This window comes from Methylosarcina fibrata AML-C10, from assembly GCF_000372865.1.
In the GTDB taxonomy this organism is placed as follows: Bacteria; Pseudomonadota; Gammaproteobacteria; order Methylococcales; family Methylomonadaceae; genus Methylosarcina; species Methylosarcina fibrata.
Map to the genome: position 1 here is coordinate 4,704,538 of NZ_KB889965.1, position 115,343 is coordinate 4,819,880.

General features: G+C 52.6%; 112 protein-coding genes and 2 tRNA genes (2 of these 114 only partly in view). 86 read left to right on the plus strand and 28 right to left on the minus strand.

What is annotated here, in order from left to right; translation table 11 throughout:
• Positions 1-2,207: the 3' portion of an exodeoxyribonuclease V subunit beta gene (recB, locus tag A3OW_RS0122290; protein ID WP_020565678.1), read on the plus strand. 1,300 nt of this gene lie to the left of the window's left edge; the window shows 2,207 of its 3,507 coding nt (coding positions 1,301-3,507); its start codon lies off the left edge, out of view; it ends in the stop codon at positions 2,205-2,207.
• Positions 2,208-2,210: 3 nt separating this feature from the next.
• Entirely contained in the window at positions 2,211-3,932 is a 1,722-nt protein-coding gene (recD, locus tag A3OW_RS0122295) for an exodeoxyribonuclease V subunit alpha (protein WP_020565679.1), read from the plus strand.
• Here recD and A3OW_RS0122300 read toward each other — a convergent pair.
• Together A3OW_RS0122300 and A3OW_RS0122305 are read right to left on the minus strand one after the other, a co-directional pair.
• A complete protein-coding gene (locus A3OW_RS0122300; protein ID WP_020565680.1) occupies positions 3,857-4,642 on the minus strand; it encodes a phytochelatin synthase family protein in 786 nt (261 codons plus the stop codon). The two genes, recD and A3OW_RS0122300, sit on opposite strands and share 76 nt — an antisense overlap.
• A 132-nt stretch (positions 4,643-4,774) precedes the next feature.
• Complete coding sequence (locus tag A3OW_RS0122305; RefSeq protein ID WP_232422417.1) at positions 4,775-5,215, minus strand: flagellar basal body-associated FliL family protein; 441 nt, start codon at positions 5,213-5,215, stop codon at positions 4,775-4,777.
• 198 nt (positions 5,216-5,413) lie between these two features.
• Here A3OW_RS0122305 and A3OW_RS0122310 point away from each other — a divergent pair, with 198 nt between their 5' ends.
• From A3OW_RS0122310 to A3OW_RS0122395, 18 genes are all read left to right on the plus strand, one after another.
• Entirely contained in the window at positions 5,414-6,277 is an 864-nt protein-coding gene (locus tag A3OW_RS0122310; RefSeq protein WP_026223850.1) for a flagellin N-terminal helical domain-containing protein, read from the plus strand.
• A 160-nt stretch (positions 6,278-6,437) separates the two neighbouring features.
• Positions 6,438-6,803 (plus strand): flagellar protein FlaG, encoded by a 366-nt coding sequence (locus tag A3OW_RS27435; RefSeq protein ID WP_026223851.1) that lies wholly within the window; start codon positions 6,438-6,440, stop codon positions 6,801-6,803.
• Between the two features lie 38 nt (positions 6,804-6,841).
• Entirely contained in the window at positions 6,842-8,227 is a 1,386-nt protein-coding gene (gene fliD, locus A3OW_RS0122320) for a flagellar filament capping protein FliD (protein WP_026223852.1), read from the plus strand.
• Between the two features lie 24 nt (positions 8,228-8,251).
• Positions 8,252-8,692 (plus strand): flagellar export chaperone FliS, encoded by a 441-nt coding sequence (gene fliS, locus A3OW_RS0122325; RefSeq protein WP_020565685.1) that lies wholly within the window; start codon positions 8,252-8,254, stop codon positions 8,690-8,692.
• 9 nt (positions 8,693-8,701) lie between these two features.
• Positions 8,702-9,028: a flagellar protein FliT gene (locus tag A3OW_RS0122330; protein ID WP_020565686.1), complete on the plus strand. Its 327-nt coding sequence runs from the start codon at positions 8,702-8,704 to the stop codon at positions 9,026-9,028.
• 451 nt (positions 9,029-9,479) lie between these two features.
• A complete protein-coding gene (locus A3OW_RS0122335; protein WP_020565687.1) occupies positions 9,480-9,974 on the plus strand; it encodes a flagellar basal body-associated FliL family protein in 495 nt (164 codons plus the stop codon).
• A gap of 3 nt (positions 9,975-9,977) precedes the next feature.
• Positions 9,978-10,976 carry a flagellar motor switch protein FliM gene (gene fliM / locus A3OW_RS0122340; protein WP_020565688.1) on the plus strand — a complete coding sequence of 333 codons (999 nt, stop codon included), beginning with the start codon at positions 9,978-9,980 and terminating at the stop codon, positions 10,974-10,976.
• Positions 10,977-11,016: 40 nt separating this feature from the next.
• The gene (gene fliN / locus A3OW_RS0122345; protein WP_026223853.1) at positions 11,017-11,382 is read left to right on the plus strand and encodes a flagellar motor switch protein FliN; all 366 of its coding nucleotides are present in this window, start codon (positions 11,017-11,019) and stop codon (positions 11,380-11,382) included.
• The gene (gene fliO / locus A3OW_RS0122350) at positions 11,382-11,825 is read left to right on the plus strand and encodes a flagellar biosynthetic protein FliO (RefSeq protein WP_020565690.1); all 444 of its coding nucleotides are present in this window, start codon (positions 11,382-11,384) and stop codon (positions 11,823-11,825) included. Before fliN ends, fliO begins: the two co-directional genes overlap by 1 nt.
• Positions 11,818-12,576 (plus strand): flagellar type III secretion system pore protein FliP, encoded by a 759-nt coding sequence (gene fliP, locus A3OW_RS0122355; RefSeq protein WP_020565691.1) that lies wholly within the window; start codon positions 11,818-11,820, stop codon positions 12,574-12,576. The genes fliO and fliP overlap by 8 nt, the downstream gene beginning before the upstream one ends.
• 18 nt (positions 12,577-12,594) lie before the next feature.
• On the plus strand, positions 12,595-12,864 hold the full coding sequence (gene fliQ, locus A3OW_RS0122360; protein ID WP_020565692.1) for a flagellar biosynthesis protein FliQ: 270 nt from the start codon (positions 12,595-12,597) through the stop codon (positions 12,862-12,864).
• A 3-nt stretch (positions 12,865-12,867) separates the two neighbouring features.
• The gene (gene fliR / locus A3OW_RS0122365; protein ID WP_020565693.1) at positions 12,868-13,641 is read left to right on the plus strand and encodes a flagellar biosynthetic protein FliR; all 774 of its coding nucleotides are present in this window, start codon (positions 12,868-12,870) and stop codon (positions 13,639-13,641) included.
• Positions 13,642-13,779: 138 nt separating this feature from the next.
• The gene (gene flhB, locus A3OW_RS0122370) at positions 13,780-14,913 is read left to right on the plus strand and encodes a flagellar biosynthesis protein FlhB (protein WP_020565694.1); all 1,134 of its coding nucleotides are present in this window, start codon (positions 13,780-13,782) and stop codon (positions 14,911-14,913) included.
• Positions 14,914-14,916: 3 nt separating this feature from the next.
• The gene (gene flhA, locus A3OW_RS0122375; protein ID WP_020565695.1) at positions 14,917-17,010 is read left to right on the plus strand and encodes a flagellar biosynthesis protein FlhA; all 2,094 of its coding nucleotides are present in this window, start codon (positions 14,917-14,919) and stop codon (positions 17,008-17,010) included.
• 16 nt (positions 17,011-17,026) lie between these two features.
• Entirely contained in the window at positions 17,027-18,430 is a 1,404-nt protein-coding gene (flhF, locus tag A3OW_RS0122380; RefSeq protein WP_020565696.1) for a flagellar biosynthesis protein FlhF, read from the plus strand.
• A 31-nt stretch (positions 18,431-18,461) separates the two neighbouring features.
• Positions 18,462-19,295, plus strand: coding sequence for a MinD/ParA family protein (locus tag A3OW_RS0122385; protein ID WP_020565697.1), 834 nt, complete (start codon positions 18,462-18,464; stop codon positions 19,293-19,295).
• Entirely contained in the window at positions 19,292-20,023 is a 732-nt protein-coding gene (locus A3OW_RS0122390) for an RNA polymerase sigma factor FliA (protein ID WP_020565698.1), read from the plus strand. Before A3OW_RS0122385 ends, A3OW_RS0122390 begins: the two co-directional genes overlap by 4 nt.
• A 168-nt stretch (positions 20,024-20,191) precedes the next feature.
• The gene (locus tag A3OW_RS0122395; protein ID WP_020565699.1) at positions 20,192-20,584 is read left to right on the plus strand and encodes a DUF2802 domain-containing protein; all 393 of its coding nucleotides are present in this window, start codon (positions 20,192-20,194) and stop codon (positions 20,582-20,584) included.
• A 67-nt stretch (positions 20,585-20,651) separates the two neighbouring features.
• On the opposite strand, the gene A3OW_RS0122400 is transcribed toward A3OW_RS0122395, so the two are convergent.
• Entirely contained in the window at positions 20,652-21,188 is a 537-nt protein-coding gene (locus A3OW_RS0122400) for a hypothetical protein (protein ID WP_026223855.1), read from the minus strand.
• Between the two features lie 401 nt (positions 21,189-21,589).
• On the opposite strand from A3OW_RS0122400, the gene A3OW_RS0122410 reads away from it, so the two are divergent.
• The 22 genes from A3OW_RS0122410 (at position 21,590) to A3OW_RS0122520 (ending at position 45,481) form a co-directional block, all read left to right on the plus strand.
• Entirely contained in the window at positions 21,590-22,033 is a 444-nt protein-coding gene (locus A3OW_RS0122410) for a response regulator (RefSeq protein WP_232422418.1), read from the plus strand.
• Between the two features lie 415 nt (positions 22,034-22,448).
• Positions 22,449-22,811 carry a response regulator gene (locus A3OW_RS0122420; protein WP_026223856.1) on the plus strand — a complete coding sequence of 121 codons (363 nt, stop codon included), beginning with the start codon at positions 22,449-22,451 and terminating at the stop codon, positions 22,809-22,811.
• 42 nt (positions 22,812-22,853) lie between these two features.
• Complete coding sequence (locus tag A3OW_RS0122425; protein ID WP_026223857.1) at positions 22,854-24,971, plus strand: chemotaxis protein CheA; 2,118 nt, start codon at positions 22,854-22,856, stop codon at positions 24,969-24,971.
• A gap of 8 nt (positions 24,972-24,979) precedes the next feature.
• On the plus strand, positions 24,980-25,492 hold the full coding sequence (locus A3OW_RS0122430) for a chemotaxis protein CheW (protein WP_020565706.1): 513 nt from the start codon (positions 24,980-24,982) through the stop codon (positions 25,490-25,492).
• A 212-nt stretch (positions 25,493-25,704) separates the two neighbouring features.
• On the plus strand, positions 25,705-26,046 hold the full coding sequence (locus A3OW_RS0122435; protein ID WP_157385951.1) for an STAS domain-containing protein: 342 nt from the start codon (positions 25,705-25,707) through the stop codon (positions 26,044-26,046).
• 484 nt (positions 26,047-26,530) lie between these two features.
• Positions 26,531-27,169, plus strand: coding sequence for a chemoreceptor glutamine deamidase CheD (gene cheD, locus A3OW_RS0122440; protein ID WP_026223858.1), 639 nt, complete (start codon positions 26,531-26,533; stop codon positions 27,167-27,169).
• 140 nt (positions 27,170-27,309) lie between these two features.
• Positions 27,310-28,374 (plus strand): protein-glutamate methylesterase/protein-glutamine glutaminase, encoded by a 1,065-nt coding sequence (locus A3OW_RS0122445; RefSeq protein WP_026223859.1) that lies wholly within the window; start codon positions 27,310-27,312, stop codon positions 28,372-28,374.
• An 822-nt stretch (positions 28,375-29,196) separates the two neighbouring features.
• Positions 29,197-29,685: a chemotaxis protein CheW gene (locus A3OW_RS0122450; protein ID WP_020565710.1), complete on the plus strand. Its 489-nt coding sequence runs from the start codon at positions 29,197-29,199 to the stop codon at positions 29,683-29,685.
• 57 nt (positions 29,686-29,742) lie between these two features.
• Positions 29,743-32,043, plus strand: coding sequence for a methyl-accepting chemotaxis protein (locus A3OW_RS28910; protein ID WP_020565711.1), 2,301 nt, complete (start codon positions 29,743-29,745; stop codon positions 32,041-32,043).
• 190 nt (positions 32,044-32,233) lie between these two features.
• On the plus strand, positions 32,234-33,130 hold the full coding sequence (locus A3OW_RS25675; protein ID WP_033411860.1) for a CheR family methyltransferase: 897 nt from the start codon (positions 32,234-32,236) through the stop codon (positions 33,128-33,130).
• 32 nt (positions 33,131-33,162) lie between these two features.
• Positions 33,163-33,738 (plus strand): chemoreceptor glutamine deamidase CheD, encoded by a 576-nt coding sequence (gene cheD / locus A3OW_RS0122465; protein WP_020565713.1) that lies wholly within the window; start codon positions 33,163-33,165, stop codon positions 33,736-33,738.
• Positions 33,739-34,264: 526 nt separating this feature from the next.
• Positions 34,265-35,737, plus strand: a complete 1,473-nt coding sequence (locus tag A3OW_RS0122470; protein ID WP_020565714.1) for a sigma-54 dependent transcriptional regulator — start codon at positions 34,265-34,267, stop codon at positions 35,735-35,737.
• A gap of 490 nt (positions 35,738-36,227) precedes the next feature.
• Positions 36,228-36,539 (plus strand): flagellar hook-basal body complex protein FliE, encoded by a 312-nt coding sequence (gene fliE, locus A3OW_RS0122475; protein ID WP_020565715.1) that lies wholly within the window; start codon positions 36,228-36,230, stop codon positions 36,537-36,539.
• Positions 36,540-36,555: 16 nt separating this feature from the next.
• Positions 36,556-38,301, plus strand: coding sequence for a flagellar basal-body MS-ring/collar protein FliF (fliF, locus tag A3OW_RS0122480; protein ID WP_020565716.1), 1,746 nt, complete (start codon positions 36,556-36,558; stop codon positions 38,299-38,301).
• Positions 38,294-39,301, plus strand: coding sequence for a flagellar motor switch protein FliG (gene fliG / locus A3OW_RS0122485; protein ID WP_020565717.1), 1,008 nt, complete (start codon positions 38,294-38,296; stop codon positions 39,299-39,301). The genes fliF and fliG overlap by 8 nt, the downstream gene beginning before the upstream one ends.
• Positions 39,285-40,016, plus strand: coding sequence for a flagellar assembly protein FliH (locus A3OW_RS0122490; protein ID WP_020565718.1), 732 nt, complete (start codon positions 39,285-39,287; stop codon positions 40,014-40,016). The genes fliG and A3OW_RS0122490 overlap by 17 nt, the downstream gene beginning before the upstream one ends.
• Entirely contained in the window at positions 40,010-41,377 is a 1,368-nt protein-coding gene (gene fliI, locus A3OW_RS0122495; RefSeq protein ID WP_020565719.1) for a flagellar protein export ATPase FliI, read from the plus strand. The genes A3OW_RS0122490 and fliI overlap by 7 nt, the downstream gene beginning before the upstream one ends.
• Positions 41,374-41,883: a flagellar export protein FliJ gene (gene fliJ / locus A3OW_RS0122500; RefSeq protein WP_232422419.1), complete on the plus strand. Its 510-nt coding sequence runs from the start codon at positions 41,374-41,376 to the stop codon at positions 41,881-41,883. The genes fliI and fliJ overlap by 4 nt, the downstream gene beginning before the upstream one ends.
• Positions 41,884-42,104: 221 nt before the next feature.
• Complete coding sequence (locus A3OW_RS26690; RefSeq protein WP_157385952.1) at positions 42,105-43,682, plus strand: flagellar hook-length control protein FliK; 1,578 nt, start codon at positions 42,105-42,107, stop codon at positions 43,680-43,682.
• Between the two features lie 210 nt (positions 43,683-43,892).
• On the plus strand, positions 43,893-44,594 hold the full coding sequence (gene flgA, locus A3OW_RS0122510) for a flagellar basal body P-ring formation chaperone FlgA (RefSeq protein WP_020565722.1): 702 nt from the start codon (positions 43,893-43,895) through the stop codon (positions 44,592-44,594).
• A 78-nt stretch (positions 44,595-44,672) separates the two neighbouring features.
• Positions 44,673-44,984 carry a flagellar biosynthesis anti-sigma factor FlgM gene (gene flgM / locus A3OW_RS0122515; protein WP_020565723.1) on the plus strand — a complete coding sequence of 104 codons (312 nt, stop codon included), beginning with the start codon at positions 44,673-44,675 and terminating at the stop codon, positions 44,982-44,984.
• Positions 44,985-44,986: 2 nt separating this feature from the next.
• Complete coding sequence (locus A3OW_RS0122520) at positions 44,987-45,481, plus strand: flagella synthesis protein FlgN (RefSeq protein WP_026223861.1); 495 nt, start codon at positions 44,987-44,989, stop codon at positions 45,479-45,481.
• A 36-nt stretch (positions 45,482-45,517) separates the two neighbouring features.
• Here A3OW_RS0122520 and A3OW_RS0122525 read toward each other — a convergent pair whose 3' ends face one another.
• Positions 45,518-46,759, minus strand: a complete 1,242-nt coding sequence (locus tag A3OW_RS0122525) for an SPOR domain-containing protein (RefSeq protein WP_020565725.1) — start codon at positions 46,757-46,759, stop codon at positions 45,518-45,520.
• Between the two features lie 548 nt (positions 46,760-47,307).
• Positions 47,308-47,751 carry a helix-turn-helix domain-containing protein gene (locus tag A3OW_RS0122530; protein WP_020565726.1) on the minus strand — a complete coding sequence of 148 codons (444 nt, stop codon included), beginning with the start codon at positions 47,749-47,751 and terminating at the stop codon, positions 47,308-47,310.
• A 136-nt stretch (positions 47,752-47,887) separates the two neighbouring features.
• Between A3OW_RS0122530 and tmpT the strand changes: the two genes are divergently transcribed.
• The 3 genes from tmpT to A3OW_RS28060 all read left to right on the plus strand — a co-directional run bounded on the left by tmpT (position 47,888) and on the right by A3OW_RS28060 (position 49,655).
• Complete coding sequence (gene tmpT, locus A3OW_RS0122535; RefSeq protein WP_020565727.1) at positions 47,888-48,529, plus strand: thiopurine S-methyltransferase; 642 nt, start codon at positions 47,888-47,890, stop codon at positions 48,527-48,529.
• Between the two features lie 74 nt (positions 48,530-48,603).
• Entirely contained in the window at positions 48,604-49,413 is an 810-nt protein-coding gene (locus tag A3OW_RS0122540; RefSeq protein WP_033412992.1) for a sulfite exporter TauE/SafE family protein, read from the plus strand.
• A 68-nt stretch (positions 49,414-49,481) separates the two neighbouring features.
• On the plus strand, positions 49,482-49,655 hold the full coding sequence (locus tag A3OW_RS28060) for a hypothetical protein (RefSeq protein ID WP_020565729.1): 174 nt from the start codon (positions 49,482-49,484) through the stop codon (positions 49,653-49,655).
• A gap of 52 nt (positions 49,656-49,707) precedes the next feature.
• Here the strand turns inward: A3OW_RS28060 and A3OW_RS0122550 are convergent, their stop codons facing one another.
• The 6 genes from A3OW_RS0122550 to A3OW_RS0122575 all read right to left on the minus strand — a co-directional run bounded on the left by A3OW_RS0122550 (position 49,708) and on the right by A3OW_RS0122575 (position 56,958).
• Positions 49,708-51,351, minus strand: coding sequence for an MFS transporter (locus A3OW_RS0122550; protein ID WP_083918269.1), 1,644 nt, complete (start codon positions 51,349-51,351; stop codon positions 49,708-49,710).
• A 23-nt stretch (positions 51,352-51,374) separates the two neighbouring features.
• Complete coding sequence (locus A3OW_RS0122555) at positions 51,375-52,778, minus strand: alginate export family protein (RefSeq protein ID WP_232422420.1); 1,404 nt, start codon at positions 52,776-52,778, stop codon at positions 51,375-51,377.
• A 9-nt stretch (positions 52,779-52,787) separates the two neighbouring features.
• Positions 52,788-54,653 carry an amidohydrolase gene (locus tag A3OW_RS0122560; RefSeq protein WP_020565732.1) on the minus strand — a complete coding sequence of 622 codons (1,866 nt, stop codon included), beginning with the start codon at positions 54,651-54,653 and terminating at the stop codon, positions 52,788-52,790.
• 35 nt (positions 54,654-54,688) lie between these two features.
• Positions 54,689-55,321: an isochorismate family cysteine hydrolase YcaC gene (gene ycaC, locus A3OW_RS0122565; RefSeq protein ID WP_020565733.1), complete on the minus strand. Its 633-nt coding sequence runs from the start codon at positions 55,319-55,321 to the stop codon at positions 54,689-54,691.
• Positions 55,322-55,463: 142 nt separating this feature from the next.
• Positions 55,464-56,321, minus strand: a complete 858-nt coding sequence (locus tag A3OW_RS0122570; RefSeq protein ID WP_020565734.1) for a pirin family protein — start codon at positions 56,319-56,321, stop codon at positions 55,464-55,466.
• A 10-nt stretch (positions 56,322-56,331) separates the two neighbouring features.
• The gene (locus A3OW_RS0122575) at positions 56,332-56,958 is read right to left on the minus strand and encodes an FMN-dependent NADH-azoreductase (protein ID WP_020565735.1); all 627 of its coding nucleotides are present in this window, start codon (positions 56,956-56,958) and stop codon (positions 56,332-56,334) included.
• A 289-nt stretch (positions 56,959-57,247) separates the two neighbouring features.
• On the opposite strand from A3OW_RS0122575, the gene A3OW_RS0122580 reads away from it, so the two are divergent.
• Together A3OW_RS0122580 and A3OW_RS0122585 are read left to right on the plus strand one after the other, a co-directional pair.
• Positions 57,248-58,201, plus strand: a complete 954-nt coding sequence (locus A3OW_RS0122580; RefSeq protein ID WP_033412995.1) for an ABC transporter ATP-binding protein — start codon at positions 57,248-57,250, stop codon at positions 58,199-58,201.
• On the plus strand, positions 58,198-58,959 hold the full coding sequence (locus tag A3OW_RS0122585; RefSeq protein ID WP_020565737.1) for an ABC transporter permease: 762 nt from the start codon (positions 58,198-58,200) through the stop codon (positions 58,957-58,959). The genes A3OW_RS0122580 and A3OW_RS0122585 overlap by 4 nt, the downstream gene beginning before the upstream one ends.
• 254 nt (positions 58,960-59,213) lie before the next feature.
• On the opposite strand, the gene A3OW_RS28065 is transcribed toward A3OW_RS0122585, so the two are convergent.
• Positions 59,214-59,357: a hypothetical protein gene (locus A3OW_RS28065; RefSeq protein ID WP_020565738.1), complete on the minus strand. Its 144-nt coding sequence runs from the start codon at positions 59,355-59,357 to the stop codon at positions 59,214-59,216.
• Between the two features lie 92 nt (positions 59,358-59,449).
• Here A3OW_RS28065 and flgB point away from each other — a divergent pair, with 92 nt between their 5' ends.
• The 15 genes from flgB (at position 59,450) to A3OW_RS0122665 (ending at position 73,731) form a co-directional block, all read left to right on the plus strand.
• A complete protein-coding gene (flgB, locus tag A3OW_RS0122595) occupies positions 59,450-59,842 on the plus strand; it encodes a flagellar basal body rod protein FlgB (protein ID WP_020565739.1) in 393 nt (130 codons plus the stop codon).
• Between the two features lie 2 nt (positions 59,843-59,844).
• On the plus strand, positions 59,845-60,261 hold the full coding sequence (gene flgC / locus A3OW_RS0122600) for a flagellar basal body rod protein FlgC (RefSeq protein ID WP_026223862.1): 417 nt from the start codon (positions 59,845-59,847) through the stop codon (positions 60,259-60,261).
• Positions 60,262-60,271: 10 nt separating this feature from the next.
• Entirely contained in the window at positions 60,272-60,943 is a 672-nt protein-coding gene (locus A3OW_RS0122605) for a flagellar hook assembly protein FlgD (RefSeq protein WP_020565741.1), read from the plus strand.
• Positions 60,944-60,959: 16 nt separating this feature from the next.
• Positions 60,960-62,258, plus strand: a complete 1,299-nt coding sequence (gene flgE / locus A3OW_RS0122610; RefSeq protein WP_020565742.1) for a flagellar hook protein FlgE — start codon at positions 60,960-60,962, stop codon at positions 62,256-62,258.
• Between the two features lie 21 nt (positions 62,259-62,279).
• Positions 62,280-63,020 (plus strand): flagellar basal body rod protein FlgF, encoded by a 741-nt coding sequence (locus tag A3OW_RS0122615; RefSeq protein WP_020565743.1) that lies wholly within the window; start codon positions 62,280-62,282, stop codon positions 63,018-63,020.
• 50 nt (positions 63,021-63,070) lie between these two features.
• Positions 63,071-63,859, plus strand: a complete 789-nt coding sequence (gene flgG / locus A3OW_RS0122620; protein ID WP_020565744.1) for a flagellar basal-body rod protein FlgG — start codon at positions 63,071-63,073, stop codon at positions 63,857-63,859.
• A 10-nt stretch (positions 63,860-63,869) separates the two neighbouring features.
• Positions 63,870-64,544, plus strand: coding sequence for a flagellar basal body L-ring protein FlgH (flgH, locus tag A3OW_RS0122625; RefSeq protein ID WP_020565745.1), 675 nt, complete (start codon positions 63,870-63,872; stop codon positions 64,542-64,544).
• 28 nt (positions 64,545-64,572) lie between these two features.
• A complete protein-coding gene (locus tag A3OW_RS0122630; RefSeq protein WP_020565746.1) occupies positions 64,573-65,667 on the plus strand; it encodes a flagellar basal body P-ring protein FlgI in 1,095 nt (364 codons plus the stop codon).
• A gap of 12 nt (positions 65,668-65,679) precedes the next feature.
• Positions 65,680-66,783, plus strand: coding sequence for a flagellar assembly peptidoglycan hydrolase FlgJ (flgJ, locus tag A3OW_RS0122635; protein ID WP_020565747.1), 1,104 nt, complete (start codon positions 65,680-65,682; stop codon positions 66,781-66,783).
• A gap of 37 nt (positions 66,784-66,820) precedes the next feature.
• The gene (gene flgK / locus A3OW_RS0122640; RefSeq protein ID WP_026223864.1) at positions 66,821-68,470 is read left to right on the plus strand and encodes a flagellar hook-associated protein FlgK; all 1,650 of its coding nucleotides are present in this window, start codon (positions 66,821-66,823) and stop codon (positions 68,468-68,470) included.
• 9 nt (positions 68,471-68,479) lie between these two features.
• A complete protein-coding gene (gene flgL, locus A3OW_RS0122645) occupies positions 68,480-69,412 on the plus strand; it encodes a flagellar hook-associated protein FlgL (protein ID WP_020565749.1) in 933 nt (310 codons plus the stop codon).
• A 163-nt stretch (positions 69,413-69,575) separates the two neighbouring features.
• Positions 69,576-70,859 carry an EAL and HDOD domain-containing protein gene (locus A3OW_RS0122650; protein ID WP_232422421.1) on the plus strand — a complete coding sequence of 428 codons (1,284 nt, stop codon included), beginning with the start codon at positions 69,576-69,578 and terminating at the stop codon, positions 70,857-70,859.
• A gap of 266 nt (positions 70,860-71,125) precedes the next feature.
• Positions 71,126-71,989 (plus strand): flagellar motor stator protein MotA, encoded by an 864-nt coding sequence (gene motA / locus A3OW_RS0122655; RefSeq protein WP_020565751.1) that lies wholly within the window; start codon positions 71,126-71,128, stop codon positions 71,987-71,989.
• 18 nt (positions 71,990-72,007) lie between these two features.
• Positions 72,008-72,973, plus strand: coding sequence for a flagellar motor protein MotB (motB, locus tag A3OW_RS0122660; protein ID WP_020565752.1), 966 nt, complete (start codon positions 72,008-72,010; stop codon positions 72,971-72,973).
• A gap of 8 nt (positions 72,974-72,981) precedes the next feature.
• Positions 72,982-73,731 carry a class I SAM-dependent methyltransferase gene (locus tag A3OW_RS0122665; RefSeq protein WP_020565753.1) on the plus strand — a complete coding sequence of 250 codons (750 nt, stop codon included), beginning with the start codon at positions 72,982-72,984 and terminating at the stop codon, positions 73,729-73,731.
• 289 nt (positions 73,732-74,020) lie between these two features.
• Here the strand turns inward: A3OW_RS0122665 and A3OW_RS0122670 are convergent.
• From A3OW_RS0122670 to A3OW_RS0122705, 8 genes are all read right to left on the minus strand, one after another.
• Positions 74,021-74,094 (minus strand) — tRNA-Cys (locus tag A3OW_RS0122670).
• Positions 74,095-74,144: 50 nt separating this feature from the next.
• Positions 74,145-74,219 (minus strand) — tRNA-Gly (locus tag A3OW_RS0122675).
• A 55-nt stretch (positions 74,220-74,274) separates the two neighbouring features.
• Positions 74,275-74,796: a hypothetical protein gene (locus tag A3OW_RS0122680; RefSeq protein WP_020565754.1), complete on the minus strand. Its 522-nt coding sequence runs from the start codon at positions 74,794-74,796 to the stop codon at positions 74,275-74,277.
• 366 nt (positions 74,797-75,162) lie between these two features.
• Positions 75,163-76,740 carry a hypothetical protein gene (locus tag A3OW_RS0122685; RefSeq protein WP_020565755.1) on the minus strand — a complete coding sequence of 526 codons (1,578 nt, stop codon included), beginning with the start codon at positions 76,738-76,740 and terminating at the stop codon, positions 75,163-75,165.
• Positions 76,741-76,891: 151 nt separating this feature from the next.
• Entirely contained in the window at positions 76,892-77,695 is an 804-nt protein-coding gene (locus A3OW_RS0122690; RefSeq protein ID WP_020565756.1) for an ABC transporter permease, read from the minus strand.
• Positions 77,692-78,432: an ABC transporter ATP-binding protein gene (locus A3OW_RS0122695; protein WP_020565757.1), complete on the minus strand. Its 741-nt coding sequence runs from the start codon at positions 78,430-78,432 to the stop codon at positions 77,692-77,694. Before A3OW_RS0122695 ends, A3OW_RS0122690 begins: the two co-directional genes overlap by 4 nt.
• Positions 78,429-79,511 carry a PQQ-dependent catabolism-associated beta-propeller protein gene (locus A3OW_RS0122700; RefSeq protein WP_020565758.1) on the minus strand — a complete coding sequence of 361 codons (1,083 nt, stop codon included), beginning with the start codon at positions 79,509-79,511 and terminating at the stop codon, positions 78,429-78,431. The genes A3OW_RS0122695 and A3OW_RS0122700 overlap by 4 nt, the downstream gene beginning before the upstream one ends.
• Complete coding sequence (locus tag A3OW_RS0122705) at positions 79,501-80,679, minus strand: ABC transporter substrate-binding protein (protein ID WP_408605679.1); 1,179 nt, start codon at positions 80,677-80,679, stop codon at positions 79,501-79,503. The genes A3OW_RS0122700 and A3OW_RS0122705 overlap by 11 nt, the downstream gene beginning before the upstream one ends.
• Before the next feature lie 189 nt (positions 80,680-80,868).
• Between A3OW_RS0122705 and A3OW_RS0122710 the strand changes: the two genes are divergently transcribed.
• The 4 genes from A3OW_RS0122710 (at position 80,869) to A3OW_RS0122725 (ending at position 85,243) form a co-directional block, all read left to right on the plus strand.
• The gene (locus tag A3OW_RS0122710) at positions 80,869-81,297 is read left to right on the plus strand and encodes a PilZ domain-containing protein (protein ID WP_020565760.1); all 429 of its coding nucleotides are present in this window, start codon (positions 80,869-80,871) and stop codon (positions 81,295-81,297) included.
• Between the two features lie 173 nt (positions 81,298-81,470).
• A complete protein-coding gene (locus A3OW_RS0122715; protein WP_020565761.1) occupies positions 81,471-82,295 on the plus strand; it encodes an MOSC domain-containing protein in 825 nt (274 codons plus the stop codon).
• A gap of 97 nt (positions 82,296-82,392) precedes the next feature.
• A complete protein-coding gene (locus tag A3OW_RS0122720; protein WP_026223867.1) occupies positions 82,393-84,111 on the plus strand; it encodes a copper resistance system multicopper oxidase in 1,719 nt (572 codons plus the stop codon).
• 70 nt (positions 84,112-84,181) lie between these two features.
• Entirely contained in the window at positions 84,182-85,243 is a 1,062-nt protein-coding gene (locus A3OW_RS0122725; RefSeq protein WP_020565763.1) for a copper resistance protein B, read from the plus strand.
• A gap of 39 nt (positions 85,244-85,282) precedes the next feature.
• On the opposite strand, the gene A3OW_RS0122730 is transcribed toward A3OW_RS0122725, so the two are convergent.
• From A3OW_RS0122730 to mtgA, 4 genes are all read right to left on the minus strand, one after another.
• Entirely contained in the window at positions 85,283-86,023 is a 741-nt protein-coding gene (locus A3OW_RS0122730) for an S-methyl-5'-thioinosine phosphorylase (protein WP_020565764.1), read from the minus strand.
• Entirely contained in the window at positions 86,023-86,568 is a 546-nt protein-coding gene (locus tag A3OW_RS0122735; RefSeq protein ID WP_020565765.1) for a hypoxanthine-guanine phosphoribosyltransferase, read from the minus strand. Before A3OW_RS0122735 ends, A3OW_RS0122730 begins: the two co-directional genes overlap by 1 nt.
• Positions 86,561-87,583: a beta-N-acetylhexosaminidase gene (gene nagZ, locus A3OW_RS0122740; protein ID WP_020565766.1), complete on the minus strand. Its 1,023-nt coding sequence runs from the start codon at positions 87,581-87,583 to the stop codon at positions 86,561-86,563. The genes A3OW_RS0122735 and nagZ overlap by 8 nt, the downstream gene beginning before the upstream one ends.
• Before the next feature lie 192 nt (positions 87,584-87,775).
• Positions 87,776-88,558, minus strand: coding sequence for a monofunctional biosynthetic peptidoglycan transglycosylase (gene mtgA / locus A3OW_RS0122745; protein ID WP_157385953.1), 783 nt, complete (start codon positions 88,556-88,558; stop codon positions 87,776-87,778).
• Positions 88,559-88,806: 248 nt separating this feature from the next.
• On the opposite strand from mtgA, the gene A3OW_RS0122755 reads away from it, so the two are divergent.
• The 9 genes from A3OW_RS0122755 (at position 88,807) to A3OW_RS0122800 (ending at position 98,053) form a co-directional block, all read left to right on the plus strand.
• Positions 88,807-89,259, plus strand: coding sequence for a host attachment protein (locus tag A3OW_RS0122755; RefSeq protein ID WP_020565769.1), 453 nt, complete (start codon positions 88,807-88,809; stop codon positions 89,257-89,259).
• Positions 89,260-89,910: 651 nt separating this feature from the next.
• On the plus strand, positions 89,911-90,633 hold the full coding sequence (locus A3OW_RS0122760) for a hypothetical protein (RefSeq protein ID WP_020565770.1): 723 nt from the start codon (positions 89,911-89,913) through the stop codon (positions 90,631-90,633).
• Entirely contained in the window at positions 90,633-91,409 is a 777-nt protein-coding gene (locus tag A3OW_RS0122765; protein ID WP_020565771.1) for an alpha/beta fold hydrolase, read from the plus strand. The genes A3OW_RS0122760 and A3OW_RS0122765 overlap by 1 nt, the downstream gene beginning before the upstream one ends.
• A gap of 223 nt (positions 91,410-91,632) precedes the next feature.
• Positions 91,633-91,872: an RNA chaperone Hfq gene (gene hfq, locus A3OW_RS0122770; RefSeq protein ID WP_020565772.1), complete on the plus strand. Its 240-nt coding sequence runs from the start codon at positions 91,633-91,635 to the stop codon at positions 91,870-91,872.
• 92 nt (positions 91,873-91,964) lie between these two features.
• On the plus strand, positions 91,965-93,230 hold the full coding sequence (gene hflX / locus A3OW_RS0122775; protein ID WP_020565773.1) for a ribosome rescue GTPase HflX: 1,266 nt from the start codon (positions 91,965-91,967) through the stop codon (positions 93,228-93,230).
• Between the two features lie 156 nt (positions 93,231-93,386).
• The gene (hflK, locus tag A3OW_RS0122785; RefSeq protein WP_020565775.1) at positions 93,387-94,580 is read left to right on the plus strand and encodes an FtsH protease activity modulator HflK; all 1,194 of its coding nucleotides are present in this window, start codon (positions 93,387-93,389) and stop codon (positions 94,578-94,580) included.
• On the plus strand, positions 94,577-95,431 hold the full coding sequence (gene hflC, locus A3OW_RS0122790; RefSeq protein WP_026223870.1) for a protease modulator HflC: 855 nt from the start codon (positions 94,577-94,579) through the stop codon (positions 95,429-95,431). Before hflK ends, hflC begins: the two co-directional genes overlap by 4 nt.
• Before the next feature lie 104 nt (positions 95,432-95,535).
• Complete coding sequence (locus tag A3OW_RS0122795) at positions 95,536-96,747, plus strand: ATP phosphoribosyltransferase regulatory subunit (RefSeq protein ID WP_456297481.1); 1,212 nt, start codon at positions 95,536-95,538, stop codon at positions 96,745-96,747.
• A gap of 13 nt (positions 96,748-96,760) precedes the next feature.
• Complete coding sequence (locus A3OW_RS0122800; RefSeq protein WP_020565778.1) at positions 96,761-98,053, plus strand: adenylosuccinate synthase; 1,293 nt, start codon at positions 96,761-96,763, stop codon at positions 98,051-98,053.
• 489 nt (positions 98,054-98,542) lie between these two features.
• Here the strand turns inward: A3OW_RS0122800 and A3OW_RS28755 are convergent, their stop codons facing one another.
• On the minus strand, positions 98,543-98,944 hold the full coding sequence (locus A3OW_RS28755; protein WP_157385954.1) for a hypothetical protein: 402 nt from the start codon (positions 98,942-98,944) through the stop codon (positions 98,543-98,545).
• A 34-nt stretch (positions 98,945-98,978) separates the two neighbouring features.
• On the opposite strand from A3OW_RS28755, the gene A3OW_RS28760 reads away from it, so the two are divergent.
• A complete protein-coding gene (locus tag A3OW_RS28760) occupies positions 98,979-99,290 on the plus strand; it encodes a hypothetical protein (RefSeq protein WP_157385955.1) in 312 nt (103 codons plus the stop codon).
• 91 nt (positions 99,291-99,381) lie between these two features.
• Here the strand turns inward: A3OW_RS28760 and A3OW_RS25685 are convergent, their stop codons facing one another.
• Positions 99,382-100,497 carry an autotransporter strand-loop-strand O-heptosyltransferase gene (locus A3OW_RS25685; RefSeq protein ID WP_157385956.1) on the minus strand — a complete coding sequence of 372 codons (1,116 nt, stop codon included), beginning with the start codon at positions 100,495-100,497 and terminating at the stop codon, positions 99,382-99,384.
• Between the two features lie 223 nt (positions 100,498-100,720).
• On the opposite strand from A3OW_RS25685, the gene A3OW_RS0122820 reads away from it, so the two are divergent.
• The 3 genes from A3OW_RS0122820 to A3OW_RS0122830 all read left to right on the plus strand — a co-directional run bounded on the left by A3OW_RS0122820 (position 100,721) and on the right by A3OW_RS0122830 (position 104,000).
• Positions 100,721-102,301, plus strand: coding sequence for a glycerol-3-phosphate dehydrogenase/oxidase (locus tag A3OW_RS0122820; RefSeq protein ID WP_020565782.1), 1,581 nt, complete (start codon positions 100,721-100,723; stop codon positions 102,299-102,301).
• 219 nt (positions 102,302-102,520) lie between these two features.
• Complete coding sequence (locus A3OW_RS0122825; RefSeq protein WP_020565783.1) at positions 102,521-103,426, plus strand: DMT family transporter; 906 nt, start codon at positions 102,521-102,523, stop codon at positions 103,424-103,426.
• A 361-nt stretch (positions 103,427-103,787) separates the two neighbouring features.
• Positions 103,788-104,000, plus strand: a complete 213-nt coding sequence (locus A3OW_RS0122830) for a cold-shock protein (protein ID WP_020565784.1) — start codon at positions 103,788-103,790, stop codon at positions 103,998-104,000.
• A 346-nt stretch (positions 104,001-104,346) separates the two neighbouring features.
• On the opposite strand, the gene recN is transcribed toward A3OW_RS0122830, so the two are convergent.
• Complete coding sequence (recN, locus tag A3OW_RS0122835) at positions 104,347-106,026, minus strand: DNA repair protein RecN (protein WP_020565785.1); 1,680 nt, start codon at positions 106,024-106,026, stop codon at positions 104,347-104,349.
• Positions 106,027-106,035: 9 nt separating this feature from the next.
• Positions 106,036-106,911: an NAD(+) kinase gene (locus tag A3OW_RS0122840; RefSeq protein ID WP_020565786.1), complete on the minus strand. Its 876-nt coding sequence runs from the start codon at positions 106,909-106,911 to the stop codon at positions 106,036-106,038.
• A 278-nt stretch (positions 106,912-107,189) separates the two neighbouring features.
• Between A3OW_RS0122840 and hrcA the strand changes: the two genes are divergently transcribed.
• From hrcA to carA, 7 genes are all read left to right on the plus strand, one after another.
• Positions 107,190-108,212: a heat-inducible transcriptional repressor HrcA gene (gene hrcA, locus A3OW_RS0122845; protein WP_020565787.1), complete on the plus strand. Its 1,023-nt coding sequence runs from the start codon at positions 107,190-107,192 to the stop codon at positions 108,210-108,212.
• Between the two features lie 63 nt (positions 108,213-108,275).
• Positions 108,276-108,905 (plus strand): nucleotide exchange factor GrpE, encoded by a 630-nt coding sequence (grpE, locus tag A3OW_RS0122850; protein ID WP_020565788.1) that lies wholly within the window; start codon positions 108,276-108,278, stop codon positions 108,903-108,905.
• A 73-nt stretch (positions 108,906-108,978) separates the two neighbouring features.
• Positions 108,979-110,913, plus strand: coding sequence for a molecular chaperone DnaK (gene dnaK, locus A3OW_RS0122855; protein WP_026223873.1), 1,935 nt, complete (start codon positions 108,979-108,981; stop codon positions 110,911-110,913).
• 91 nt (positions 110,914-111,004) lie between these two features.
• The gene (dnaJ, locus tag A3OW_RS0122860) at positions 111,005-112,135 is read left to right on the plus strand and encodes a molecular chaperone DnaJ (protein ID WP_020565790.1); all 1,131 of its coding nucleotides are present in this window, start codon (positions 111,005-111,007) and stop codon (positions 112,133-112,135) included.
• A 4-nt stretch (positions 112,136-112,139) separates the two neighbouring features.
• Positions 112,140-112,943, plus strand: coding sequence for a 4-hydroxy-tetrahydrodipicolinate reductase (dapB, locus tag A3OW_RS0122865; RefSeq protein ID WP_020565791.1), 804 nt, complete (start codon positions 112,140-112,142; stop codon positions 112,941-112,943).
• Positions 112,944-113,227: 284 nt separating this feature from the next.
• Positions 113,228-114,367, plus strand: coding sequence for a cyclopropane fatty acyl phospholipid synthase (gene cfa / locus A3OW_RS0122870; protein WP_020565792.1), 1,140 nt, complete (start codon positions 113,228-113,230; stop codon positions 114,365-114,367).
• Between the two features lie 252 nt (positions 114,368-114,619).
• A protein-coding gene (gene carA, locus A3OW_RS0122880) for a glutamine-hydrolyzing carbamoyl-phosphate synthase small subunit (protein WP_026223875.1) crosses the window boundary here: on the plus strand, positions 114,620-115,343 show its 5' portion. The gene runs 404 nt beyond the window's last position; the window shows 724 of its 1,128 coding nt (coding positions 1-724); the start codon lies at positions 114,620-114,622; its stop codon lies beyond the right edge, outside the window.

A 115,343-nucleotide genomic window follows, 5' to 3' on the forward strand; every position in this document is an offset into this window, starting at 1 on the left:
CGCAGTCTCAGGCCCGGCATCGGTTCACTCTCGGACAGAACTGGCGATCTCATCCCCAACTGGTGCAGGCCGTGAACAGGCTGTTTCAGAGAGAGCGCGCTTTTGTACTGGACCATGTCGAATTTCATGCAGTGCAGCCGGGCAAATCGGCCGAGAACGGCGCCTTGACTCAGGCCGGACAAATGATTCCGCCGATGATGTTATGGCAACTGCCCGAGACCGAAAGCAAAACCGGCTACTGGAGCGCCGGCGAGGCGGCGAAGGAAATCCGTAAAGCGGTCGTAAACGAAATTCTCGATTTGCTGAATGAAAACTACAGTTTTCTTCCAGGAGGCAGAAAACTGCAACCCGGGGACATCGCCATCCTGGTGCGAACGAATACTCAGGCCGGAGAATATCGGGATCTGTTACGAGAAGTCGGCGTGCCGGTGGTCATCAACAGCACGGAATCCGTGTTCGCCACTCCGGAAGCCGCCGGCCTGTATTGCCTGCTCCAGGCTCTGGCCAATCCCGGCGACGTTTCACTGCTTAAGCAGGCTTTGACTCTCGACTGGTTCGGCCTGGACGGCATGGCTCTTGATCGGCTGGGCGGCGATGAAATTCTTCTGGATGCCTGGCTGGCCCGGTTTGCCGGCTATCATCAGGAATGGCAGCAAAAAGGGATGATGGCCATGATGTTGCAGTTGTTGGCGCAGGAGCGGGTGGGGCCGAATTTGTCGAAAACGGCCATGGCCGAAAGACAGTTGACCAATCTTCATCATTTAATTGAACTGGTTCAGCAAGCTGCCGTCGACCATCATCTGGGAATCGGCAAGACGCTGGACTGGCTGAGTTCTGCAATCACCGGTGCCGCCCGCGGCATGAACAGCGCCGAGAATCAGCAACTGCGCCTGGAATGCGACGATAATGCGGTGCAGGTCATCACCCTGCATCGCTCCAAAGGGCTGGAATACCCGGTGGTGTTTTGCCCCACGCTCTGGCATCGCGGCGATTATATAAACCGCGAGAAAACGATAATTCAGTGCCATGAACAGGGGCGCATGATTGCGGATCTGGGTTCCGAGCACTTCGAGAAACGGCGTGCTCGGGCGCTGACCGAGGAATTGGCGGAAGACGTTCGTATCGCTTATGTGGCGTTAACCCGCGCTCAATACCGATGTTATCTGGTCTGGGCCGACGTACGCTCGGAACAGTGCGCCAATGCTTCCGCTCTGGCTTGGCTACTGGAGTTTGCCGAAGCAGGGTTTGCCGATCAGCAGGCGAAGTTCGAATCGCTCCGTAACGCGGAGCCGACGGCTTTTGACTACCGGTTGCTTACGGTTTCCGGGAGTCCGGAGCGCCTTTACCGCCAGGCACCTCCGGCTGAGCCGCTCCAGGCCAGGCTCAGAAACAGATCGCTCCATACGCCTTGGCAGATGAGCAGCTATACGGCCTTGTCGTCGTTGAGCCTTCAGGATGCGCCGGAGTTTCCTGCGGACAAATCGGGCGAAGCCCAGATTGCCCGAGATCGGTCCGAGCCTTTGCTGCCGCGGGGAGCCCATGTCGGCAACGTGGTGCATGAGTTATTGGAAACGATCTCATTTGCCGATTTAGGGCAGCGCGCCGACCTCTCGTTGCAGAGAGAACAAACTTGCCGCCGTTACGGATTGCAGTTGGAGCATCCGGAACGGCTGGATGAGCTTTTGCAGGCCGTCGTCACGACGCCCTTGTCTTATAGCGATGAAACTTTTCGTCTGATCAATTTGAAAGAATCCCGCTGTTTGAAGGAAATGCCGTTTTATTTGTCGATGCGGACCATGGATGCCAGCTATATTAATCAGATATTGCAGGACACGCCCGCCTTTCAGCCCTTGAACAGCAAAAGCCTCTGCGGCTATCTGACCGGATTCGTCGATTTGATCTGTGAATACCGGGGGCGCTATTATCTGATGGATTATAAAACCAACGATCTGGCCGATTATTCGAGCCAAAGCCTGATCGATGCTATGCGCGAACACAATTATGGGTTGCAATACTGGCTTTATTCGGTCGTGCTGCACCGTTATCTGCATTCTCGATTGCCGGAGTACCGTTTCGAAAAACACTTCGGCGGAGTCTGTTATTTATTCGTGCGAGGCATGCAGCCGGGATTGGCGATGAGCGGAGTGTTCCGAGACCGCCCCGAATTGAACAGGCTACAGGCTTTGGCCGAGTTGTTCGGGAGCTGATTCATGCCGGACCGAGAGCTTTCCATCAACCGCCTGAGCATTGCCCTGGCCCGTTTTTTGAGCGGCCGGTCGAAGCTCGCGGCTGCCGACAAACCGGCGTTCGAAAGGCTGGTGCAAACCGTGTCGGAAGAACTCAACAACGGCCACAATTGCATGCTCGTCAGCGATGAAGACAAGGCACTGTTAATGGCGTCGGGACTGGCGGCCATCGCCGACGGACAGAACACAGCCTTGCCGCTGGTCGTAGATCGAAACCGATTGTATTTATACCGCTACTGGTTTTATGAGAACCGGCTGGCGGAAAGAATCCGAAACATGCTTGGCGAAAGTCGTCCGGTCAACGGGTTGAACGATCTTCTGGACATTTATTTCGGCAGACAAAATGAGCAGATCGACTGGCAGCGTGAAGCGGCCAGAACCGCCGTCAGCCGTTCCTTCACCATCATCACCGGCGGACCCGGAACAGGCAAAACCACGACCGTAGTCAAGATTCTCGCTTTGTTGCAGACCGTGGCCGCTCATCCTCTGCAGATCGCCCTTGCAGGACCGACCGGAAAAGCGGCGATGCGTCTGAAAGAGTCGATTTCCTTTTACAAGTCCAGATTGCCGTGTTCTGAGGAGATCAAACAACGCATTCCGGAATCCGTCACTACCTTGCATCGTTTGCTCGGAGCCAAGCCGCTGTCTCCCTATTTTCGCTACCATGCCGAGCATCCGCTCGTATACGACGTGATTGTGGTGGACGAAGCCTCGATGATCGATCTGGCCTTGATGAGCAAATTGCTCGATGCCTTGAAGCCGTCGGCCCGGTTGATATTGCTGGGAGACAAGGACCAGTTGGCCTCGGTCGAATCGGGTGCCGTTCTGGCGGATTTGACTCAGGCCTTGCCCGAACATACGGTGGAGCTTAAATTAACGCACCGGTTCGATGAAAACATAAAAAAGCTGGCCTCGCTGGTCAACCTCCAACTCGATGAGGAAGCCTGGCGCCTGGTGCAAGCAGGAAACGAGGCGGTTTCCCTTCTGGCGGGAGATCCCGTGAAATACATTGCCGACCGGCAATCGGATTATTTACGCTTGATTGCGGCAGGCGCTCCATTCGAAGAAGTCAGCCAGGCCCGCGCCCGTTTTCAGGTGCTGTGCGCGAACAGGGAAGGCAGGCTCGGCGTGACCGACGTCAATGATCGGGTGGAACAGTTATTGTCCCGGAAAAGGTCGATCCGTTTAACCGGCTCCTGGTATTCGGGCCGTCCGGTCATCATTACGCAGAACAATCCGGCGCTGCACCTTTATAACGGCGATACCGGAATCTGCATGGCCGACAAGGACCAGGGCGGGAAGCTGATGGTATTCTTTCAGAGCGCCGACGGCGCCGTCAGAAAGTATTTGCCGAGCCGTATTACTCACTGTCAGACCGTGTTTGCGATGACCATTCACAAAAGCCAGGGATCGGAGTTCGAAGAAGTCCTGATCGTGCTTCCCGCGGAAATCAATCCGGTGTTGACCAAGGAACTGGTTTATACGGCCATTACCCGGGCTAAAAAAACGGTTAAAGTGTTGAGCGGCGAGAGCGTTTTCAGAACGGCGGTAAAGCAAAGAGTGAACAGGATAACGGGCCTGATCGATGCGTTATCGGCGGGTGACCGGCATCACGGCGGGACTGCGCTCTCCGGTTCCAGCGGACGGGAAACCAGCACAAAGCCGCGCGTCTTTCCCGAAGCTTGATCGACGGTGTTCATGGCCCGCCAGAGCTGCTCGGTCGTGACCCAGGCCGGCGGGTATTTATAGCGGGACACGTCCAGAATCAAAAACCGGTCGGTGCCTTCATGATAGGCGGCCAGAGGAGAAATGTGGCCGCCGGTTTCCTGGCCGATGGCCTTGCGCAGATAATTGACCAGCACGAAGTTTCCGGGCTGCTTTAAATTGTCCACCGCCAGCTTGCGGAATTGTTCCGGGCCGCTGTCGCCGCTGAAAATGATTTTTGCCCGGAGAGAATAGCTGGCCAACAACTTGCCCAGTTCCGCCAACGTCATGCCCTGCCGCTCGACAAGTTTGGTGCTGACGATGCGCTCGGTTTTTTCATTGAATAGATTGTTTTGGGTGAACAGAGTGTAGCGGCCGTGCGTGGCCGATTTCGGCGCGGGAATTTCCAGGGCGTTCAACACCATCGCCATACTGGCCACGCCGCAATAGGCAAGATTTTGCTGGGTTTCGAAATGAATGCTCAACGGAATGTAATCGGTTCGGGCGCGGCTGTCGAACAAGAGCCGCTCGCCTTCGGCCGAATTCAGGGCAATCCACGGCTGAATATTGCCCGAGGCTAAAGAATGAGAAGAGGGCGATTCAGCCGGATTCGTCGCCGGGCTCGACGAACAGGCGCCAAGAAGCAGAATGGCATGAAACAGGGCCGCCAATTTCCGATACCGATAAAGCATGCGCACGCTCACTCGTTAAAAAAGCAAAAGGGCCTGTCGGATTTAAATGATCCTGAGAAAAAGTCGTGTCCGATTATAACCGGTCAAATCACGGAAAAAGCATTCCGGCTCCGAATTTCCAAAATTCCGGGTTTAATAATTTATCAAAAACTCGGTAAATAAAACATCGCGGAAACCGTCACTGTTTTCGTATTTATCCAATATCTTGCGAATGGCCAACACCGTTTCCTGGCGTAAAGCCTCCCGCTGCTCCGCCGTATGGAGCGACTCGGCAGATCGGCCGCTGAATACCATGATCAATTCGTTCTTGATGGCCGGCAGGTTTTTCTTCGTTTTCTCTATGGTTTCCTGGCCTTCCATCAATAGCTGCACGTTTACCAGTAAATATTTTCTGGGCTCCGCGAGGTTGACGGTAAATTTAGGGGTGATTTCCAGATATTCCATATCCGATTCCGGCTTTCCTTCGTTTGCATGAACGAGGAAAGGAATAAACAGAATGCTTAATAACAAAACGGCTAAACGCACAGCGGACTCCTCGAAACATTCGTCATTGTTCAACGAAGTATAGGTCATTTTGTTATGACTCAACTCAAGCGCGCGGGCAGGTCTCGGGGGCAGCAGAATTTCATAAACGGGCGCTAAAGTTTTTATTTTGTCCGCCGATAACATGGCAACAGCAGTTGACCAAGTTTCGCTGAATCAAGACGGACTGAAGTTGACGGCACTTTTTGCCTGAGGTGATCGGGCTTCAACACTAACCGGAGTATTTTCATGGCTTCAACAATAAACACCAACATACCTTCCTTGAATGCCCAACGTAACTTGGGCGCTACGCAGATGTCTCTGAATACTTCCATTCAACGGTTGTCGTCAGGCTTACGTATCAATAGCGCCAAGGACGACGCGGCTGGTTTGGCAATTTCAGAGCGCATGAATGCGCAGATCAAGGGTATGAACGTTGCGATTCGCAACGCGAACGACGGGATCTCTCTGGCGCAAACGGCCGAAGGCGCGCTGGGCAAGATAGGCGATAATTTGCAACGGATGCGCGAATTGGCCGTTCAGGCGGCAAACGACACCAACAGCACCACCGACCGTACTTCATTGGATGACGAATACAAGGAGTTGGCTCTGGAAAACGAGCGCATTGTGCAAAGCACCCGATTCAACGGACAAACCTTGTTGGACGGTGTAGGCGGATCGTCAGGCGCTTTCGTTTTCCAGGTTGGGGCGGGGACCGGCACGGAGAATCAAATCACCATTACTACAACCGATATTGTTGCAGAAATGGACGCCGGCGCCACCGGCACAACGGTGGGATCTTCCGCTACGCTAGGCTCGGATGGCGATTCTGCCCGTACCGCGATGGATGACATCGATCTCGCGATCGATGCGGTAAACGCTAAGCGTTCGGTTTATGGCGCTACTCAGAACCGGTTTGATTCAGTTATCGGGAGCCTCCAGATTGCCGCCGAGAACCAGTCTGCATCGCGCAGCCGGATTATGGATACCGATTTCGCGGTTGAAACCGCCAACATGACGCGGGCGCAAATCCTGCAACAGGCCGGCACGGCGATGCTGGCGCAGGCAAACTCGTTGCCGAACAGCGTCTTGACTCTGTTAAGAGGCGGATAATCTCCCGATTGAAACCTGGCCTCTTTCTTCCATCGGTCGGCATTGACGGAAGAAAGAGGCACAAAGGCAATATATATAGAGATCGAGGCATTCTTTTATCTTACGCATAGAAAAGTGACCAGGCTTCGGCAGAGATCGAAGTTCGGCAAGGAATAACACTATGTCCATTTCATCAATCAATACTCATGCGGCGTTAGTCAATAATAGAACTGCAACAACGGTTGATCAGGCAGCTCAGACGCGCTTCGAAAAATCTCCTGCAAAAGCTGTGAATGCCGATGATCTATCGGAAGGGAAGTCGCCGATTACCGACGTAGCGGATGCGGTAAAGCTGCTCAACGACTTTGTCGAAACACAGTCGCAGGGCATTCAGTTTTCGCTGGACGACGGCAGCGGCAAAATTGTAGTCAAAATCGTCGACGTCGAAACGAATGCCGTGCTGCGCCAGATTCCCAGCGCCGAAGCGCTTTCGATTGCGCGGTCTCTGGATAAATTGCAGGGATTGCTGATTCGCGAAAAAGCGTGAGCAACGAAGCATAAAACGCAGAACACGGGAGCAGTCACATGACTATTAGCGCAGCAGGCATCGGTTCAGGGCTCGACATCAACGGTCTTGTTTCTCAATTAATGATGGCCGAGAGCAAGCCCCTGGACTTACTCAAGGCCCAGGAAAAGCAATTCAACACCAAACTTTCCGCCTACGGTACCCTTAAAAGCGCGATATCGACCTTTCAAACGGCCATGAGAACTCTAACCGGCAGTAACGGTTTGAGCGCCCAGACGGTTACCAGCAGTAACGCCGGAGTATTGAGTGCGACCGCAAACGGCACCGCGGCGGCGGGCTTTTTTACGATCGAAGTTACGCAATTGGCGCAACGGCAAAAGTTGACTTCGGCCGGAGTGGCCGATGCGACCGCTTCCCTGGGCAGCGGTTCGCTCAACATCAAAGTGGGGGCCAATGCGGAGGTCGTTGTGACTCCGACGGATTATTCTCTTCAGGGCATCCGCGACGCCATCAACGAAAGCGATGCCGGAATAACTGCAACCATTATTAACGACGGTACGGCCAACGGCAATCATCTGGTCATTACTTCCAAAGATTCGGGAGCTGCCAATACCGTTAAAATCACCGCTACCGATGCCAGTCTCTCTCAATTCGATTACGATCCGGCGTCGCCAGTCCTTTACGACGCCAACACGCCGCCTGCCGGAATGAGTCAATTGCAGGCAGCGCAGGATGCCAACCTGACCGTGGACGGCATTCCCATAACGAAACCGTCCAATACGATCACCGATGCGATTCAGGGCGTGAGTCTCAATCTGACTCAGGTCAGCGGCGGTACTCCGGTGACCATCACGGTGGGGCAAGATACGGAGACGGTAAAGACTTCGATCGACAATTTCGTCAAGGCCTTTAACGATTTAAAACAAACGATCAGCAACATGACCGCCTACGATCCGACGACCAAAACGGGCGGGCCATTGGTCGGAGATGCGGGAGCACGCTCGGTTCTTAATCAGATTCGCGGCGTACTTACCGGATCGGTCGCCGACGCCGGCAGCCTGAGCCTGCTTTCCGACATCGGCGTGTCTTTTCAGAAAGACGGCACTCTGTCCCTCGACAACAGTAAATTGCAGAAAGCGATTGACGGAAATTTTCCGGATGTGGCCAAACTATTCACCTCCACGAATGGGTTTGCCACCCAACTCAATTCGCTGACCGGCGACATGCTGGCGACCGACGGATTGATCACATCCCGTACCGACGGGCTGAATAACAGCATTCAGAATCTCAAGAAACGGGAGGACAACATGCAGGCCCGTCTTGATTCAATAGAAGAACGCTACCGCGCGCAATTCATCGCGCTCGATCAAGCGCTTAGCAGTATGCAAAACACGAGCGCTTACTTGACCCAGCAACTTTCGGCTTTGGCCAAGCTTTCTGAATAATAAATGAATTTATAAGGAAGATTTATGAATAAAACAGCACAACGCAGAGCCAACACGTATAAGTCAGTAGGGATCGAAACCGGCGTGCTGACAGCCAGTCCTCATCAACTGATCGCCATGCTATTCGACGGAGCCTTACAGGCAGTCGCCGCGGCTTCTTTACAAATGAAGGCGGGCAATATTTCCGGCAAGGGAGAATCCATTTCCAGAGCCATCAATATTATCGACAGCGGTCTTCGTGCCAGCCTGGACAAAAAACTCGGCGGCGAAATTGCCGAGAATCTCGATGCTCTTTATGACTATCTGTGCCGCCGGCTTCTGCTCGCCAACATGAAAAACAATCCGGAGATGCTGGAAGAAGCGCATAGACTGCTATCGGGCTTGAAAAGCGGTTGGGATCATATCGGGACTCTTCAGGCGGCAGTCAAGGAAACCTCCGCGGCCGTTATAAATTTTAAGGTATGAAGCGATTTTATGGATGCAACCGGCCCATTCGAATTGTATCGTCGGCTTGCCGATACCGTTTCCAGGCAAAGAGCCGCAGCCCTCGACGGTGACTGGGTTGCTCTGGCGGCGTTGGAGTCCGAGTGTGGGCGGATAATCGACGCCCTTAAAAAAAATGATCCGGGCGCAGACTTAACGGTCCCGGAACAGAAAGAGTTGCAGATCATTTTGCGTAAGATGGTCGAAGATCAGCAGGAAATCCGGAAAATTGCCGAAGAAGGGCGCAGCCAGCTTGCTGCCCAGATCAAAAGTATCAAAACCGAACAAAAACTGATGCAGACGTATGGTCTGTTTTAATCCCGAAAGGTTTCGTTGCGCGGTTGTACATTGATCGTCCACCGTGGAGGATTGATCCGGCCGGACGATCGCCGACAGGAAAAAAGCGCGAAAACGGATTATTTCAGCCTTCTTCAAGGAAAGATAACTGTCGTGCTTTTCTCGGTGCGACCCTTGTCCTCCTGCCTCGTTTTTCAAGCTTGTCCCAGTCAATATAAAGCACAGCTTTGACGTCGCTGTTCTCCAAGTCAATTAAAAACTTTAAGAACTCTGAAAACGAAGCGGTGCTTCCAACATTTTGCCCGGTTTTATAACCCGGCAGATTGCTTCTGCTTCGCAAAAACACTTGATGAAAACACTCCGTCCTCGCCTAGCCTTTCTTATGTCAGTGTCTATAATTAACTGGAACGTTTTATCAATAATATTAGAAACTGATAATAGTCCTTTGATTACTTAAGACAAAAAAATCATTATGGCAGAACTTGATGAAAAGGCCGGAAAAGACAAAAAGTCGGGAAAAAAGTGGTTTATCATTGCCGCCGTCGTGATTTTGCTGGCGGGAGGCGCAGGAGCCGCTTTTTATTTTTTGAAACACGATTCAGCCAAAGCTGAAAAGGTAGCGCATTCGGAAGAAGAGGAAGCCGCTCCGGAAGAGCTCTATTACGAGATGAATAAACCTCTCACGGTCAATTTCCCCGACAATTCTTCGATTCAGCTTGCTCAAATTTCGGTTTCTCTGCTGGTGGCCGGTGAAGAATCCGTGGAAGCGGTAAAAAAACACGAACCGATGATACGCAACAATTTATTAATGATGCTGGCTGCCCAGAACGCGGATAATTTAATCACTCGGGAAGAAAAAGAAAAACTCCGTGCGGCCATGTTGCAGGAAGTGACGACAGTTTTGAAGAAAATGACAGGGAAAAGTCAGGTTAAAGAATTATTTTTTACTTCATTTGTAATGCAATAACGTATGAGCGCGGCAGATTTGCTCTCACAGGAAGAAATTGAAGCGCTTCTTAACAGTGTCGATGATGGAGATTTTGAGCCTGCGGCCGAAACCGTAGACGATACGTTTCCTGAGCAGGACGGCGTTAAAAATTATGACTTCAGCAACCAGGAAAGAGTCATTCTGCGCCGACATATTCGAACGCTGGAAATGATCAACGACCGGTTCTCCAATTCATTCCGTGCTTCGCTCTTTAAATTACTGCATCGTTCCCCGGAAATTTACGTATCGGGCATTCAGATTCAAAAATTCTCGGACTATATGGATCGGCTGCGCGCTCCGACCAATTTGAATATCGTCCGGATTTCTCCGCTGCGAGGTCGGGCGTTGATCGTCATGGACCCTCTTTTTGTATTTACCGTGGTGGATAACTTCTTCGGAGGCAATGGGCAGTTTGAGGCCAATCCGCAAGGCCGGGAGTTTACCAAGACCGAAATGCGGGTGATCCGAAAGATCCTCGACATGATCTTTAAAGGGCTGGAAAATGCCTGGGAACCGGTCATGGAAATCCGTTTTGAATACTTGAGCTCGGAGACCAACCCGAATTATGCCGCCATCATCGGCGTCGAGGATTATGTGATGATCTCGACGGTCAATATCGTACTGGAAGGCGGCGGAGGCGACATCAACATTCTAATGCCTTATGCAATGGTAGAGCCGATCAAAGGTTTACTGGACAGTTTCGACAACGACAACACGGAATCGGACGTGCAGTGGAGAACGGCGTTGCGCAACGAAGTCATGGAGGCCAAATTGAACTTGAATACTTTTCTGGTGGAAAAAAGCCTCTCCATCAGCGAAGTTCTACGCTTGAAAAAAGGCGACATCATCCCTTTCGACATGCCGAAGACTTTGTCGCTCAAGGCGGAAGGCGTTTCCGTGTTTACCGGAAGGCCTTGCACTTCGGAAGGTTATTATGCCGTGCAAATCATTGACAAGATCCCGAGAGCCGAATCAACCTGAAGGTTTTCGGTCGACAATTACTTGATAATTTGTGAAAAAAATGAGTAAAGAAGCCGTTGAAACCGATGATTTAACAACGTCCGCTTTTGAGGAAATAAGTCATGGCCCGATTGAAGGCCAGAAAACATCCGGAGCTTCTTCGGACGAGCTCAATCTTGACGTTATCCTGGATGTTCCGGTGACCCTTTCCATGGAGTTTGGCCGGACTCAAATCAGCATCAGAAATCTTTTGAAGTTAAATCAAGGTTCTGTAGTTGAGCTTGACCGCCTGGCGGGCGAACCGCTGGATATTTTGGTGAACGGCACTCTGGTTGCTCACGGCGAGGTGGTGGTAGTCAATGACAAATTCGGTATCCGGGTGACGGACATCGTCAGTTTATCGGAACGAGTCAGAAGATTAGCCTGATGTCTGCCAAAGTTGCCGTATCCTGCGTTTTATTTCTATGGATGCCTGCCGGCTGGGCCCTGGCGGCCGCGGACAATTCAAGACAGACGGCCGGAACCGTGGCGGCCGGAGACGTTGCCGGGTGGATTCTGGGCCTGATGATTGTGCTGGCCGTTTTTTTTCTTTGCGTTTGGGGAATGCGAAAGCTTACCGGGCTCAACCCGAACAATGCCGAAAAAATGCGTGTGGTGGGCGGACTCTCCTTGGGCATGCGGGAAAAAATCCTCCTGGTGCAAGCCGGCAGGAAGCAACTGATTCTCGGAGTGACGCCCGGCCGAATTCAAACTTTGCTCGTACTGGAAGGCGATGACTGCCTGAGCCATGAAGAAAAGGGGAAAGGGCCGGTAAAATCCGGCTTTGCCTTGAAACTGGTGGAGGCGATCAAGGCGCGTTCCGATGCGTAGCTCCGTGTTGTTCTCTCTTTTCGGCATCGTGACCGTCTTGTTGATCGGCCAGACGCCGGCTTTTGCTGGGGCGGGCATCGACGCGGTCAATGTGACCACGAACAGCCAGGGCGGTCAAACTTACAGCGTCACCCTCCAGATTCTTGCGTTGATGACATTGTTGACGCTGTTGCCTGCGTTGTTGCTGACCATGACGTCGTTTACCCGCATCATGATCGTATTGAGTTTGCTCCGCCAGGCTCTGGGCACCGGCCAGGCGCCGAGCAATCAGGTCTTGTTGGGATTGTCCCTGTTCTTGACGATCTTCATCATGATGCCGGTCTTCGAGAAGGTCAATAGCGAAGCCGTGCAGCCTTATCTCGAAGAAAAAATCGACGCGGGAGCCGCCTTAACGAAAGCTTCCGAACCGTTCAGACAGTTCATGCTGAAGCAAACTCGGGAAGCCGATCTGGAATTGTTCGTCAGAATATCCGGACACAGCGAAGTAGAGACTAAAGAGGACGTGCCTTTTTCAATACTGCTGTCCGCTTACGTCACGAGCGAACTGAAAACGGCGTTTCAGATAGGCTTTCTGATTTTCCTGCCGTTTCTGATCATCGACCTGGTGGTCGCCAGTGTCCTCATGTCCATGGGCATGATGATGCTGTCGCCGATGATTGTTTCTTTGCCGTTCAAGATCATGTTGTTCGTTCTGGCCGACGGCTGGTCGTTGATCATGGAAATGCTGGCGGCGAGTTTCTACGTCGGCTGACCCGCAGGAATCACGAAAATGACGCCGGAAATCATCTACCGTGTCAGCCAGGACGCCATGTTGGTGGCGATTAAACTGACCGCTCCCATTTTACTGCCGTCTCTGGCGGTCGGCCTGATCATCGCGATGTTTCAGGCAGCGACCCAGATTAACGAATCGACGCTGACGTTCGTTCCCAAACTAATCATCATCGGAGCGGCTTTATTGATTATCGGACCCTGGATGCTGCAACTGTTCCTCGATTATTTTCAGGGTCTGATCAGAGACATTCCTCATTTGATCGGATAAACAGTGAATTTTACCGAAGCGCAAATTCTGGAGCAGACGGCTTCGTTTTTATGGCCGTTGATCCGGATCAGCGCCATGTTTGTGGCTCTTCCGCTATTCAGCCTTCGAGGCGTGCCGCCCCGCGTCAGATTGATTCTTTCATTGGCGATAACGTTGGTGGTAATGCCGTTATTGCCGCCTTTTCCGTCCGTGGACCCGTTCAGTTACGAAGGGGGCGTGATTGCCGTGCAGCAAGTGATAATCGGTCTGACCATCGGATTTATCCTGCAGATGGTTTTTTCCGCGATCATCTTTGCAGGGCAGGGCATCGCCTTGAACATGGGCTTGGGATTCGCGTCGATGGTCGATCCGCAGAACGGCGAGCAAGTCCCGGTGATTGCGCAATTTTATGTGATTGCCGCTACTTTGATCTTTCTCGGTCTGGACGGCCATTTGCTGCTGATAAAAATGCTGCTGGACAGTTTCAGGAGCTTGCCCCTGGGCGTGGAAGGACTGGCCAAGGCCGACCTCTGGGCCGTCATTACCTGGAGCAGCCGCATGGTCGCCGGCGGCTTGCTGCTGGCCATGCCTCTGATGATCAGCCTGTTGTTGGTCAATATCGGTTTCGGCGTGGCGACGCGCGCTGCGCCCCAACTGAATATTTTTTCGGTGGGGTTTCCGGTGACCCTTTTACTGGGAATCGTTCTGATCTGGCTGACCTTGCCGTTGGTGCTCGAACAATTTTCCGGAATTTTAACCGATGCTTACGAACTGGCGGAACAATTGCTGAGACTGTGATAATTTCGTGTGGTGACTCGAAAAAATCCATTGCCTTCAGTTTCCGGTGAAGATTACCGATCATTTCGGACGATGAGCTTCCCGACCGCACCGGCCTGGCGGAGCCGACTGTCTTGATTTCAATTGAACTAGTATCTTATGGCTGAAGATTCAGATCAGGAAAAAACCGAACAACCGACCAGCAAGCGTCTGGAAGAGGCGCAAAGGCAAGGTCAGATTGCCCGTTCGAGAGAGCTGAATACGTTTGCGATGCTTATTGCCAGCGCCATGCTCCTGCTGATGCTGGGGGAAAGTATGGGCAACAGGCTGGTGGATCTGATGCGGAAACAATTTCAGCTCCGGCGGGAAGTGTTGTTTGATCCCCTCAGTCTTCTTGTTTACTTAAAGCAGGCGCTGATCGACGGCGCCTTAGTGATAGCGCCCATCGTTGCCGTTATGGTCGCCGTGGCCATCGCGGCCCCGTTGGCGCTGGGCGGTTGGGTGTTCAGTTGGGAAGCCGTCGCACCCAAACTGGAAAAACTCGATCCCGTCAAGGGCATCGCCAGGATCTTTTCTCTGCACGGCTTAAGCGAACTGATCAAAGCCTTGTTGAAGATCGTATTGATTTTCGGAGTCGCCATCCTGTTGTCCCGGCATTTCCTGGGTGAACTGGTCGGGCTCGGCATCGAGCCTGTAGACCGGTCCATCGCTCACGCTTTGCAAATCGTCGGCCAATGTTTTCTCATACTGAGCGCGTCTCTGATACTGGTCGTGATGATCGACGTGCCTTATCAGTTATGGGATCACAATAGAAAGCTGAAAATGACCCTGCAGGAAATCAAGGATGAAATGAAGGAAACGGAAGGAAAACCGGAAATCAAGGCGAGGCAGCGCCGGATTCAGATGGAAATGGCGCAAAACCGGATGATGGCAGAAGTGCCGAAGGCCGACGTGGTAGTGACCAACCCCACGCATTACGCCGTGGCCTTGAAGTACGACCAGAATGCAAACGGAGCGCCTGTTCTGGTTGCCAAAGGCGTGGATTTGATTGCCGCTCAAATCCGCTCGCTGGCGTCCGGGTCCAACGTACCTCTGGTTGCATCGCCGCCTTTGGCCAGAGCCTTGTATTATTCGACCGAAATCGACCGGGAAATTCCAAAAGGGCTCTACCTGGCGGTGGCGCAGGTGCTGGCCTATGTCTATCAGTTGAAAACCGCCAGAGCAAACCGCTGGGCCGAGCCGATTCCGCCGGCCAATATTCAGGTGCCCGATGAATTCGAACGGAATGGTTAAGTTATGGAATTAAATAGAATTACCGCAGCAGTCAAGCTCCTGGGCAAAGCCGAGTTGGGCGCGCCTCTGGTCATCATCATGATCCTGGCGATGATCATGGTGCCTTTGCCGGCATTTTTACTGGACTTGCTGTTTACCTTTAATATCGCTTTTTCGTTGATCATTCTGCTGGTGGTGGTTTATACGCTGAGGCCTCTCGAATTTGCGGCCTTTCCGACCGTGATTCTGTTGGCGACCTTGTTGCGGTTGGCGTTGAACGTCGCATCCACGCGCATCGTCTTGCTGGAAGGCCATAACGGCGGCGATGCCGCCGGGAAAGTCATCGAAGCGTTCGGCGCCTTTGTCATCGGCGGAAACTTTGCCGTGGGTCTGGTGGTGTTCGCCATTCTGGTCGTGATCAATTTCGTGGTCGTCACCAAAGGGGCGGGACGGGTTGCCGAAGTCGGGGCCAGGTTTACGCTCGATGCGATGCCGGGCAAACAAATGGCGATCGATGCGGATCTGAATGCCGGCCTGATCACTCAGGATGAAGCCCGGGCCCGCCGTGCCGAAGTCGCCACGGAGGCCGATTTTTACGGCTCCATGGACGGTGCGAGCAAGTTCGTCCGGGGCGACGCGGTGGCTGGCATTGTCATTTTGTTCATCAACATGCTGGGCGGTCTGGCTATCGGCGTCGGTCAACACGGCATGAATTTTGCCGATGCGGCCCAGGTTTATACCTTGCTGACCATTGGCGACGGGCTGGTCGCGCAGATTCCTTCCTTATTGCTCTCGACGGCTTCGGCCATTGTCGTCACTAAAGTCGGCAGCAGTAGTCAGAACATCGGCCAACAGGTGAGCGCTCAACTGTTTGAAAACCCGAAGGCGCTGATGATTACGGCAGGGGTTATCGGCGTTTTGGGCCTCATTCCGGGCATGCCCAATCTGGTCTTTATCCTGCTGGCTTCGATACTGGCGGGAGCCGCTTTCCTGATCGACAGACGCCATAAACAGGCCGAACTGGTGGACGTCAATTATCCGCAGGAAATTTCTCCCGCCGCGGCCGAAGTCAAGGAGCTGGGCTGGGACGACGTGATGCCCATCGATGTCGTGGGGCTTGAGGTAGGGTACCGTCTCATTCCCTTGGTCGACAAGAATCAAGGAGGGCAATTGATGGCCCGTATCAAAGGCGTGCGCAAAAAACTGTCGCAAGAGTTGGGGTTTTTAGTCCCCACGGTTCATATTCGGGATAACCTCGATTTAAATCCGGCCGCGTACAGGATTTCACTGATGGGAGTCACCGTAGGCGAGGCCGAGATCATGCCGGAAATGGAGATGGCGATTAACCCGGGCCGCGTTTTCGGTACGCTTCAGGGAAAGCCCTGCCAGGATCCTGCCTTCGGCCTGGAAGCATTCTGGATCGAGCCTTCCCAGAAAAATTACGCTCAAACCCTGGGGTATACCGTCGTGGACCCCAGTACCGTGGTAGCCACCCATTTGAGCTACCTTCTGCAAATTCATGCGCATAAATTATTCGGCTACGAAGAAGCGCAAAAAATACTCGATAATCTGGCCAAAACGGCGCCCAAACTGGTCGAGGACCTGGTGCCGAAAATCCTGCCGCTGGGGCTGGTGGTCAAGGTCTTGCAAAACCTGCTGCAGGAACGGGTGCCGGTTCGCGACATGCGGACCATTGCCGAAACTTTGGCGGAGTATGGCATTAAAAGTCAAGATCCCGACATTCTCACCTCGGCGGTACGTGCTTCCTTGGGAAGACTTATTGTCCATGAAATCAGTGGGATACAGAACGAGTTGCCGGTAATGACTCTGGATTATGAATTGGAACAGTTGTTGCATAAATCTCTGCAGACGGCAGGTGAAAATGGCGCCGGCATCGAACCAGGATTGGCTGAACAAATGCATAAGTCACTACAGGAAAATACTCAAAAAATGGAAACGGAAGGGCAAACCGCGGTATTGCTGGTGTCTTCCTATGTTCGCCCCTGGTTGTCCCGATTCGTCCGCCATTCCATCTCCGGATTACATGTCCTGGCATACAATGAAATCCCGCCGGATCGTCAGATCAAAGTGGTTTCAACTGTCGGGAGACGTATTTAACAGATGAGACAGGACGATGAAAATTAAACGTTTTTTTGCGAAAGAAATACGCCAGGCCATGCGTATGGTAAAGGAAGAATTGGGCGCCGATGCCGTTATTTTGTCGAATCGGAGCGTCGATGGCGGCATTGAAATTGTTGCGGCGCGAGATTTTGATGAGCAGGCGATTCACAACAAATTGCGGGAGCAGACGCCCGAGCGGCGGCCGAGTCCTCCTCCTAATGCCGTGAAAGAGCCTGATTTTTCTTCAGAAAAAAGACGGCCCGAGGTCATGAGCCAGGGTGAAAAAAAGAATTCGGAAGGATCGTCGGCATCTGCGCGCCCTCTGCGGGGGGCTGTCGATCAGTACGTCGGCTATGCCGAAAAATTGCAGTTGCGCAGTCCCGGTTCTGAAAGTCGGGCCAGCGCCAAAAGGATTGAACCTGTGATTCCGATTTTACCTGCAGAAAAAGCAAAACCGGTTGAGAAAAGTAAAGCGGCTGAAGAAAATCATTACAGTCTTTCCGACAAGTTGCTGATGGAAATGTGCAATGAGCTGAAATCCTTGAGAATGACCTTCGACAGAAAGGTAATGGAATCCGGCCAGCCCGCGGGAAACCAGGTGGACTCTCTGAAAGACTCTCTGTTACAGCGCTTGGAGAATATGGAAATTTCCAAAAAGACGAGCGCCCACGTCGTCAGCCAATTGCACAGCCAGTCCAATATCGAGACGGCTTTTTCGAAAGCTCGGGACATGCTGGCGGACATGTTGCCGATGGAAGAGGACGAGATCCTGGAAACAGGAGGCATTGCTGCATTGGTTGGCCCTACCGGAGTAGGAAAAACCACAACGATTGCCAAGTTGGCGGCTCAATTTATTTTAAAGCATGGATCGAATCAGGTGGCTTTGATTACCACCGATAACTACCGCATCGGAGCGTTTGGCCAACTGAATACCTATGGGCGCATTCTCGGTGTTCCGGTTCGGGTAGCGTCCACTAACGACGAATTGCTTGGCCTGATCAATGGTTTCATGGACAAGCGCCTTATCCTGATCGATACCGCAGGCATGAGCCAGCGCGATATGAAATTGGTCGAACAGATTAATACGCTGCGTCAGGTCAAATCGTATCTGGTCATGTCCGCGGCCACGGATTACAAGGTAATGAATGACATCATCCGAGCTTTTCGGATTTTTGAACCGCAGGCAACTATCCTGACCAAACTGGATGAGGCCGTTGCAGTAGGCTCTGCCATTTCCTCTCTTATTGAACATCGTCTCCCTTTGTCCTTCGTTGCCAACGGACAGCGCGTGCCCGAGGACATCTTCGTGCCCGCCGCCCGCTCTCTTGTCGACTATTGCATGATCGAGCCGGGATCAAAAAACGGCTATGACTATCCTGAAAATTATGAAATGCGTATGGCGCAAGGCTATGCATAAGTCATCGGATCAAGCAGCAGGAATAAGAAAAATGAACAGAGCCAAACCCGTTCGAGTCATTGCTGTTGCAAGCGGAAAAGGAGGCGTGGGTAAAACCACCGTATCTGTCAATGTGGCCGTTGCCCTGGCCAGAATGGGTCTGCGCGTGGCGCTGCTGGATGCCGATATGGGACTGGCTAACGTCGACATCCTGTTGGGAATTTACCCCAAATTCAACCTTGCGCACGTGTTGTCGGGAGAGAGAACCCTGGACGAGATCATGCTGGACGGTCCCTGTGGATTGAAGGTCATTCCGGGAGCCTCGGGAATTCAGAAAATGTCCGAACTTTCAACGATCGAACAAGCGGCGTTGATCCGGGCTTTTAGCGAAATCGACCAGGAGATGGATATTCTGATCGTGGATACGGCGGCCGGAATTTCCGCCAGCGTAATCAACTTTGTTCGCGCCTGTCAGGAAATCAAGGTGGTGATTTGTGATGAGCCGACCTCATTGACCGATGCCTACGCGTTCATCAAGCTGTTATATAAAGATTACGGGATCTGGGAATTTGACGTGATTGCCAATATGGTGCCGACCATCCGGCAAGGGAAGAAATTGTTCGAGAAACTGCGCAAAGTCACCGATTATTATCTGGACGTCAACCTGCAATTCGCAGGAGCCGTTCCGTACGATCTCAATTTGCGCAAATCGGTTCAGCAGCAGAGCCCGGTCGTTTTGGAATATCCTGAAAGCGAGGTTTCGCTGGCCATACAAGCCATAGCCGAAAGAATCGACGCCATGCCGCTGAAATCCCAGACGGGAGGATATCTTGAGTTTTTTATCGAGCGGATGATCCGGTACAACTCCCAGGAGCGCCTCTTATGAGCAGAGTGGCCATGTACAGTTCCATTCAGAAAGGAGACACGGATGAACGCATCCTGCAATATGCCTCTCTGGTCAAACGGATCGCCTACCATTTATTGAACAGGCTGGCGGATTCGGTCCAGGTCGACGATTTGATTCAAGCCGGCATGCTGGGTCTACTGGAGGCCATTAAAAATTACGATTCCACGCAGGGAGCCAGTTTCGAGACTTATGCCGGCATTCGTATCCGTGGTTCCATGCTTGATGAAGTCAGGCGTTCCGATTGGACTCCCCGTTCGGTGCATAAAAAATGGCGAAGTGTCACGGAAGCCATTCGAACAATCGAAAATCAAACAGGACGGGCCGCCCGTGCTTCGGAGATCGCCGACTATCTGGGCATCGATCATGACGAATATCACCGCATTCTTGACGATGCCAGCAGTTGCCGTTTATTCAGTGTCGAAGAATTGGCCGAAGCAGGAGATCACTATCTCGATGAAGCGACGAATTTTGTCGAAGAACCCATTGCCGGCCTGGGCCGTGAAAGCCTGAGAAACGCTGTGGCCCAGGCGATTAAAGGGTTGCCTGAACGCGAACAGCTCATTTTGTCGCTTTATTACGAGGAAGAACTCAATTTGCGGGAGATTGGAGAAGTCTTGAATATAAGCGAATCGCGGGTGAGCCAAATCTGTTCGCAGGCGATTTTAAGATTACGGGCGAGATTAAGTGGATGGATGGAACAAAAATAGTTAAAATTGCTATTTCCTCATATCTAATGAGCTTTATTTGCAACTTCCTGTTTTCTTTGAAAGAGCCCCAAGACGGACGAATGTTATAATAACAGTATGTTGCAGAGCATGCATTGGAAAACATCGGATCTTTCTAATTCGATCAACTTTTTAATTTTATAAAGTTTAATGACTCAAATTTTTCTGATTGCCCTTGCCCATGCCGTCGTAACGATTGTCGTCGCGCTCGTCTGGCTCGTGCGGGCTTACCTCAAGCTTAAGGGTGATTATCGGGTATTGTTCGACAACGTGCGAGGCAACGCTCAGGACATTGCCGGCTTGTATGCGTCCTTGGTGGCGTCGGAGAACCGTCTGGCGTCGGCTGAAGAGCAATTGCAGGCATTATCCTCGCGGGCTTCCGTAGTTCAATCCGTCGACGAACAATCGCCGGATCCTTACAGCTCGATCATACACAGAGTGCGCAACGGCGCGACTGTTGACGACTTAATGCGCGAATGCAACTTATGCCGGGATGAGGCCGTCTTATTAATCCGCTTACATGGTTCGGATAGACGTAGCTGACAGTAGTTCGGCTTGGCGTATCGAGCATACCGATAAAGCTTCCGCTTATGCTCTTGTCCGCAAGAGACTAGAATAATTCAATATCGTCGGCTTGATCCTGTTGAAAAGCCACTTTCGCTGCAATGGCCTCGTCGATGGACTTGCCTTCTAATATGGCGTCAAACATTACTTTTTCGGATTCCATTGTATAGCGGGCCCGTATCTGATTCTGAAACTTGCGCCATTCATCGGGATTATAGAGCCGGTCGGGGGCTGCCACGAGCTGCGACAGTCCTCTCAAATTCGAAGTAACGTGTTGCAGGCATTGCTGCATTCGATCGTAAAATTGAAAAGCAATAATGGCCGCCTGTATTTTATCTTTCGTGTCCGAGCAGGTGGCCAGAGCCAGCTCTCTTTCATCGGAGTCGCCGAGACTCATCAGATGATGATTGATTGTCTGCATGCTCTCGACAATTTCGGTAAACGCTTCAGTCAGCGTATTTACCGATAAATCGCTCTCCTGCAAAATAACGTCCACTTGTGCCGCCGACAATGACAATAATTTAATTGTCTCTCGAACCTGGCTCCAGTCAAGATCGGGCTTTACGGAATCGGAATAAGTCACATTTCACCAGAATAATGTTCAAACCAAAAAAAGCGAAAGAATTTCATGCATTAGTTTCGGGCAGGGCGAGAGCAGGCGGACTTTTAAACGGCCAAAAATAAAAGTTTCTCATGGTACATAAAAATTATAGCCGGAAATTGGATAAAAGCTTTTTGCGGCTTCCTTCTTATTGATTTTGATAATGCCGGGAGTAATAGTGAAAAAATCCCGGACGAAATTCATTTTTATATTGATTGTGGTGATCATCAACGGTATAGATGACAGTGCTAATTCATCCGTTTTTGCTATTATTATAGATTAAGGACGGAAACAAGCCGTCTGAAACGCCGATTAATACGATAACCGGCGAGTATCTCCGGTTCAGTCATAACGTGCGTTTGCAGGCGAATATCGCCATATGTTTGCCTGATTCTGTTAGGACTTATCACTTCATAGATCTCGTTTCTGGAACTACAATGGAATTAACCAACGAACAACTACAAAATAAAATCCTGATCGTCGACGATGCCTTATCCATGCGCAGTATGACCAAGGCTGTTTTGCGAGATGCCGGATTCGCTCATGTCTTCGATGTACCGGACGGTCAGGAAGCGCTTAAACTGATGAAAAGAATAAAGGTTAATCTCGTGGTTTGCGACTGGAACATGCCCGGGATGAGCGGACTGGATTTGTTCAAAGCGGTCAAAGAAGACCCCAAACTGGCGGGAACTCCTTTCATTATGCTGACGTCTTCATCGGAAGGCAGCAAGGTTAAGGAAGCGATTGAGGCAGGCATCACCGCTTATATAATAAAACCTTATAAACCCGCCGATTTATTGAAGAAAATTGGCAGCATGCTGTCTTGATCGGCCTCCGGCTTTATTTTTCTCGCTCGATTCGCCGATGTTTTTTCTGAGTCTGGAGGATGATTCGATCTTCCTTGATCCCCGTTACGATCTCTTCTTTTTTGCCGAACTTGAACTGCCGCTCTTTTCATAGCTGACTTTATGGGAGCATTTTAATGGCACATCAACTTTAGTTTCCAAAAACTTTCATCCGTTTCGCAAAGAGCTCCGTTTATTGCGCCCTCTTTATTATTTTGTTGCATCCGTCCGGGGGATAACGGCATGAAAAAGGTATTGCGATGGCTCGGGAAAATTCTCCTGACGTAGGCAATACAAAAGCAACAAAAAAAAATTCTTTAACTATACTTTCAAAAAGGATTGATGTGGCAAGGTTTGGGCCCGATTTAGCTTAAAAAAAACAGTAATGGAGAAAACAATGGCAAGTATTCTTGCGGTTGACGATTCAGCTTCGATGAGAAAAATGGTGGCCTTTACATTAAAAGGTGCCGGCTATGAGGTTGAAGAAGCGGTAGATGGAGTCGATGCTTTGACCAAAGCCCAGTTCAAACAGTTCGATTGCATAGTTACCGACGTCAATATGCCGAATAAGGACGGTATCACCTTGATCCGGGATTTGCGGTCATTACCCGATTACAAATACATACCGATGCTGATGCTGACCACCGAGTCCGGATTGGAAAAAAAACAGCAGGGAAAAGCCGCCGGCGCTACAGGTTGGATCGTCAAGCCTTTCAATCCTGAGCAATTATTAAGAACTCTAAAAAAGGTTCTCGGGTAATTCATGTTGTTTTAATAATTTAAGATATCTTTAGGGAAATCTATGGCTATCGATATGTCACAATTCCATCAGGTTTTTTTCGAAGAATGCTTCGAAGGACTGGATGCGATGGAATCCGGTTTGCTGAACCTCGATACCGGAGATATTGATGCGGAAGTAATCAACACCATCTTCAGAGGTGCCCATTCGATAAAGGGTGGAAGCGGGACCTTCGGTTTCAACGACGTGGCCGATTTTACCCATGTCATGGAAACCCTGCTCGATGAAATGCGGGATGGCCGAAGAAAAGTTACGCAGCCGGCGATTGACGTATTACTCGGCTCGGTGGATTGTCTCAGAACGATGCTTACTTCAATACAGGAAGGGGAGAGCATCGATCAGGCGGCGGTAGGAAAATATAAAGACGCATTGGAGAGCGAACTCAACGGTTCTCCTGAAAGAGCGCATAACCCGCATGCAGAGGTTCCCGCACAGATCGTTTCATCTGTTGAAGCCGACGAAGAATCGGAATTATCGGAGCAGGGATGGAAAATCGCTTTTTGCCCCTATCTGGATTTATTGAAAACCGGCAACGATCCTGTCCGGATTTTCCGGGAGCTTGCCGAATTGGGCGAATACACCGTATCGGTCAACACGCGGGACGTGCCCGGTCTCCATGAGCTGGACCCGGAGGAATGCAATCTTTCCTGGACGATAAAACTGGTCGGGAATATTTCCCTTCATGAAATTAATGAAGTGTTTGCCTGGGTTGAAGGCGACTGCGAACTCGATATTCAGCCGCTGACATCGCCTCCCTCCAAACCTGCGCCCGAAGTTAAGAATATCCTGGCGGAACCTGCGATCAAAGAAACTGCTTATTCAAAAGCCGCTAAGGAAGAGATGAAAGCGCCGGTTGGCGGAAACGAGCCCGCCATTAAGTCCGAATTGCTGCAGACCGAGAACGATCAGACTAAATCTTCCGCGAAAAGCTCTAGTTCCATCCGCGTCGATACCGCCAAAATTGATGCTTTGATCGACATGGTGGGAGAAGTGGTCATTACCCAATCCATGTTGGGTTTGATCAGCGAAAACTTCACCATGGACCAACTTGACCAGCTCAGACGGGGACTGTCGCAGCTTGAACGTCATACTCGCGACATGCAGCAAAGCGTCATGAATATTCGAATGCTGCCTATCAGCTTCGTGTTCAGCCGTTTTCCCCGACTGGTGCATGACATCAGCGCCAAATTAGGTAAGAAAATCGAGTTGAAACTGGCCGGCGAAAATACCGAAGTGGATAAGGCGGTCGTTGAATTAATCAACGATCCTCTGGTGCATTTGATAAGAAACAGTCTGGATCACGGTATCGAAATGCCGGCCGACAGAGTGGCGGCAGGAAAGCCGGAAACGGGCGTCATCGAGTTGAAGGCCTATCATCGGGGCGGTCATATCGTCATTGAAATCATTGACGACGGCCGCGGCCTGGATAGAAACAAGCTGATCGCCAAAGCGGTCGAAAAAGGGCTGATCGGGGAAAACAGCATTCTAAGCGACAAACAGGCCTTTGAATTAATCTTCATGCCGGGTTTTTCAACGGCGGAAAATATTACCGATATTTCCGGCCGCGGCGTCGGCATGGACGTCGTCAGAAAAAACATTCAGGCCTTGGGCGGCAACATCGAGATTATTTCCGAGATGGGGAAGGGAACGACCATCTCCATTCATCTTCCTTTGACCTTGGCGATCATCGACGGTCAGTCGGTTGCCGTGGGCGATGAAACCTATATCGTGCCTTTGGTTTCCATCATAGAATCCATCAACATCACCGAGAAAATGCTCAACCGGATAGCAGGCAAGGGCGAAGCTTTCAGGTTGCGGAATCAATACATTCCCATCATCAGAATGCACGAGATTTTTAATGTGCAGCCAAGAAAAACAAAATCATCCGAAGGCGTGATCGTCGTTGTAGAAAGGCAGGGCGTATTGTGCGGCTTATTTGTGGATGAATTGCTGGGGCCGCAACAGGTGGTGGTCAAATCGCTGGAAGCCAATTACCGTCGTGTGGAAGGTATTTCCGGCGCAACTATTTTAGGGGACGGCTCCGTTGCACTGATTCTCGATGTGCCGGGGCTGGTGCGTTTTTCAAATCGTCAGAACCAGGCATGCTCGGCAACTGCATGAGAACAGATATGGTTCAAGAGTTCGAACTTAAAACCTCCGATCGGAATCGCTACAGTAAAACGCTGGACACGGCTCAATACTTGAGCTTCACGATGGATAATGAAGAATACGGCGTGGATATTCTGCGGGTTCAGGAAATTCGCAGTTGGGAACCGGTATCCCGGGTGCCCAATGTGCCGTATTACGAGAAAGGGGTCATTAATTTGCGCGGGTCCATTGTACCCATCATCGACTTACGGGAAAGATTCCGGCTAAAGTTTACCGATTATACGCCTCTGACCGTTGTTGTGGTTTTGCAAACGAGGGAAGGCAGTAAAATCAGAACCATGGGAGTGGTTGTCGATTCGGTATCGGACGTCATTACCATAGATAAAAGCAAAATTCAGGAGGCGCCTGATTTTGGAGCAAAAGTCAGCAATGAATTTATTCAGGGTCTGGTGTCGGTTAATGAGCGGATGGTCATCCTGCTGGACGTAGAGAAGCTGATGAAACTGGAAGAATTAGAGACAAACGACGGTTGACGGCAATGAATGGATTCACCGGAAACTGAGAGTTTTCGTTGATGTTTTAAGGACACGGCCGCTCCTGGACAAGGGCATGGCGACTTCGGTTACTGAACTTTTTGAATCGGCCCGTAGGAAAAAAGATCCTTGGTGACGGATACGAACGTTGAAATTGATTGAAAGCCCCGCGGGCGCCCATCTTTTTACAGGACGAGAGCAATAAATACGTTATGAATACGACTACCGATTTATTGGAACATCAGATTCCCGGTGCGGCCGGCGTTGAGGACGGCGCCGAACCGGTGATTATTCTGGATGCGACGCTCACCATGCAAAATGTCGTGAATTTGCATGAAAAACTGAAAACAAGCTTGTCAGCAAACGACTCGGTCGAAATCAATGCTTCCCGGGTCGCCTCGATCGATACAGCGACCTTGCAATTACTGACGGCGTTGAAAAAAGAAGCAATAAAACAACAAAAACCAATCGTTTTTTCCGCTCCTTCCCTGCGATTCATCGAATCCGCCGAACTGCTCGGATTATTGGATATACTTGAAATAGACCCAGCCTGAGAAAAAATTAATGTAAAAGATTTCCGTAATGACAATACTAAAAACAAAAACGCGACTAATTCCGGAAAAAGAGCTCAAAAAACCAGTCTGACTAGCCTTTGAGTTTTTATAAGCGAAGAGCTTTGGATCATGCTTTGTCCTAAGATGGATCGGACAAGAAGAATATTTCCTGGCCAAGACTGCGTGACGGTCCCGGCTGTCGAGGACGGCAGAGCCGGTTCCTGTCAAACCCGTTCGGATCGCGCCTAATTATTCAACTTGGACAGTCTTTGATTTGGTCAGGCGTGGCTGGCCTTGTTACAGATTTTCTGTAACGACCCAATTGTTCGGATCAGGAGGTCCAGAATCAATACCGCGAAAACAGCCTTTAACATTGCCCACCCCGCAGAATCTATCTAATTGGGAGATGCAGAATCCTCAAATAGGTCTTCATCGGATTCAAGGAAAATTCCGTACCATTTAACTGGAAATCAAGTAATTCACAATGACTGCTATCATTAAAATCAAAGGACCTTCAATAGCCGGATTTGAACATGTCAATCGTTATTGGGATCGGGACCGAGACATCATCGCGGCTAAAATTCTACCGGGAGAATATTACGTTACTCACGACAATGAGATGATTACAACGGTATTAGGCTCCTGCGTAGCGGCTTGCATCAGAGACAAGGAGTTGGGTATTGGCGGAATGAATCATTTTATGCTTCCTGTAAGTAATTACGAGTCACTGAAAAACAGTAGCGAATCCATTGTCGGGATAGCTACCCGTTACGGAAACTATGCCATGGAACACTTGATTAATACGATTCTGAGCAATGGGGGGAAAAGGCGAAACCTGGAAGTCAAAGTTTTTGGCGGCGGTAAGATTCTGCCGACTTTGACCGATGTCGGAATGAAAAATATCGATTTCGTACTGGATTATGTCGAGCAGGAAGGATTAAAACTGTCGTCGCAGGACTTGGGCGACGTTTATCCGCGAAAAATCATCTATTTTCCTCAGACGGGAAAAGTCTGCATGAAAAAAATTAAAGACCTGCATAACGATACGATTGCGCAAAGAGAGCGGAAATATTTCAACAGCATCAAGAACGTTTCCGTAGAAAGCGAGGTTGAGCTTTTTTAGCGATTTTAAGCCTTTCCGCCTATTTCTCGGCAAGTATGCAAAAAGCTTTTCTATTGTTGCCGGGGAGCGCGGGAGGGCGTCCGAAACGACTTGAATCAGTAAAGACTATGGCGCCACACTGAACTTTGCAAGAAGAGCACATGAATAAAATACGGGTACTAGTCATAGACGACTCCATGTTAATAAGAAAAATATTAACTGAAATTTTCAATTCCTCATCCGACATCGAGGTAGTAGGTACCGCGGCCAATCCCTATATTGCCAGGGACATGATCAAACAACTGAATCCCGACGTACTGACTCTGGACATCGAAATGCCGCAAATGGACGGTATCACTTTTTTGAAAAATCTGATGCGTTTGCGTCCCACCCCGGTCGTCATGATTTCAACGCTCACCGAAAAAGGCGCCGACGTGACGTTGGAAGCCCTGGCGCTGGGCGCCGTGGATTTCATCACCAAGCCCAAAATGGACATTGCCAGTACGCTGGAGAGTTATTCGGAAGAGATCATCGGCAAGGTAAGAACAGCGGCCCTGGCCAAGATAGAAAATTACAACAATAAAACTTTCGCTGCTAGAGAAAACGATAAAACGCCGGCTTTACCTCATTTAAAAAGCGGCCCGGTAAAACAGATCTCGCTTAACAATAAAATTATCGCAATCGGCGCTTCGACAGGAGGAACGGAAGCGATCAAGACTGTCGTAAAAGGGCTTCCTGCACGCACCCCGCCGATTGTTATAACACAGCATTTACCCGCGGCGTTCAGCGAGTCGTTTGTCAGGCATATTGATCTTGTCACCCCAATGAAAGCCTGTATCCCCAAACAAGGTCAAATAGTGGAGCCCGGCTACATTTATTTGGCGCCGGGCGACCGGCATATGAAGATAATCAAAGAAGGTTTGAGATTCATTGTTCAACTGGATGACGGAGAGCCCGTCAATCGGCATAAACCCGCCGTTGATGTAATGTTTCGTTCCCTGGTTCAGTCTGCCGGCGCCAATGCCGTAGCGGTTTTATTAACGGGAATGGGCTCCGATGGCGCCAGCGGCATGAAGGAAATGCATGATGCCGGTGCAAAAACAGTGATCCAGGACGAAAAGAGCAGCGTGGTCTGGGGAATGCCCGGAACAGCTTATAAATTGGGGTGCACGGATTATGTTTTGCCGTTAGAAGAAGTTTCCGGCAAAATCCTGACGTTACTTTGAGCGCGATTTCCTCAAAATCCCGGATATTTTCATACCTCGGGACATTATCCTCGACTGGAGAAATTTTTCATCCCGAAGATAAGAGCGATGCAGGCGAACCGAAAAGGCTCGGGAACGGAATTTCTTGCTGCTCTTGATCTTGCGTCCTGTTCGGGAATTGCTTTGCTCTCCTGCCATGTCTTCAACACTTGAAAATCCGATCGGACATCCTGTTTTTAATCCATTGAAATCGTTCTGTGAAATCCGGTATGCAAAAACAAGGCGAATCATGTTTATGGCTAGAAAGAGTCGATTGAAAAGATAAGTTTGGGAACACCGATCCATATACCTGGCATGATCCGATTGGAAAGGGATCGAATCGGTCCGTACGCGCGAGTTGTTCAGTCCCCGTGCGAAACTCGCGGTCCTAATTCGCTTCCTTGTCAAAAAATCGATGGGTTGGATTGACTTGTGGCCCGGTTTTACTATGCTTCAGGAGTGGCTTCTAATGCTTGAGCAAGCGAAAACTTATAAAAGAACCAATCCATTGGAAAAGATACGTTATCCATAAAGGGCAGGGCAGATTGAGCATCTGGCGCAGCCGACAGGATTCTCTGGACGGTTCCGAGTTATGTAATGAAATTTTTTCGTCCGGACATTGTTTCAGGAGGAAGGCTCTTTCGGAAAAGCCTCGAGCATCCGGCTTTGTTTTATCAACATCGGTCAAAACGATGAGTCAGGTTTAATTGCCTGTAACGGCCGGCGATGAGTCTTGAATAGAGAGGTTTCATTTTCTGGTAATTAATAAAGATATGTCGGCATATCTAAAAATCGGGAGTATTTATGCAAGATAAACAAGAGCAGGGAGAGGGCATGGTTACGGGAATGGAATTCCTGGCTTTCACGCTCGGAGAGGAGAATTATGGCATAGATATTCTCACTGTTCAGGAGATTCGCGCTTACGAAACGGTCACCAGAATTGCCAATATGCCGGACTTCATCAAGGGAGTCATCAATTTACGCGGCGTTATCGTGCCGATCGTCGACATGCGCATCAAGTTTAAATTAGCCGACGTAGTCTATAACCAGTTTACCGTAGTGATTGTTCTGAACGTCTGCGGAAGGGTCATCGGCATGGTCGTGGACGGCGTTTCCGACGTGATTTCTTTGACGCCGGAACAAATTCATCCCAAGCCTGAATTCGGCTCCAGCCTGGATACCCAATATCTGATCGGATTGGGCACGGCCAATGAACGGATGATTATTTTAGTGGATATCGAACGGCTGATGTCCGCCAAAGACATGGCTTTAATCGAAAGAGCCGCCGCCTGAACCGATTTTCAACAGTTATAAATATAAATTTTTCACTTTAGTGAGAGAGGCATCAAAATGGCACTATTCGGCAACAACGCAGTAAAATCACGAATCGATGAAGCGGTCAAAATCATCGATAAACTGGCTGTCGGGGACTTTTCCGAACCCATCGAGACATCCGGCAACGATGTTGTCGTCCCGCTGATGCGGGCTTTAAAAAATACACAGACGACTTTGGAGCGCCGGGCATTGGAAGGGCGCCGGGCGACCGATGTCAGCGCCGAACAGTTGGCTCAGTTCCAAAGACTGAAGGTTGCCCTGGAGACGGTCACTTCCTGTGTGATGATTGCGGACAAGGATCGGAAAATCATCTATATGAATCCGGCTGTTACGCAAATGATGAGGAATGCGGAAGCCGATCTTCGCAAAGTCTTTCCGGGATTCGATACGGATCGTCTCATCGGCTCCAGTATGGATCAGTTTCATAAGAATCCGATGCATCAGCAGCGCATTCTGTCGGAGCTTTCCTCTATTCATAAAGCGCAGATCAACGTGGGTGGGCGCGCTTTCAGTCTGACGGCCAGTCCCATTATCGACGCACAAGGGCAGCGTTTGGGCTCGGTAGTCGAATGGGTCGACCGCACGACCGAAACTCGATTCCATGAGCAAATGAACCAAATTATCGAAGCCACCGCCAATGGCTTGTTGTCGATTCGCGCAAAGCCGGAAGAGCTTGATGAAGGAATGTATCGGAACATCGCCAAAGGCATCAACAGCGTTCTGGAAGCGCTCATTAATCCTCTGGCCGTGGCGACGAAATATATCGGCGATATTTCCAGGGGGGAAATTCCCGAGAAAATTACCACCGAGTATAAAGGCGATTTCCTTATGCTGAGGAAGAATTTCAACGTCAGCATCGGAGTATTGAACGGCCTTATCACCTGTCAGCAATTGATGGCCGAGGAGCACGGCAAGGGCAATCTCGACTGGATGATCGACGTTGACCGCTTTCAGGGAGTCTATAAAACCGTAGTCGAAGGAATCAACGGAATGGTTGCGGGCCATATCGAAATGAACAAGAAAGCGATGGACTGCGTCAAGGAATTCGGGGAAGGCAATTTCGATGCACCGCTCGACAAATTTCCCGGCCAGAAGGCATTCATCAACACCACCATCGAGCAGGTGCGCGCCAATCTCAAGGCGCTGATCGCGGATACCGACCTGCTCGTGCAGGCGGCGGCAGAAGGCCATCTGGAAACGCGCGCCGATGCCGCCAGGCATCAGGGCGGTTACCGGCGCATCGTCAAAGGCATCAACGACACTCTGGATGCCATTGTCGCTCCCATCAATGAAGTAGTATGGGTGATGGGGGCATTGGCGAAAAGAGATCTTACCGAAAAAATTTCCACTAATTATCAGGGAACCTTTGCCAGACTGTGCGACAACGTGAACGTTTCGGTCGACAACCTGGCGCAGGCCGTCATGACCATCCGCGAGGCCACCGATTCCATCAATACGGCTGCCAAGGAAATTTCCGCCGGTAATGCCGACTTGTCGCACCGCACCGAACAGCAGGCCGCCAGCCTGGAAGAAACGGCTTCCAGCATGGAAGAACTCGCCTCTACGGTAAAACAAAATGCCGAAAACGCCAAACAGGCCAATCAAATGGCGCTGACCGCGGCAGACGTGGCAGGCAAGGGCGGCAATGTCGTACAACAGGTGGTCAACACGATGAATGCCATCAACGAAAGTTCACGGAAGATCGTCGATATTATCAGTGTGATCGACGGCATTGCCTTGCAGACAAACATTCTGGCGCTCAATGCGGCGGTCGAAGCCGCGCGGGCAGGAGAACAGGGGCGAGGCTTCGCCGTGGTGGCCAGCGAAGTGCGGAATCTGGCCCAGCGTTCGGCGGCGGCGGCGAAGGAAATCAAAGCACTGATCGGCGATTCGGTCGAAAAAGTCGAGGACGGCAGCAAACAGGTGCTCGAAGCAGGCAAAACCATGGAAGAAATCCTGACCTCGGTAAAACGAGTGACCGACATCATGTCGGAGATTGCGGCTGCGTCGGTGGAACAAAGCTCCGGTATCGAGCAGGTCAATACCGCGGTTGCGCAAATGGATGAAGTTACTCAACAGAACGCCGCTCTTGTCGAGCAGGCAGCGGCGGCGGCCGAGTCGCTGGAGGAGCAAGCGGCGACTCTATCGGAGACTGTCGATCAGTTCCGCCTCGATGCCTTCGGCAAACGCGCCGCCGAGCCGCAGCGCCGCACTGCCGCGAGCTTATCGGGCCCTTCCCGGAAATCTCCGGCGCGATTGACAACCGGTAGCTCAAAACCGGCTGCCAAAGGCGTCGACGAGTGGATCGAGTTTTAGCGCGATTAATACGGCAGAGGGTGAAGATAAATACAATAGCCGGTGACAGCTTTTTACCCGTCGACATTATTTTGCGCGGAGCGGATTGAATTCCGCTCCCGGCTTTTTCCGTCCGTTGTTTGACGGCATTCCTTTCCAGGTCCGGCCACAGACCGGGCTCGGTCGAATTGCATCCGCGTAGCCATCCGATATGAACAGATATCTAGAACAAAAGGAGTTTATATTCACGCCTTCTGATTTTGAGCGGATCCGGACCATGTTGTATCGGCACTGCGGCATTACTCTCAGCGACAACAAGAAAGACATGGTTTACAGCCGTTTGGGCCGGCGCTTGCGCGCCAACGGCCTGAAAACGTTTCGTGACTATCTGATATGGGTCGAGCAGGATCGGGGAGGAGACGAGTGGGAAGCTTTTATCAATTCGCTGACCACCAACCTTACGGCTTTTTTTCGGGAGCCTCATCATTTCCCGTTGCTCAAGGAGCATGTGCTGAATTTGCGTAAACGGCCGATTCGCTTGTGGTGTTCGGCTTCGTCGACGGGAGAAGAACCGTACACCATGGCGATGACCATGGTGGAAGCTTTCGGAACGTACAAGCCTCCGGTAGAGATTATCGCTACGGACATCGACACTCACGTACTAAGCAAGGCCAAGGCCGGCATTTATTCGATGGAACGGGTGGAAAAGCTTCCGAAGGACACGCTCAAGCGCTTTTTTCTCAAAGGAACGGGCAGTAATGAAGGTTACGTGCAGGTGCGTCGAGAATTGAGTGATTTGATCAGTTTTCGCAGACTTAATCTGCTCGATGAATACTGGCCTATCAATGGTCCCTTTGATGCGATTTTTTGCCGTAACGTTATGATTTATTTCGATAAGGCTACGCAATATAAAATTCTCAAGCGTTTTGTGCCCTTGTTGGAGACGCACGGAGTGCTGTTCGCCGGGCATTCGGAAAGTCTGCATCATGCGTCGGACATCTTCCGGTTGCGGGGCAAGACTGTCTACGAACTGGCGTCGTCCATTCGCCAGGCCCGATCCGAGAAGGTTTCAATTCATCAGGAAGCGCTGAACGGCGAATCAAGATGATCAGTTCATATTAAATTCTTCCGGGATATAGCATGACGCCCAATCTTTACTACGACAATCATTTTAATATCGATGCGGTTAAAATTTTGCCCGGCGAATATTACGCCACTGCCCGCCCCATACTCATAGTGACCGTCGTAGGTTCGTGTGTAGCCGCTTGTATCCGCGATCGCGTCAGCGGTATCGGCGGAATGACTCATTTTACGCTGCCGATTCACGATTCATACGAAGAGTTCGGCAATGGCCAGGCCAATCATGGTAACTCCGCCATGGAGCTTCTGATCAATCAACTGCTGGCCATGGGGGCGCAACGTGAACACCTGGAAGCCAAGATATTCGGGGGCTGCGATCTGCTTCAATCTCCCGAGTCGATCCACGCCGGCAGGCGCAATTGCGATTTCCTCCGCAGTTATCTGGAACTGGAAAAGATTCCCGTTCTGGCCGATGATTTACTCGGTCATTATCCCCGCAAAATCTATTTTTTTCCCGGTCAGGGCAAAGTCCTGGTTAAAAAATTGCTGAGACAGCATAATGCCACCATTCTTCAGCGAGAGCAGGAATACATCGACCGCCTGCGCAATGCGGGGGCTGCCGTCTGCGACGTGTGATTTAGCGAAAGCAATTTTTCGGAATGTTTATCACGCTCCTGTTTCCATCCGGACGTTGAGTCCTCAGCGTTCGCGATATTGCGAAAATAACCTGTCCGGTTGAATGATGTCCATATCCGGCTATAATGATTTACAGCCGATGTTGAAAGAACCGTTTTGCGGCGGTAATGCGATAATAAAACCCGATCAAAGACGGATTTCATCAAAATCAGGTAAGCGGAGCCGGATTTTCTCGAGAATTGATCAAGAAAAAGGAGTGCTCGTTGCTCTCTTCGGATCAAATTGCAGTCGGACCCGCCTTGTCGTTTTTTAACGTTTGAATTTCTGACAATTAAAGCCAATCGTATTTGATATTTCCTCGGGACAAACTTTTTCGATGAAAAGAGCGATCTTGATCAAAACTTCTTAAGCAGTTAAAACCTCGCTTCTTCTTTTTTCCTCTTATTGCTGCGGTTCCGCCAGGGCAGTCTTTTGCAACGCCTGTTCTTGAAAAGGCTAATAAATTTTAATTTGTGAGTAGGGATATATGGTTTTACCTCGCCTTTTATTGATCGATGATAATGAGACAAGATCAAAACAGCTTGAAGTCATCTTTCAATTCATGGAATATCAGGTCACTTATGCCGTTTCTTCCGATTATGGGCCGATTTCCGGAAAAATTGATCAGTATGTAGGCATATTCGTCGGGGACATCGCTTCCAAACGAGCGGTCGTAATCAAGGAAATAGTCGACAAGGCCGGTAAGATTCCCGTTATTCTGCTGGTGGACAAAGGCGCCGTGCATGAAGTTTCCACCACGATCGACAAAATGGTTTTCGAAGTGCTGGAATGGCCTCTCACCTATGCCGGATTGAGGCGCATTACCGACAAGTTGTTCGCTCCTTTCTGGCAGGAACTGGGAATTCACAGCCAACATTTGGACCGCAGGATGTACGACCGCCGGGCGTCTTCAATCGTGCGCCTGCAAGGCAACAGCCCGGCCATCGTCAACGTCCGCAAAGCGATCGATCAGGTGGCCGACTCGGATGCGACTGTTTTGATTCTCGGCGAGTCGGGAACAGGCAAGGAAGTGGTCGCCCGCTCGCTGCACGATGCCTCCTTGCGCAGCTCGAAACCTTTTGTTCCTCTCAATTGCGGAGCCATTCCCGGCGAGCTGCTGGAAAGCGAGTTGTTCGGCCATGAGAAAGGCGCCTTTACCGGCGCGTTGAATTCGAGGCTGGGTCGTTTTGAATTAGCGGAAGGCGGTACGCTGTTTCTTGATGAAATTGGCGACATGCCTTTGATGATGCAGGTCAAGCTGCTGAGAGTATTGCAGGAGCGGACGTTCGAACGGGTGGGCAGCAGCAAGTCCATTCACTGCAATGTCCGGATTATTGCCGCGACGCACCGGCATCTTGAAGATCAGATCAGGGAGAACCGGTTTCGGGAAGATCTGTATTATCGCCTGAACGTCTTTCCGATCGAGGTGCCTCCCTTGCGGGAGCGCACCGAAGACATTCCTCTGTTGGTGGCGGACATTATTACCCGAATGGAATCCTCCAACCGCGGCTCGGTCAGGCTGAGCAGCGCGTCTTTGGCGATACTGAGGCAATACGACTGGCCGGGAAACGTACGGGAGTTGGCAAATCTGATCGAACGATTGGCCATCATTCATCCCGGCGGCTTGATTAACGTCGCCGACCTGCCCGAAAAATTCCGGCGCTTTCATGTGGCGGAAGAAATCATCGGGCAAGCCGAAGAGGCGGAGGTGGACGCCGCCGACGGCGAGCGCTTCGAATTTCATCGGCCCGAGGCTGATTCCGACAACTTGAGTCCGGAAGATGCTCCGCTGCCTGAAACAGGAATCGATCTAAAAAAATATCTGGATACCATGGAAAGCAATTTGATCCGCCGAGCTTTGGAAGAAAGCAACGGAGTGGTTGCCCATGCCGCCAAGCGGTTGAATCTTCGCCGCACTACCCTGGTTGAAAAACTGCGCAAACTCGACTTGCAGTATTGACGCTTGGAACGATTGTTCCAGGCAGATTTTACCCTGCCCGAGAATCCAATCCCGGACTGTTCGCTTCGATGTCCGGTTCTTGTTGACAGAGAAAAAAGCAAACCGCACGGATAGATGAACGAGTCCTCCGGTGGCGTTTGCTGCGCTCTGCTGACCTATTCCTACCTTGCTTCCTATCCGCGATGAATAGTCAATATTTTGACGATACTTTTTGCCGTGCAGTGACTTATGCCGGCAGGCACTCATCAATTATCCAATAAAAAACGGCTCAAAATTCAGGTTTCCCGCTAACCTTATAGCCAAGAAGGAAAATAGGCGAGGCACAGGAGTCTGCATTTGAATAAAACTAGGAAGTTTTGCTGCAAGGCGGCTTATGGCATCAATAATGCATAAGATTTGAGTGGCACATGAATAAGGTATTGAAAGCGCTCTTTGCGTCGTTCGGGAGTTTTCAAGACTTGCTTGTGAGAATGAATTAAAGGGGGAAACCATGAATGACATGAATATAAATCAGGTATTGGCCAGGATGCAGGCCATGGCTCTGCAAGCCGCCAATAAAGTGCCCGAAACAGGCGGCAGCATAGACTTTGCATCTTTGTTAAAGCAGTCCATCGACTCCGTCAACGACAGTCAGCAGACTGCCGGAAAAATGGCGGAAGACTTTGAGACCGGAGAATCCGGGGCCAGTCTGGCGGAGGTGATGGTGGCATCGCAGAAAGCCGGCGTTTCTTTTCAGGCCATGCTGCAGGTCAGAAACAAACTGGTCGATGCCTATAAAGATATCATGAACATGCCGATGTAATGCGAGTAGCTAGATAATGAGCGTACAAAGCGGTAACAATCTGGTGAATACCGAAAATCAGCAAACCTTGGCGGACGTGAGCAAGGCGCATCCGATCATGAAGGGGTTGGCCGGACTTACTCTGGCTCGCCAGATCGGATTGATGCTGGGGTTGGCATTCAGTGTAGCCATCGGCGTTGCCGTGGTTCTATGGTCGCAGGCCCCTTCTTATAGTTTATTGTTTTCCCAGATTGCCGATAAGGATGCGTCCGAAATTCTTGAGGCACTCGACGCGCTGGGCATTGATTACAAGGTCGAAACGGGCTCCGGAGCGATCATGGTCCCGGCCGACAAGGTTCACGAGTTGAAGCTTAAACTGGCGGCGCAGGGGCTGCCCAGAAGCAAAAGTCTGGGCTATGACCTGCTGGACAAGGATCAAGGATTCGGTACCAGCAAGAGTGTCGAAGCGCTTCGTTTCCAGCGGGCTCTGGAAGGGGAAATTGCTCAAACCATCATGACGATCCAGAATGTCAAGTCGGCAAAAGTGCTTTTAGCCATGCCGCAGCAGTCGGTGTTTGTCAGGGACCGCAAGAAGCCGAGCGCTTCGGTCATGGTGAATCTGTATCAGGGCCGATCGCTGGATAAAGGCCAGATTGAATCGATCGTGCATTTGGTGGCTTCCAGCGTTCCTCTGCTGGACGCAGAGCAGGTCACGGTGGTCGATCAAAAAGGGCAACTGCTCAATAGCAAGGATTCGTCTTCGGACGTGTATCTTGCCTCCAAACAGCTTGAATACAAGAAGAATATTGAAGAGCATCTGATGGAACGGATAGCCAACATTCTGATGCCCCTGGTCGGCCCTAACGGGATGCGCGCCCAGCTTTCCGCCGACGTCGATTTTACCCAGACCGAAAAAACGCAGGAAATGTTCAATCCGGAGGTTTCCGCATTACGAAGCGAGCAGACGGCGGAAGAGAAAAACACCGTTTCATCGGTTCAAGGCGTTCCCGGCGCATTATCCAATCAGCCGACTCCGGCGGGCACGGCGCCGGAAACCCTGGCCAAAAAGAACGGAGAAAACAGTGCGGCCGGCGGCACAGGATCTTCATCAATAAGCGCCACCCGAAATTTTGAACTGGATAAGACGATCACCCATACGCGTCTCGGTACCGGCGTTGTCCGCCGCTTGACCGTCGCCGTCGTGGTGGACGACCGCCATACGGCAGGCAAGGATGGAAAGGGAAAAGCCCAGCCGTATACTCCGGAAGACATCGAACGGTTTACTGAACTCGTGAAACAGGCCGTGGGCTTCGATAGCGGCCGAGGAGACCAGGTTACCGTCACCAATGTGGCGTTCAATCCGGCAGAAGAAATAGAAAACCTGCCTGAAGTGCCGTTTTGGCAAAAAGCAGGATTTGCCGATCTTGTGAAACAAGTCATCGCCGTTCTCACCGTATTGTTTCTTCTATTTGGCGTATTGCGCCCCGTCATGCGCGGCCTCGTCAAGCAGAATGAAGAGGAGAAAAAATTGGAGAATCAGGCCGATGCGGAAACGAAGGATGGAAACCGCGGCGCCGCTGCGTCTGACGGCAACTCCATTCCCGTTGCTGTTCCCGCCGAACCCATTGCGCCGAGCGAGGCATTGTCGTCCGAGATAAAGGAATTTTCTCTGTTATCCGCACCCCAGAGCTACGAAAAACAGTTGGAATATGTAAAGAAACTGGTTGATGAGAATCCGAAATTAGTTGTACAAACCATCAAATCATGGATCAGAGATGAGTAGCACCGAAGTCAACCTAAGCGGAATGGAACGCGCCTCTTTGCTGCTGTTTGCGCTGGGGCAGAAAAGAGCGTCCGAAATATTGAAATATCTGGAGCCGAGGGAAGTGGAGCTGATCGGAGCCAATATGGTGTCGTTAAGGGATATTTCTCCGGACATGGTCAATGTGGTGCTGGATGAGTTTGTGGTAACCGTCAAAAAACAGACGGCCCTCGGCGTCGATTCCGAAGAATACATTCGCAATGTACTGACCAATGCCTTGGGCTCCGAGAAAGCGGAAGTCATCATTGACCGGATACTGATCGGAGGAAGAAGCAAAGGCATTAATCAACTGAAATGGATGGATACCCGTTCGATCGCCGATCTGGTCCGTTCCGAACATCCTCAGATTGTCGCCAACATCCTGTCCTTGCTCGAAGGACAGCGGGCGGCCGACGTGCTGATGTGTCTGTCGGAAGAAGTGCGTTCCAATCTGCTGATGCGTATTGCCTCGCTCGAAGGCGTGCCGCTCGCCGCCTTGCGGGAGCTCGACGAAATCATGGAAGAACAGTTGGCCGGCAATGAAAGCATCAAATCTTCGTTTGTCGGAGGGATCAACGTGGCGGCCAATATCCTCAATCACATGGACACGTCGGTCTGTAATCAATTGCTGGAAGAAATATCCGGAAGCAGTGCCGATCTGGCGCAAAAAATACAGGACAAAATGTTTGTATTCGAAGATCTGGTCAATCTGGACGACAGAGGCATGCAGACCCTGCTGCGCGAAGTGGCCACCGACCGGCTGTTGCTGGCCTTGCGCGGCGTGAGCGACGTGCTCAAGAACAAGATATTCAGCAATATGTCCAAGCGCGCGGCCGATATGCTGCGTGAGGACCTGGAAGCGGCACCGCCCGCCAAGTTGAGCGAAGTGGAACTGGCGCAGAAGGAAATTTTGACTGTCGTCAGAAATTTGGCGGATTCGGGAGCCATCGTATTTGGAGGCGGCGATGATCAGCTCGTTTAAAGCCCCCGAGTTTTCTTCCACCGAGCTCGGTTCTCTGGAGTTATGGAACTTGCCGGACATTACCGGAGTTGATGTTTCCGAAGCCCCCGAAGCGCTTGTGTTTGCCAAAGACCGGCCGCTCAAGCTGACGGTTGAAGAAATCGAATCGATGCAAAAGCAGGCTTATGAGGAAGCTTTTGCCCAGGGTAAAAAGGAGGGGTTTCAGCAGGGTTTCGAGGAAGGCTCCCAAAAAGGGTTTGAAGAAGGATCCAAAAAGGGCTACGAGGAAAATGTCCATTTGCTGCAAAAACAGGCGACGGAGTTTGTCGGTCTGATGACGTCTTTAAGCGAGCCGTTGAATGCTCTGGACGACGAAGTGGAAAAAGAGTTGGTGAAATTGGTCATCGGCGTCGCCAACCAACTGATTCGGCGGGAAATTAAAACGGATCCCGGGCAAATCGTTGCGGCCGTGAAGGAAGCAATCAAAGTTTTGCCTTTGTCGTCGCAAACGATTCATTTGCATTTGCATCCCGAAGATGCCGAACTGGTGCGTACGGTGTTGTCTCCGGCCGAATTGTCCCCTCCCTGGACTATTGTCGAAGATCCCCTGATTACGCGCGGCGGCTGCAAGGTCGACACCGAAGTGTCGCATATCGACGCGTCGGTGGAAAATCGTCTCAATGCCGTCGTCGCCCACATATTCGGCAACGAGCGGCAAGGGGACAAAACATGGTGAGGCCCGAGAAAAACCGCTCCCGGATCTGGCTGAACCGACTGAAACCTTATTCGCAAAGATTCGCTGAAGCTCCGGATTTGATCGTGGAGGGCCGGCTTTCCCGGATGATCGGCTTGACGCTGGAAGCGGTAGGATGCAAGGCGGCCATCGGCTCCCGTTGCCGCATCGAGATGAAAAACGGAAGAAAAATCGAAGCCGAAGTGGTCGGTTTTTCGAGTGATCGGATTTTCTTAATGTCGGCAGGGAATCTGCACGGTCTCGAACCGGATTGCCGGGTCATTCCGCTGGGCAAAAACAGCCTGGCCCGGGTGGGGCACAGTTTGTTGGGGCGCGTTCTCGACGGCTCCGGCAAGCCGCTCGACAGCAAAGGACCGCTGAAAACGGATGCGCACATTTCGCTCGACGGCACGCCGATCAATCCCTTGACGAGAAAGCCCATCCGCACCGCGCTCGACGTCGGCGTGAGAGCGATCAACTCCCTGCTGTGCGTCGGCCGGGGACAGCGCATGGGTTTGTTTGCAGGCACCGGCGTGGGCAAGAGTATTCTTTTGGGCATGATGACCAAATTTACTTCGGCGGATATCGTCGTGGTCGGCCTGATCGGCGAGCGTGGGCGCGAGGTCAACGAATTCGTGCAAAAAATCCTGGGCGAAGAAGGTCTGAAAAGAGCGGTCGTCGTCGCCACGCCTGCCGACGATCCGCCGCTGATGCGGGTGCACGGCGCTCTTTTGGCCACCAGCATTGCGGAATATTTTCGGGATCAGGGGCTGGATGTGCTGTTGCTGATGGATTCTCTGACGCGGTTTGCTCAAGCCCATCGTGAAATAGCCCTGGCGATAGGCGAGCCGCCGGCCACCAAGGGTTATCCGCCTTCGGTGTTCGCCAGGTTGCCGCATCTGGTGGAACGGGCGGGCAACGGCAGCGACGGCGGCGGCTCGATCACGGCATTTTATACGGTGTTGACCGAAGGCGACGACCATAACGATCCTATCGCCGACTCGGCCAGAGGAGTGCTGGACGGCCATATATTTCTTTCCAGAAGTCTGGCCGAATCCGGGCATTTTCCCGCGATAGACATTGAAGTCTCGGTCAGCCGCGTCATGCCCGACATCGTCGATAGCGACCACATGCAGATGGCGCTGGAGATGCGGCGCCTGTATTCGACTTATCGGCAAAATCAGGACTTGATCAGTGTCGGCGCTTATCATCCGGGCTCCGATCCCAGAATCGACAAAGCCATTGAAAAAAATGCCGCGATTCTGGAGTTTTTGAAGCAGGATATGAACGAAGCGGTCGACATCGGCCGGAGTTTGCAGGAGCTGGAGAGGGTGCTGGATTTGAAAAAACAAGGTGGTAAATGATGAAAAGATCGGTGCGCATCAAAGCGATTGTGGAGCTCAAGGAGATGCAGGCGAAAGATGCCATGAGAGCGATGGGCGTCTCCCAACGCAAATTGCAGGGCATGCAAGCGCAACTGGAAAGTTTAAAACATTATCGGCAGCAATATCAGGAACAATTTCATCGCCTGAGCGGCAAGGGCATGACCGTGTCTCAATTGATGGAGTTTCGATCGTTTGTCGATAAGCTGGATAAAGCCATCGCCGGCCAGGAGCACTCTGTGCGAGGGGTTCAGGCCGAGGTGGCGATGAAGAAGAAACTCTGGGAAGCCATACATAACCAGACCTCCAGCCTGCAGAAGGTCTGCGATGCGGCCCGCAGAACGGAAAAGAAGCAGGAAGACAAGCTTGAACAGTCGGAACAGGACGAATGGGCCGCCCGATTCGTGAAAGAACGCTCCGTCTTACAGACGACATCTGAGAAAAATCAGCCAGACTTGGAAGCCAAGGTGACAGGAGATCGGATATGAACATCGAAGGGGCCAAATTAGCAGCCGTACTTCAAAACTCTGCAACGACCGAAGGAGGAACCCCCAATTCGACCGATGGAGGGACTCTTGGAGGAGAATTTGCAGATGCCTTGACGGGACAGATCGAATCGTTAAGAGAGACTAAGACTCAGGCCGGATGGCCGGATCCATTGTTAAATACAGCTCCTGCATCATCGTCTGGATTGCCGGCCAGAGTGGTTTTGGCCGATGTTCCCGACAATGAGCAAAAGCCCGGCCGGTTTTCCGGCAATACTCCGACGCCGTTGACTATAATTCAAGAACCCGTCGATGCCAATACCGATACCGCGTTGGCTGAATTGGCGGAAATGTTGGGTTACCCGCCTGCCGGAAAAGGTGAAAAATTGCCTTCTGTTGAAAGTCACGCAAGGAAGGACATCGCCGAAGGACGCAATAACCAAAAGAAAGATTCAAACCTCGTCTTATCCACGACCGAAACCTTGATTTCCATGCCTCCTCATTCAGGGCAGAATCCAGCCGTCCTTCCGACGGCGCCCGAAGCCGGAGAGGAAAGTTTCAATGATCCTTCCAGTCCGAGGGCATCGATCGATTCGGGCAAGGGAAGGGCGCTGCCCTCGTCATTGGCCTGCATCAGCGTGATGGCAGGGGAAGGACAAAGACCTACTGAAAATAAGAAAGAAATTTCGGACTCGATGCGGCCGATGGCCGAGGTTGTGCTGCCTGTGAATGACCGGATTTCGGAACAAATCGTGCCGATGACCGAGGTGGTGCCGTCTTCCGCGTCTACTCAGGGACAAGAACAAATACTGTCCGCGCCGAAGCGGGGGATTGAAGCGAAAAACTTGAGCGATAGCGGCCCAATCCGTCGAGAGACATCACCGGATGCTGTTGAGACGGCCATCCTGGGCGGCAGACATGTCTCAACATATGAGGCGAAAGCCATGAAATCGCATGGCCGAGAGCCTGAATTGATGTTCGAAGTTTCGGAGCTGGCCGATGCGGTACCGTCTTTCGGGGTTTATTCCGGACATCCTTCGGTAGTCAATAATCCGGCGCATCAGGCTGATCCGCAAAAAACTGACTCATCCTTTCTTAAACCTCTGTTGGCAGAATCAAAATCAAATACGTCCGGGTCCGATCCGGCTCTAGCAGAAACATTGCAAGAAGGTTCCGCGTTCGGTCAATCGGCAAAAGAAGCGCAACATCTACCTTCAAATTCCTTTGAAAAAACAGCTCAGTCTTTGGATTCGTCCCGGACCGAATCGCAGCCGATCTCTTCGAGTGCCGATCGGCCTGTTCCTCAAGGAATGCCGGAAATGGCTCAGCTTAATCGGCAACCGGTCGACAATAAAGTGGAAGTTCCGGCGCTGATGAGATCTTTAGCACATCCCGAATGGCATAGGGAGTTCGGTGAACGAATCCTGTGGATGACCCACAAAGAGCTCTCCGCGGCGGAAATCAAACTGAATCCCCAGCATCTCGGGCCGATATCGGTACGCATCGAGATGAATAACGATCAGGCCACCATTTCCTTTACGGCTCAGCATGCCTCGGTAAGAGAAGCAATCGAGGCTTCCTTGCCCAAACTGCGCGAGATGATGAGTCATCAGCAATTGAATCTGGCGGATGTCAATATTTCTCAAAATCCCTCTTCGGATCACAATCAGTCGCAATCCCGCCATGCGTCTCGTCACTTTAACGGCTTTGCGTCCATTAATGGAAACGCTTCCGATCCGGGGGACGAGGCCGAAAACGGCCGGACGGTGGTCGGCAGAGGCTTGTTGAGCCTTTACGCGTGAGACAAGCGGTCTGCGTCGACTACCTGCCTTTATTTTTAGCCGTGAAATTACCGGTATAGTCCGCTTAACTGTTTTTGGCAGACGAGAAAGGAAGCCCTGGCCAGACTCGAAGTTAAGAGGAGATCAAAAACGGACCTTCTATTCGCTTTCACAACTTGGCATTAAATATGCCTAGTTAAGGATACAGTCATAAACCCGGCGCCTTCAGCGATGAACAATAAGCCTGTTTTTTTTATATTAACCTTTGTTTGCTTGACTTCAGTCCGCGCGGAATCGTCGTTTCAGTCGCACGAGACCATTTATCAAGCGGCCAGAGAGTACATCGGACAAAATCTGACCGCTTCCGATGAATACGAGATCGATATGGTGCCCCTCGACAGTTTATTGACCTTGCCGGCGTGCAGCAAACCGCTGGAAGCTTTTACCACCGGGGATTTGACGAAAGTCAAGAGCGGTCGGGTTGCCGTCGGAGTGCGCTGCAACTCGGATAAAAAATGGTCGATCTTTATTTCCGCCATCGTCAAGGTTTATCAAAAGGTAGCCGTTTTAATCCAGCCGGTTAAACGGGGCGATACGATTACCCGTGGGCATTTTTCCATCGAACGAAGGGAAATAGCTAAATTCGGCGATGAGTTGATCACCCGGGCTGAGCAAGTCGAGAACAAACAGGCCTTACGCTTCCTGCCGGCAGGGACCATTCTTACCGCGAAAAACATAGCCGAGCCTAAACTTGTCAAAAAAGGAGACAAAATCATCATCAGCGCCAGCCAGCCCGGTTTCAGCGTGCGCATGAACGGCTTAGCCATGATGGACGGCGCTAAAGGACAAATCATTCGCATTAAAAACCAGACTTCGGGGCGAATCGTAAGCGCTACCGTTGTCGAACCCGGAATGGTTAGTGTCAATTTTTAATGTCCGCCAAAACCTGTTAAAGTTTCGCCGTAAACTGCCGATATAAGTTATAGACGAAACGAAACCGAGGTATTTGACATGACTATCGAATCCATAAAGGGTAGAACGAATCCTCTATCCCCCATCAAACCGGTACAAAAAATTGAAGTTAACGATCAAAAACAGGTGACGGCCCAAAGCGCCAAACCCGATCACGACATTGCCGTGACGACGGTCATACAGGGTATAAAAAGAACAGTTGACTCGTCCTCCGGAGCAGCCGTGGATATGGACCGGGTGAATGCGGTAAAGAAGGCGATCGCCGACGGAAGCTATAAGATTGACGCCGAGCAGATCGCGAAGAAAATGATTCAATTTGAAGAGTTAATGCCACCGGAAGACAGTACGTGATCATGATTGAAAAAACGTTTCCCCTCGTAGAAATACAAATCCTCAGTTTACTGAATGCAGTTGAAGAGCTTTATCGGCAACTGACCCAGGAAGCCGAAAGTCTGAAACAAACCCGGCAAGCCGACTTGCTTGGCCACATCGCCGGCAACAAGAATCGGCTGGTAAACCGGACGGAGCAGTTGAGCAAACAGCTTGAAGACCTGTTGTCCATGGAACAGTTGCCGTGCCATCAGGAAGGTATCCGGACTCTTTTCCGGCGCGCCGAATCGGCAGGTTTTTCGACTTCGGATACGGCTCACAGGTGGGCTCAATTGAGATCTCTCTCGGCCGCCTGCAAAGCTCTCAATGAACACAACGGCGCCTGCATCGAGCTTCTGGCTCGCCACACCCAGCGGTCGTTGCATATACTGAAAGGCAAGCCGGCCTTCGCTAACACGTACGGACCGGACGGCACGGCCCGAAGCGATTATTTTTCCCGCACTTCAATTTCGGTATAAGCGTTTACATTGATGGTTTCTTGCGGTTTTAACGAGTCATTTACAGGTGGCGGCTCGTTTGGCGGAATGGTTTTTGGTCAAGGCGTCCGTTAATCGCCGCGCATCTCGGGTTTGCGGCTCGGTCCAGCGCAGGCGCACAGTATAGAAAATATCGTTGTCCGGAAAACGCGGGGCGATCTTGACCTCCAGTCCTTGTTGCTCCAACCGGCTTTTAGCCGTTTGCGCATTCGTTTCATTGCTGAAGATGCCTAAAGAAATGGCCCCTTTCAATTCTCCTTCATTAATGATCTGCAGATCGCGGATTCCGTATTCGGTCTTTAAAACATCCGCATTGTGCAAGGAGCCTTCCATAGTCGACGAAGCGGGATAATAGACGACGTAACTGATGCGCTTTTGCGATTTTCCGGATTTGGCCGGCGATAGGCTCAAACTTTTCAGTTGAGGACGAAAGCGGTTAAGCAGGGCATGAAACGCCCCGTCATCTTTTATCGGACCTGCCGTATAACAGGCCGACGATACGCTGTCCTGTTTGGGTTGATTGTCCGGATTCGTTACTTTGGTTTGAGCCCGATCTGCATTGATCGAGCTTACAGTTTTCGTCACGGTTTTTTTTTCCGGAGCTGACAATTCTTTCTGCAGTGGAGAAGCGGCGCTGCCGGCTTTGTCTGGATTTTCTGCCGCCGGTTTCTCTTGCTTCAGCTTGGTTTTTTCGGAAACGCTTTCCGTACTGGCCGATTCTACCGTTTTTTCTTCGGAACCTGTGTTCTTTGTCTCACGACTGCCGGATACGGGAGAAACTACGCTTTCCGGACTCTCTTTCATTGCTTCTTCCGAAGGCTCAGCCGCTGTGTCGGCCGCTCTCTCATCCGCCGGCTTAACGGGTGGTGCCGCAGGGGAAAGATCGGCGCCGCCCGCTTTATCGATGGCCGTATCGCTGTCAACTGCGGTACGAGCCCCGGTTTCTCCCTGCGTTTCGTTCAAACTGCCGGCCGTCGGTGCCGGCCGGGCGTTTACCGGCTCTTGCATAGCCCTGTTAGCTTCAGGCGCGGCATTATTTTTTTCTTCGACCTTGACGGCGGGAGCGGCAGGACTCGGAGAGAGACCCAAGGAACCGGCCGACTCAGCCTGGATTTTTAGGTTGTCCGAGTAAGAGGCTTGCGGTTTCTGTTCGCTGCGCTCATCCGATTCGATTGCGTCGAATTCGAAGGCGCCGTAGCGAAACTCAACCATCAGCAAGACCGTATTTGCCAATAAAAATGCAAGCAGCCAATATCTCATGTCCAAATATCCGAAAGTGTCAAAATGAATGAATTTGTATGCTTATTACAGCAAAATAAAAAAGTGCATAGGAAAGAACGCAATGCCGTTAAGTCAAGCCGGATTCAGGTTTTTTTATTGGAGTGGCCAAGTCCGCCTGGTCGACCGGTCTCGTTATTGCCCAAGCCGGTTTGGCCGCTCCCGGCCGCTTATTTTAACGGCATTGAAAGATAACGGTTGGGTTCGTGCTAAACCGGGGGTGCCCGCTTGAACTCATACAAACAAATTCGCGGGCATCAGGTCGAATCTGTGGCAGCGGCGTCCGGCTCGATCGAGTACCCGCACGACAGATTGTTTATGATCCAATTTGATTTGATACCGCTTTAGTTTAGTCGTCTTTGGCAGAGAAGGAGGAAAACCGGCGAATTTCGACACGCATTGGCGAATGAACGACTTGCGCCTCATTCGTCGATGGCTGAGATTACATAAGACTCGATTAAAATCCGAACTCGATCAGACAGATTTCGGGATGTGCCTGAATCCGGACTGTGCTATTTAAGGCCGCCCGCTTAAAGTTTTCCGCGCGCCCTGTCTGCGTTTTTGAGTTCCTGCAATTTGCTGGATTGCCTGAAGCGATTCTTGCCCGCAATGTGCAGTAGGCGAAGAAATTTTGGGCATTCGAAATGGTTGGGCGCACTGCAGGCCGCTGCATGAAGAAGGCCGTTACGCATCTTGACCAATTCCTTGATTTTTCCGTCCAGCTCTCCCGCCTTGGTTAAAAGCAGCGTTCTGTCAATTTCAGGCCCTTCGGAAGTAAACATTCCGGCAATCTCGTCCAGCGAAAAACCGGCGCTACGTCCCAACGATATCAGGGCCAGCCGCGCCAATACGTCGGTGCGGAATTGACGGCGCAAGCCGATTCGGCCGGTGGACCGGATCAGCCCTTTTTCTTCATAGAAGCGCAGCGTTGAAGCGGGTAATCCCGATGCTTTTGCGACCTCGGTTATATCCATTGCGTCTCCTTTGACAATCAATACTTGACTTCAAGTCAACTTGAACTTGTATTCTGTCCCGGAACGCCGTCCGATGCAATAGGTAAATCATAAGGCGACGGCATTTATTTATCCATGAAGAATTTAAGGAGGGAATATGGAAGCGAGTTTTTGGCATCAAAAATGGGCCATGGGCGACATTGGTTTTCATGACGGCCGGGCAAACGCGTTATTGGTAGAACATTTCGGAAAATTAAATCCGGTCCGCAGCAGCCGCATATTCCTGCCGCTGTGCGGAAAGACGCGCGACATTGCTTGGCTCCTTGCCAGCGGTTATCGGGTCGTCGGCGCGGAACTGAGCGAGCTTGCCGTTAGCGAATTGTTTAAAGAGCTTGGCCTGGAGCCGGAAATCGTCGCCGCTGGGGCGATGGCTCACTACAGAGCTAAAGACATCGATCTGTTCGTCGGCGATGTATTTGATCTGTCTGCCCAATACCTTGGGCCTATAAACGCGATTTATGATCGCGCGGCGTTAGTCGCTTTGCCTGCCGACCTCAGGAGGAAATATGCCGCACACCTCGTCAACTTGACCGAGGCCGCGCCGCAGTTGCTGATTACTTATGAATACAGCCAGCCGCTGATGCAAGGCCCGCCGTTTTCAGTCAGTGAAGACGAGCTTGAGCAACTTTATGGCGCCGTCTATCAATTGAAATTAATAGAACGCAAGGACGTCGAGGGAGGGTTGAAAGGGAAAATTACGTCGACGGAGGCCGCATGGCTGTTGCAAAAAAGCTACTGAACAAGCGCCATAGCGAGGCTCTTCGTTGAAGCCACTAGGGCATTTTTAAATGACTTTTACAGGATGGAATGATTATGCCGAATATCGAATCGCTGGAGTTGTATATAGTACTGGGCGCTTTTGTCGGCTTTATGGCAGGCTTGTTGGGTGTTGGTGGTGGAGGCTTGCTGGTCCCTTTACTGGCATCCATTTTCACTGCTCAGGGCATGAGTGCGGGACATGTTGTTCATCTGGCGTTAGGCACTTCGTTAACGAGCATGATCGTTTCTTCAACCGCCAGCATTCGCGCACACTCGGCTCGAGGTGCCGTCGAATGGCGAATCGTCGGCAACATGGTCCCCGGAATTATTGTGGGCGCGTTTCTGGCTTCACAGGCCGCTGCGAAGCTTGATTCGGGTTCCATAAGCTGGTTTTTTGCACTGTTCATGGCGTTGGTAGCGACACGAATGTTTTTCGATTGGCAGCCGCAGCCCTGCCTGAAACCGATGACTGTGCGCGAATTAATTGGGGTTGGTCTCGGCATCGGTTCGGTGTCGGCACTTGCCGCGGTCGGTGGCGGTTTTCTTACCGTTGCCTATCTCGGCTACAAGAATATGGACATGAAAAGAGCCGTAGGCACGTCCGCCGCAATGGGTCTGCCCATTGCCGTCGCCGGCACGGTTGGCTATCTGATTGGCGGCTGGTCTGAAACATCGGGAGAGCCGCATACGCTTGGCTTTATCCATGTCCCGGCCTTTTTGGCCATATCGATAGTCAGCTTCGTTGCCGCTCCTCTCGGTGCACGCTGCTCCCAGAGTCTGCCGGAAATCGTTTTGAAAAGAATATTTGCCGTTATCTCGCTGGTGCTGAGCATCAAGATGCTGCTCTCGTTTGCTCGGCTCTGACCCAATGGCTGGGTAGGAACAATACGCTCGGGAACAATAGCAGGAATAAGAGGGTCAGGTTTTGCAACATGGCAAAATTCATTGGATCGCCTTGGGTCCGGGGAAAACTTAAAAATCAGATTTTTCTTGGCAATAAAGAGTGTGTACAGCAATTGCAAAGTCAAATTCAGGCCAAACCGGGCGAATTGCAAGACATTCTTCAACAATGCATGATCAATACTGGCGATACAAAAAGTGGATAACGACAATTGATGCCCAGGAAAAGTCCCGGACTTTTTTACACACTCGGGAAAATTAATTTTGCCGAGGTATTTGTCTTTTAAGGCTTCGCTTGTTTTTCTTCGCGTAACCGGACGCCACATAATGGCTGATTTTCTTGTTTTCTCCGGGAACCAGGCAAGCGCCGATGCGCTCCTGCAGGGCACGGTCGCTGACGGAAACGCGCTCATGCTGACGCAGGTGCTCAAGCCAGGATTCCACCATGAAGCATTCGATGTAGTGGTCGGCTTTGGCCGTATCCTGGAAAAGTTCCCAAAAGTACGCGCCGTCGCGTTTGCGGATTTTTTTTAATTGTTGTAATCCGTCATGAAATTCCCGGAGTTTGTCATTTGCAACCGTATATTCGATCGTCACCAGCACGGGGCCTTTGTCGTGTTCCGGAGCCTGATCGACCATCGGTAGCGGCCAGTGCATGGAAGGGCTGAAATCGACGTTGTCATACCCGCCGATGCGGTATCGCCAGGTGAGGAAAATGCCAGCGATCAAGCCGGCGGCAGCGATTAGAAAACTTGTTTCAATGCCGTAACGCTTGGCCAGATAGCCCCACAGCAAACTGCCGCCCGCCATGCCGCCCATGAATACCATCATGAACACGGATAAGCCGCGCGCTCTCACCCAATCCGGCAGGCTGCCCTGAGCCGCCACTTGCAGGGACGACATCACGCAGATCCAGGCCGCGCCCGCCAGCAGCATGGCCGCCAGCAAGACGTAAAGATTGTCCTGGGTGGCGAGAACGGCCGAAGCGCCGCCGTAAGCCAGAGTTGCCAGACGCACCAAATTGTCGGAACGGATGCGCTGCCGGATACGCGGCAGCACGACGGCAATCGTGACCGCACCCAAGCCGATGCAAGCCGTCAACAGGCCGTAGACGGAAGAGCCGGCGTGCAAGCGCTGATTAACCAGAATCGGCAAAAGCGCCCACAAGGCGGCGGCGAATGGAAAGAAGCCGATGCCCCGGAGCAGGATGGCAGGCAACAGACTGGAATGACGCGCATAGCGCAAGCCCGACCGCATCGCGCCCAGACAGCGTTCGGCGGGCAAACCGCTTTCGTTCGGGGTTCTTTTCCAGCAGGCGATGACGGCAATGACTCCCAGAAAGGAGACGGAATTGGCCAGGAACACGCTGGGCGCGCCGTAGAGGGTGATCAAATAACCGGCCACCGCAGGCCCGATCGCACGGGAAATATTGACGCCCAGGCCGTTCAAGGTGATGGCGGCATGCAGCTCTTCTTTGCCGACCAGTTCCGGCGTCACGGCCGACCAGGCCGGCATGCTCATTGCCGTGCCGCAGCCCAGCAAGAAAGTGAACAACACCAAAACCCAGCCCGTCGTCAACCCGGACAGGGTACAGAACAATAAACCCGAGGCGCTGGCAAACATCCAGAGTTGCGTTGCCAGCAAATAACGGCGGCGGTCCACAATATCGGCCAACGCGCCCGCCGGGATCGCCAGGAGCATGATCGGCAGCGAGGTGGCGGTCTGGACCAAAGCGACCATCACGGGGGAAGCCGTGATCGAAGTCATCAGCCAGGCCGCCCCCACGTCGTTCATCCAGGTACCGATATTCGAAACCAGTGTCGCCAGCCAGACGGCCAGAAACAACTTATTGGTCAGCGGTTGCCAGATCGATGGGTGCGGGTGTGTTTGACTTTGCGGCACCGGAGTCTTTTCCTCATCAGGGATTAAAATCGATAACTGGCCATCAGCATCAGAAAATCGACGTCCTCGGCTTTGACGGAACGCAGCGAGCCGCCCGTAAACAAATGGACGTAAGCGAAATTCAACTGAATGTTGCGGTTGACCTGCCAGCCCGCATCCAACGTCAGCTCGCTGCCGATAGAGCGTTCACGGCTTTGTTCCGTGCCCTCCAGCGGCTGGAACGGGTTGACGTAAAACGCATCGTGGACACTGTAACGCCAGAGAAAATCCCAGCCCAGGCTCAATTCCACGCCTTCCGCGATTTCGAAATCGACATAGGGATAAATATTCATTAAATTCGCCGGCACGACCAACGCGTTTTCGGAAAAATAGGCCAATTTGGGAAACAAGGGATTGAAGGTTTTCAGGGTACGGTCATGAGGATTGTCGTCGCCGCTGATGATGTCCATTTTCAATCCCAGCCGCGGTTTGAGAGCCACATGCGCCCAGCGGTAACCCGTATCCGACGCCGCGGTCCATGCCGAAATCGCATCCTTGCCGAAACGGCCGAATTGGTAGGCGAATTCGAAATTGTAATCCCAGCTTCCGGACCTCTGCCATAACCGGGTGCCGAGGGTATGCCGATGCTCGTCGGCAATGCCTTGTGTGTAATCCGCACCGGACCGGTCCAGGCCGAGGTAGTAAAAATCCATGTTGGGGGCATACCGGGCCGCCGGCCGGTTGAATACGGAATAAAGGCCCCAGAAGCGCTGGCCGTCGTCGTCCCGGTCGTCCAATACGCCTCGCCTTAATTCCAGCGGCACGGCATAAAAGGCGTCCACCGTAAAACCGCCGCCCTTGAAACCGGCGCGCACCGCATCGAAACTGCGGCGAATGTTCGGATTATTGCGGACGGAAACCAGCCGCTCGGAACCGAAACTCATTTCCTGCCTGCCGCCGCGGATCGTCAGCGTATGGCTTCCCAAAGGCCATTGCACTTCCGCGAAACCTTGCGGCAGGTCGAAATGGTCTTCTTCGACCGGGGATTTTTCGTTGGCCTTGCCGAACACATAATGGCTGCCGAACTGGACAAAGGTACGAAAGTGCTTGCCCAGATGCAAATCGCCGTGCAGCAAAACTCGGTGAAGGAGATAATCGTCGTCTTTGAATTCCGCCAGGCCGAACTCATAACCGTGAAGGTTCTGGTAACGTTCCCGCAACTCGCCGCCCAGGCTTAAATAGGCGTCCGGAAGAAACGGCAGGGCGATGTATTTGACGTCGTCTCCCAAACCGTGCCGCTTTTTGGGATCTTTCATCGCCCGATAATTTTCTTCGTAGCGAAGGGTTTTAAAGGCGGGCGGCGCAGGTTCGGTGCCGGACTCCCCATAAGCAGGAAAGCCCATCGTCAGACTCGGCAGGAGCAGCAAACTCCGATAAGCCATGGGCATCGAAAAAACTCACGCCCAACAACTGCAGCCCAAAACGCCCCAGAAACTTTTCAAATCGGCCGCCGGAACAGGGCTTTGAAAAGCCCGGGCATGGGCATGGCCGTGGATGCCGCAAGCCGTGCCGCAGGCGCAGGCCCGTGCCAGGGCGTTGGGATGCGCCTGCCGTGCGGCCATATGATAGCCGCCGTATCGGATCACCGGCGACCAGGACGGGGAAATCGGTAGCGCGGGCGGGTCGAATTCCTTGAATTCCCGGTCGCCGTAGACGATCTCGCCGCCCACGACGGTCATCACGGCATTCAGGTTTTTCAGATCGTCGTCCGCGATCGTCATCATGTCTTCGGGCAACACGGCAAAGTCGGCATACTGCCCGGCGACGATCGCGCCTTTCTTGCCGTGTTCCGTGGAAAACCACGCCGAGCCCTCGGTGTACAACCTCAACGCCTCTTCGCGCGACAGGCGATGGGCGGGCGGATAAAGGGTCAGTCCGCCCACGGTCTTGCCCGTCGCCAGCCAATAAATGCCGATCCAGGGGTTATAGCTGGCGACGCGCGTGGCATCCGTCCCCATGCCGACGGGAATCCCGGTGGCCAGCATCCGTTGAATCGGCGGCGTGGCTTCGGCCGCCTTGTCGCCGTAACGCGCGACGAAATCCTCGCCCTGGTAAGCCATGCGGTGCTGGATGGCAATGCCGCCGCCCAACGCCTTGATACGGTCCAGGTTGCGCTGGGTGACGGTTTCGGCATGGTCGATGAACCAGTTTAAGCCATTCAGGGGAAACTCGGCATTGACCCGCTCGAACACGTCCAGAAAGCGGGAAATCGATTCGTCATAAGTGCCGTGAATGCGGAACGGCCAACGGTTTTCCGCCAGATGCCGTACGACGCGGTAAAGCTCGTCTTCCAGGCTGGCCGCCAGATCGGGCCTCGGCTCCTTGAAATCCTCGAAATCGGCGGCGGAAAACACCAGCATTTCGCCTGCGCCGTTGTGGCGGTACATGGGGGAGCCTTGGCCGGGCTTGAGCTGCTGGGTCCAGGCCTGGAAATCCTCCAGTTCCTTGCCCGGCCGTTGGGTGAACAGGTTGTAGGCGATGCGGATCGTCAACTGCTTGTCTCGGGCAAGTTGCTCGATCACCCGATAGTCTTCGGGATAATTCTGGAAACCGCCGCCCGCGTCGATCGCTGAGGTTACGCCCAGCCGGTTCAGTTCGCGCATAAAGTGCCGGCTGGAAATCAGTTGATCTTCCGGCGCCAGTTTCGGCCCCTTGGCCAGGGCGGCGTACAGAATCATCGCATTCGGACGCGCAATCAGCAAACCGGTCGGCTGGCCGCTTCCATCCCGTTGAATTTCGCCGCCCGGCGGATCGGGGGTGTTTTTATCGTAGCCGCATGCCCGCAATGCGGCGCGGTTCAGCAGGGCGCGGTCGTATAAGTGCAAGATAAACACGGGCGTATCCGGCGCGATCGCATTGATTTCTTCCAGCGTGGGCAGGCGCTTTTCCGCGAACTGGTGTTCGGTAAAGCCGCCGACCACGCGCACCCATTGCGGCGGCGGCGTGATCGCCACTTGCTGCTTCAGCATTGTCAGAGCGGTTGCGACGTCCGGCACGCCGTCCCAGCGCAGTTCCATCAAATAACTCAAGCCGCCTCTAATGAGGTGCAGATGGCTGTCGATAAAACCCGGTATGACGCGCTTGCCTTTGAGGTCAACGACCGGAGTGGACGCGGTGGCCAGTTTCATGACCGCAGCCTCGTCGCCGACGCGGAGGAACACGCCGTCCTTGACGGCGACGGCGTGGGCTTCGGGGTTTTTGCGGTCCAGCGTGGTAAAACGGCCGTTTCTGAAAATCGTGTCCGGCGTAGGGGCGGTATTCATCGTAAGACCCTCCAATCGGTTTTAAGTAGCTTGCGCTATTTTTTCATCGCTTCCTGCAATTTGAAATAACTGGTCATCAGGTTGCGGTAATTAGGCAGGTGATTCGACAGCAAAGTCGCCAGTCCTTCCATGTCGTTGCGCCAGTCCCGCTGCAATTCGCAGGCGACCGCAAACCAGTTGACCAGTTGCGCGCCGGCCTGCGACATGCGGTCCCACGCACTCTGCCGGGTGGTCAAATTGAACGTGCCGGACGCATCGGTGACGACAAAGACCTCATAACCTTCTTCCAAAGCCGACAAGGTAGGGAACGTCACGCACACGTCGGTCACGACCCCGGCGATGATCAGTTGCCTGCGTCCGGTCGCTTTGACTGCTTTCACAAAATCTTCATTGTCCCAGGCGTTGATCTGTCCGGGACGGCGGATGAAAGGCGCATCGGGGAAGCGTTCGAGAATTTCCGGAACGATCGGCCCGTTGGGGCCTTCGTCGAAGCTGGTCGTCAATATCGTCGGCAACTGAAAGAATTTGCCGATGTCGGCCAGCGCGATCACGTTGTTTTTGAAGTCGTCGGGGCTGAAATCCTGCACCAGTGAAATCAGCCCGGACTGGTGGTCGACCAACAGCAAGGCGGCATCGTCTTTGTTCAGTTTTTTGTATTTCGCATTCATGGTGATCTCCGTAATAATTATTTAATAAGCCACACGGATGCCTAAAAGTGCGAGTCGTGTGGGTGATTGAAAGTTCATGGCTTGACCCATGCTATCGAACGGGTCAAGTCATTCTACGCGCGTTCGGTATCGGAACAATCATTCATACCAATTGCCCCTCCCGATAATCCGCAAGCGCCTGTTCGATCTCATCGCGCGTGTTCATCACGAAGGGACCGTACTGAACGACCGGCTCGCGCAAGGGCTTGGCCGAAAGCACCAGAAAAGAGGCACCTTCCTTCCCGGCATGAACCTCTATATGATCCCCACCGGAAAGTACGCCGACGGCATGGAGTGCCAAGGGCTGCCTTTGGGCAGTCGGGCCGATTTCGGCCGAGCTTTCGTAAAGATATACGAAGGCGTTGTGCCCTTCTGCAACCGGGTGGACGAAATGGCCGTCCGCCGGAAGATGGACGTCCAGGAACAAAGGCTCGGTACTGAGTCCCTGGACGGGTCCGGCGACAACCCGGCCTGCCACTTGTGCGCTGCCGGCAATGACTTTTACCCGGCTTCCGTCCTTAAGGTCGAGCAGGGGAATGTCCTCCGGCTGAATGTCCCGGTACGCGGCGGGCTTCATTTTTTCCCGTGCCGGCAAATTCACCCACAGTTGGAAACCGCGCATGCGGCCGCTTTCCTGCTGCGGCATTTCGGAATGGATGATGCCGCGGCCGGCGGTCATCCATTGCACCGAACCGGGTTTCAAATCGCCGCGGTTGCCCAAGTGATCCCGATGCAGCATGTGGCCGTCGAGCATGTAGGTCACCGTCTCGAAACCCCGGTGCGGGTGGTCGGGAAAGCCGGCAATATAATCGTCGGCGTTGGTCGACGAAAATTCGTCCAGCATCAGGAAGGGATCGAGGCGCGCCGCCTGGGATTGGCCCAGGCTACGCAGCAGCTTGACGCCGCCGCCGTCGGTGGCAGGCAAAGCCTTGATGATTTGTTTCAATGTACGCGTGGTCATATCGTGCTCCTCACATTGCTGTAGCGACATCATCGGAAGCTGCCAGAGAGGCGAGCTGCTGTTTGGCTTCGGCCAATGCCGATTCCTTGCTGGCTTCGCCCATGTTGAGTCCTTCGGCATACACGAACCCAACGTCGGTGATGCCTAGAAAGCCCAGAAAGTTCCGTACATAACCGGTTTGGCCGTCAAGCGGCGTGCCAGCGTACAGCCCGCCCCGAGCGGCGAAAATATACGCCTTCTTGCCGGTCAGCAGCCCTTCGGGGCCGTTCGCCGTGTAACGAAACGTCACGCCGGCCCGGGCGATTTGATCGAAGTAGGCCTTGAGTGTCGACGGAATGCTGAAGTTGTACATCGGCAGGCCGATCACCAGGATCTCGGCTTGTTTGATTTCATTGATCAGGGCGTCCGACTCGGCCACCAAAGTCCGTTGTTCCGGCGTCCGCGCTTCGGGCGCTGAAAAAAAAGCGGTTACCCGCTGCGCGTCCAGGTGCGGCAGGGGTGCCTGCGCCAGATCGCGAAGAATCACTTGGGCATTCGGATGATGACTGCGCCAGGCGGCGACGAATTGGTCGGCCAGTTGGCTGGACTGGCCGCCGGAAGAGAAAATGCTGGAGTTGATTTGGAGCAGGGTTTTCATGGATGTTCCTCCGTTGCTGAATGTGGCTCCATTAAACATCCAATTCATTCGATAAAAAAGTATAATATTTTGCTTATAACTATCTATCAATTGGATAAATAATGAAGACTTCTCCTATTACCCTCAAACAATGGCGCTCCCCGATCGTAGTAGCGAACGCCGGAGAGTACGCCCAGGCGGAGGAAATCCTGAAGAAGAGCCAATCGACGGTAACTTATGCCGTGCAAGAATACCCGCCACTTCAATCGCCGACATCGATGCGTCGGACATCCGTCTCATGGCCGCAATCATGACTACTGAAAATTCCGTCCCCATTCTCTGCGTCTGCGACGTTAACAAGACCTACGCCAGTGGTTTTCAGGCGCTCAAAAAAATTAACCTGGAAATAAAACGCGGCGAGATATTCGCCTTGCTCGGCCCCAACGGCGCGGGCAAGACGACGCTGATTAACATCATCTGCGGCATCGTCAAGGCCAGTTCCGGACGCGTCATTGTCGACGGTCACGACACTGTGCGGGACTATCGCGCGGCGCGGGCCGCCATCGGATTAGTCCCGCAGGAACTTTACACGGACTCGTTTGAGTCGGTCTGGGCCACGATCAAATTCAGCCGGGGGCTGTTCGGTAAGGCGCCCAACGCCGCCTATCTGGAAAAAGTGCTGCACGATCTGTCCTTATGGGACAAGCGCAATGCGAAGATCATGACGCTTTCCGGCGGCATGAAACGCCGGGTGCTGATTGCCAAGGCTCTAGCTCATGAACCGGCGATATTGTTTCTTGACGAGCCGAGCGCCGGCGTGGACGTGGAGTTACGACACGACATGTGGCGCATGGTGCGTGAGCTTCGTGCGCAGGGTACCACCGTCATACTGACCACTCATTACATTGAGGAAGCCGAAGACATGGCCGATCGCATCGGCGTCATCGCCAAAGGGGAACTGATCGTTGTTGAAGATAAAAACGTATTGATGCACAAACTCGGTAAAAAGCAGCTAACGTTGACATTACGTCAACCCTTGACCCGTATACCGGCAGAACTCAGCGTTTGGTCGTTGGCGCTTGCCGACGACGGACACGCCCTGGTGTATAGCTTCGACGCCCGGGAAGAAGAAAGCGGCATCGCTACGCTGCTGCGCTCGCTGAACGAACACGGCATCGACTTCAAAGACTTGCGTTCCAGCGAGAGTTCCCTGGAGGACATCTTTGTCAATCTGGTTCACCAGCCCAAGGAGGCACTGAAATGAACATCCATGGCATTCGCGCCATTTACCGATTCGAAATGGCGCGCACCTTTCGCACTCTATGGGAGAGTATCGCCGCACCGGTGCTGACCACCTCGCTTTACTTCATCGTATTCGGCAAAGCCATCGGCTCGCGTATGGGCGACATCGACAGCGTCAGTTACGGCGCCTTCATCATCCCGGGGCTGGTCATGCTGAATTTGCTGAACGAAAGCATCTCCAATGCGTCTTTCGGCATTTACATGCCCAAGTGGGCGGGAACGATTTATGAGCTGCTTTCGGCACCGGTTTCGTGGGTCGAAGTGCTGATGGGTTACGTCGGAGCGGCGGCGACCAAGTCGGTGATTCTGGGTTTACTCATTCTGGGCACCGCCCGCATTTTCGTGCCCTACGAGATTGCCCATCCAGTGTGGATGATTGCCTTTCTTTTGCTCACGTCAGTGACTTTCAGTTTGTTCGGCTTTATTATCGGCCTGTGGGCCGATAATTTTCAGAAACTTCAGGTGGTGCCGATGTTGATCGTCACTCCGCTCACCTTTTTGGGCGGCGCGTTCTATTCGATCCATATGTTGCCCCCGTTATGGCAAAAGATTACCCTGTTCAATCCGGTGGTGTATCTGATTAGCGGCTTTCGCTGGAGTTTCTATGATATTGCCGACGTGCATATCGCCATGAGCCTTGGCATGACGATGGGCTTTCTCATCCTCTGCCTGATTTTTGTAGGATGGGCGTTTAAGACGGGGTACAGGATTAGAAACTGATGCGGCGATCATGATCCTGATGCAAATCAATAAACAAGCGATACTTTCGTAGCCTTGACAGGGTCATCGGGATCGCATTGTACTTGCTCCCTTCTTACGGGTGGAAGTACCCGGACGTCATTTTTTCGAGATCTATGTTGAGACCTCCCGGTTCGGGTCCGGATTTTTACAATCCGGACCAAGGCAGTTGATCTTCTCATTCTGCAAACTCCATTCGCTCGCCATGGCACGCAGGCAGTCCTCTCCATACAGCGTCAAAATTCAGTCATACGCCTACCGGAAAATTTTTCTTTTACCGGCGCGGCCTTATCTTTGCTGCCGAGGGTGACAATTTTTTGCCGAATCGGGATTTTTCCACGGCCCATTTCTTGAACATAAAGGCGTCCGGAATTTTTCATTACCGATATCCTACTGAAAAATAAAATAAAAAAATTACCGGTATGGTATTTGCTTAAGTAACGGAAAAGCAGCTACGAAGTGAGGAAAAACCATGTCGGTAAATTTTGATAAAGCGCTCGGAATTCATACCCAGGCGCTCGCATTACGGGAAAGACGCAGTGAAGTTCTGGCATCCAATCTGGTAAATGCCGATACTCCCGGCTACAAAGCCCGCGATCTCGACTTTAAATCCATTTTCAAACAACACATGCCTTCGGAAGTCAATCTGGAGCGCACTCAGTCAGGCCATATGACCCCGCCTCAACAAATTCTGGGCGCCCGGTTAATGTACCGTAATCCGAATCAGGCTTCTCTCGACGGCAACACCGTCGAAACGCATGTCGAACAAGCGAAATTTGCGGAAAATGCGGTGCAGTATCAGGTCAGCCTGAGCTTTATCAACAATAAATTGTCGGGGCTGATGACGGCTCTGAGAGGTGAATGATCATGTCGAGTTTTAACATTTTCGATATCGCCGGCAGCGGCATGAGCGCGCAGTCGCTGAGGCTGAATCTGGTCGCCAGCAACATCGCCAATGCCAACAGCGTCAGCAGCAGCCTGGAGACCGTTTATAAATCGCGGCAGCCGGTATTTGCCGCCGAGCTGAAGAATGCCATGGACCGGCAGAATTTGGGAAGCAACGTCAACGTATTGGGCGTGGTCGAGAGCCAGGCGCCGACGGTGATGGAATACGCTCCCAATCATCCGATGGCCGATAAAGCCGGCTATATTTACAAACCCAACGTGAATACGATTGAAGAAATGGCCGACATGATGTCGGCATCGCGTTCCTATCAAAACAATGTGGAAGTTTTGAACACGGCGAAGGAATTGATTCTTCAAACCTTGAGAATGGGAAAGTAGAGGATTTGTCATGGCTATTGGATTAGATGCAATTAGCGCGTTGGGTCTGTCGAGCACGGAAACGTCCGCTCCTAAAAAGCAATCGCTGGGGCAGGAGGAATTTCTGAAATTAATGACGACGCAACTGACGCATCAGGACCCGACCAAGCCGATGGAAAACGGCGATTTTCTTGCGCAAATGGCTCAGTTCGGAACGGTGTCGGGGATTCAGGATCTGCAGAATTTGTTTAAAAGCTTTGCTTCTTCGATCAGTTCGGACCAGGCCTTGCAGGCTTCCAGCCTGGTCGGGCGCTACGTCTCGATACCTTCGAGAGAAGGCGTGTTGCCTGCGGGCGGCGAAATCAAAGGTCAACTGGATCTGCCCGGCAATGTTTCCCGCGTGACACTGAAGATCGTCGATGCCCAGTCGGGAGAAACGGTCCGCACGCTGGATCTGGGTAGCCATTCGTCAGGCGCGGTGCCGTTTGCCTGGGACGGCTACAACGACAATAACGTCCTCGCGCATCCGGGCGTCTATCGGCTGGAAGCGGCGGCCGACGTGAACGGTGTCAATACCGCTTTAGCCACCGAGGTTTTTTCAAAGGTGGAAAGCGTAGTTCTGGGCAACGGACAGCAGGGCGTCAGCGTCAATCTCGAAGGTCTCGGCACCATCGGCTTCAATGAAATAACACAGATTCTTTAATATCGGAGGATAGAACATGTCTTTTGTTACGGCAATCAGCGGTTTGAATGCAGCGGCAACCAATCTGGCGGTGACCGGCAATAACATCGCCAACGCGAACACCACCGGGTTCAAGCAATCCCGGGCGGAATTCGCCGACGTTTACGCCTCGTCCCTGAGCGGAGTCAGCACTACCCAGCCGGGGTCGGGGGTGCGGGTCACCAACGTCGCCCAGCAGTTCACGCAGGGAAATATCAATGTGACCGGAAATAATCTGGATCTGGCGATCATCGGTGAAGGTTTTTTTTCTCTGGGTACTGACGCCACTTCGGATCGTCCTTCCATTTATACGCGATCCGGCGAGTTCAAGCTGGATAAGGACGGTTATGTAGTCAACAACCAGGGCAATTTCCTGCTGACCTTCAAGCCGAACGGAACCACCGTTGAAGAAGGCTTCAGCACCGGAGTCATGCAGCCATTGCAAGTGAACGGTTTGCAGGGAGCTCCGCAAGCCACGACTTCGATCGGCATCAGTGCGAATCTCCAGTCCACGCAAACGGCTCCGGCCAATTCCCCGGTGGATCCCGCTGATCCCAATTCCTTCAATCACATGTCGTCGCTGACGGTCTACGATTCCCAGGGAAATTCCCATATCGTGGAGACTTATTATGTAACTCAGAGCCCGACGACGCCGAATACCTGGTCTGCTTACGTATTTGTCGACGATAAGCCGATTAATCTGGACGGTTCGGTTGCACCGGAACCGCTCGATGGAACTCAGACGTCGGTGACGATGACGTTCGATACGTCAGGAAAGCTCACTTCGCCGGTTGGGCCTACCACTTACGGAGCGATTACGTCCACCGATTTGAATCCTACCTTGAATGTCGAGCCGTTGGCTTTTACTTTCGATTTTGCCAATACGAGTCAGTACAACAGCGTATTTTCGGTCAATAAGTTATCTCAAGACGGTTTTCCGACAGGCAATCTGACCGGTATCAGCATCAGTGACGACGGCATCGTCTTTGCCAATTACAGTAACGGCAATTCCGAACCGTTGGGAATGGTGGCAATTACGCGCTTCGCTAACCCCCAAGGATTGAATAAGGCAGGGGACACCACTTGGACTCAGAGCTCGGCTTCGGGCGAATCCCTTACCGGAGAGCCCGGAAAAGGCAGTAACGGCACGGTCAAATCGGGAGCGCTGGAGGCTTCCAATGTCGACCTGTCGGAACAATTGGTCCATCTGATCATTGACCAGCAGGCATATCAGGCCAACGCCCAAACCATCAGCACGGAAAACACCATTACCCAAACCATTCTAAACATTCGCTAGCCTTGAGGTAGGAGAGCCGTTATGGACAAAAGCCTGTATATTGCAATGAGCGGCGCCAAACAAACGCTGCTGGCGCAAACGGCCAACGCCAATAATTTGGCGCATTCGCAGACCACCGGATTCAAAGCGGATCTGGAGCAATTTCGCAGCATGCCGGTTTTTGGTCCGGGTTTTCCTACCCGTGTCTACGCCATGACGGAAAGGCCGGGAACGAATCTGGCCGCCGGCTCCCTGCAGAGCACCGGGCGGGAACTCGACGTGGCGGTGGACGGAGAAGGCTGGTTGGTGGTTCAGGACGCGGAAGGAAAGGAAGCCTATACCCGCGCCGGCGATCTTCGAATTACCCCGGAAGGGTTATTGCAGAACGGAGCCGGCTTGCCGATTCTGGGACAGGACGGTCCCATTGCCGTGCCGCCGTCGCAGAAACTGGAAATAGGCGGCGACGGCACGATCAGCATGGTACCCCTGGGGGCTAGGGCATCCAATATGGTTGTTCTCGATCGGATCAAATTGGTCAAGCCGGCGATGGACAACCTGGAAAAAGGCAATGACGGTCTCATGCGCATGAAAGACGGAAAGACGGCGGCGCCCAGTGCCGAAGTGACTCTTGTGCAGGGTGCGCTGGAAGGAAGCAACGTCAATGCCATCGGCGCGATGGTGGAAATGATCGAATTGGCCAAAAACTTCGAATTGCAAACCAAAGTCATGAAGAGCGCCGATGAAAACGCCGGCGCAAGCGCCAGGCTCATGCAGATGGCATAAACCCTGCATCGGTTAGGTCGAGACAAATTTTTGACAGCGAGGAAACTATCATGACAGAACGCGCACTATCGGTCGCTCAAACCGGTCTGGAGGCCCAGCAAACCCGCATGGCGGTCATTGCCAACAATCTGGCCAACGTCAACACCACCGGATTCAAAAAATCCCGGGCGATTTTCGAAGATCTGGTTTATCAAAATATCCGCCAGGTCGGCGCTCAATCTACGCAGAATACGGAATTACCCTCCGGGCTGCAACTGGGCACGGGAGTCCGAACCGTCGCCACCGAAAAACTGCACACCCAGGGTAATATTCAGCAGACTGAAAATTCGCTGGATGTGGCCATAAACGGCCGGGGATTTTTACAAGTCCTGATGCCTAATGGCGACATCAATTACACTCGGGACGGTTCCTTGAAACTGGATTCAACCGGCCAGTTGGTGACTTCCGGCGGTTTGCCTCTGGAGCCGTCGATCACGATTCCCAACGATGCCATCAGCATTACCATTGGCCGCGACGGGACGGTTTCTGTTCTGCAGCCGGGCAATGCCACGCCGGTCCAGGTGGGCCAGATCGAGACGGCCGATTTCATCAATCCGACGGGCTTGGAACCGGTGGGCGAGAATCTTTACCGGGAGTCCGTCGCCAGCGGCACGCCCGTCCTCGGAACGCCGGGGGATCAGGAATACGGACCGCTGCTGCAAGGTTCCTTGGAAACCTCCAACGTCAACGTGGTTGAAGAACTGGTCAACATGATTGAAACGCAGCGGGCCTATGAGATGAATTCCAAGGCCATTTCAACCACAGACCAGATGCTGTCCTTCGTGACGCAACAATTGTAGGGTTAATAGCATGATTTTCCCTAAGCTCGGCTTCATCGGCGCAGTGCTCGTCATGCTCGCGGCCTGTACGCCGATACCGCCCAAAGATCCGGAATTTGCTCCCGTTGCGCCCGTTAATCTGACGCCTCCGCCTCAGAGCAATGGCTCAATTTACCAGTCGGGTTACGATATGCGGTTATTCGAAGACAACAAGGCCATGCGGGTCGGCGACGTGCTGACCATCCGGTTGCAGGAGCTAACTCAGGCACGCAAGGCGGACGATCTGAATGCGAAAAAAGATCTAGACGTCTTGCTCACGGCTCCGTGGGTGGCGGGATTCGATACGTCGGTTATTACCGGCAATGATTTGAAAACCGAATTGGCCGCCAAAAGGGACTTCAAAGGCGAGGGCGAGGCCAACCAGAGCAACAGTCTGGTAGGCGATATTTCGGTCACTGTCGTGGAAGTCTTGCCGAACGGCAACTTGAGGGTGCGCGGTGAAAAGAGAGTGACGCTGAACCAGGGGGACGAATACATTCGGTTGTCGGGTATCGTCAGAACAGTCGACATCGATCCTTCCAACACGATTTCTTCGGATAAGGTGGCCGATGCGACCATCATGTATACCGGCAGCGGGGCCATGGCCGATGCCAGTAAGATGGGATGGCTTTCGAGGATTATCTACAGTCCCTGGTGGCCTTTCTAAATTTTATGGAGGCTGAAAGATGAAGTGTATGCGTAAAATGATTGTTGCTCTAGCCCTGCCGGGGCTCTTTCTTGGCAGTTTAGTCCATGCCGAACGCATCAAGGACATCGCTTCCATCGAAGGCGTCCGCACGAACCAGTTGGTAGGCTACGGTCTGGTGGTGGGTCTGGATAAATCGGGGGATAAAAACAAGTTTACCGGTCAAACCTTGCGCAGCATGCTCGGACGTTTCGGAGTAACCTTGCCGCCGGGCATCGATCCCAAAGCCAAAAATATCGCGGCCGTGGCGATTCAGGCGGAACTTCCGGCTTTTGCCAAACCCGGTCAAACGATCGACGTTACCGTGTCTTCGATCGGCGATGCGAAAAGCCTTCGTGGCGGCACGCTGCTGATGACGCCTCTGAAAGGAGCCGACGGGCAGGTCTATGCGGTCGCACAGGGGAGCCTGGTGGTCAACGGCTTGAGCGCCTCGGGGAAGGACGGATCGAGCATTACCGTCAACAATCCGAGCGTCGGCCGCATTCCGAACGGGGCCACCGTCGAGCGCATAGTCAATACGCCCTTTTCCGCTAATAACGAATTGATTTTCAATTTGCATACCGCCGATTTTACTACCGCCAATCGCATGGCGGAGTCGATCAACAACGAACTCGGAGCCGATACCGCAAGGCCCGTCGATGCCGCCTCGGTCAGAGTCAGAGGGCCTTCCGATCCCGGATTAAAAGTTTCGTTCGCCGCCATGATTGAAAATATTCTCGTGGCTCCCGACGAGGCGCCGGCCAAAATCATAGTCAACTCCCGTACCGGCACGGTGGTGATCAACAGCAAGGTCAGGGTCCAGCCTGCGGCCGTGTCTCACGGCAATTTAACGGTGACGATCGACGAAAATCCGCAGGTCAGCCAGCCTTATGAATTCTCGCGGGGGCAAACGGTGGTAACGCCCCAATCCGACGTGAGTGTTAGTGAAGAAAAACAACGTATGTTTGTATTCAACGCCGGCGTTTCCCTGGATGAAATTGTCCAGGCAGTCAACCATGTAGGAGCGGCGCCCAGCGATCTGGTGGCCATCCTCGAAGCTCTTAAATCGGCCGGTGCCTTACGGGCCGAATTAATCGTCATCTAAATAGGAGTTCACATGCTACCTGTCAATCATGCCGATACGTACACCAGCTTTGATGGGCTGGCCAAGTTGAAAAGCGAGGCCAGGAAAGAATCTCCCGAAGCATTAAAAGCAGCCGCCAAACAATTCGAATCGATTTTTTTGAATAACGTGCTTAAAACCATGCGGGAAGCCAAATTGGCGGACGGCATACTGGATAACGATCAGAGCCAGTTTTATAGCGAAATGTACGATCAGCAATTGGCGCTGCATATGTCGGGATCGGTGGGGCTGGCCGATTTGGTCGTCCGGCAGATGAAGCGCGAGGGTGAGGAGTCCGACAACAACAGAAAAATGGATCTTGAGGATTATCTGAACCGTTCGTCCACGGCTTCCAAACCCGTCGCCGGGCCGCACGGAGCCGTCGATAAGGTGGCCGGCACCAAAGAAGATCTGGAACGTCGGTCGGATGATGACGGCTGGGAGATTGAAAATCGACCGGAGAACGCCTCTCCGGCGCAGCGGCCCGAACGTCATCCCGGAATCGCCGGGAGACGAGCCGGAAACTGGGCGGATTTCGATGAAGAAAACGGCGATTTCAACCAATTTACCGAATTCCGGTTAAAGAATGGAGCGGCCGGGCCGATACATTCTTCACAAGACTTCGTCAGAAAATTGCACCCTCTGGCAGAACAGGCAGCCAGAGAGTTGGGCGTGGCACCTAAAATGCTATTGGCGCAGGCGGCGCTGGAAACCAACTGGGGGCGTTCATTGATAAGGCACAGCGAGGGCAGCAGTTTCAATTTATTCAACATCAAAGCCGACAAAGCCTGGCAAGGAAAGAAGACTCAGGTTAGTGCGTTGGAGTTTGAACACGGCATGGCCAAAAAGGTGACTTCGCCTTTTCGATCCTACGCCTCCTTCGAGGAAAGTTTCCAGGATTATGTGAGTTTTATAAAGAGCAATCCGCGCTACGACGATGCGTTGAAGCAGGCAGGCAATCCGGAGCATTACATGCACAAACTACAGCAGGCAGGGTATGCGACCGATCCCAACTATGCGGAAAAGGTACTTAAAATTTATTACAGCAATGCCATGAACGAGTTTGAATCCGATCTCGCGATGGCAATGAATAAATGATCCAGCTTATTAGTTACTTACCGAACAGGACAGCATCATGGCAGGAATTTTAGGAACGGCATTGACAGGTCTGATGGCCTTTCAGCGTTCGCTGGATACCACCAGTCACAATATCGCCAACGTCAATACCGAAGGGTATAGCCGGCAACGGGTCGAATTAAGCGCACGCAATGCGTATTATTCGACCGAAGGCTATGTCGGGCAGGGCGTTAACGTTGCCAACATTACTCGAAGCTACGATCAATTCGTTAACCAACAGTTGAACGTCAGCACCTCGGCATATGCCGAATCGGACTGGCTTTCGGCAATGGCGTCGCAAGTGGATGCGATCGTCGCCGACAATGATTCAAGCCTGTCGGCTTCATTGGACTCTTTTTTCAGCGCGGTCCATAACGTCGCCAACGACCCGGCTTCCGTTTCGGCACGGCAGGCGATGCTGGACAAGGCGGATTTTCTGGCGCAGCAATTCAATACGCTGTCGTCTTATTTTGACGACTTCCGCGCTCAAACGAATGGACAAATGCAGGCGACGGTGGACGACATCAACTCGTATGCCCAAGCGATTGCCGATCTGAACGCCAGGATCGTCTCCGACACCGCCATGGCACCTGACGGGCAATTGCCCAATGATCTGCTCGATCAGCGCGATGCGCTGGTCACCAAGCTGGCCGAGAAAATAAACATTTCCGTGCTGAATCAGGACGACGGTTCGATCGGCATCATGATCGGCCAGGGCCAATCCCTGGTCCTGGGCGCGAACGCGTATGAACTGTCGTTGCAGGGATCGAGTACGGATGAGACCTACAAGGACGTGCTTGTCAACGGTCAAAAGATAACCCAGCAAATTACCGGGGGCGAGCTTTCGGGACAAATCAAATTCCGGGATCAAGTTCTGGATCCGGCTCAACAGCAGTTAGGCATGCTGGCCGTAGGGTTGTCGATTCAGATCAATTCGGTGCATACCCAGGGATTCGATTTAAACGGCGACGTCGGCAAAGACCTGTTTGTATTAGGAAGTTCGTCGTCCGGCGTGCCGGTCATTGCCGATCCCAATTTTGCCGGTGGCGGCAGTGTTTCAGTCTCGTACGATCCGGCCAATACGGCAAATCTGAAACCCAGCGACTATCGATTGGATTACGACGGCGCCAGCTATACTCTGACCCGCCTGAGCGACAACAAGGCGATCGACATCTCGGGGTTTCCCGGCAGTGCCGTCAACGTCGAAGGCCTGACTCTCAACTTGACGGCGGCTCCGTCAGGCGCGTCAAGCTTCCTGATAAGACCTGCATTCGACGCGGCCGGAAAGCTGGATCTGGCTATTTCCGATCCGAAGGAAATTGCCGCGGCGAGCAGCGCGCTGACCACGCCGGGAGACAATACCAAAGCTCTGGAACTGGCCAACCTGGGAACAAAGTCCGTGTTATCCGGCGGCCGTTCGACTTTCTCGGAAGCTTACGGGGAATTGATCAACAAAGTGGGTGCTTCGACTCAATCGGCGGCTGCCAGCCGTTCGGCTCAGGAGGTCCTGCTCAATCAGGCCAGGCAAACACGGGAAAGTCTGGCCGGCGTCAATCTGGACGAAGAAGCGGCCAACCTGATCCGGTTTCAAAATGCCTATCAGGCTGCGGCCAAAGCCATCTCGGTTGCCAATTCATTATTTGATACCATCATCAATGCCGTTCGGTAGGAGACTGTCATGCGAATTTCGACTTCATGGGCGCAACAACTGGGTTTAAATGCCATGCTCGATCAGCAGGCCAGATTGAGCAAGACCCAAATGCAGTTAGCCAGCGGCAAAAAGATCCTGACCCCCTCTGACGACCCGGTAGGGGCGGCTCGTCTCGTTGATCTTGACCATCGCATCAAGCAGACGGAGCAATACCAAAGCAATCTCGAATCGGCCAGACAACGGCTTTCGCTTCAGGAAGGCGTGCTGCAGAATGCGGTCGACGTCCTGCAGCAGGTGACCGAATTGGGCATGCAGGGCTTGAACGGCACCAATACGCCGAGCGACAGAAATTCCATCGCTATCGAAATGGAAGGGCTACGGGATCATCTCCTTAAGCTGGCCAATACCCAGAATGCCAACGGAGAATATATCTTTGCCGGTTTCAAGAGCAAGACGCCTCCTTTCACTCAAATTGCGGCTCCCGGCGGAGGGTTTTCCTATGATGGGGATTCCGGTCAGCGAAACATTCAAGTCGGGATGGAGCGAACGATTGCCGACGGCAATCCCGGCGACAGCGTTTTCGGAATGCCGGCGGGCACCCCGCCGGCTTCGGGACCGTCGCCTGGCCTGGAGAACGTCTTCGAGGCCATCGATAAATTCGTTTCGGATTTGAAAAATAACGATCCCCAGTCGTCGTCGCTGGACGATATTTCCCATGCCATGGATAGAATCATCAACGTGCAGTCGTCCACCGGCATAAGACTAAGCATTCTGGATCAGCAGGAAATGGCGAATTCCGATGATGCCCTCCACGCCGAAACGGTGCGTTCCGGCATAGAAGACATCGATTATGCCGAAGCGATCAGCCGGTTTAATGCTCAAACTTTAGCGCTGCAAGCGGCTCAGCAGACTTTTGCTCAAACGCAGAGATTATCGTTGTTTAATTTTATTAGTGGCTGAAATACGGTAAGAAATGCCTGGAATCAATTCTTATTGAAGGTTTCTTTCGAGAGACCGATTCAATCGTTGTCCGGGTTTATTTGGAAAAATGAATTTCTTTTCCTAATGCGTTTTCTTAAGCTTTGCCGCTAGTTAATAAAAAAGGTCGGAACTGATTTTTCGATTGGCCAATTTGAAATATGAAACAGACTTAATGTTGAACTCGGGCCCGGAAATGGAACAAGAATGCCTTCTCGAAATCGTTCAGATTGGACGGCAGCCGATCCTTGATCGTAATCAACAAACCTTTGGCTATGAGTTGCTTTACAGATACAACAATAAAGGAGCCGGGGAAGACGCCATCGATGGGGATTTAATAACTGCGCGGACGCTGCTTTTTACATTTCTGGAATTCGGCGTGAAACACTTGGTGGGCGATCACCGGGCGTTTGTAAATCTTACCAAGCAATTTTTTACTGACATGCATATTCCGATGCTGGATAAGGAACGGTTTGTGTTGGAGGTTTTGGAAAATATTCAAATCGATTCTGAACTTGTGAATGGGGTTCGGAAACTGCACAAGAACGGTTTTTGTATTGCATTGGATGATTATAGGTTTGAGTCTCACTGGGAACCCTTATTACCCTGTTGCTCTATAATTAAAGTAGACATTCAGGGATTAAATCTCGCTTCATTTGCTGAAGAGATCTCCGGATTAAAGGCGAAAGGATTGGTGCTGCTTGCCGAAAAGGTTGAAACGCACGCCGAGTATGAAATGGCTTTTGAGCTGGGTTTTGATCTTTTTCAGGGTTATTTTTTTGCAAAACCGCAAATTTTAAGCACTAGGCTGTTACAAACTAATCAGACTCTTCTGTTAAAGGTGATTTCCCGCATTAATGATCCCACCGTAGATCTTGATGAACTGGCCAAGCTGATTTCTTTGGATCCGAAACTCAGTTTCAAGGTATTAAGATTCATCAACTCGGCTTCTCTTGGTTTTACAAAAAGGATTAGTTCCATTCAACAAGCCGTCATGTATATCGGCTTGAAAAAACTGAGGGCATGGGCAAGCCTGTTTATTATGTCGGAAATGCAGAGTAAAAATTCCGAATTATTGAAAACCGGGCTGATAAGGGCAGAAATGTGCTATTTCATAAGCCGAGAGCTTGCCATCGATGATCCGGAGAGTGCTTATACAGTTGGACTGCTTTCCATTCTTGATGCCTTGCTAAATCGACCCTTGGATGAATTAGTCAAAGACATGCCACTGCCTGTTGAAATGACTCAAGCGCTTATTGAACGCACCGGGAAATACAGCATTGGCTTAAATTGCGTATTGGCTCTTGAACAAGGCCGGCCCCCGGAGGCATGCGAAGAATGGGTGACGCCGGACAAAGTGATAACCAATTATGTGAAAGCTATTGCCAATACCGAGAATATCCTGAATGAACTTGGCGGTTTACATTAATATTTTTGCAGGAACCGATTATTTCCTGAATTAAATCCTGAGCCTAACGGACTTACTGGAAATTGCAATCAGAAAGTGCAAAAAGTTCACGATAAGTCTTTTCGTCGGCGACGTGCTTCGGTTTCAGCGGGGCGGTCGACTATTAACAAATAGATGTTTGGTTGCAATGATCCGTAGGCTTTGCAAATTCTTCCAGGAGTTTGGCTTATACAGAAAGGTTGCTTGTTCACAAATTTTTCTTCACTAATTCTTAAAGAGAAAATTGCATGTTCGTCATTATTGGTTACATCGTGGTTGTGGGCGCTCTTCTGGGCGGCTATCTGGGAGCGGGCGGGCACATAGGCGTACTGGTGCAGCCGTTCGAATTCCTGATTATCTTCGGAGGAGCGGTCGGAGCCTTCATCGTTTCGAACAGCCCGAAGATCCTGAAAGCGACCATGGGCGCACTGGGCAGCGCCTTCAAAGGCACCAAGTACACTAAAGAGTTTTATCTCGAAACCCTGACCCTGCTGAACAATATTTTCATCAAGATAAGGCAGCAGGGACTGCTGGCCATCGAAAGCGATATCGACAGCCCGAATGAAAGCCCTATTTTCAGCGCCGCCCCCAACGTAATGGCGGATCACCATGCCATGGAGTTCCTCACTGATTATCTTCGGCTGATGGTGGCCGGCAATTTCGACGTCCATCAAATGGACAATCTGATGGACCTCGACATAGAAACCCATCACGAAGAAGAACACTTGCCGATCGGAGCGCTCTCCCGGCTGGCGGACGGTTTGCCGGCTTTCGGGATTATCGCGGCCGTTATGGGCGTGGTTCATACCATGGGATCGGTGGGTAAACCTCCGGCCGAGCTGGGCCAACTGATCGGCGCGGCTCTGGTCGGCACTTTTCTGGGAATTCTACTTTCCTACGGTTTCATCGGTCCCCTGGCCGGCCTTCTGGAGCAGAAACTGGGAGAGTCGACCAAATACTATCAGAGTATAAAAGCCGGGCTGATCGCCTCCATGAACGGCTACGCGCCGCCGGTGGCCGTGGAGTTTGCCCGCAAAGTCATGTTTTCGACCGAGCGTCCTCCTTTTGCGGAGCTTGAAGAACACCTGAAAAATAATAAAGCTACCGGTTAAGCGAGCCAAGAGGCCGACATGAGCGAAAACAAACCCGTTATCATCAAAAAAATTAAAAAAGGCGGTCATGGGCATCATGGCGGCGCCTGGAAATTGGCTTACGCCGATTTCGTCACGGCGATGATGGCGTTTTTCCTGCTGATGTGGCTGTTGGGGACGACGGAGCCTTCGATCCGCCAGGGTATTGCCGATTATTTTACCGATCCGTGGCGGCCGTCTCTTGCCGGCGGCGCGAACACGGGCGACGCCACCAGTCTCATTCAGGGAGGCGGGCAGGACGTAACCCAATCCGAAGGGCAGGTCAAATTGACCAACGAAGGCAAGCAGCAGACCGTTGCCGACGCCAGCGATAACGATACCGATGAAGAGGCGGAACGGCTCGACATCAACCATCTAAAAAAACTGAAGGAAAAAATCGATAACTTGATCGAAACCAATCCTCTTCTGAATCAGTTCAAGAGCCAACTGAAGATCGATTTTACCACTGAAGGACTACGGATTCAGATCATCGATAAGGAGAAAAAAGCCATGTTCAACACCGCCAGCGCCCGGATGGAGCCTTACGCTGCGCAGATCCTCGACCAATTGGCACCGGTCATCAATGAACTGCCGAACCGGATCAGCGTTTCAGGCCATACCGACAGCGTGCCGTTTCCCGGCAACGGCGAAGGCTATACCAACTGGGAACTCTCCGCCGATCGGTCCAATGCGGCCCGGAAAGAATTGGTGCGGGGCGGCTTGAAGGACGAGAAAATCATTCGCGTGGTAGGGCTCGCTTCCAGCGTGCATTTGGACAGGGACGATCCCTACAATCCAATGAATCGGCGCATTTCGATCATCGTATTGAACAAAAAAACCGAAGAGGGCATCGTCAATAGCGCCAATCTGGATGATTTCACCGAGGATTTGTTAAAAAAGAATACGCCGCCGGCGGCCGAACCGATTAAAGCGGACGCAGCCATGCCGGTATCGGTTAAACAATAGCTGGTTTCATGCGGGCATCCGTTGCGTGCAAGGCTTTGCTGGCTCAGACAGGTGCCTTCTTGTTGGCGTTTCTGGCCTTCAAGGCCGGCCCGTTACTCGGTTTGGCTCCGGGTCCGTTATTCCTTGTCGCTCTCCAGAGTGCTTTTGCCATCTTTTTGAGCGGACTTCTTCGTCTGCCGTGGTGGTGGCTGATCATTCAGGGCCTGTTCCTTCCCGCCGTTTTGTTTACCTTGAGCCTGAAAATGCCACCGGTATTTTTTCTGGTAGCCTTTATTCTGCTCTGCCTGTTCTATTCGAGCAATATCCGGGAAAGAGTTCCCCTGTATCTGTCCAACGAGACGACCGGCCAGGCATTGGAAGAATTGTTGCCGAAACAGCCTAGTTTCAACTTTCTCGATTTGGGCAGTGGCCCGGGCGGCTTGGTGACCTATCTGGCCAAGCGAAATTCATTCGGTACGTTTCATGGGGTTGAATCGGCGCCGGCCTTATTTCTGATCAGTTGGCTCAGGCTAAGGAAAACATTCAACGCCAACGTCCGCTACGGCAATTTGTGGCGGGAAAATCTGGAATCCTACGACGTCGTCTATGCTTTTCTTTCCCCGGCCGCCATGCCCGAATTGTGGCGAAAGGCTAAAAAAGAAATGCGCCGGGGCTCGCTGTTCGTCAGCAATTCGTTTGCCGTTCCCGGCGAAAAACCGGCACGGACCCTGCGGTTAAAAGATGCGCGGCGAACCCGTCTGATGATCTGGAAAATGTAAAGAGATCCCGGCTGCCGTTCCGGAAAACGATCACACTTCAAACAAACCGGAGATCAACAACAAAACGCCGCGTGATTTTCCATACACCAGATTTATAGCTTCGGGAAGATATCGGATGGAGTTATTGAAGAGTAACTCTTTTAGGTGGTACTGAGTTACCCCCAATGTTACCCCAACTTACCCCCGATTTCCAGCGTACTTAGTTGCACTTCGTTGGACAATAAAAAAACCGCTAAGCCTTGAAACTTGCGGGTTTTAGAATCTCGTTGAATCAGTTTGAACTCACCGATGGAGGCTGCGACCGGAATCGAACCGGTATAGACGGCTTTGCAGGCCGCTGCATAACCATTTTGCTACGCAGCCATGGCGATTAAATGAAAAAGCCGCGAATATCGCGGCTTTTATTGATAATTTGGAGCGGGAAACGAGATTCGAACTCGCGACCCCAACCTTGGCAAGGTTGTGCTCTACCACTGAGCTATTCCCGCGCTTCAATTTATTCGGCTATTATAAGGCTTTTTTTTGAGCTGTCAAACAATATCTTTATTGAATATCGATCGCTAAAGCCCAGCCCGTTTTGCCTTTGCATTCGCCTTCTTCGACAGAGACTTCGGCAAAGGTATTTTCGGTTCCGAAAGCATCCTGCAATTTCAGAACCTTAACCGGCGTTCCCTGTGCGAAATGCTGGCAGGTACCGGTTCTGTCGGCTTCTTCGGTATCGTCATAGGCAGCCAGGGTGCCGGGAGCGGAGACTAACCGGATGGTAGCTGAAGGGTCGTAAGTATTCACGCTTTTCAACACATAGCGTTGGCCAACCTGAAGATTTTTAATGGTAGGACCGGTAGGCTGGCTGGGTGCTCCGCTTTCTCCGCCGCTGAATAGGCCTATTACCAGCAAAAGAGCGATACCTCCAACCGCACCAAAAAATACCTTTGGATTTTTTTCTTTTAAACTTAATGCGGAAGATATTAAATTGCCGGCAATATTTTTTGCTGATTCTACCGATTTTTTAGTACTTTCTTCTATCTTGGCGTTTTCTTCTTTTTTAGCGTTTTCTTCACTCATTTCTCATCCTCACGATTTTTGTAATTTTATTTATATCTTTATAAGTGCACTTCAAACCCGGCGGTTCACGTCCGTTTTCTTTCATGTTCTATATCCATGACATGAGTCTGGATTGCCCGATTTTAATGCAAAATAGACTTACGAGCCCACGCCCCTTATCATCATTAGTTTGCCAAAATTAGGCCTGACAGACAAACGAACGGGTGATATTTTTTTAAGTAGACGTTCCCTTTTGAAGGTTTTTCATGGAAAACAAAAGCTCTTTTATTCCCATTAACGTCTACTTAATTGAACAACTTACCACGATGAAAAAACTTTTCAAGTGCTTTATGCGTTGTTTTGTTAATTCGGGCAGAGTCCGGGGAACTAAATAAAATCGTACCCTTTCTTCGCCGGAGTCTGCTTTTCTTTTTCGACGATTCGGATGCAATTGAATTGCCAGTAGCCCAAGCCTATGTTTTTTCTATAATGCAGCTCAACCGGAAATTCTTCGCCTTTCACTTGCAGGCGTATCACATCGCCCTCTTTTAGAAGAAAACTGTCGGTAATGATGAAGGTTTTTTCACCGTCGGTTCCGCTGTGAGAATACATAAGCGCTTTTTGCTGGTCCTCTTTGTTCACTGCATTGGGCAGGGAATAGGAAACCGAGAAAAACTGGGGCGTCAGGAATTGAACGCCGAAATGTATCTTGGGACTTTGCTTGTTCACCACGATCTTGTTGACGATGCCGATCGCGCGCTGCTCGCTTGGGCTTCCTGTTTTTCTGAAACTGATCAGGCTTCCGACGGACAGCATTCCCGCTTGTTCGAAGTGACAACTCAACAGACTGTCGGAGTCCGTTTCGGCGACAAGTTCCAGAGAAGAATCGACGGAGAGGGGCATCGAGTTTTTAAGGGCATGGGTCGCGGCCAGACCGATGGCGACGTATCGGTCTAGCCGATCGCTGAACAGCGCCGAACTCTGCAATTTTATTCCGGACCAGCGTTGTGTCAGATAGTCAAGGAGTTCGGCAGTCGGCTGATCGTTCTTGGGGAACAAATGCATGGAGCTGAAGCGGCCTTCCACTGAATAGCTCGAGCTTAATTTCTGTTTAAGAGCTTTATATAAATTGGAAAAATCCAGGTACAAGACGGTATGACCCTCCTCGACGGACGTTTCGGCATGAAACTGGGGCGGCCTGTCTTCTTCGGCAGGGATCAGGCATTGCACGGGCTGGCCGGCAATGGGTCTGGGATGCAGGCTGACTAAGGGCGATACGGTTTCGATAAAGCTGAAGACCTGCGGGATTTCTCTCTGCATCAAGCCCGTAGGTTCGGTCAGGCTCAATAACAGGATCTGTTTGTAACATTCCTCGGGCGAGCTTTTGGTATTGGGCTGGCTCGGGTCCAACACTACGGTTTTGGTGCTTTTATTCAGCTTGACGCTGAGCCGGTAAAGCGAATGGATGTCCAGCCATACCCAGGCCGGTATCGGCAGGCCCATGATGAAATGGCTGATGATGATGTTGCTTAACAGCCGGATACAGCGTTGTATCGCCAACGCCACGTTCTTTCCCTGTAGCCAACTGACAGACTTTTGCGTCAGTTCCCTGACCACTATCCAATAGCCGATGGCGAATTCCTTTTCAATCGAGACCAGAACGGCGAGAATTTTATGATCGTTTTCTTCTTTGGGAAAACCCGCTTTGGTCAGTCTGAAGCGAAGATTGTCTTCGACCGCGGAAATGCTCGGATGCAGGCGTTCGAGCATGTCCAGCCTAAGCTCGGTCGGCATCTCGATAGTGTTGGATTCGATGACGAAGTCGTGTAGAAGGCGGGTGGCCAGACCCGGATTGCCGGCCGGCAGTTCGGAAATCCAGTGTTGCAGCGATTTGGCTTCGAATTCGACAAGGCGTTGAGGATCGTTGTGGCGCTTTGGAATAACCAGGAAAAAGGAGTTCTTCACATGCTCACCGGAGAAGTTTATGCGGTCAGTCTCAATAGAAAGTCTTAGTGTAGCAGCTAATTAAAGTGCCCGGTGTGACGTCGACGTAAAAAATGGATTATTAAGGAAAATTTGTCGGTCGGTAAAGTTCAGAAATACAAAAATTCCCCGGTCAAGCACCGCCTTTTTTTACCATCATGCCTTTCGAGGGATTATAGCCAATAATTGCAATACTGATGAAGACGATAAAAGAAACCAGGGTATAAATGAACGCCGGTTGGTTATATTGCGCGTATAAAGCAAACCGGACCAGTTCCACGGCTTGGGAAAAAGGATTGTATTTGGCCAGCGTATACAGCAAAGGGCTGGATTCTTTTATTTTCCATAAGGGATACAGCGCGGTGGACATGAAAAACATCGGAAAAATTACAAAATTCATGACGCCGGCGAAATTTTCCAATTGTTTGATGAACGAAGACAGCAGCAAGCCCAGTGCGCCCAGCATCAAGCCCGACAGCAGCAAGGCCGGCAGCACCCACAGATAGCCGAGCCAGGGCGCCCTGATCTCATAGGCCCAGGCGATGGCCAGGAACACGTAAGCCTGCAGCACCGACACGCTCACTCCCGCCAGTAACTTGCTCAAGAGCAAAAACCAGCGGGGCAAGGGAGAGACCAGCAGAATCCGCATGCTGCCCATTTCCCGGTCGTATACCATCGACAAGGAGCTCTGCATGCCGTTGAACAACTGGATCATTCCGATCAGGCCGGGCGTAATGTAGACTTCGTAGAGAATATAGGTTTCGTACGGCGGTGTAATGGCGAGGCCCAACGCCGCCCTGAAGCCTGCGGCAAAAACGAACAGCCAGATCAACGGCCTGACCAGGGCCGATACGAAGCGTTCCCGCTGGGTGAAAAAACGCCAGCATTCGCGCCAGACAATGCCCCATAGCGCGCGCCAGTAATGCAGTAAGTTCACGCCTGATTTCCCCCTTGAGTCAGTTTGAAAAAAGCGTCTTTAATCTGTAGGCAGCCGGTAAGCTGCAGAATGTCGTCCACATTGCCCTGGGCCCGAATCACGCCTTTGTGCAATACGATGACCCGGTCTTCCGGATAAATTTCGTCGATCAGATGGCTGGCCCAGAGCACGGCGATGTTTTCCTCGGCGGCCAGGCGGTGGACGTGTTCCACGATCGCCAGGCGGCTCGGCACGTCCAGTCCGACGGTCGGTTCATCGAGCAGCAGCAAGGCGGGCTTATGAATGAGTGCCCGGGCAATTTCCACCCGCCGGCGATGGCCGCCGTTCAGTTGGCGTATTTTTTCGAAGCGACGCTCGTACATATCCAGCCGTTCCAGTTCCTGCCTTATCCGTTGCCTCGCCAGTTTTCCGCCCATGCCGTGCAGTGACGCGTGATAGCGTAAATTTTGCATCACCGTCAGATCCAGATCCAGCGTGGGTTGCTGAAACACCACACCGAGTTTCGCCAAAGCTTTCAAAGTCTGTTTTTTAATGTCGAAACCACAAAGCTCGATGCGCCCGTTGCGGGCATCGTACAAACGGGTGATCAATGAAAACAGAGTGCTTTTGCCGGCTCCGTTAGGGCCCAGCAGCAGGGTGCAGGCGCCGGAAGGAATGCTGAAGCCGACCCGGTCCAGCGCTTTTTTGCCGCTGTATGAAAAGTCCAGATTGTCTACCACCAGTGCCGGAGTCGTCATGGCTTCACCGCAACGCCCCACGGATAGGTGCCCACGCCGATCGATTTGGTGACGGTCAGGCTGGGCAGATCGATGATGGACAGGTCGTTGCTCACCCCGTTGGTGGTGTAAAGCCGTTGTTGATCGGGCGAGAAGGCCAGATTCCAGACCCTTTGCCCGACCAGAAGAAATTTCTCGACTTCCAGCGTTTCGGCATTGACCACGGCGACGCGGTTGGCAGGCCCCAGGGCGACATAACCTTTTTTTCGATCTTTGTCGATCACCACGCCGACCGGCTGGATCTTATCCGAGGTCACGCCCGGAATTTCGAACCGGACAGTCTTGATGATTTGTTTGGTTTTAACGTCGATGACGGACAGGCTGCCGGCCATTTCGGAAGTAACCCACAATTGCCCGCTGTCGGAGGTGAAGCTGACCGCGCGGGGCCTCGGGTCGACCAGCGTGTTTTCGGCGATCTCCTGGGTTTTCGCGTCGATCCAGTGCACCATGTTGGTGGTTTCGGTAGCGCTGACGATCCAGCGATTGTCCGGGCTGACCGTAATGCCTTCGGGTTCGACGCCGACCTTGATCTGCTTGACCGCCTTGCGCTTGGCCGGATCGATGACGGTGACCTGGCTGTCGTCTTCATTCGAGACGTAAAGCCGGTCGCCCGCAGGGTTCAGAGCAAAGGTTTCGGGATCTTCTCCGGACGGCAGTTTGCCCAGTTCTTTCAAGGATTCGGCGTCGAACATCCGGATCGTATCGTCGTCGCTGGTGGCGATATAAAGGATTTTGTGGTCGGGGCTGAGGGCGATGCCGCGCGGCCTTTGCCCCACGGGCACGGTTTTGATCAGTTGGCCTTTTTCGGGGTCGACGACCGCCAGGGCATTGTCTTTTTCCAGGGTGACGAAGACGGTTTCCGCCCGTGGCGCGCCGGACGGCGGAAGCCAGAAGGCCGCTGCCAGCAACGCGGCCGCTGTGTTTGTGGTAACGCCGCGTCGGACGTTCCGGGCCGAAGTGGGGCAGGCGGGTGCCGGCGTTGAGTGCGGAACGGAATGACGAAGCGGCCGCTTCAGGGAGTTCAACGGATTATTTTTCATTGCCTTTTGCCATGTTACATGTCGATTCGGGTTGATCGTATCCGAGCGTATCCAGTTCGGTTTTCGGGTGCAGAAAGCCTTCGATCGGCGCCACGCCGACCAAAGAACGGGGAGCGGCCAGCAATACCGGCTGCCGTAATTGTCCGTCCCAGCGCCGAAAAGACAGAGGCACGCCTTTATAGCCCTGCAAAGCGAACGCATCGCCGAAAAGATAGTCCTTGATCGGCTGCCATTGCCCGGACCGGGTACGGGTGGCCGCTTCACCCAACGCTCTGACCGCCAGATAGGCGCCGTAATCCTGCTCCTCCATCCAGCGCCCGGCGTGTTCCTTGAAGCGGTTCTGCAATTGCACCGCGCCCCACTGTTCGTGAGTACGGTGCCAGGAAGTCGCGATGAGTCCCTGGGTGCCGATGACCGGCCTCGGCAGCCAGGTGCGATACTCGAGATATTCGCCGAACTGGCCTTGTTCGTCGGCGACGACCAGGATGTCGTAGTCATCGACCTGGGTAAAGACCGGAACGTCGGACTGGGCGGTTCGCCGCGCATCGTACGTATGCTCCCAGGTTTTTTCGGCAACGATGTCCATGCCGAAGCGTTTGGCGGCGCGCCGAATGGCTTCGGCATACAGGCGGTCCCGTTCGTCCGGCCCCTGGACGAGAAACCAGTGCGTCCAGCGTTTTTTCAGCATGTATTGCGCCAGGGCGTCGGCCCGCATGGCTCGCGTCGGCAGGAAGTGCAAGACATTGGCCCGGCAATGTTCGTTGCGTAAGGCATCGTCGACCGTGGCTACGTCGAGCAGCAGCGTACGGCTTGCCGAAGGCGAGTCGGCGAGCTGCAATAATTTGTTTTCAGGCAAATTGACCACGACGAAGTCGAATTTGCCGCTGATGCTTTGTTTGAATATTTCGACGGGATCTTCGCTCAGCGGCACCAGAAATTTTTTCAGGACAAAATGCTGCTTGAGAAACTGTCCGGTCGTGTTGTTGTCGTCGATGGCCAGTTCCGCACCGGGCTCGCCTTTATTCGCGATAAAAGGATCCAGATTGGACAGGGCCTTGGGCGCTTCCTGTTCTTGCGTCAAATACGCTATATGGATCGTACTGATCGTTTGGCCGGCTTTTTTCGCATGGGCGGAGCCGCCGGTTATCAATAAAAAAACGAATAGAATTCTTGTCAATCCAGAGAAAAAATGAGCGATGAACGGCATGAGGATGAAAAAATGAATGTACCGGAAAAGCATTTTAACGGATTTACCGATTTTTATTTAGCCCAGGATAGGGTTAAACTAAAAAAGATTTGAAATTTAGTCAGTTAACGCCAATACTAAAAGCGCCATTCTATCTACTCGTTGTGATCCATGACTGATCTTGCTCCTTTTTTCGAATCGATCGACGATATTTTAAATTTTGATCTCGATGGATCCGAGAGTAAATTTGACAATCGGCGGGTCGCTACTCGATACATCCGTAACGACATCCAGGCCGTTTTTTATAAAATTGATTTCCTGACTCGTTTCGGCTTTAATTTTTTTCGCCGTTTGATTCAGGTCCAATTGCTCGACATCAGTACGCGCGGGGTGTTAATCTCGACGGATCAAAAGCTCAAGAAAGGGACCCGAGTCGTTTTGGGATTAAAATTCAAATCCGGCCAGACTTTCCGGATCAAAGCGGTGATCGTCAGGAAAGCGTCGGAATCGGATTATGAATACGGAATCAAGTTTAACGAATGTCACAATGAGCTGGGCGATTATTTGGTGTCGACGCAGAGCGAATTGAAGTTCAGATGAAGCGCCTGCGGAAAGGATGATACCCTCCTACGGGTGCTTGAATTGATCGGTTCTAAGCAGATTCCCTTTCATGATTGAATGTTAGCCGGCTAAAACCGGGCCTTGCCGGACGGCTTGCGTGGTTTGTTCGCTCCGTCGATCCTTATTGAAACTTATGCCTGAACGTCATCCCCATGATTTCCATTAAATTGAGCGGCCTTTTCGTTTACCCCGTTAAATCCCTGGCGGGCATTTCCGTGCCTCGCTGGCCGGTGGTTGAAACAGGCCTGAAGTATGACCGGAAATGGATGATTGTTGATGAAAGCGGGCAATTTCTCAGTCAACGCAAGATGGCCAGTCTGGCTTTAATCAAAACCTCTCTGACCGAGAGCGAGTTGATTCTTTCGGCTCCGGCGATGAAAGATCTTGTTTTGCCTCTGGAAAGCGGGGAGGGCGATCTTGTCCCGGTTACGATCTGGCACGACCAGGGTTTTGCCCGTACCGTTTCTTCCGAAGCCGACCGATGGTTGAGCCGTTTTTTACGTATGGACTGCCGGCTGGTACGCCAGCCCGACGACGAAATACGCAAAGTGGATCCGGCCTACGGCGGTCCTGCCGACCGAGTGGCTTTTTCGGACGGTTTTCCTTTTTTGCTGGTTTCGGAGAATTCGCTGGCTTCATTGAACGAAGCCATGCGGTTGATCCTGCCGATGTCCCGTTTTCGCCCCAATCTGGTGGTTTCCGGATGCGCCGCCTATGCGGAGGACGCCTGGCGCGAGATCGGCATCGGCGCGATCGGGTTCAGGCTGCCCAAGCCCTGCTCCCGCTGCGTGGTGCCGACGATCGATCAGGAGACGGGGGCGATGGGGAAAGAGCCGCTGGCGACGCTCAATCGAACGAGAAAATGGCAAAATAAAGTCTATTTCGGCCAGAACGCCCTGCATGACCGATGCGGCGAGTTGCGCATCGGAGATGAGGTCCGGATTAAATCGACCGGACCGCAGCAGCCGCCTCTTTAAGTGTTTTCCGGCAGATCCGGCTGTGCTCCGCCGAGCGAATGAACCTGCTGAATATCGGCGGTTCCGGCTTTTGCCTTCCATCGTGTTTTCCGTTTCCATGAAAAGCGATTCTTTTTTCAATTTGTTCTTGCCCGCGTTGAGCCGTCGCCAATGGCTCAAGGGAATGATTTCCGGCGGCATGATGCTGGCCTTGCCCTCCTGGCTTAAAACCGGTCTCGGCAAGCCGGCAAGAGAACCTGTGCCGGTACTTGGCGGCAACGAGTTCAAACTGGTCATCGCCAGGACGCCGGTCAATTTTTCCGGCAAAGAGCGCCTGGCCATCACCGTCAACGGCTCGTTGCCCGCGCCGATACTGCATTGGCGGGAAGGCGACACGGTGACTCTGCACGTTGAGAACCGGCTCGACGAGGAAACGTCGATTCACTGGCATGGCATCCTCCTGCCCTACGACATGGACGGCGCGCCCGGCGTCAGCTACAAGGGGATTGCCCCGGGTGAAACCTTCAGCTACCGCTTTAAAGTCCGCCAGTCCGGCACGTACTGGTACCATTCGCATTCGGGCATGCAGGAGCAGGTCGGACTCTATGGCTCTATCGTGATCGATCCTTTAAATCCGGAGCCGGTCGAAGCCCATCGCGACTATGTCGTGCAACTGTCCGACTGGACCGACGAAGACCCGATGGCGGTTTTCGCCAAATTGAAGAAGCAGAGCGACTATTACAACTTCAACCAGCCTACGGCCGTCGATTTTTTTAAAGACATCAGGCGCCAGGGATTCTTCTCCGCTCTCGAGCAGCGCCGGATGTGGAATCGGATGCGCATGAGCCCGACCGATTTATCCGATATTTCGGCCCATACCTACACTTATCTGATCAACGGCGCGACCCCGGACGACAACTGGACTGGTGTGTTCCGGCCGGGCGAAAAGGTACGGCTGCGGCTGATCAATTCCGCAGCGCAGACTTATTTCGACGTGCGCATTCCGGGGCTCAAAATGACCGTGGTGCAGGCGGACGGGCAGAGCATCGAACCGGTCGACGTGGATGAGATCCGGATCGCCGTCGCCGAAACCTACGATGTGATCGTCACTCCGACGGAAGAGGCCCATACCCTTTTTGCCCAATCCATGGATCGGACCGGCTATGCCCGGGGGACTTTGGCAATACGCCCCGGCATGACCGCGAAGATTCCGGAACTCGACCTGCCGGTTCCCTTGTCCATGTCGGACATGATGGGCGCCATGGAACACGGAGAACACGCCGGACATGCCGGCCACGTTGCTTCCGGAAAACGGATACAGGCGCATCATGCCCGCAGCGAATACGGCGCCGGCGTCGACATGCGCGTGGACTGGCCGCGCACCAATCTGGACGATCCGGGCATCGGCCTGAGAAACAACGGCCGCAGGGTATTGACCTACGCCGACCTGCGCACGTTGGGAGGCGCGCCCGATCCCAGGCCGGCCGAACGCGAGATCGAGCTCCATCTGACCGGCAACATGGCCCGCTACAGTTGGTCCCTGGACGGACTCGAATTCGGCAACTCGACGCCGATCCATTTCCGCCACGGCGAGCGCCTGCGAGTGATTCTGGTCAACGACACGATGATGACTCATCCGATGCATTTGCACGGCATGTGGAGCGATCTGGAAAGCCCCGGCGGCGGTTTTCAGGTGCGCAAGCACGTCATCAGCGTGCAGCCGGCCCAGCGGGTCAGTTTTCTGGTCACGGCCGATGCGCCGGGGTATTGGGTATGGCATTGCCATCTGTTTTATCACATGCATGCCGGCATGTTCCGAGTGGTCGTCGTGGCATGAGCGATTGTTTTCACCGGCGGTTATTCATTTCCGCGTTTGTGCGGATATTCCGGAATGAGGCGGACAGGACATGAAGCGGAGACTGACGCGCCTTGCGGCGGCTTTTGTCCTGATCTGGCCGCCTCTGGCGGGGGCTCAGGAAGATCAGGCGCATCCGGATAGCCCTATGGAACATGAAGGGCATTCCGAAGCCATGAGCCATTCCGCGCCGGAGAACGAACCGCCGGCAGCGGAACCCGGCGAATCTACCGAGGCCTCGTTCCCGGACAGCCCTCCGGAGCAGAATCAGGAAACCATGCCGCCTATGGATCATACCGGGCACAAGATGCCGCCGATGCCTGCCGATCAGGCCGAAGCCTCTCATTCCTCTCCCGGCACGGAGAGGCCCGAGCACGGGTCCGCCGCGATGCAGGGCGGATCGCCGCCCCCGGACGCGCGGGATCCTGCTGCGTATGCCGAAGGTTACGGTTTCGGCCCCCTGCCGCCGCCGGAAATGGCCGACGTGGAGTATTTCAACGCACTTCTCGTGGACCGGCTGGAAAGTCTGAGCACCGGCAGTACGACCTTCATGACCTACGATTTTCAATATTGGTGGGGAAAAACTTTTGACCGGGCGCTGGTCCGTGCCGAAGGGGACATCGACGACGGCACTTTTCAGCACGCGCGCACCGAATTGCTCTGGGCGCATGCGGCGGACCCGAACTGGGATACCCATCTGGGCATTCGCTACGACAAAGGCTTCGGTCCCGACCGAGGTTGGCTGGCGCTGGGGGTTCAGGGGATGGCGCCTTACTGGGTATACGTTGAAGCGACCGCCTACGTGGGCGAGGAAGGCAGAACGGCATTCCGGCTGGAAACCGAATACGACGTATTGCTGACGCAGAAACTGGTCCTGCAGCCCCGTACGGAGGCGAACTTTTACGGCAAAAAAGACCCCGCGCGCGCTTTGGGGCATGGATTATCGGATCTTTCCATCGGCCTGCGCCTGCGATACGAAGTCTGGCGCGAGCTGGCACCGTACATCGGGATCGAGTGGGCCGGCCGGTTCGGGGATACGGCGGATTATTTAAGAAACGCCGGCAACCGTACCGATGAAATACGGGCGGTTGCCGGGGTGCAGTTTTGGTATTGATCGGGCTGCGCTCGGGCTTCGGAAATCCGCCGCCGTCGGTCAGCTCTGAGCAATAAAGGCATTGATGATTTCGATGGCGTTCGCCATGCCTTTGTGCAGATTGTGCTCGATTTCCGCCATGGTGATTTCTTCGCCCGATTTTCCCGCCGCTTTGTTGGCGATGACCGCCATCGCCGCATACTCCATGCCGAGTTCCCTGGCGAGGGCAGCTTCCGGCATGCCGGTCATGCCGACCACGTCGCAGCCGTCTCTTTCCATGCGGAGGATTTCCGCCGCCGTTTCCAGGCGGGGCCCTTGCGTGCAGCCGTAGGTAGCGACGGGAGTCACCGGAATCCTGGCTGCCGCCGCTGCGGTGATCAGCCGGGCGCGAAGCGTCTGGCTGTACGGATAGCTGAAATCGATGTAACCGGCCGGCTGGTCGTCGTCTTCGAAAAAGGTATGCTTGCGTCCGTAACTGTAGTCGATGATCTGGTCGGGAATGGCGATGTGGGCGGGTGCCATGGCCTCGGTGATGCCGCCGACCGCGGCCACTGCGATGACGGTTTTCACGCCCAGATGTTTCAATCCGAACAGATTGGCCCGGTAATTGATTCGGTGCGGCGCCAGAAGATGCGGATTGCCGTGTCGGGCCAGAAACACGACGGGCTTGCCCTGAATCGCTCCGACGACGTAATCGGCCGAAGGAGAGCCGTAAGGCGTGGTGATCCGTTCGTTTCTCTCGATGGTCAGACCGGTGATGCGGGCTAAACCGGTGCCGCCGATGATGGCCAGAGGACTCATCAAATGGTCTCCTTGCAGGCATAGATGCCGGCAGCGTTGCGTAAATAGCCTTTATAGTCCATGCCGTAGCCGAACAGATAACGGTTCTCGGTTTCCAGACCGACGAAGTCGGCTGTGATCGGTTTCTTGTGGTCGAGTTTCTTGTCGATCAGAACCGCGCTCAGAACTTCCGTAGCGCCCTGCTCCAGGCAATAGGCCACGATCGCTTTCAACGTGATGCCTTCGTCGAGAATGTCGTCGAGGATCAGAACGGTTCGGCCAGCAAGGGGCGTGCCCGGTTTCAGTTTCCATTCGAGACAACTGCCCGAAGTCTGGTTTCGATACCGGCTGGCGTTGATGGCGTCGATCTCCAGCGGCATGGTCAGGCGGGGAATCAGTTTGCCGGACATCACGATGCCGCCGTTCATGACGCAGAGCAGCAGAGGATTTCGGTCCGCCAGAGAGCGATTGATGGTCTCGGCCATTTTGTCGAGCGCCGCTTCGACTTCCGCTTCGGAATAGAGTCGGTCCGCCGTGGCCTGTACATGTTGGATTTCTTTAAGCATAGTTATTCGTTGCGTGAAGGATTCGATAGGAAAGCTGCTGCCATTGTTCGGTTTGCATCAGTTGTTGAAAATTGAATTGCGGTTTGCCCTGCATCCGGTTGAGCCGTTGCTCCCGCTCGGGGTCTGCGGTGATCGGCAACGCGTCCAGCACTTCCTCGGCGGCCTTGGGGTTGTTGCAGACCAGCAGCATGTCGCAGCCGGCTTGCTGTGCGGCTCTGGCCCGTTCCGAATAACCGCCGGCGGCCGAGGCGCCCGCCATGCTCAGGTCGTCGCTGAACACGACGCCGTTGAAATGGAGTTCCCCGCGCAATATCTGTTGAATCCAGAACCTGGAAAATCCGGCCGGATCGGGAGCGATCTTCGGATAAACGACGTGAGCCGGCATGATGCCTTCCACGCCTTCTTCGATCAGCCGCTTGAACGGAAACAGGTCCTTGGCGCGGATGCTGTCGAGATCGCGGTCGTCTACCGGCAGGGCCAGATGCGAATCCGCCGAGACCGCGCCGTGGCCCGGAAAATGTTTTCCGATGGCGGCCATGCCTGCTTTGCGCATGCCTTTTCGAAAAGCGCCGGCCAGTATGGCCGCCCGTTCGGGATCGCTCGAAAAGGAACGGTCGCCGATGACTTCGCTGATCCCGCAATCGACGTCGAGCACCGGAGCAAAACTGAAGTCGACGCCGACGGCCAACAACTCCGAGGCCATCAGCCAACCTGCCGCTTCGGCGACTTCCGGCTCGGCCCGGTCATAAAATGCCGCGGGCGGAAGACGGGTAAACCCTTGCCGGAAACGCTGGACCCGGCCGCCTTCCTGATCGACGGCAATGAGAATCCGGCCGTTGCGGGCGGCGCGAATGCTGTCGATGAGCTCGGTGATTTGTTCCGGACTTTGATAGTTGCGCGAGAAGAGAATCACCGCGCCGGTATTGGGATGATTGAATTTTTCTTGTTCATGTGGTGCCAGCGTCAAGCCTTCGACGTCGAGCATGACGGGACCGATCGGAAGTGTTTTGGTCATGGTGACGAGATAAGTTTCAGTCAGTAATAAAAGTCTGCCGGTTGTCCGGTTTCATTGAAAGCGGGGTTTTGAAAGTTATTTTATCCCGTGATGAACGGGCTCGTATCGTTGCCCGGACAGGGCCGGTCAGGCCGATCCCAAGGAAAATGAATGGATGCTTGGGTGCTCTCCCCACTGTTTTTCGCCGGCCTGCTACCGCAGAGGATAAGCAATGTTGCGCATTTGTCTGAGTATCCAGTGTTGCCGTTCGATCAAATAGCCGGAAGGGCGAGCGACCTTGAGCCGCAACGGATTCGGCAGGGATGCCGCCAGCAGCGCGGCCTGGGGCCGGCTCAGATTGTTGGCGGGAATGCCGAAATAATGCCGGCTGGCCGCCTGGATGCCGAAAACGTGATCGCCGAATTCGGCAATGTTCAGATAAACCGTCAAAATGCGTTCCTTACTCCACAGCAACTCGATCAGCAGGGTGAACCAGACTTCGAAGCCCTTGCGAAGAATGCTTTTGGAAGGGTTTAAAAATAAGTTTTTGGCGACCTGTTGGGAAATGGTGCTGGCGCCTCTCAGTCGTCCCCCGTCGATGTAAATGTCGATGGACGATTGTATCGATTGTAGATCAAATCCCGAATGTTGAAAAAAACGCTGATCCTCCGAAGCGATGACGGCGCGGTAAGCATTCGGGGAAATTTGCTCCGAGCTTACCCATTGATAATCGATCGGACGCCAGATCCGGTTTTTAACCATGTCTTCCACATGCCGAAAGAGCATGAAGGCCGAGGAAGGCGGCGGCGTCCAGCGTAACAGGGCGCAGATCATGATGCTTGAAAAGGCAAAGGCGAGGAATCCGTAGTAAATTCCGTTGCGCAGTCTGGCACCGAGTTTTGAAGGAAATTTCCGGCGGGAACCAGCTTTCCGGGATCGTTTTTTTCTGGCCGACACAAAAGTTATCATAGGGCTGAGGATTTTTCTCGACTCCATTCGAAGCCTGGAGTTTGTTCCATATGATAAAGCCTTTGTTCCGGCTTGAATACCGTCGAAACATCATGGCCCGTTTTTTCTGCGGCGCTTTCCCGTGACGTCGTGCCGGGAACCGAACGGATCAGGAATAATTTTCGTCATGAGAGCGGGCTGGAAAAAAAATTATTGAACGGCCATCAAATGAATGGATTTATCATTCAAGGACAAGGATAATAAGGTTTATTCTAAAAATTCTAGAGGACACGAATATGACATCAATCTGGATCCTTGTCGCCGACAACAGCCGAGCCCGTATATTTACCACCGAAAGTTCTTCTGCGCCGTTACAGGAATTGGAAGATTTGACCCACGCCGAAAGCCGGCTGCATGACCGGGAAATCACTCAGGACTTGCCGGGCAGGCACACGGGGACCGGGGGTACCGGCCATCCTTACGATTCGGCCACCGACCCCAAAAAATACGAAGCCGTTCAATTTGCCCATCAGATCATCGGCTATCTGGAAGAGGCCCGCAACGCCAACCGATTCGATCGTTTGATGATTGTTGCCGAGCCTTCCATGCTGGGATTGCTGCGCAAGGAAATGCCGGAGCAGATCAAAAAGCATGTCACTTTTGAGCTCGACAAAAATATTACGACGCAGAGCGCGGCCGAAATTCGCGATCACTTGCCCGAATATCTGCCGAGACTTGAAGAAATGTGAGAAGAAGGGTTGAATTGGCAACAGCCCGCCCCATATACCAGTGCTGTTACCGTGAAAATCGAAAGATGCCAGTGGAGTAGGAGCGGCTCTAGCCGCGATTAAGCCTTGGTCGCGGCTGAAGCCGTTCTCACAGATGATGTTCATGATTCGGGGTGACGGAAGCCACTTCATGCCGGTTAAGTTAAGCTGTCGGACTAGCGGGAGCTACTAAGCCGGCTTTGCCCATATTACCGGTTTCTTAAATTAAATGGGTAATTCTTAATGCGGAAAAGACGGGAATGGCTCAAAGGAATCGGTCCGTTTTTCGAATGAAACCGGATCGGCGCCGGACTCGTTCGCGATACAAAGAATACTTTGCCGCAGCCGTTATCTTCCGGGCAAGAGCCGCTGAAGACCAAAGTATGGTATCGAGTCGTTAACTTGTTTCAGTCAAATGAATTTCTCGAATCCGTCATCAACGCCGATGCCGGGATTCGGTCATTGCTCAAAAGCAGGCCGCCGTCCCGCGCGCTCGGGAACAATCGATCGTTTTACCACTCCTATTGCTTGCTCCTCGGTATTGGATTCGGGCACAACAATCGCAATAAAGATCAATGTTCGGGTCGAGGCAACTGAGTTACCTCAGTTTTTGGCGTGACCGAAACAGGATAAATGAAGCAACTGGCCGATAAAAGTTTTCTCACTCATGCCGTATCGCTCGTTCTTGTCGTAGCGGGCTATCTCATTCCTGTTCAACAGGACTTGATTAAATCGATCGGGTTTTTCGCTCTCTCGGGGGCAATGACCAACTGGCTCGCCGTTTACATGCTGTTTGAAAGGGTGCCTCTTCTGTATGGATCGGGCGTTATTCCAGGCCGTTTCGAAGAGTTCAAGCGGTCCATCAGGGAATTGATGATGCAGCAGTTTTTTACGGTCGGCAATATTGAACGGTTTATTGAGGCCGAGGAGCAACAGGGCGCTAAGCTATTGAATCTGGAACCTTTGCTGAACGCCGTCGATTACGAGCGTATTTATCAGGGACTGGTTTCGGCGATCATGGGCTCTTCTTTTGGCGGAATGCTGGCCGTGCTGGGAGGAAAGGAGGCTTTGGCGCCGTTAAAGGAGCCGGTCATCGATAAATTGCGGGCGGTTCTGGCCGGAATAGCCGAGTCGGAAAGTTTTACTGTTGCGTTAAAGCATGGGCTGGATGCGCATAAAATTGGCATGGATATTGTATCTAAAATTGAAAAGGTTATCGACAAACGGCTGGATGAGATGACGCCTCAAATGGTCAAGGAAATGGTTCAGGCCATCATTCGCGACCATTTGGGATGGCTGGTCGTATGGGGCGGTTTTTTCGGCGGTTTGATGGGGGCGTTGTTCGCTTTTGCTTGATGGAAGCTGTTGATCTTGTTTATACGGAATTCGGAAAATCCGCTTCCGAACCTCTCGTCATTCTGCACGGTTTTTTTGCATCGTCCCGTAACTGGCGGCAAATAGCGGAAAAACTGTCGGATCAGTTTCATGTCTACGTGCCGGACATGAGAAATCATGGTGCATCGCCTCATCATCCGGTCATGGATTATTCCGCCATGGCGGCGGACTTGAGACAATTTATCGAACGGCATGGCTTGACAAGGGTCAACGTGTTGGGCCACAGCATGGGCGGCAAGATCGCCATGTGGTGTGCGCTTAATGAGCCTAATCTGTTCAAGAAACTGATCGTCGCCGATATTGCCCCGGTCGGTTACAGCCACCGCTTCGAGCGCACGATACAGGCGCTGAAGGACTTGCCGTTGACTGAGCTCAACAGTAGGAAACAGGCCGAGTTCCGACTGGCTGAAGAACTGCCCGATCCGGCTTACCGCCAATTTTTGTTGCAAAATCTGGTGTTGTCCGAGGGGCGGTATCGGTGGCGGGTCAATCTCGATATATTTTATAATGCGGCTTCGAACATTACCGCGTTTCCGGATACCGATCAATTGGCGCCTTATCAGGGTAAGGTTTTGTTTATCGCAGGGGAGCATTCCGATTTTGTTAAAATGGAAGACGTCGCGCCTTTGTTTCCCACGGCGATTTTTGACACAATTCCCGATGCAGGGCATTGGCTGCACGTGCAGCAGCCGGAAATCTTTATAAAAACAGTAGGAAATTTTTTGAAATTCTGTTAAAAATGACTTTTAGTTTAGAGTCGGATCTCTAAAGATATCGTCTACGATCAGGCCTTTTACTGGGCTTCAAGATGCTTATTTTCATGCCGATGGATGAAAATGGGTTGCCATTAAGGTTAAAATAGGCTAACGACCATTATAATTGACTGTTAAACAGTTGTGTTGTCAGGCCATTACAGTTATCTTAAATAACTTTCAATAACAATAACTAAGGAGAAGTCGGATGTCCAAAGGCCAAAATTTGCAGGATAATTTTTTAAATACGCTTAGAAAAGAACATACGCCTGTGTCAATTTTTCTTGTGAATGGCATCAAACTGCAAGGGAAAGTCGATTCATTCGATCAATATGTCATCATGCTGAAAAATACCGTGAGCCAAATGGTATACAAACACGCCATTTCCACTATCGTTCCGGGCAAAGCGGTAAAATTTACTCCGGAAAGTGAAGTTGAGGAAGATTGATTTTCCTTTTTGTTGTTTCTCCTGCTTCACTTGTTGTCATCGCCTCGCCGGAGTGGTGAGTTTATTATTCTTGTCTGCCGTATGGAGTTTTTGTGTTTGATCGTCCCGATTCGGGTGAGCGCGCCGTTCTTGTTCACCTGACCCTTCATTCCGGGCCGGAAGATCTTTTAGAGCTAAAAGAATTAGCCAGATCGGCAGGAACCGATCCTGTTCATGTTGTTACCGGGAGCCGCAAAAGCCCCGATCCGAAATATTTCGTAGGAGAGGGTAAACTCGAGGAGATTAAGTCCAGTTTAAGTGCGTTCGACGCCGATATCGTCTTGTTTAACCATGCCTTGTCGCCCAGCCAGGAACGCAATCTGGAAAAGGCGCTCGGCGTGAGGGTGGTCGATAGAAACGGCCTGATTCTCGATATATTCGCCCAAAGAGCGCAGACCTTCGAAGGAAAATTACAGGTGGAACTGGCTCAGTTGAAGCATTTGTCGACCCGTCTCGTGCGGGGATGGACCCATCTGGAACGGCAAAAGGGCGGCATCGGTCTGAGAGGGCCGGGCGAAACGCAGTTGGAAACCGACCGGCGCCTGATCGGCGTGCGCATCAAGCAGATACAGAGCCGTCTGGAAAAGGTCGACCGGCAGAGGCACCAGGGGCGGAGCAAAAGAAAGAAAGCCGAAATCCCGGCCGTTTCCCTGGTCGGTTATACCAATGCCGGCAAATCGACTTTGTTCAACCGGTTGACCGGAGCCGATATTTATACTGCCGACCAGTTGTTCGCCACGCTGGATCCCACCTTGCGCCACTGCGCCTTGCCCAATAACAGTGAGATCGTCCTGGCGGATACGGTCGGATTCATCAGGCATCTGCCTCATGAGCTGGTGGCGGCGTTCAAGTCGACTTTGCAGGAAGCCAGCGAAGCCGACTTGTTGTTGCACGTCATTGACGCTCATGTCGAAGATCGCGAGGCTACCGTGGTCGAGGTCAACAAGGTGTTGGGAGACATTGACGCTGGCCGGATCAAGCAATTGGAAGTTTATAATAAAATCGATTTACTGGATAATGTGTCTCCCAGAATTGACCGGGACGAAGCCGGCGCTCCGCTGAGAGTCTGGCTGTCCGCCCAATCGGGCGCGGGTATTGACCTGCTTTATCAAGCCTTGTCCGAACTGTTTTCCACCGGAAAAATTAAAATGCATTGTCATTTGCAGGCCGATCAAGGACAGGCCAGGGCAAAAATTTATACTTGCGCAAAAATTATTAGCGAGCATATTGATGAGGACGGAACGAGCGAATTGGTCGTCGAAATCGACGCCAAGCACCTGGGTATGTTGAAGTCGGTAAAATGTGAGCGGATAGGGTAGGAAGCAAGGTTCCGGATGTGGCATCTTGCGCCCTGTTTAAGATAGAATGCCCGATTGCATGAACAACCTCAAGGATAGCGCTCCGTTCTTTATGATAAGTCTATCCTTCGGGATCAATGTTGAATACGTTTTAATAATCCAATTTGGAGCGAAATAATGTCCTGGAATGAACCTGGCGGCGACAATAAAGACCCCTGGAGCGGTCGCGGCGACCAGAAAGGTCCCCCTGATCTTGATCAGGCAATTCGATCATTGCAAGAAAAATTAGGCAGAATTTTTGGCGGTGGCGGCAGCAGCGGCGGTGAAAGACCAGGCGGCGGTTCGGTAAAAAGTCTGGGTTACATTATCGCGGCAGTTTTGTTTTTGTGGGCCTTAAGCGGATTCTATATCGTCGATGAAGGTAATCACGGCGTGGAAACCCGGTTCGGAAAATATCTCGACACGACCCAGGCGGGTCTGAACTGGCACCTGCCTGCGCCCATCGAACGGGTCGACATCGTCAACGTCAAGCAGAACAGGACGATCGACGTCGGCTTTCAAAGTTTCGGGGACGCGGCCTCCCGGTCGGAGCCAAAAGAAGCGCTGATGCTGACCAAGGACGAAAATTACGTCGACGTCCGCCTGGTGGTTCAGTATCAGGTCAAAGACGCCAAGGATTTTCTTTTCAATGTCGTGGATCCTGCCAAAACCTTGAAGCAGGTGACCGAAAGCGCCGAGCGCGGCGTCATCGGCAGCAGCAATATGGATTTCGTTTTGACCGAGGGCCGGGCCGAAATCGTGACCCAGATTAAAAAAGAGATTCAGACGATCATGGACAGTTATGAATCCGGCATTCAGGTGACTACGGTCAATCTTCGGGATGCGCAACCGCCCGAGCAGGTGCAAAACGCGTTTGAAGACGTCATCAAAGCCCGGGAGGACGAGCAGCGCCTGATCAATGAAGCCGAAGCCTATGCGAATGACGTGGTGCCGAAAGCCCGCGGTGCCGCCGCAAGAAAATTGCAGGAAGCCGAAGGTTATAAAGAGCAGGTAATCGCGCAGGCGGAAGGCGAGACCAATCGTTTTTCGAAATTGCTTGCCGAATATTCCAAAGCGCCCGAAGTTACCCGAAAGAGGCTGTATCTCGAATCGATGGAATCGGTTTTAGCCGGAGCCAACACGGTACTGGTCGACGTGAAGGGCAGCAACAATTTACTGTATTTGCCGCTGGATAAAATGGTTCAGCATTTGCCTCCGGTCGAGCCGCCGGCGCCTCCCCAGGCGGCTGCAGCTCAACCCGAGACGGAAGTTGAAGAACAGCCTCCTGTCCGTACGACAACCCGGGGCAGAGAAGCAAGGGGACGCCGATGACACAGAATAAAATATTAGTAGGTTTAGGCGCATTATTGTTAGTGATCATGATGAGCGTCTTTACCGTCACTGAAACGGAAAGAGCCATTAAATTCCGTCTGGGCGAAATTGTAAAATTCGATTACGAGCCCGGTCTGCATTTCAAGATTCCGTTTATCAACAACGTAAAAAAATTCGATTCACGGGTGCAAACGATGGTTTCGCGGCCCGAAGGATTTTTAACCGCGGAAAAGAAGAACGTGATCGTCGATTCCTTCGTGAAATGGCGTATCGGCGACGTTACCACATTTTATACGGTTGTCGCAGGGGATATAGACCAGGCCAATTTAATTCTGGATCCGATCATTAAAGACGCGTTTCGCAGCGAGTTCGGCAAGCGCAACATCAAGCAACTGGTGTCGACCGACCGCAGGGCGATACGGGATATCCTGATAAAAAACACCAAGCCTCTCGCGGCCGAAAAGGGGATGGAAATCATCGATATTCAGGTTATGCGCATCGATCTGCCGCCCGAAGTCAGCACTTCGGTATTCCGCAGGATGGAAGCCGAGCGCGACCGGGTGGCTCGTGAATTCCGCTCTCAAGGCGCGGAAGCGGCGGAAAAAATTCGCGCGGACGCCGACAGGCAGCGCGTGGTCACGTTGGCCAATGCTTTCAAGGAGGCCGAACGGCTGCGCGGCGAAGGCGATGCCAAATCCGCCGAGATTTACGCCAATGCTTACGGGGCGGATCCTGAGTTCTTCACTTTTTATCGCAGCCTGAATGCCTATAAGAAGACTTTTTCGAATTCCAATACCTTGGTGCTGGATCCGCAGTCGGATTTCTTTAGGTACTTCGAACAGCAAAAGTAGAGGGAACAGGCCGGCGCGACCGGCGGAGGAAATCGAAAGGTGCCGGATGGCGCCGATCCCGAACCCAAATAAAAATCCGAAACGCTCCGCTCGTGCGGGGCGTTTTGTTTGAGCAGACTTACGACATGCAACAAAAAAACTCCTGGCTACTGCCCGACGGCATCGAAGAAATATTGCCCGAAGAAGCCAAACATCTTGAAAATCTACGGCGCAGGCTGCTGGACATGTTCGCTTGCTGGGGATATGAGCTGGTCATCCCGCCGTTCATCGATTTTCTGGACTCCTTACTGACAGGGTCCGGGCACGACCTGGAATTGCAGACTTTCAAGCTGACCGACCAATTGAGCGGACAGCTCCTCGGGATTCGAGCGGACATGACCCCGCAGGTCGCCCGAATCGATGCGCATAACCTGAAACAGGAATGGCCGACCCGGTTGTGCTACGTCGGGACCATTCTGCATACCCGCGGCGATCCGCTGGAAAAAACCCGAAGCCCGATGCAAATCGGAGCGGAACTATACGGGCACGCGGGACGGGAAAGCGACGTCGAAGTCATCTGTTTAATGCTGGAAATGCTGGCCTTGACCGGCCTGCAGAACGTGCATCTCGATCTGGGCCATGTCGGCATTTATCGGGCCTTGTCGAGGCAGGCGGGATTCAGTCCGGTTCAGGAAAGCGCCTTGTTCGACGTCTTGCAGCGAAAAGCCCGGCCGGAACTTCAAGAGCTCATGGAGGAATACACCCTCGAGGACGGACTCAAGGCCATGTTTCTGAAATTGCCGCAATTGAACGGCGGATTTGAAGTGATCGAAAAAGCCCGGACCGCGCTGCAGGGCGCCAGTGACGAGCTCAAACGGGCTTTGGCCGATCTGGAAGCGATTGCCCAACAATTGACGGCGCGCTTCCCCGGCCTGCCGATCAGCTTCGATCTGGCCGAACTGCGCGGCTACCATTATCATACCGGCGCGGTATTTTCGGCTTTCGTGCCGTCCGTGGGCAGAGAAATTGCTAGAGGCGGACGCTATGACAACATCGGCGCCGTCTTCGGACGGGCGCGTCCGGCCACGGGTTTTAGCGCGGACCTGAAATTATTGTCGACCCTGGAGAGACAAAGCGCCCTCGAGCAGCCGCCCGTGCGCATCTTCGCCCCTTATCGGGACGACTCTGTTTTAAATGAAAAAATCAGGGACTTACGAGCTCAGGGCCTGACGGTTGTTCAGCAATTGCCGGGACAAGCCGGCACTGCCCGGGAACTGGGCTGCACGTCGATCTTGGAACAAGACCACCACAATTGGTTCGTAAGAACCTTAGATTAAGTTTGGAATGATTATGGGAAAAAATGTTGTTGTCATCGGTACACAGTGGGGTGACGAAGGGAAGGGTAAGCTGGTCGATCTGTTGACGGATCAGGCGGAAGCGGTCGTTCGTTTTCAAGGTGGTCACAATGCCGGACATACCTTGGTTTTGCGCGGAGAAAAAACCGTTTTACATCTGATTCCTTCCGGCATATTGAGAGAAAATGTACGGTGCATGATCGGCAACGGCGTCGTGCTGTCGCTGAACGCCTTGCTGGAAGAAATCGAGGTTCTTGAAAAAGCCGGTCTCTCGGTCAGAAACCGGTTGCTGATCAGTGAAGCCTGCACGTTGATCCTGCCGGTCCATGTCGCCATCGACCGCGCCCGGGAAAAGGCCCGCGGCAATAAAGCCATCGGCACTACCGGCCGCGGCATCGGTCCGGCTTATGAAGACAAGGCGGGAAGGCGGGGGCTCCGGGCGGGGGATTTGCTCAATTCCGCGACGTTCGCCGAAAAGCTGAAGGAATTGCTGGATTATCATAATTTCATGCTGGTCCACTACTATAAAACCGATGCCGTCGATTATCAGCAGACGCTGGACGAAGCGCTGAGGCTGGGCGAGCAGATCAAGCCCATGCTGACCGACGTGAGCGAGGTTTTATATGATTATCAAGCCCAGGGAAAAAATCTGTTGTTCGAAGGGGCGCAGGGCGCTTTGCTGGACATCGATCACGGCACTTTTCCGTATGTCACCTCGTCCAGCACGACCGCCGGCGGCGCGTCGACCGGCTCCGGTGTGGGGCCGCTCGATCTGGATTATGTTCTGGGTATTACCAAGGCGTACTCGACCCGAGTCGGCAACGGTCCCTTTCCTACCGAACTGCACGACCAGTACGGCGAGCATCTGGGCACCGTCGGCCATGAGTTCGGCGCGACTACCGGCCGAAAACGCCGTACCGGCTGGTTCGACGCGGTGGCCATGCGCAAGTCGGCGAAGCTGAACAGTCTCAGCGGCATTTGTTTGACCAAACTGGACGTTCTGGATGGCCTCGACAAGGTCGGTATTTGCACCTCTTACCGGTTGAACGGATGCATGACCGATATAGCGCCGTTGGGGGCCGATCAATATCAGGAATGCCATGCCGTGATTGAAGAGATGCCGGGCTGGTCGGGTACCACGGCCGGCATTACCGATTTCAATGCGCTGCCGGAAAATGCCAGAGCCTATATTAAAAGGATTGAGGAGCTGGTGGGCGTCAAGATCGCCATCCTGTCCACGGGACCGGATCGGGAAGAGACCATTATTCTGGAACACCCGTTTGCCTAGATAGAAGACCGAGGCATTTGCCCGCTCGCACCGGGCGGGCAATCCGAGGTTAGTCTACAGTTTTTAATCGACGGTTCTCGGGTTCTCGGGTTTTCGGAATCAAATAATCATAAACCAGACAGAAAACCGGTCTCGAAAGCAGGGCGCAAATCCTTGCTCTTACGAAAAAAGGCCAGCCGCCTTTATCGCCAATCTTTCCGAAAGGCAAAAAGAGATTTTTATGAACCCGTCCAGGATCGGAGCCGGCCAAGCCGGTGTCCGCTCTTCGGATTGATTCTCGCGATTGCCTTGTCGGAAAGCCCGAGCCTCTTTTAGGAATCCATGCCTGCTTAGCCCTACCGTCCGCCCATTCTTCGCCGAGAGAGACGGGATTACAAAAAAATCAAAATTCATCCGCATCGATGAACCTTTTCATGGAATGATGCAATTAAGTTAATAAGTATTCTGAAAGTATCGTTGATTCCCAGGCGATCGGCAGAGCTTAACGATTTAATTCATTTCAAGAGGAGCAAAAATGAAATCATTTAAACATAAAGAACTGGCTTTTTTATTGGTAGGCACTCTAGCGGCATCAGTGCCCGCTTTAGCCCAAAACGGTATCGATAATGCGGTGACCAGCAGCTCAAGCGACGATTCTACATCCGGCACGTCGGGTACATCCGGTACTTCAGGTACATCGGGTACATCGGGTACATCGGGTACATCGGGTACATCGGGTACATCGGGTACATCGGGTACGTCGGGTACGTCGGGTACTTCAGGCACATCGGGTACGTCGGGTACTTCAGGCACGTCCGGTGCTGTGACCAATTCGTGCAATGCAACCGGAACAAGCAAAAATTGTATTTTTTCAACCAGTGTTTCATCCCCGGTGGTTAAGGGATCGTTCAAAAAGATTTATAAACGAAATGGCGAGAAACAGGATTTGAAAGTCAAGATCAGGCTCGGCAAGGAAGGCGATCTGGTGACCAAGGAAAATTTTGACAACGATGTCGGCGTGTTAAAAGCCGTTTTCCCGGGCGGTGAGGTTTGCGAGTTCGATAGCGCCGGCCAATCGCGCAAATTTTTCAATTACACGCTGAACGTTCGGGTCCGGAAAGGGAATTACCAGGAAATTAAAGGCTTCTGTTCGCCGTCGCAGATACCTTCCATTACGAGCGGAGACGTCGTCATCGAATTTGACGCAGACGACGATGATCTGACCCCAAATACCGAAGTCGTCCGGGTCGCATTGTAATTAGAGAGCGATATTCTCGACGGCTTCCCGTGCAGGAGTAGATTACCTGCATGGGAAGCCGTTTTTTTTGAGCGGATTTCTTGATCGGGAATTATAAAAACGGCGAGATGGCTTCGATGACCTGGCGCCCGCTGATCTGCCGGGTGCATTCGAACATCCGGGACGTATTCTTGTGATCCGGACACCAGTTCCAGTCGCCCTGATCCAGGCGGTACCGGTTAAAACAACCGCTGCAGACTTCGCCTCTGGGAAATATCCGGAGGCACTCCTGCATTTCCGTATAAGGATAGGAAAATCCGCTGATCAGGCAGGTTCGGCAACCGGTCGCCCAGGACAGCCAGCTTAAACCGCTGCCTATGCCGATAAAGAGCCGGGCATGGTTCAGGTAATTGATCACCGTATCCAAGGAGCCTTTCGGCAGACATTTGACGTCTTTGGGCACTTTGTTTCCCATGTGCTCTTTCCCTTCATGAGAGAGCAAAACGACACGGTATCCCTTATAGCGAAGGAAGCGAATCACTTCCTCCCAGCCTTTGGGATTGTTCCAGTATTTGGCTTGCGCGGTCGCGTGGAAACCGATGCAGACATACGGTTTTTCCAGCGGACGGGGCAGCGCGACCGGTTTTAGCCGAGGTCTGGTTTCCGTATAGTCGAGGCCCAGAATATCGTATGCCGACTGACCTATCGGCTGCCGCCGGAAATCCTGAACGTTTCGGGCATAGTCGCATTCGCCGTCGTCTTGATAAAACCAGCCCAGACGATAATGCGCATAGACATCCTCGACGGTTTCGCCGGGTTCTACAAATTCGATGCCGGGATACTGATCCTTAAATAAACCGTTAAAAAAGGTGGAACAGACGACCCGGCAATTCCATCGTTCGCCGAATTGCTCCACCGCCGGCAGCCAGGCCAGAGTGTCTCCCAGCGCACTGGATTCCATGGAAATATAAACCCGCCGGCCGCCGTTGTCGTAGTCGTGCTGGAGCAGCAGCCGATGAGACGGTTGGTCAAAAACGCGGATGCGCCAGCGAATGAAATAACGGTGCGGAGTGCGCACCCATTGATTGGCCGAGATTTCCGAGCGCAAGGCCAGCTCTGGATCGTCCAGGCTGGTCATTTCAACGATAAAGGCATCCTGGGTATCGCCTTTAATTTCCAGATAGGCGCCGTCGATAAAGTTGCATAAAAATTCGGGAAGTTGAGTCAATGGCATGTTCCTGTGTCAAATGGTGTTGTCTGTTGGGTCGTGGGTTTCGGCAGAAATTAAATTCTTTGTATCAAAATAATGCCGCTATAGTAATTAATAGGGAATAGGGCTGCGGCCGTTTTCTACCGGGAGCAAGGAATAATTTTCAAGAGTCGGGTTGAGCACGGCAATCACCATTAGTCTGGATTGTTCGAATAAACCAAAACGTTCAGAAATTTAACCGATGTACAGAGATTTTTCTTCAATTAATGGCCGAACTTTCGATTTGCTCGTCTGCGGAGGCGGGATTTACGGCGCGTGGACCGCTTACGATGCCGCTTTGCGAGGCTTGTCCGTTGCCGTGGTCGATCAGGGAGACTGGGCCGGCGCCACCTCTTCGGCCTCCAGTAAGTTGATACACGGAGGGCTGCGGTATCTGGAATCGTTCGATTTCAAACTGGTCCGTAAAGCATTGGCCGAACGAGAAATGTTGCTGCACGCTGCCGCGCACCGAATCTGGCCTTTGCGTTTCGGATTGCCGGTGTATCGAGACGGCCGCTTCGGATCGCTGCGGTTAAGGATCGGCCTTTCTCTTTACGACTGGCTGGCCGGGGCGATTCCTGCCGAGAGAAAATTTCATCGCTATTCGGCCGCCGAGTTTGCCGGACGCTTTCCGTTTTTAAATTCTGCAAAATTGATTGCAGGCTACAGCTATTTCGACGCCCAGACCGACGATGCCCGCCTGGTCCTCGAATTGATCGACGGCGCGCGAAACAACGGCGCCGTTTGTCTGAATTACTGCAAAGTCTCCGGGTTCACGGAAAGCAACGGCAGGATAAACGGAGCCTGTATTCGGGACCAGGTGACGGGCGAAACGGGAAATCTTTCCGCCGCCCGGATCGTGAATGCTGCCGGTCAGTGGTCGGGTTCGGTGCAAAATGAAAATCCCGGCTATCGGCTGTCCAAAGGTGTTCACCTGATTCTGCCGGATCTGGGTGAACGCGAGGCGCTTTTGTTGACGGCCCAATCGGACGGGCGGGTGTTTTTTCTCATGCCCTGGTACGGACGTACTCTGGTCGGGACCACCGACAGTAATTACCAGGGAGACATTGAAAGAATCAACGTCGAGCCCGAAGAAAGAGAGTATCTGCTGAACGAAGTCAACCGCGTCGTTAAAGGCGCGCCCTGGAAAGAGCAGGACGTCCTCGGCGAATACGCCGGTTTGCGCGTATTGAAAATGAGCGCGAAAGCATCGCCTTCCTCGATCAGCCGTGATTGGGAACTGAAAACTTCCCGCAACGGGGTATTGACGTCGATCGGAGGTAAGTTGACCTCCGCCCGGGCCGATGCCGAAAGCATCGTCGACCGGGTCTGCGCTCATTTGGGCAAGGTCCGGCCCGGTTCCACTTTCGGCAAGCCCTTTCCCTGGCGGCCCGAAGGGGATTATCAACTCTGGGTTCGGCAGCAGTGGTCGACGGCGCTCCGACTGGGCATCGACGGAGACAGCGCCGGCTGGCTGCTGCGTCGCCACGGCAACAGGGTGGAGGAAATTTTCCGTCTTTGCAGCCAACAATCGCCTTTAACCGAAAGGATCCTGCCGGACGTTCCTTTTATTCTGGCCGATCTGATTTTTTGCGCGCGCCGCGAAATGGTCGTTCATCTGGAAGATCTGCTGCGGCGGAGAATCCCTTTGCTGATTTTAACGAAAATGACCCCGGCGCAATTGCAGCGATTGGCGGGACTGGCCGCCAGGGAACTGAATTGGAGCAGCGAGAGAGAGTCTGCCGAGTACTCTTCCTGTAAGCGGAAATGGCTCGATGAATAAAGGATGTTTATTCTTAAAGGCTAACGCTAAGAATTGAGATACAATATCCGGCGAGTGAGCAAACTGACCACGATTTTTTGTGGCGCTGTCCGAAAAGTGGCGAACCGAACCCCTTTCCTTCTCCGTCCATTGTTTTCTTCGGCATCCGACTTACAGGGCTTACAGCTCTGAAACAAGCGTTTGCCCGGATTTTTTATTGAGAAATTCTTCTGTTTTAGAATGCGTGTTTGTCTGGCATATGTCATCGTGATCCTGCTGTGGTCGACGACCCCGCTAGCGATCAAGTGGAGCGGCGAAGGCCCCGGCTTTCTTTTTGGAGCGACGGCCCGCATGGTGATCGGGGCGGGCGGTATCTTGCTAGCTTTGGCCGGCAGCCGAAAGCGCCTGCCCTGGCACAAAAGCGCGCTGATGACCTATCTGGCGGTGGCCCTGCAAATTTATGGTTCCATGATGACTGTTTACTGGGGAGCTCAATTTATCCCGTCCGGTTGGATTTCGGTGTTATTCGGGCTGACTCCCCTGATGACGGCTTTGCTGGCAGTTTACTGTCTGGGGGAGCGCAATCTTTCGTTGGGCAGGTTTTTGGCTTATTTCTTCGGCATCGCCGGTCTGGGAGTGATGTTCGGTTCGGCTTTGCAGTCAGGCCGCAACGCCGTTATGGGCATAACGGCGGTGATTATCGCAGCGCTGCTGCAATCCTTGAGCGCGGTCTGGATCAAATACATTAATGCCGGGTTGCCGGCCCTGGTTCAGGTCGCCGGAGGTCTTCTGTTTGCCCTGCCGGCTTATCTTCTGACCTGGGCCGTTGCGGACGGACACTGGCCCATCCTTTTGCCGCCGATCAGCGTCGCTTCGATCCTTTATCTTGGAATCGTTGCGACAACCTTCGGCTTTGTGCTTTATTACTATCTGTTGACCCGCCTGGAGGCGACGCAAGTCGCGTTGATTACTCTGGTGTCGCCGGTACTGGCTCTTCTGCTGGGCCGGACGGTCAATCAGGAACCATTGACCTTCCGGGTACTGGCCGGAAGTTTATTGATATTGTCCGCACTCGTCCTGCATGAATATTTTGACCGAGTCGTCGGTTTAAAAAGAGTAGTAAGCAACGGCAAATCGCGGCACTGATCAGAACTGTACCGGTTTGCCAATGCCTCTTGCGCGGACGGGAACCAAGACCCGACACGGACCTTTTTTCAAACTCGGGCGGAATCGGCAAAATCGGGCCGGTCTCGTGATTTAACTGTTTGTAAATAAGGTTTTTTCTGAGAAATCGATCCGGAAACTGCTTATGGAAAGCCGGCTCTCGGAAACGGCTTGGCAGAAAATAGCGGAGACTAACAGATACTGTTAGTGAAAATGTTTTGCTCAATGGATATTTTTAGTGCTAAGATGAGTTTCGCAATAAAGTTTGAGCCCGCTTTATTTAAGCCGGGGTTTGTAAAGCCGACTTCCATCGGCGAGTATTTTTATAATAAAAGAGTGTGATATGTCAGAACAAGTCGTAGGTACCGTTAAGTGGTTCAATGATGAAAAAGGGTTTGGATTTATTGAACAGGAAGGTGGCAAGGATGTTTTTGTGCACCATAGTGCGATTAACGGAACCGGTCGCAAAACCTTGCGTGAAGGTCAAAAGGTTACCATGCAGGTGACTCAGGGCCAGAAAGGGCTGCAGGCAGAAAATGTAACTCCGGCAAAATAAATTCAGAATTGAATTGCAATCGAGCCTGAGAGTGAAGAGCTTTCAGGTTCGATTCCTTTTTCAAGCTGGGATTGCTTTATTTTCTCATTGTTCGTTCGACCCGAATTAGGGGCGTTCTGCGAGCCATGACACGAACGACAATAGCCCGGTCACAAGGTGGCGGCAACGGAAATTCCGTTGGGGTTGATCTTCAAGCGCCGTTCATTCAGAAATTTATCGAATGACCTAATGAGGCGCTCGGTTATCCTTGATTTTAAGGGGCGTGCTTCGGGCTCGTTAATTCTTTTCTAATACATCTTCTGTTTAAGTGCTTGACGACGCTTTCGAGTGAAGCCGATTTTCCGGTTTAACTTCCCGAGGCAGAGTGGAACAGCATTTCTTTGGCATGGGCCAGGGTATTGGCGGTGATATGGACGCCTCCCAGCATTCTTGCGATTTCTTCGACTCGCTCCTCGCCGTTCAATTTCCGTACATTGGAAGAAGTGATGTCGGTCTTGTGATTTTTTTCCACGTAAAGATGATGATGAGCCTGTGATGCGACCTGAGGCAGATGGGTGACGCACATGACTTGCCGGTTACGGCTCAAACTTCTCAGTTTTTGTCCGACGATTTCGGCGATGCCGCCGCCGATGCCGGAATCGACCTCATCGAAAATCATCGTCGGCGTGGTCTTATCGCTCGACGTGGTGACTTGAATGGCCAGGCTGATGCGCGACAGCTCGCCGCCTGAGGCCACTTTGGCCAGCGGTTTGGCGGGCAGTCCGGGATTGGCGCTGACCAGGAATTCGATTTTATCCGTTCCGTACGGCTTCGGTTCTTCTCCCGGCAGCGGCGAAACAGTCACGAGAAATTCGCCTTGCGGCATGCCCAGCTCTTTGATCATTGAAGAAATCTGATGTTCTAGTTTTCCTGCCGCTTCCTTGCGTTTTTCCGACAATTGCCCGGCCAGTTGCCGGTATTCGGTCAGCAAGGTCTTCGTCGCGGTTTCCAGAGCCTCGATGCGTTCGCCGCTATGGCTGATGCCGTCAAGCTCGTCTTCGAGTTTTTCGAGCCATTGAGGCAATTCTTCCGGGGCAATATGGTGTTTCCGGCTGAGGTTTTGAATGACGCCGATCTGATTTTCCAGCGTTTCCATGCGTTCCGGGTCGGCTTCCTGCGCTTCCAGAAAGCGCCGCAATTGCAGCGAAGCCTCTTCGATCTGGATTTGGGCTTCGGAAAGCAGCGAACAGATCTCCGTCAGTTCCGGCGCAAAGCGGGCAATGGAGTTCAGTTCACCGACGCTGTGGTTGAGCATCCGTAGCAGAGACTGTTGGTCGTTTTCATAAAGAAGATCGATCTGGCGCTGTCCCGTGCTCAGGATCTGTTCCAGATGCGCCCTCTTGCTGTGCTCCTCCAACAGCGCAGGATAATTGAAGTTGGCCAGATCGAGCTGCTTTAGTTCCTCGATCTGATACTTCAGCAGTTCTTCGCGCTCGGTTCGATCGGCGGCCGCCTTTTTCAGGGAGGCGAGTTCACGATGGGCTTGCTGCCATTGCCGGCAGCAGTCGTTCAGGTTATCCAGCAGCGGCTGGCTTTTTGCAAAGGCATCGAGAAGCCGACGCTGTTCTTCGGCATGAAGAAGGGTCAAATGCGCATGCTGACCGTGAATTTCGACCAGCTTTTCGCTCAATTCCTGCAACGATTGCAAGGTGACCGGGCGGTTGTTGACATAGGCCCTGGAGCGGCCGTCCTCGCTGACGATGCGCCGGATCAGACAGGCCTGCCCGTCGTCCAGGTCGTTTTCTTTAAGCCACTCATGCGCTTGCGGCGCATCGGACAGGTCGAATTCCAGATTGATTTCGGCGCGTTTGCAGTTGGGGCGGACATAGCCCGAATCGGCCCGGTCGCCCAGCGCCAGCCCCAGCGCGGTCAATAAAATGGATTTGCCGGCGCCGGTTTCGCCGGTAAGCACCGACATCCCTTGTTCGAGGTCGAGATCGAGGGACTTGACGACCGCCAGATCGATAATATTAAGATTCAATAGCATGGGGATCGGTTAACCGCTGCTCCAGTTCAACTTTTTCCTGAGGATTTGAAAGAAATCATGATCTTCCGGATGTAAAATTCTAATCGGTTTCGGCTCTTTTTTAATTAAAATTTTATCGCTGATTAAAACTTCCGGAATCTCGATGTGATCGCAAGTGACCAAGGCGTTGATTTGCTTGGTCTGGCAGAAGCTGATTTCGATCTCGGCACTATCGTGAATCACGATGGGCCGATTCGACAGCGTATGCGGATTTAACGGCACCAGCACCAGCGCGTTCAATGACGGATATAAAATAGGTCCCCCCGCGGACAGGGCGTAGGCGGTCGATCCGGTGGGGGTTGAAATGATCAGTCCGTCGGACCGTTGCGAGTTGAGAAAAACCTGATCGATGCGGGTTACGATCTCGATCATGCTCGGCGTGACCCAGCGGTGGATGGCCACTTCGTTGACCGCTCGTTCTTCGTGTATGGTCCGGCCGTTGCGAATGATTTTGGCGCGCAGCAAATAGCGCTCTTCTTCCACGTAACGACCCTGGAGGATGGGAAAAAGTTTATCCGACAATTGATCGGGCGAGATATCGACCAGAAAACCGATTCTTCCCAGATTGATGCCGATCAGCGGGATGTCGTAAGGCGCCACGGCCCTTGCGGCCGCCAAAAAGGTACCGTCTCCTCCCACGGCAATGGCCACGTCGCAATGCCGGCCCAGATTGTCTATGGGGCATGATTGAACCGGTTGATCGACAATGAACCTGACGCTGTCTTCAACCACGATCACTCTGAACTGATGCTGTAATAGATGGCTATAAAGAAGGGATAAGGTTTCAGCAATGCTGGGGTCGCTGGGTTTGCCTATGAGGCCGATGGTTTTGAAATGAGTCCGCATTGCTGATTGACACTGATAAAAAGACTGGATTATACAAAAAATGCATGCGCTAATGAATTTGGCTGAGTTTAACCGGGAACTCCAAAATTCTCCAAAACGGATCAAAATGTCTATATTTCTCCGGAATACTTTAGTCTAAAAAGACGATATCGGGAGCGGTTGACAATAAATCATCGAGCTGATATTTTTTAGGGTTGGCACTCGTTTTGGTAGAGTGCCAAATTGACGTTTTTTAAGAGGTCGGTGTGGGAAAGAAGCATATTTTAAATGAGCGGTCCTTGCTGCTATTGAAAGCGCTGATCGAACGTTACATCTCCGACGGACAGCCTGTCGGCTCGCGCGCCTTGTCGAAAGACTCCGAGTTCAAACTCAGTCCCGCAACGATAAGGAACGTGATGTCGGATCTGGAAGATCTGGGGTTGATCCATTCGCCGCATACCTCGGCCGGCCGGGTGCCGACCGTAAGCGGCTATCGTTTGTTCGTCGACATGCTGCTGACGGTCAAACCGCTGCAATCGGAGGAGTTTCTGAGATTGTCCAAAAGCCTGACGGCAAAGGACAATCCGGCCGACGTGATCGGCACGGCCTCCCGGCTGCTTTCCGAGCTGACCCAAATGGCGGGGGTAGTGACTTTGCCCAAAAGAGAGTTGCTCTATCTGCGCCATATCGAATTTTTACCGTTGTCGAATACCCGGGTCCTGGTCATTTTTGTCACTAACGAACAGGAAGTCCATAATAAAATCATTACCACGTCCAAACTTTTTACCTCCCCGGAATTGCAGCAGGCCGCCAATTATCTGAATTCGGTTTATTCCGGGAAGAGTCTGCTGACGATTCGCGAAGCGGTCCTGAAGGAACTTCAGGACGATCGGGAACGGATGAATCAGGTCATGCTGGATGCGATAAAAATGGCCCAATTGACGTTCGAATCGAGCACCGAAAAAGAAGATTTCGTGCTGACCGGCGAAACCAATCTCATGGATTTTTCCGAGCTGTCGGATCGGGATCAACTGAGACAACTGTTTGACGCTTTCAGCCAGAAACAGGGAGTGATCCACTTGCTCGACCAATGCATGAAGGCGGAAGGCGTTCAGATTTTTATCGGAGAAGAATCCGGCTATCAGGCCTTTCATCATTGCAGCCTGGTGACTTCTTCTTACTCGGTCAGCGATGAAGTCGTCGGCGTGCTCGGCGTGATAGGGCCTACGCGCATGGCTTATGAAAAAATCATTCCTTATGTCGACGTCACGGCGAAATTGTTGGGCGCGGCCTTGAATCCGAAATCTGCGTCCCCATCATAACAACCACAACTTCATTGGGGCGCTTCAAGCGCGTGGCTAACTATTTTTAAGGAATCTGCAATAATGAGTACCGATCAGGAAATACCTGCGAACCAGGTTAACACTGAAAATCCCGAAGTAACGGAAGTTTCCGCCGCGTCGGAAGCCGCCGAGTCCGAACGGGTCGCACCGGAACCGACTCTGGAAGAATTAAAGGAACAATTGGCCCAGGCCGAGAAAAGAGCCCAGGAGAACTGGGATAAAGCGGTCAGGGCTCAGGCTGAAATGGAGAATATGAAAAGAAGGACGCAGCGGGATCTTGAAAACGCTCATAAATTTGCCCTGGAGAATTTCGCAAAAGCTTTGTTGCCGGTCATGGACAGCCTGGAACTCGGCCTGCAGGCCGCCGGCGGTGATAGCCCGGAGGTACAAAAATTCAGGGAAGGCAGCGAACTGACGATCAAACAGTTCGAATCCGTATTTGCCAAATTCAATATCGTCACGATCGATCCGATGGGACAGCCTTTCAACGCCGAGCAGCATCAGGCCATGGCAATGCAGGAAGTGGAAGGCGCCCAGCCCAATACCGTAGCCAACGTTTTTCAAAAGGGTTACATGTTGAACGGCCGTTTATTGCGTCCCGCGATGGTTCTGGTGGCAAAGGGCGCCGAAAAGCCGTCCGGTAATGCACCGATCATCGATGAGCAGGCTTGAACTCGGTGAAACAGGCCTTATATCGTAATCAACAACTTTAACCTTATACTCATATTCAAGTCTGGAGCATTCAATGGCTAAAATTATCGGAATAGATTTAGGTACGACGAACTCTTGCGTGGCGGTACTGGAAAACGGCGTCGCAAAAGTGATCGAGAACAGCGAGGGCGCGCGTACGACTCCTTCCATCATCGCCTTTACCAGTGATGACGAAGTCCTGGTCGGGCAATCGGCGAAACGTCAGGCGGTGACCAATCCAAAAAATACGCTGTTTGCGATCAAACGTTTGATCGGCCGCCGTTTTAAGGACGACGTCGTACAAAAAGACATCAAAATGGTGCCCTATAAAATTGTCGAAGCCGAAAACGGCGACGCCTGGGTTGAAGTGCACGGCAAAAAGATGGCGGCTCCGGAAATTTCCGCGCGCGTGTTGATGAAGCTGAAAAAGGACGCCGAAGCGTATCTGGGCGAAGAAGTCAAGGAAGCGGTCATTACCGTTCCGGCGTATTTCAACGATTCGCAACGTCAGGCAACCAAAGACGCGGGCCGTATCGCCGGCCTGGAAGTGAAGCGCATCATCAACGAACCGACCGCATCGGCACTGGCCTTCGGCATGGACAAACCGAAAGGCGACACTAAAATTGCGGTGTATGACCTCGGCGGCGGCACTTTCGACATCTCGATCATCGAAATCGCCGAAATCGAAGGCGAGCACCAGTTTGAAGTGCTGTCGACCAACGGCGACACCTTCCTCGGCGGTGAAGACTTCGACTTGCGCGTGATCGAATATCTGGCCTCCGAATTTAAGAAGGAAAGCGGCGTCGATCTGCATAACGATCCTTTAGCGTTACAGCGCTTGAAAGAGGCGGCCGAGAAAGCTAAGATCGAACTGTCCTCGACTCAGCAAACCGACGTGAATCTGCCGTACATCACGGCCGATGCGACCGGCCCGAAACACTTGAACGTCAAGCTGACCCGGGCGAAGCTGGAATCGTTGGTCGAGGATTTGATTCTGAAAACCAAGGGCCCATGCGAAATCGCGTTGAAAGACGCCGGCTTGAAAGCCTCCGACATTCACGACGTGATCCTGGTGGGCGGACAAACCCGCATGCCGAAAGTACAGGAAATGGTGAAAAGCATTTTCGGCAGAGAGCCGCGCAAGGACGTCAATCCCGACGAAGCGGTCGCGCTCGGCGCCGCGATTCAGGCCGGGGTTCTGGGCGGCGAAGTCAAGGACGTCTTGTTGCTCGACGTGATTCCGTTGTCTTTGGGCATCGAAACGCTGGGCGGCGTCATGACCAAGCTGATCGAGAAAAATACCACGATACCGACCAATGCGTCGCAGGTGTTCTCCACGGCGGACGATAATCAGACCGCGGTGACCGTTCACGTCCTGCAAGGCGAACGGGAAAAAGCTTCGGCTAACAAGTCTTTGGGTCGTTTCGATTTGACCGATATTCCTCCGGCACCGCGCGGCATTCCGCAAATCGAGGTATCCTTCGACATCGACGCGAACGGTATTTTGAACGTATCGGCCAAGGACAAGGCCACCGGCAAGAAGCAGTCGATCGTGATCAAGGCTTCCAGCGGCCTGTCGGAAGATGAAGTCGAGCGCATGATCAAGGACGCCGAGGCGCATGCCGACGAAGACCGCAAGCTGACCGAGCTGGTCGCGGCGCGCAACCGCGCGGACAGCATGATTCATGCGACGGAAAAATCGTTGAAGGAATTGGGCGACCAGGTGGGCGCCGAAGAAAAGGCTGCCATCGAAAAAGCCATCGAGGATCTGAAGCATGCGGTCAAAGGCGACAGCAAAGAAGACATCGAAGCGAAAACCAATGAATTGACCGAGTTGTCGGGCAAGCTCGCCGAACGGGTTTATGCGCAAAAATCGGCCGCCGAAGGTGCCGGCGAAACCGAAGATGCCAAGCATTCGGGCGGGCACGCCGCCGACGAAGGCGTGGTCGATGCCGAATTCGAAGAGGTAAAGGACGATCACAAAAAATAAGATGAAAGCATGCCGCGCCCGAACCGGCGCGGTTTTTGACAACCCCGCGTGACGGCGGCATCTCCCGTGGATTCCCGGGAGCGGACTCAATATGGCGAAAGAAGATTATTACAAGCTTCTCGGCGTGGACAGAAACGCCAGTGATGCAGAAATCAAAAAAAGCTATCGCAGTAAAGCGATGAAATATCATCCGGATCGGAACAAGGACAATCCGGAAGAAGCTGAAGCCAAATTCAAGCAGATCAAAGAAGCCTACGAAGTATTATCGGATCCCAGAAAACGCGCAGCCTACGACCAGTTCGGCCACGCCGGCGTCGACGCCTCGATGGACGGAGGACACCACGGCGGCTTCGGCGCGGAAAGCTTCAGCGACATTTTCGGGGATGTTTTCGGCGACATATTCGGCGGCGGCAGACGCAGCAGCGTTCAGCGCGGCTCCGATTTGCGCTACAACCTGGAATTGTCTCTCGAAGAAGCGGTGGCCGGGACCGAGGCGAAAATTCGCGTGCCGGTCTTGGTGGCTTGCGGCGAATGCGCCGGCAGCGGCGCCAAAAAAGGCACCAGCCCGGTGGTGTGTTCGACCTGTCACGGTCATGGCCAGGTCCGGATGCAGCAGGGTTTCTTTTCCGTGCAGCAGACCTGTCCGACCTGCCGGGGCAGCGGCAAGCAGATCAAGGATCCCTGCGGTAAATGTTACGGCCAGGGGCGGGTCCAGGAAACCAAGACGCTTTCGGCGAAAATTCCCGCCGGCGTCGATACCGGCGACCGTATCCGTCTGGCCGGAGAAGGCGAGGCCGGGGAGAACGGAGGGCCGTCCGGCGATTTGTACGTTCAAATACAGGTCAAGGAACATCCAATCTTTACCCGGGACGGTGCCAATTTATACTGCGAAGTGCCGATCAGCTTTCCTACCGCCTGTCTCGGCGGGGAATTGCAGGTGCCCACGCTGGACGGCAAAGTCAATTTGAAGATTCCTGCGGAAACCCAGACCGGGAAAGTCTTCAGGCTCCGCGGCAAAGGCGTTAAACCGGTCAGGGGCGGAGCGGTCGGTGATCTGATGTGCCGGGTGCGTGTGGAAACTCCGGTGCATCTGACCAAAGAGCAAAAAGCTCTGATCGAGGAACTGAACGAGTCCTTGATGGGCGGCGGCAAACATCACAGTCCTCAGGAACACGGCTGGATGGACGGCGTTAAAAGTTTTTTCGATAAATTAACCGGATAATTTCATGATTCGTATCGCTGTTGCCGGAGCTTCCGGCCGGATGGGCTCCTCTTTGATCAAGGCGGCGGATATGGCGCCCAATGCCGAGCTGACGGTCGCGGTGTCGCGCCCGGAAAGCCTGGCCGTAGGCCGGGACGCCGGGGATCTGGCGGGCATCGGCCCCATTGGCGTGCACGTGACGGCGGACCTGGCCGAGGCCGCCGACCGGTTTGACGTGTTGATCGATTTTACCCGTCCCGAAATGTCCATGGCGCTTATCGACATCTGCCGGAGAAGCAGGAAAAAAATGGTGATCGGTACGACCGGCTTTAACGAGATGCAAAAATCGCACATTGCCGAGGCGGCCGGAGACATTGCGATCGTGCAGGCGCCCAACATGAGCGTCGGCGTCAATTTGTCGCTGAAACTGCTGGAAATGGCGGCCAGGGTGATGGGGGAAAACACCGACATAGAAATTATCGAAGCGCATCACCGGCACAAGATCGATGCGCCTTCCGGTACCGCCTTGCGCATGGGAGAAGTGATTGCGTCAACCCTGGGACGGGATTTAAAAGCATGTGCGGTTTACGGAAGAGAAGGCAATACCGGGGCAAGAGACAGGAACACCATCGGTTTTTCCACGATCCGGGCGGGCGATATCGTCGGCGAACACACGGTCATGTTCGCCGATGAAGGCGAGCGCCTGGAAATTACTCACAAAGCGTCCAGCCGCATGACCTTTGCCAATGGCGCGGTCAGGGCGGCATTGTGGTTGTCCGGCAAGGAATCGGGTTTATATGATATGCGGGATGTTTTGGGGTTGGCTTGAAACCCGAAAATTCCGATGTTTGATTCGACCGAGCACCTGAGCGGTCAGGCGGGTGTGGCTCTGGTTTTACTGGTTGACAGGTTTAAGGGCGGCTTATAAAGGTTAGCCTGGAAGTAATGATTGCCGGGATAAAGTGTGTCTGCAGTTTATCCGAGAATAAATTACTACCTTGAATTTGATTGGCGTCTGCGAAGACGTTCAGGCAAATTCATCCTAATAAAAACCTGTTTGATAAAGCGTAATAGGGCGTTTCGATACGCTCCAGTTTTAACCGAGTGCCTGCTATGAACAAACCAATCGATAACACCCATAATAAATTCAGAGCAAAGCTGGAAAAGCTTCTGGAAGGCAGCCAGATTTTTTTTAATGGAAACAATCCCTGGGATGTCCAGGTTTACAACCCGGACTTATACGAAAGAATATTGACCGAGGGGTCGGTCGGCCTAGGCGAGGCCTACATGGATGAATGGTGGAGCTGCGAGCAACTGGACGAGTTGTTCAATAAATTTTTTTCGGGTGTGCTGAGCACTCGGGTCAAGCTCGATCCGCATTCGATCAAAAACGGACTTTGGGCCTACTTTTCCAATCGGCAAAGCAGAAATCTGGCTTCCCGAATCATCAAGTATCATTATGACATAGGGAATGATTTGTACCGTTCGATGCTGGGCCGGCACCTGGCGTACAGTTGCGGCTATTGGAAGAACGCCAGGACTCTCGACGAGTCGCAGGAGCATAAATTCGATCTGATCTGCAGAAAACTGAATCTGCAGCCCGGCCAGAAAATACTCGACATGGGCTGTGGCTGGGGCGGATTCATGAAGTACGCGGCTGAGCATTATCGGGTGTCCTGCGTCGGGATCACTCTGTCGGAAGAACAGCACCGGTTTTGTATCGATTTATGCAAAGACTTGCCGATAGACATTCGTCTGGCCGATTACCGGGAACTGAACGAAACCTTCGATCATATCGTGTCGATCGGCATGTTCGAACACGTGGGTTACAAAAATTACGGCGAATACATGAATATCGCCCGTCGCTGCCTCAAGGACGACGGGTTGTTTCTTCTTCATTCCATCGGCGGCAACAAGTCGGTCATCGCCACCGATCCCTGGATGGAAAAATACATATTCCCGGGCGGCATGTTGCCTTCCATCAAACAAATCTCCAAGGCGACGGAAGGCAAATTCGTCATGGAGGACTGGCACAATTTCGGTGCCGACTACGACAAGACCTTGATGTGCTGGTTTGAGAATTTTTCCAAAAATTGGGATGCCATCAGCCATTTGTACGACAACCGTTTTTTTCGCATGTGGAAATATTACCTGCTGTCGTGCGCGGGCGCGTTCAGGGCGCGTGAAAACCAGCTCTGGCAGATCGTATTCTCCAAGCAAGGGGTCAGGACGGGTTATGCATCGGTTCGATGAGCGGAAAAAAAGCCGGCGGCTCCCGGCTCCGTTCAAAGAACAGTCGGGCTGCCACGCAATCGGTTTGTCGCACTGTGATTTCACCGGGCTGGAAACGACGAAAAAACGGCATTTATTTTTCGGAACATGGTATTAAAAAATTTGGTAATGACCCGGTGGTTATAATCTTGTAAAATTACCCGTGTTTGTATTTAGACAACGGGATGAATCTATAAAGATTCATCCCGTTTTGCACATTTAGAGGTGACGTGATTGAGTAAGCCCGCATTGTTGGTATTGGAAGATGGAACGGTGTTTAACGGTGTATCGATCGGCGCGGACGGGTGTCCCGTCGGCGAAGTCGTTTTTAATACGGCGATGACCGGGTATCAGGAAATATTGAGCGACCCCTCCTATGCCCGTCAGATAGTGACTTTAACTTACCCGCATATCGGCAACACCGGCGCAAACAGCGAAGATAATGAATCGGCCCGTATTTTTGCCAGCGGCCTGGTGATCAGAGATTTGCCGCTCGTGGCCAGCAACTGGCGAAGCGAAAGAACGTTGCAGCAGTATCTGGTCGAACATAACGTAGTGGCCATCGCCGACATAGACACCCGCAAGCTGACCCGGCTTTTGCGCGATAAAGGCGCGCAACGCGGCTGTCTCATGGCCGGAGAAAACGTCGACGTCGAGGCCGCGAAGGCGGCGATCGAGGAGTTTCCCGGATTGAAGGGCATGGATCTGGCCAAGGTCGTTTCCGTGTCCGAACCTTACGAATGGACCGAAAACGTCTGGCATCTTCGGAAAGGATACACCCAGGCCGATAATCTGCATTACCATGTGGTCGCTTACGACTTCGGCATCAAGCGCAACATCCTGCGTTTGCTGGCGAACCGTGGCTGCCGCGTTACCGTCGTGCCGGCAACGACCCCCGCCGGGGCGGTCCTGGAGATGAATCCGGACGGCGTCTTTCTTTCCAATGGACCGGGCGATC

Bases quoted from the DNA above. Each gene is read 5' to 3' on its own strand.
- motB (WP_020565752.1), top strand. From the start codon at position 72,008: ATGAGCGAAAACAAACCCGTTATCATCAAAAAAATTAAAAAAGGCGGT.
- A3OW_RS0122605 (WP_020565741.1), top strand. From the start codon at position 60,272: ATGGCTATTGGATTAGATGCAATTAGCGCGTTGGGTCTGTCGAGCACG.
- A3OW_RS0122425 (WP_026223857.1), top strand. From the start codon at position 22,854: ATGGCTATCGATATGTCACAATTCCATCAGGTTTTTTTCGAAGAATGC.
- A3OW_RS0122680 (WP_020565754.1), bottom strand. From the start codon at position 74,796: ATGAGTGAAGAAAACGCTAAAAAAGAAGAAAACGCCAAGATAGAAGAA.
- cfa (WP_020565792.1), top strand. From the start codon at position 113,228: ATGAACAAACCAATCGATAACACCCATAATAAATTCAGAGCAAAGCTG.
- flgG (WP_020565744.1), top strand. From the start codon at position 63,071: ATGACAGAACGCGCACTATCGGTCGCTCAAACCGGTCTGGAGGCCCAG.
- fliI (WP_020565719.1), top strand. From the start codon at position 40,010: ATGGTGAGGCCCGAGAAAAACCGCTCCCGGATCTGGCTGAACCGACTG.
- A3OW_RS0122385 (WP_020565697.1), top strand. From the start codon at position 18,462: ATGAACAGAGCCAAACCCGTTCGAGTCATTGCTGTTGCAAGCGGAAAA.
- A3OW_RS0122760 (WP_020565770.1), top strand. From the start codon at position 89,911: ATGAAGCAACTGGCCGATAAAAGTTTTCTCACTCATGCCGTATCGCTC.
- fliS (WP_020565685.1), top strand. From the start codon at position 8,252: ATGAATAAAACAGCACAACGCAGAGCCAACACGTATAAGTCAGTAGGG.
- A3OW_RS0122710 (WP_020565760.1), top strand. From the start codon at position 80,869: ATGACTGATCTTGCTCCTTTTTTCGAATCGATCGACGATATTTTAAAT.
- recD (WP_020565679.1), top strand. From the start codon at position 2,211: ATGCCGGACCGAGAGCTTTCCATCAACCGCCTGAGCATTGCCCTGGCC.
- dapB (WP_020565791.1), top strand. From the start codon at position 112,140: ATGATTCGTATCGCTGTTGCCGGAGCTTCCGGCCGGATGGGCTCCTCT.
- flgK (WP_026223864.1), top strand. From the start codon at position 66,821: ATGGCAGGAATTTTAGGAACGGCATTGACAGGTCTGATGGCCTTTCAG.
- A3OW_RS0122730 (WP_020565764.1), bottom strand. From the start codon at position 86,023: ATGAGTCCTCTGGCCATCATCGGCGGCACCGGTTTAGCCCGCATCACC.
- A3OW_RS0122560 (WP_020565732.1), bottom strand. From the start codon at position 54,653: ATGAATACCGCCCCTACGCCGGACACGATTTTCAGAAACGGCCGTTTT.
- hfq (WP_020565772.1), top strand. From the start codon at position 91,633: ATGTCCAAAGGCCAAAATTTGCAGGATAATTTTTTAAATACGCTTAGA.
- A3OW_RS0122715 (WP_020565761.1), top strand. From the start codon at position 81,471: ATGATTTCCATTAAATTGAGCGGCCTTTTCGTTTACCCCGTTAAATCC.
- A3OW_RS0122305 (WP_232422417.1), bottom strand. From the start codon at position 5,215: ATGACCTATACTTCGTTGAACAATGACGAATGTTTCGAGGAGTCCGCT.
- A3OW_RS0122570 (WP_020565734.1), bottom strand. From the start codon at position 56,321: ATGACCACGCGTACATTGAAACAAATCATCAAGGCTTTGCCTGCCACC.
- A3OW_RS27435 (WP_026223851.1), top strand. From the start codon at position 6,438: ATGTCCATTTCATCAATCAATACTCATGCGGCGTTAGTCAATAATAGA.
- A3OW_RS28065 (WP_020565738.1), bottom strand. From the start codon at position 59,357: ATGAAAAATTCCGGACGCCTTTATGTTCAAGAAATGGGCCGTGGAAAA.
- A3OW_RS0122490 (WP_020565718.1), top strand. From the start codon at position 39,285: ATGATCAGCTCGTTTAAAGCCCCCGAGTTTTCTTCCACCGAGCTCGGT.
- A3OW_RS0122435 (WP_157385951.1), top strand. From the start codon at position 25,705: ATGAATACGACTACCGATTTATTGGAACATCAGATTCCCGGTGCGGCC.
- fliD (WP_026223852.1), top strand. From the start codon at position 6,842: ATGACTATTAGCGCAGCAGGCATCGGTTCAGGGCTCGACATCAACGGT.
- A3OW_RS0122725 (WP_020565763.1), top strand. From the start codon at position 84,182: ATGAAGCGGAGACTGACGCGCCTTGCGGCGGCTTTTGTCCTGATCTGG.
- A3OW_RS25675 (WP_033411860.1), top strand. From the start codon at position 32,234: ATGAACAGATATCTAGAACAAAAGGAGTTTATATTCACGCCTTCTGAT.
- A3OW_RS0122840 (WP_020565786.1), bottom strand. From the start codon at position 106,911: ATGCGGACTCATTTCAAAACCATCGGCCTCATAGGCAAACCCAGCGAC.
- A3OW_RS0122525 (WP_020565725.1), bottom strand. From the start codon at position 46,759: ATGAGATATTGGCTGCTTGCATTTTTATTGGCAAATACGGTCTTGCTG.
- flgM (WP_020565723.1), top strand. From the start codon at position 44,673: ATGACTATCGAATCCATAAAGGGTAGAACGAATCCTCTATCCCCCATC.
- fliQ (WP_020565692.1), top strand. From the start codon at position 12,595: ATGACGCCGGAAATCATCTACCGTGTCAGCCAGGACGCCATGTTGGTG.
- A3OW_RS0122450 (WP_020565710.1), top strand. From the start codon at position 29,197: ATGCAAGATAAACAAGAGCAGGGAGAGGGCATGGTTACGGGAATGGAA.
- A3OW_RS0122575 (WP_020565735.1), bottom strand. From the start codon at position 56,958: ATGAAAACCCTGCTCCAAATCAACTCCAGCATTTTCTCTTCCGGCGGC.
- fliE (WP_020565715.1), top strand. From the start codon at position 36,228: ATGAATGACATGAATATAAATCAGGTATTGGCCAGGATGCAGGCCATG.
- cheD (WP_026223858.1), top strand. From the start codon at position 26,531: ATGACTGCTATCATTAAAATCAAAGGACCTTCAATAGCCGGATTTGAA.
- grpE (WP_020565788.1), top strand. From the start codon at position 108,276: ATGAGTACCGATCAGGAAATACCTGCGAACCAGGTTAACACTGAAAAT.
- flgL (WP_020565749.1), top strand. From the start codon at position 68,480: ATGCGAATTTCGACTTCATGGGCGCAACAACTGGGTTTAAATGCCATG.
- dnaJ (WP_020565790.1), top strand. From the start codon at position 111,005: ATGGCGAAAGAAGATTATTACAAGCTTCTCGGCGTGGACAGAAACGCC.
- motA (WP_020565751.1), top strand. From the start codon at position 71,126: ATGTTCGTCATTATTGGTTACATCGTGGTTGTGGGCGCTCTTCTGGGC.
- hflC (WP_026223870.1), top strand. From the start codon at position 94,577: ATGACACAGAATAAAATATTAGTAGGTTTAGGCGCATTATTGTTAGTG.
- A3OW_RS0122310 (WP_026223850.1), top strand. From the start codon at position 5,414: ATGGCTTCAACAATAAACACCAACATACCTTCCTTGAATGCCCAACGT.
- A3OW_RS0122530 (WP_020565726.1), bottom strand. From the start codon at position 47,751: ATGGATATAACCGAGGTCGCAAAAGCATCGGGATTACCCGCTTCAACG.
- A3OW_RS28060 (WP_020565729.1), top strand. From the start codon at position 49,482: ATGGCAAAATTCATTGGATCGCCTTGGGTCCGGGGAAAACTTAAAAAT.
- fliP (WP_020565691.1), top strand. From the start codon at position 11,818: ATGCGTAGCTCCGTGTTGTTCTCTCTTTTCGGCATCGTGACCGTCTTG.
- dnaK (WP_026223873.1), top strand. From the start codon at position 108,979: ATGGCTAAAATTATCGGAATAGATTTAGGTACGACGAACTCTTGCGTG.
- A3OW_RS0122615 (WP_020565743.1), top strand. From the start codon at position 62,280: ATGGACAAAAGCCTGTATATTGCAATGAGCGGCGCCAAACAAACGCTG.
- A3OW_RS0122765 (WP_020565771.1), top strand. From the start codon at position 90,633: ATGGAAGCTGTTGATCTTGTTTATACGGAATTCGGAAAATCCGCTTCC.
- A3OW_RS0122585 (WP_020565737.1), top strand. From the start codon at position 58,198: ATGAACATCCATGGCATTCGCGCCATTTACCGATTCGAAATGGCGCGC.
- tmpT (WP_020565727.1), top strand. From the start codon at position 47,888: ATGGAAGCGAGTTTTTGGCATCAAAAATGGGCCATGGGCGACATTGGT.
- A3OW_RS0122830 (WP_020565784.1), top strand. From the start codon at position 103,788: ATGTCAGAACAAGTCGTAGGTACCGTTAAGTGGTTCAATGATGAAAAA.
- A3OW_RS0122825 (WP_020565783.1), top strand. From the start codon at position 102,521: ATGCGTGTTTGTCTGGCATATGTCATCGTGATCCTGCTGTGGTCGACG.
- fliF (WP_020565716.1), top strand. From the start codon at position 36,556: ATGAGCGTACAAAGCGGTAACAATCTGGTGAATACCGAAAATCAGCAA.
- cheD (WP_020565713.1), top strand. From the start codon at position 33,163: ATGACGCCCAATCTTTACTACGACAATCATTTTAATATCGATGCGGTT.
- flgA (WP_020565722.1), top strand. From the start codon at position 43,893: ATGAACAATAAGCCTGTTTTTTTTATATTAACCTTTGTTTGCTTGACT.
- A3OW_RS0122555 (WP_232422420.1), bottom strand. From the start codon at position 52,778: ATGCCCATGGCTTATCGGAGTTTGCTGCTCCTGCCGAGTCTGACGATG.
- flgH (WP_020565745.1), top strand. From the start codon at position 63,870: ATGATTTTCCCTAAGCTCGGCTTCATCGGCGCAGTGCTCGTCATGCTC.
- hflK (WP_020565775.1), top strand. From the start codon at position 93,387: ATGTCCTGGAATGAACCTGGCGGCGACAATAAAGACCCCTGGAGCGGT.
- nagZ (WP_020565766.1), bottom strand. From the start codon at position 87,583: ATGACCAAAACACTTCCGATCGGTCCCGTCATGCTCGACGTCGAAGGC.
- flgC (WP_026223862.1), top strand. From the start codon at position 59,845: ATGTCGAGTTTTAACATTTTCGATATCGCCGGCAGCGGCATGAGCGCG.
- fliM (WP_020565688.1), top strand. From the start codon at position 9,978: ATGAGCGCGGCAGATTTGCTCTCACAGGAAGAAATTGAAGCGCTTCTT.
- flgB (WP_020565739.1), top strand. From the start codon at position 59,450: ATGTCGGTAAATTTTGATAAAGCGCTCGGAATTCATACCCAGGCGCTC.
- A3OW_RS0122820 (WP_020565782.1), top strand. From the start codon at position 100,721: ATGTACAGAGATTTTTCTTCAATTAATGGCCGAACTTTCGATTTGCTC.
- A3OW_RS0122330 (WP_020565686.1), top strand. From the start codon at position 8,702: ATGGATGCAACCGGCCCATTCGAATTGTATCGTCGGCTTGCCGATACC.
- A3OW_RS0122420 (WP_026223856.1), top strand. From the start codon at position 22,449: ATGGCAAGTATTCTTGCGGTTGACGATTCAGCTTCGATGAGAAAAATG.
- flgE (WP_020565742.1), top strand. From the start codon at position 60,960: ATGTCTTTTGTTACGGCAATCAGCGGTTTGAATGCAGCGGCAACCAAT.
- mtgA (WP_157385953.1), bottom strand. From the start codon at position 88,558: ATGGAGTCGAGAAAAATCCTCAGCCCTATGATAACTTTTGTGTCGGCC.
- A3OW_RS0122700 (WP_020565758.1), bottom strand. From the start codon at position 79,511: ATGAAAAATAATCCGTTGAACTCCCTGAAGCGGCCGCTTCGTCATTCC.
- recN (WP_020565785.1), bottom strand. From the start codon at position 106,026: ATGCTATTGAATCTTAATATTATCGATCTGGCGGTCGTCAAGTCCCTC.
- A3OW_RS0122665 (WP_020565753.1), top strand. From the start codon at position 72,982: ATGCGGGCATCCGTTGCGTGCAAGGCTTTGCTGGCTCAGACAGGTGCC.
- A3OW_RS0122335 (WP_020565687.1), top strand. From the start codon at position 9,480: ATGGCAGAACTTGATGAAAAGGCCGGAAAAGACAAAAAGTCGGGAAAA.
- ycaC (WP_020565733.1), bottom strand. From the start codon at position 55,321: ATGAATGCGAAATACAAAAAACTGAACAAAGACGATGCCGCCTTGCTG.
- fliJ (WP_232422419.1), top strand. From the start codon at position 41,374: ATGATGAAAAGATCGGTGCGCATCAAAGCGATTGTGGAGCTCAAGGAG.
- A3OW_RS0122520 (WP_026223861.1), top strand. From the start codon at position 44,987: ATGATTGAAAAAACGTTTCCCCTCGTAGAAATACAAATCCTCAGTTTA.
- fliO (WP_020565690.1), top strand. From the start codon at position 11,382: ATGTCTGCCAAAGTTGCCGTATCCTGCGTTTTATTTCTATGGATGCCT.
- A3OW_RS28910 (WP_020565711.1), top strand. From the start codon at position 29,743: ATGGCACTATTCGGCAACAACGCAGTAAAATCACGAATCGATGAAGCG.
- A3OW_RS0122630 (WP_020565746.1), top strand. From the start codon at position 64,573: ATGCGTAAAATGATTGTTGCTCTAGCCCTGCCGGGGCTCTTTCTTGGC.
- A3OW_RS0122735 (WP_020565765.1), bottom strand. From the start codon at position 86,568: ATGCTTAAAGAAATCCAACATGTACAGGCCACGGCGGACCGACTCTAT.
- A3OW_RS0122580 (WP_033412995.1), top strand. From the start codon at position 57,248: ATGACTACTGAAAATTCCGTCCCCATTCTCTGCGTCTGCGACGTTAAC.
- flhA (WP_020565695.1), top strand. From the start codon at position 14,917: ATGGAATTAAATAGAATTACCGCAGCAGTCAAGCTCCTGGGCAAAGCC.
- A3OW_RS0122395 (WP_020565699.1), top strand. From the start codon at position 20,192: ATGACTCAAATTTTTCTGATTGCCCTTGCCCATGCCGTCGTAACGATT.
- fliN (WP_026223853.1), top strand. From the start codon at position 11,017: ATGAGTAAAGAAGCCGTTGAAACCGATGATTTAACAACGTCCGCTTTT.
- flhB (WP_020565694.1), top strand. From the start codon at position 13,780: ATGGCTGAAGATTCAGATCAGGAAAAAACCGAACAACCGACCAGCAAG.
- A3OW_RS0122800 (WP_020565778.1), top strand. From the start codon at position 96,761: ATGGGAAAAAATGTTGTTGTCATCGGTACACAGTGGGGTGACGAAGGG.
- A3OW_RS0122540 (WP_033412992.1), top strand. From the start codon at position 48,604: ATGCCGAATATCGAATCGCTGGAGTTGTATATAGTACTGGGCGCTTTT.
- A3OW_RS0122390 (WP_020565698.1), top strand. From the start codon at position 19,292: ATGAGCAGAGTGGCCATGTACAGTTCCATTCAGAAAGGAGACACGGAT.
- A3OW_RS0122755 (WP_020565769.1), top strand. From the start codon at position 88,807: ATGACATCAATCTGGATCCTTGTCGCCGACAACAGCCGAGCCCGTATA.
- flgJ (WP_020565747.1), top strand. From the start codon at position 65,680: ATGCTACCTGTCAATCATGCCGATACGTACACCAGCTTTGATGGGCTG.
- A3OW_RS0122430 (WP_020565706.1), top strand. From the start codon at position 24,980: ATGGTTCAAGAGTTCGAACTTAAAACCTCCGATCGGAATCGCTACAGT.
- fliG (WP_020565717.1), top strand. From the start codon at position 38,294: ATGAGTAGCACCGAAGTCAACCTAAGCGGAATGGAACGCGCCTCTTTG.
- A3OW_RS0122445 (WP_026223859.1), top strand. From the start codon at position 27,310: ATGAATAAAATACGGGTACTAGTCATAGACGACTCCATGTTAATAAGA.
- flhF (WP_020565696.1), top strand. From the start codon at position 17,027: ATGAAAATTAAACGTTTTTTTGCGAAAGAAATACGCCAGGCCATGCGT.
- A3OW_RS0122300 (WP_020565680.1), bottom strand. From the start codon at position 4,642: ATGCTTTATCGGTATCGGAAATTGGCGGCCCTGTTTCATGCCATTCTG.
- A3OW_RS0122695 (WP_020565757.1), bottom strand. From the start codon at position 78,432: ATGACGACTCCGGCACTGGTGGTAGACAATCTGGACTTTTCATACAGC.
- A3OW_RS0122470 (WP_020565714.1), top strand. From the start codon at position 34,265: ATGGTTTTACCTCGCCTTTTATTGATCGATGATAATGAGACAAGATCA.
- A3OW_RS0122720 (WP_026223867.1), top strand. From the start codon at position 82,393: ATGAAAAGCGATTCTTTTTTCAATTTGTTCTTGCCCGCGTTGAGCCGT.